The sequence below is a fragment of the Streptomyces sp. NPDC002623 genome (assembly GCF_053592635.1).
Genome location: NZ_JBSFWB010000001.1, coordinates 289,693 through 405,035 on the forward strand (window position 1 = coordinate 289,693; position 115,343 = coordinate 405,035).

The following is a 115,343-nucleotide window of genomic DNA, read 5'->3' on the forward strand; positions in this document are numbered from 1 at the left end:
GTCCTCGCCGTCCCGTCCGGACCACCTCGGCCGATGTCCTCGCCGTCCCGTCCGGACCATCTCGGCCGATGTCCTCGCCGCTCCGCCCGGGCCACTCCGGCCTTCACCTTCTGTGCGCTGTCTGGAGCACGTCGGCGTCATCTTCCGGGTGCAGTCTGGCCCGCGCCGCCCGCTGCACGGTGCGGGTTTCGTCCCCTTCGCGCCTTTCCGTCCGCTTGTCGCCCGTCTCCCGCCCCTCGCACCCCTCTCCCCGCATCCCTCCTTTCGCCCAGCCCGTATCCGCCAAATGCCCCCAATTCCGCACCCGTTCAGCCGCCCTCGCAACCCCGCTCGCTGCGCCCTCGGCCCCCGATCGACCCCATCGCTCCTGGGGCCTGTCCGGCGGATCGTGCCGGAGGCGCGGAGGCCGGCACGCCCTCCCCGGAGGGGGTGCCCCCAGCGGCGTTGCCGTCGGTTGCTGTTGTTTTCCTTCGACTCGATCCGCCGGACGGGCCGTTGCCCACGCCCCGTCCGCACCGCTGCGATCACGTCCCTTCGCAGCTCCGTCGCGCCCCCTTCGCGCCCCGTCCGGACCCCGTCCCCACCCCGTCCGCAACACGCCGCACTCGGTCCCATACGCCCCGCAACCGTCCGTTCGGCCACCCTCCGTGTCGCTGCGCAAGCGTGCGGATACTGTTCAACCTCTTGACGGGAGGCAACCCGAACAGCTCAGCTTAGAGTTCACTAGTTGGACATAGACGGGGCCTCACCGAAGCGGTCCCGCGCGCGGGAGGTCGTCGTGGAGACTCCGGGGTCGCAGTCGTCACTGCACCGAGCCAACCTGGAGCGAGTCGTACGCGCCGTGCGTCTGGCCGGGTCCCTCACGCAGGCGGAGATCGCCCGGACGACGGGGCTGTCGGCCGCGACCGTCTCCAACATCGTGCGCGAGCTGAAGGAGGGCGGCACCGTCGAGGTGACGCCCACCTCGGCCGGTGGACGAAGGGCCCGCAGCGTCAGTCTGAGCGGCGACGCCGGCATCGTCATCGGAGTCGATTTCGGCCATACGCACCTCCGTGTCGCCGTGGGCAACCTGGCCCACCAGGTCCTTGCCGAGGAGGCCGAGCCGCTCGATGTGGACGCCTCCTCGACACAGGGGTTCGACCGGGCGGAACAGCTGGTCAGCCGCCTGATCGAGGCCACGGGAGTGGACCGTGCGAAGGTCGCCGGAGTCGGTCTCGGCGTGCCCGGACCGATCGAACTGGAGTCCGGCACGCTCGGTTCCTCCGCCATCCTGCCCGGCTGGATCGGCACCAGACCCGCCGAGGAGATGAGAGGCCGGCTCGGCGTGCCCGTGCACGTGGACAACGACGCCAACCTCGGCGCCCTCGGCGAGATGGTCTGGGGCAGCGGAAAAGGCGTTCGTGATCTTGCTTACATCAAGGTCGCCAGCGGTGTCGGCGCCGGTCTGGTGATCGAGGGGAAGATCTACCGAGGGCCCGGCGGAACCGCAGGGGAAATCGGACATATTACACTCGACGAATCCGGCCCGGTCTGCCGCTGCGGAAACCGGGGCTGCCTGGAGACCTTCGCGGCCGCGCGCTACGTGCTCCCGCTCCTCCAGTCCAGTCACGGCACGGACCTGACGATGGAAGGCGTAGTGCGGCTGGCCAGGGACGGAGACCCGGGCTGTCGTCGGGTGATCGCCGACGTCGGCCGACACATCGGCAGTGGAGTCGCCAATCTCTGCAACCTGCTGAACCCGAGCCGGGTGGTGCTCGGCGGTGATCTCGCCGAGGCCGGTGAGCTGGTGCTCGGTCCGATAAGGGAGTCCGTCGGCCGCTATGCGATCCCGAGCGCGGCGCGTCAACTCTCCGTTCTCCCAGGGGCACTTGGCGGCCGTGCCGAGGTGCTCGGAGCGCTCGCTCTCGCACTCGGCGAGATGGGTGATTCGACCCTTTTGGACGGCACGCTGACCGCAGCGACACCTGCCTTCACTTAGAGAACGAATGACGCCGTTGCCATCTCGTTAAGTATTTACTTCTTGACGTCGCACGTGTGGCCGAGTTGACTTCCAGCCACCTCGGCCGCAGCGCTGCGGCCCTGTCAGGGAGGCACACCCCAAATGAACGCAACGATGCGTAGAGTCGTGATCGGCGCAACCGCCGTCTCCATGGCGCTTTCGATTGCCGCGTGCGGCAAGGCGGGCGACGACAAGGACAGCGACTCCGGCAGCAGCAGCTCGGGCGACAAGTCCATCGGCCTGCTGCTCCCCGACAGCGTCACGGCGCGGTACGAGAAGTTCGACAAGCCGTACTTCGACGCCAAGGTCAAGGCGCTGTGTGCGGACTGCAAGCTCGAGTACGCGAACGCCGCTGCCGACCCGGCCAAGCAGGCCCAGCAGGTCAGCAACATGGTCACCAAGGGCGTCAAGGTCATCGTGATCTCCGCCCAGGACTCCGCCGCGATCAAGTCCTCGATCCAGTCCGCGGTGGACAAGGGCGTCAAGGTCGTCGCGTACGACCGTCTCGCCCAGGGCCCGGTCAGCGCCTACGTCTCCTTCGACAACGAGAAGGTCGGAGAGCTCCAGGGCCAGGCCCTGCTCGACGCCCTCGGCGCCAAGGCGACCACCGCGTCGAAGGTCGTCATGATCAACGGTGACGACGCCGACCCGAACGCCGCGCAGTTCAAGGCCGGCGCGCACAAGATCCTCGACGGCAAGGTCACGATTGCCTACGAGCAGTCCGGCCTGTGGAAGGACACCGTCGCCGCCCAGAAGATGTCCGCGGCGATCACCCAGCTGGGCGCCAAGAACATCGCGGGCGTCTACGCCGCCAACGACGGCATGGCCGGTGGCATCGCCAACACCCTCAAGGGTGCGAAGATCAGCAGCATCCCGCTGACCGGTCAGGACGCCGAGCTCGCCGCCATCCAGCGGATCGTCGCCGGCACCCAGTCCGCCACGGTCTACAAGGCCTACAAGCCCGAGGCCGAGACGGCCGCCGAGCTCGCCGTCAACCTGCTGGAGGGCAAGGACATCAAGTCCCTGTCCACCACCACGCTGACCAGCGGCTCCGGCGACAAGGTGCCCTCGACGCTGCTGACCCCGGTGTCGGTCACCAAGGCCAACATCAAGGACACGGTGATCAAGGACGGCCTGTACACGGTCGCGGACATCTGCACCGCCGAGTACGCCGCCGCCTGCAAGGCCGCCGGCATCCAGTAGGCACCCGGCCCCGAGGGCCGGCCCGCTCGAGCCGAGACTCGAGCCGGCCCTCGGGTCCACCGACCGCCCCGCGGTCGCGTGAGACCTGTCCGACGCCCGCCCCACCTCACACCCCGCTGCCGGGGCGGGCGTCGGACGGAACCGCTGCCGAGCGCAGCGGATTCACACATGTTCATCCTGTAAACCTCGTGCGTCGACGTCGCGTACCCCGTGACTCGCGCACATCCCTCCGCGCCTGTCTTTGCGCGCGGCGGCATCCCCGCCGGTCAGGCGGCGAAGGAGATGGTTCACGTGTCCGCTACGCCCGTGCTGGCGTTGCGCGGAGTCTCCAAGCGATTCGGTGCGGTGCAAGCACTCACCGACGTCGAGCTGGAGGTTCACGCCGGAGAAGTGGTCGCCCTGGTGGGCGACAACGGCGCAGGAAAGTCCACTCTGGTCAAGACGATCGCCGGAGTGCACCCCATCGATGAGGGAGTCATCGAGTGGGAGGGCAAGCCGGTCAGCATCAACAGGCCCCACGACGCCCAGGGACTCGGCGTCGCGACCGTCTACCAGGACCTCGCCCTGTGCGACAACCTCGACGTCGTCGGCAACCTCTACCTCGGGCGTGAGCTGCTGCGCCGCGGCGTGATCGACGAGGTCACGATGGAGAAGAACTCCCGCGAACTGCTGTCCACGCTCTCCATCCGCATCCCGAGCGTGCGCATCCCGATCGCCAGCCTCTCCGGCGGTCAGCGGCAGGTCGTCGCCATCGCCCGTGCGCTGATCGGCGACCCGAAGGTCGTCATCCTCGACGAGCCCACGGCCGCCCTCGGCGTCGAGCAGACCGCGCAGGTCCTCGACCTGGTCGAGCGGCTGCGCGAGCGCAACCTCGGTGTCATCCTCATCAGCCACAACATGGCCGACGTCAAGGCGGTCGCGGACACCGTCGCCGTCCTGCGCCTGGGCAAGAACAACGGCTCCTTCCCCGTGAAGGACACCAGCCACGAAGAGATCATCGCCGCGATCACGGGTGCCACGGACAACGCCGTGACCCGTCGTGCGGGGCGCACCGCGGAGGCGGCAAAGTGAGCGACACGTCGAAGACCGTGAAGAGTGACTCCTCGAAGCCCGAGGGCGTCGTCGAGGGCCAGGAGACCGTCGCGCCCGCGGATGACCCCACGGGCGCTGCGGTGTCCGTCGTCGACCCGCGTCTGCTGGTCCGCGAAGAGGGCCTCAAGGGCTATGTCACCGAGTTCAAGCGCAAGGTCAAGGGCGGCGAGCTCGGCCAGATCCCGGTCGTCCTCGGCCTGATCATCATCTGGACGATCTTCCAGCTGAAGAACGACCGCTTCCTGAGCGCCGACAACCTCTCCAACATCAGCTACTTCCTCTCGGCCACCGGCATGCTCGCCATCGGCCTGGTGTTCGTGCTGCTGCTCGGCGAGATCGACCTGTCGGTCGGTTCCGTCAGCGGTCTGTCGTCCGCGCTGTTCGCCGTGTTCGTGGTGGACCACGGCGTGGGCCCATGGCTCGCGCTTCTCCTGGCGGTCGTCGTCGGCATCGGGGTCGGCGCCCTGCAAGGCTGGTTCTTCGCGAAAATCGGAGTACCGGCCTTCGTCGTGACGCTGGCCGGCTTCCTGGGCTGGAACGGTCTGATGCTCTGGCTGCTGGGCTCCAGCGGCACGATCAACCTGCCGTCGGACTCCGGCCCGATCCACCTGCTCGGCCAGAACTCCTTCTTCATGGACCAGGCGATCATCGGCGCCTACGTCCTGGCCGGTCTCGCCGTGTTGCTGTCGCTGGTCGGCAACCTCGGTGAGCAGCGCCGTCGCAAGGCCGCGGGCGTGCCGTTCCGTGCGACGGGCGAGATCCTGCTGCGCGTGGGCCTGCTCGCGGTCGCGGCGTTCGTGTCCGCCGCCGTGCTGAACAACGCCTCCGGCGTCTCCAACGCGCTGGTGATCTTCCTGGCCGCGCTGGTGGTCGTGGACTTCGTGCTGCGTCGTACGACGTACGGCCGCAAGGTGTTCGCGGTCGGCGGCGGCATCGAGGCCGCCCGCCGCGCGGGCATCAACGTGCCGATGGTCCGGATCACCGTGTTCGCCATCTCCGGCGGCTTCGCGGCGGTCGGCGGCATGTTCTTCGCGGGCCAGACCGCGGGCGCGTCGCTGAGCGCCGGTGGCGGCAACACCCTGATGCTCGCCATCGCGGCGGCCGTCATCGGTGGCACCAGCCTCTTCGGCGGTCGCGGCACCGTCTGGTCGGCCCTGCTGGGCATGCTGGTCATCCAGTCGATCCAGACCGGTCTCGACCTGCTGAACATGAACACCTCGATCCAGTACATGATCACCGGTGGTGTTCTGCTCGGCGCGGTCGTCATCGACTCCGTCTCCCGCAAGAGCCAGAAGGCCGCCGGTCGCGGCTGAGATCCCCCATGGCGTGACGGTGCCCGGCGTCTGTTCAGATGCCGGGCACAGTCATGTCATAGGAAGGCCTCATTCTGGGTACGGCCGTGCGGGTGACCTATGACGCATGGGCCGGACGCCGTCCGCCCGGGCGGAACATTAGACTCGACGAGCCCGGCAACAGCTCGATCAGCTTTTACTGCAAGGAGGCACGGGTGCCGCTGCTGACCCGCATCAGGGGACCGCGTGATCTGGACCGGCTCAGCCCGGAGGAGCTGGACCAGCTGGCGGAGGAGATCCGGACCTTCCTGGTCGAAGCCGTCTCCAAGACCGGCGGCCACCTCGGCCCCAACCTCGGCGTGGTCGAGCTCACCATCGCCCTGCACCGGGTCTTCGAGTCCCCGAAGGACAAGGTGCTGTGGGACACGGGCCACCAGTCCTACGTCCACAAGCTGCTCACGGGCCGACAGGACTTCTCCCGGCTGAAGATGAAGGGCGGCCTGTCCGGCTACCCCTCGCAAGCAGAGTCCGAGCACGACGTCATCGAGAACAGCCACGCCTCCACGGTCCTCGGCTGGGCCGACGGCCTCGCGAAGGCCAACCAGATCCTCGACCGCGACGACCATGTCGTCGCCGTCATCGGCGACGGCGCGCTCACCGGCGGCATGGCCTGGGAGGCGCTGAACAACATCGCCGACGGCGACCGCCCGCTGGTCATCGTCGTCAACGACAACGAGCGCTCCTACGCGCCGACCATCGGCGGCCTCGCCAACCACCTCGCCACCCTGCGCACCACGGACGGCTACGAGCGGTTCCTGGCCCGCGGGAAGGACATCCTGGAGCGCACGCCCGTCGTCGGCAAGCCGCTCTACGAGACCCTGCACGGCGCCAAGAAGGGCCTCAAGGACTTCATCGCCCCGCAGGGCATGTTCGAGGACCTCGGCCTGAAGTACGTCGGCCCGATCGACGGCCACGACATCGAGGCGCTGGAGTCCGCGCTGGCCCGCGCCAAGCGGTTCGGCGGCCCGGTGATCGTGCACTGCCTCACCGAGAAGGGCCGCGGCTACCAGCCCGCCCTGCAGGACGAGGCCGACCGCTTCCACGCCGTCGGCAAGATCCACCCCGACACCGGACTGCCGATCGCCACCTCCGGCGCCGACTGGACCAGCGTCTTCGGCCAGGAGATGGTCGAGCTCGGCAAGGAGCGCGAGGACATCGTCGCCATCACGGCGGCCATGCTCCAGCCGGTCGGCCTCGACAAGTTCGCCAAGGCCTTCCCGGACCGGGTCTACGACGTCGGCATCGCGGAGCAGCACGCCGCCGTCTCCGCCGCGGGCCTGGCCACGGGCGGAGTGCATCCGGTGTTCGCGGTGTACGCCACATTCCTCAATCGTGCCTTCGACCAGGTCCTGATGGACGTCGCCCTCCACAAGTGCGGTGTGACTTTCGTACTGGATCGGGCCGGGGTCACCGGCACCGACGGCGCCTCCCACAACGGCATGTGGGACATGTCGATCCTCCAGGTCGTCCCGGGCCTCAGGCTCGCCGCCCCGCGCGACGCCGACCAGGTCCGCGCCCAGCTGCGCGAGGCCGTCGAGGTCGACGACGCGCCGACCGTCGTCCGCTTCTCCAAGGGCGCCGTCGGCCCCGCCGTACCGGCCGTCGGCCGCGTCGGCGGCATGGACGTGCTGCGCGAGAGCGGCACCGACACGCCCGACGTGCTCCTGGTCTCCGTGGGCGCCCTCGCCCCCATGTGCCTGGAGATCGCGACCCTCCTCGACCGGCAGGGCATCACCACCACCGTCGTCGACCCGCGCTGGGTCAAACCCGTCGACGAGGCCATGGCCCCCCTCGCGGAGCGCCACCGCGTCGTCGTCACCGTCGAGGACAACTCCCGCGTGGGAGGCGTCGGCTCGGCGATCGCCCAGGCCCTGCGCGACGCGGGCGTCGACGTCCCGCTGCGCGACTTCGGCATCCCGCCCCGGTTCCTCGACCATGCCTCCCGCGCGGAGGTCATGGCGGAGATCGGCCTGACCGCCCCGGACATCGCCCGCCAGGTCACCGGCCTGGTCTCGAAGCTGGACGGCAAGTACGGCAGCGCGGCGGCCGAGGTCGACTCCGTGGAGCCCGCCCGCGACTGACCCCGCCCGAGGCTCGCCCTCGGCCCGTACGCGTCCCGCGCGCGGGACCGCTGCCACGGTCAACCCGACACGCCCGGATGGGCCGGTTCCACCACTGCGAAGGGTGGTGGAACCGGCCCATTCGCGTTAATCCGCCCGCGCCGGGGCATACGCAATACGCCCCCTCTCGATCATGTCGAGGACGACACAGTGTGGGAGGTACGACCGTGAGCAGCACCCTCTTCCGGACGAAGAAGGTCGAGCAGTCCATCCTCGATACCGAGGAGCCAGAGCACGCGCTCAAGAAATCCCTGTCCGCACTCGATCTGACCGTCTTCGGCGTCGGTGTCATCATCGGCACCGGCATCTTCGTGCTCACGGGCACGGTCGCCAAGAACAACGCCGGTCCCGCCGTCGCCCTGGCCTTCGTGGTGGCCGGGGTCGTCTGCGCGCTGGCCGCGCTCTGCTACGCCGAGTTCGCCTCCACCGTCCCGGTGGCGGGCTCCGCGTACACCTTCGCGTACGCCTCCCTGGGGGAACTGCCCGCCTGGATCATCGGCTGGGACCTGGTCCTGGAGTTCGCGCTCGGCACGGCGGTGGTCGCCGTCGGCTGGTCCGGGTACATCGCCTCACTGCTGGACAACGCCGGCTGGCACCTGCCGGAGGCGCTCGGCGTACGGGACGGGGCCGACGGCTTCGGCTTCGACATCCTCGCCGCCGCGCTGGTCCTGGTGCTCACCGGCATCCTGGTGCTCGGCACCAAGCTCTCCGCGCGCGTCACCTCGATCGTCGTCGCCGTCAAGGTGACGGTCGTACTGACCGTGATCATCGCGGGCGCGTTCTTCATCGAGGGCGACAACTACGACCCGTTCATCCCCGACGCGCAGACCGTGCCGGCCGGCGACAGCCTCCAGTCGCCGCTCATCCAGCTGATGTTCGGCTGGGCGCCCTCCAACTTCGGGGTGATGGGCATCTTCACCGCGGCCTCCGTCGTCTTCTTCGCCTTCATCGGCTTCGACGTCGTCGCCACGGCCGCCGAGGAGACCAAGAACCCGCAGCGCGACATGCCCCGCGGCATCATCGGCTCCCTGATCATCTGCACCACGCTCTACGTCCTGGTGTCCGTCGTGGTGACCGGCATGCAGCACTACACCGAGCTGTCCATCACCGCCCCGCTCGCCGACGCCTTCAAAGCCACCGGGCACCCCTGGTTCGCGGGCTTCATCAGCTTCGGCGCCGCGGTCGGCCTGACGACGGTCTGCATGATCCTGCTCCTCGGACAGACCCGCGTCTTCTTCGCGATGAGCCGCGACGGACTGCTGCCCCGCTTCTTCTCCCACGTCCACCCGCGGTTCAGGACCCCGCACCGGCCGACCATCCTGCTCGGCGTGATCATCTCGATCGTCGCCGGCTTCACACCGCTGAGCGAACTCGCCGAGCTGGTGAACATCGGCACGCTGTTCGCCTTCGTGGTCGTCGCGATCGGCGTGATCATCCTGCGCCGGTCCCGCCCCGACCTGCACCGGGCCTTCCGCACGCCGTGGGTGCCGTTCATCCCGATCCTGTCCGTGTGCGCCTCGCTCTGGCTGATGCTCAACCTGCCCACCGAGACCTGGCTGCGGTTCGCCGGCTGGATGATCGTCGGCTTCGTCGTGTACATGCTCTACGGCCGCTCCCACAGCCGTCTCGGACGGCAGGAGGACATCACCGCCGTCGAGCCCCTCAAGCCCGGCGACGACATCGCGTGACGGGCCCCGGCGTCGCTCGGGACAGGCCTCAGCCGCGTACCGAGCGCGGACCCGTCACGTCCGCGCCGAGTTCGGTCACCCGGCGGCGCAGCTCGCGGTCGGCCGTGACGACCAGACGGGGGCGGCCGGCGGCCCCGGCGACCAGCTCCACGATGCGGTCGTCCCCGCTGCCGGACGCCGCCTCCACCCGCACGCCGGGCACCGGCTCCACCCCGCGGGCCGCGCCCTCGACGACGAGGACGATCTCCTCGGGCCCGGAGTGCCCCGGCAGCCCGTCCGCGGCCAGCAGGTCGCGCAGTCGCTCCGCGGCCCCCCGCCGGTCCCGCCACCACCCGTCGGGCACCGATCCGACGACGTTCGCAGCATCGACGATCACGAGCAGCGCGATGTTGTCCTCCATGCGGGCCAGCGTCGCACGGACGGCCGCACGAGCGTGACCCGCGCGCGGGCCTCGCGGAGCCTGCGACATACAGTGATCGGGTGAACGGCGACTGGCTCATACGCGGCCGCGACGGGCGGCTGAGCGTCTATCTGAGGTCGGACTCGGACGACGCCGTCCTGTGCAGGGCGGAGCGCGTCCCGGGCGGGCCCTGGGAGGCCCCGCGCCGGGTCGGCGGCGACCAGAAGGTGCATCCGGACTTCGCTGTCGGCCACGGCCCCGACGGCTACGCCCACCTGGCCGCCTGGCGGCCCACCGTGAAGGGGGAGGCGGGCCTGGTGCACTCCACCCACTACCGGCCGCTGCTCGCCGCGCTGGACTGGACGCCCATCGGCCACCCCGACAAGAAGGGCGCCCGCACCGGCCCGCCCGCCGTCGCCGTGGACGCGCAGGGACGCGCGCACGTCTTCGCCCGCGGCATCGGCACGGGACTGCGCATGGTCGCCCAGAAGGAGAAGGGCGGCTGGGAACCGTGGCGCGACCTGAAGGGACAGGGCGTCGAGGGGCCGCCCGTCGCGGTGACGGGGGAGTCCGGATGCGTCGAGGCGTACGCGGCCGTCCCCGACGGGATCCTGCACTGGCGGCAGCAGACGGCGGGCGCCCAGCCGGTGCTGCAGGAGCCCCTCAAGACGCCGGTCCGCTCCGGAACGCTGAGAGCCCTGGCCACCTCCCCGGAGCACACCACCCTCTTCTACACGGACGAGTCCGGTGACGTGTGCGCCTGGCGCCCGGGCGCCGGACCGGTCCCCGTGCTCGCCGCCGCCGGACCCGGACCGGTCGCCGCGATCCGCACCGAACTCGACGGCCACGACTGCACGTTGCTCGCCCAGCGCTCCGCGAGCGGCCGGGTCGCCTTCGCCACGTATCCGACCGAAGACGAGTCGGCGGGCGCCCGCTGGGCCGAGTCCGGGCCCCCACTGCCCGCCGACGCCGTGGTGGCGCTCGCGAAGGACCACCAGGACCGGGTGGTCGCGGCGGCCCTGTCCCTCTCGACCGGCCTGCTGCAGCTCGCCCGCCGCAAGGACGAGCCGGGCCTGGCCCTGACGGCCTGGCAGACGGTCTGAGGGGGAGCGGGGAGGGCTCGGCCGGCACGGTCACGCGCAGGACGCGTAACACGGCGCGCATGACAGAGGGCCCCCGCCGAGCGGCGGAGGCCCTCTTCACGTCCCTGCCCGGCGGTTACGCCGGAACCGACGCCACGCCCGGCGCCAGGAACTTCTTGCCGTTCACCCGCTCGGAGACGCCCTCACGGTCCAGGTACGGCGTGATGCCGCCCAGGTGGAAGGGCCAGCCGGCGCCCGTGATCAGGCAGAGGTCGATGTCCTGCGCCTCGGCGACAACACCCTCGTCGAGCATGAGCCCGATCTCCTGCGCCACCGCGTCCAGGACGCGCGCCCGCACCTGCTCCTCGGTCAGGACCGAGTCGCCCTGCTCCAGCAGCGCGGAGACCTCGGGGTCGAGCTCGGGCTTCCCGCTGTCGTAGACGTAGAAGCCGCGCTTGCCCGCCTTGACGACGGCCGCGAGGTTCGGGGAGACCGTGAAACGGTCCGGGAACGCCCGGTTGAGAGTTTCCGAGACATGCAGACCGATCGCGGGGCCGACCAGCTCGAGGAGCACCAGCGGGGACATCGGCAGGCCGAGCGGTTCCACCGCCTTTTCCGCCACCTCGACCGGGGTGCCCTCGTCGATGACGTTCTGCACCTCGCCCATGAAACGCGTCAGAATACGGTTCACGACGAACGCCGGGGCGTCCTTGACCAGAACCGCGGTCTTCTTCAGCTTCTTGGCGACGGCGAAGGCCGTGGCCAGGGAGGCGTCGTCGGTCTGCTCGCCGCGCACGATCTCGAGGAGCGGCAGGATCGCGACCGGGTTGAAGAAGTGGAAGCCCACGACCCGCTCGGGGTTTTTCAGCTTCGACGCCATCTCGGAGACCGACAGCGAGGAGGTGTTCGTCGCGAGGATCGCGTGCGCCGGGGCGACCGCCTCGACCTCCGCGAACACCTGCTGCTTGACGCCGATCTCCTCGAACACGGCCTCGATGATGAAGTCCGCGTCGGCGAAGCCCTCGGCCTTGTCCAGGACACCGCTCACCAGGGCCTTGAGGCGGTTGGCCTTGTCCTGGTTGACACGGCCCTTGCCGAGCAGCTTCTCGATCTCGGCGTGCACATAGCCGACGCCCTTGTCGACGCGCTCCTGGTCGATGTCGGTCAGCACGACCGGCACCTCGAGGCGGCGCAGGAACAGCAGGGCGAGCTGCGAGGCCATCAGGCCCGCGCCCACGACGCCGACCTTGGTGACCGGACGGGCCAGGCTCTTGTCCGGGGCGCCGGCCGGGCGCTTGCCGCGCTTCTGCACCAGGTTGAACGCGTAGATGCCGGCGCGCAGTTCGCCACCCATGATCAGGTCGGCGAGCGCGACGTCCTCGGCGTCGTAGCCCTGCTGCAGATCGCCGTTCTTCGCGGCGGCGATGATGTCCAGCGCGCGGTACGCGGCCGGGGCCGCCCCGTGCACCTTGCTGTCGGCGACGAACCGGCCGCGGGCGACGGCCTGGTCCCAGGCCTCACCGCGGTCGATCACCGGACGCTCGACCGTGATCTCGCCCTTGAGGACGTTCGCGGTCCAGATCAGCGACTGCTCCAGGAAGTCCGCGCCCTCGAAGAGCGCATCGGCGATCCCGAGTTCGAAGACCTGCTGACCCTTCAGCTGCTTGTTCTGGTTCAGGCTGTTCTCGATGATCACCGAGACGGCCTTGTCGGCGCCGATCAGGTTCGGCAGGATCGTGCAGCCGCCCCAGCCGGGGACCAGACCGAGGAAGACCTCGGGGAGGGAGAACGCGGGAAGCGCCTTCGAGACGGTGCGGTACGCGCAGTGCAGACCGACCTCGACGCCGCCGCCCATCGCGGCACCGTTGTAGTACGCGAAGGTCGGGACCGCGAGGCCCGCCAGGCGCTTGAAGACTTCGTGGCCGCCCTTGCCGATGGCGAGCGCGTCCGTGTGCTCCTTGAGCAGCTCGACGCCCTTGAGGTCCGCGCCGACCGCGAAGATGAACGGCTTGCCGGTGACGCCGACACCGACGATCTCACCGGCCGCGGCCTCCTTCTCGACCTGGTCGATCGCGGCGTCGAGATGCGCGAGGGACTGCGGTCCGAAGGTGGTCGGCTTGGTGTGGTCGAAACCGTTGTCGAGCGTGATCAGGGCGAAGCGCCCCGCGCCGAACGGCAGATCCAGATGACGCACGTGCGCGTGCGTGACGACCTCGCCCGGGAACAGCTCGGCCGCGCCCTTCAGAAGCTCAGCGGTGGTGGTGCTCACTTGTCGCCTCCGTCGAAGTGCGGGTTCTCCCAGATGACCGTCGCGCCCATGCCGAAGCCGACGCACATGGTGGTCAGGCCGTAGCGGACGTGCGGCTGCTCCTCGAACTGGCGGGCCAGCTGCGTCATCAGCCGGACGCCGGAGGAGGCCAGCGGGTGACCGAAGGCGATCGCGCCGCCGTACTGGTTGACGCGCTCGTCGTCGTCCGCGATGCCGTAGTGGTCGAGGAAGGCCAGGACCTGGACGGCGAAGGCCTCGTTGATCTCGAAGAGACCGATGTCGGAGATGGACAGGCCGGCCTGGGCCAGTGCCTTCTCGGTGGCCGGGATCGGGCCGTAACCCATGACCTCCGGCTCGACGCCCGCGAACGAGTACGCGACGAGGCGCATCTTGACCGGCAGGCCGTGCTCGCGTGCGAAGTCCTCGGACGCGATGAGCGAAGCGGTCGCGCCGTCGTTCAGACCGGCCGCGTTACCGGCGGTGACCCGGCCGTGGACGCGGAACGGGGTCTTGAGACCGGAGAGGTTCTCCAGCGTTGTTCCCGGGCGCATCGGCTCGTCGGCGGTGACCAGGCCCCAGCCCGTCTCACCGGCCTCGGGGTTGGTGCGGCGGACGGAAACCGGTACCAGGTCGGCCTGGATCTTGCCGTTGGCGTACGCCTTGGCGGCCTTCTCCTGCGAGCGCACGGCGTATTCGTCGGCGCGCTGCTTGGTGATCTGCGGGTAGCGGTCGTGCAGGTTCTCGGCGGTCATGCCCATGAACAGGGCGGACTCGTCGACCAGCTTCTCGCTGACGAACCGCGGGTTCGGGTCCACGCCCTCGCCCATCGGGTGCCGTCCCATGTGCTCGACGCCGCCGGCGATGGCGATGTCGTACGCGCCGAAGGCGACGGAGCCGGCGACCGAGGTGACGGCCGTCAGGGCGCCCGCGCACATGCGGTCGATGGAGTAGCCGGGCACGGAGGTCGGCAGACCGGCCAGGATGCCGGCGGTGCGGCCGATGGTCAGGCCCTGGTCGCCGATCTGCGTGGTCGCGGCGATGGCGACCTCGTCGATCTTCTTCGGGTCGAGACCGGGGTTGCGGCGCAGCAGCTCCCGGATCGCCTTCACGACGAGGTCGTCGGCGCGGGTCTCGTGGTAGATGCCCTTCGGGCCCGCCTTGCCGAACGGGGTACGGACGCCGTCTACGAAGACGACGTCCCTGACGGTACGAGGCACGATGGCTCTCCTCCAGGGTGCGGGATGGCACTGCTGCGACACGCAAGCGCTGAGCGCGCGCTCAGGGCTCATGCTACTTGTGGGTAACGTGGCTGCACAGCCCTGCCGGGCGGAGCGGCGAACGTCACACACCCGAGCGAGTCCGGAAAGACCCCGGGGCTGCCGGTCGCGCATCTGTTTCCCCGCCCCTGCCTCCGCTTCCGGCCGCGTGCGAGCGGGGGCCACGGGCCGGGGCGGCGCCTGCCCACGGCAGGTCGCGCGGTGTCAGGCGGCCTCCGCGATATCAGCGGCGTCAGCGATATCAGGGGTGTCAGTGACATCAGAGGTGTCAGCGGTGTCAGAAGGGCATCAGGCCCGTGGTGGCGCCGTCGACCCCCTCGGCGTGAGCACCGGCGTAGGCACCGGATGCGATCCCGGACCGTCGCCCGTGATCACCCCGAACAGCGTCCGCGCCGCGTCCGCGCCGAAACCGTGTACATCGTGGCTCATCGCGGAGAGCGTCGGATGGGTGAGCCGACACAGCTGGGAGTCGTCCCAGGCGAGGAGAGAGACGTCACCCGGCACCCCGAGCCCCATCTCGGCCGCGACCGCCAGCCCGGCCACCGCCATGATGTCGTTGTCGTAAACGATTGCCGTCGGTCGGTCCGGCGGGGCGGCGGTCAGCATCGACCGGGTCGCCCGCGCCCCCGCCTCCCCCGAGTAGTCGGTGGCGACCTGCCACGCCCCGGCCAGCCCCAGACTCCGGGCCGCCGCGTCGAAGGCGGCCGTCCGCATCACCGTGTGTCCGAGCGCCGCGGCGCCGCCCACCCGCGCGATGCGCCGATGCCCGAGTGCCGCGAGATAGCGCACCGCCTCCGTCACCGCCGTCGCGTCGTCCGTCCAGACGGACGTCAGGCTGCCGGTCAGCGAGGGATGCCCGACCGCGACCACCGGCATCCCGAGCCGCTCGGCCGCCGCCACCCGGGGATCGTCGGCCCGGAAGTCGACCAGGATCGCCCCGCCGATCTGCCGGCCCCGCCACCACGACTCCTGCAGCCCGGCCTCCTCCTCGACATTGCGCACCAGGCGCAACAGCAGCGAGCAGGAGTGCTCGGTCAGCACGCTCTCCACCCCGGAGACGAACTCCATGTAGAACGGTTCCAGGCCCAGCATCCGGGCCGGCCGGCAGATCGCGAGCCCCACCACGTCCACCCGTGAGCTCGACAGCGACCGGGCCGTGAGGTTCGGCTCCCAGCCCAACTCCCGCGCCGCGGCGAAGATCCGGTCCCGGGTTGACTCCGACAGCCCCGGCTTGTGGTTGAAGGCGAGCGACACGGCCCCCTTGGACACCCCGGCGCGCGCGGCGACGTCCTTGATCGTGACGCGAGGCGACGGGGACGCTGTCATCGAGCGGGCTCCTGGCAGTACAGCGCGGCCCGGGCGGCGGCGGCATCCGGAGTCTCCCAGCCCACGACCCCGATGGTCACCCGTTCCCCGGGAAGCAGCGTCACGAGCCCCCGGTCGGCCCGGGCCCCCGGGTCCAGCCGATCGGCCTGGAGCAGCAGATCCCGGACGAGGGTGCGGGCCGTGACCGTGACCGCCCCCGGCGTCACGGTCACCTCGAACTCGGGCCGCGGATACGGGATCTCACGGTCGGGCACCGGAAAGTGCACGGCCCGCAGCCCTTCCCCGGAGTGGGGAGACCCCCCTGCGTCGGCCACCAGGAACTCCTTCGCCCCGGCCGGCTCAAGCTCCGTGGGTACCCGCACCTCGCCCACCGCCCGCGCGTCGACCGCCAGTTGCACGCTCCCGGAGCCGACCACATCCCCCGCCACGGACACCCGCCGCAGCGTCACCGTGCCCGTCCACCACTCGGCGGACTGGTTGACGGCCGCCAACACCAGCCCTCCGTCGCGCACTTGAAGCGTGAGCAACCGATCCGCATAGAGCCGCCGCAACTCGTGGTAAAGCGGTTTCTCCCGCCCGTCCCCGTCGATCGCCGACCAGGAGGTCACCGGCCAGCAGTCGTTGAGCTGCCAGACGATCGTGCCCGCGCACACCGGCCAGTGCGACCGCCAGTGCTCGATCCCGGTCGCCACCGCCCGCGCCTGGTTGACCTGCGTGAGGTAGTGCCATCGGTCGAAGTCGCCGTCCGGCACCGCGAAGTGGCGGGCGAGCCCGCGCCCGAGCTTGCCGTTGCCGTCCTCCGCCTTCTGGTGGTGCAGCATGCCCGGTGAGTCCGCCGCGAGCTCCTCGCCGGGCAGCGCCCGCCGCAGCGTCGCGTGGGCCGGCGGCGCCTGCCAGCCGAACTCGGCGACGAACCGCGGCACTTCGCCGCGGTACTCGGCGTAGTCCGCCCGGTTCCACACCTCCCACGAGTGGTGCGTGCCGTGCGCCGGGTCGTTCGGGTGGTGCTCCCACGACCCCGACCACGGACTCCCCGCCGTGTACGGCCGCGTCGGATCCAACTCGCCGACGACCCGTGGCAGCACGCCCAGGTAGTACCCCTCGCCCCAGGAGTCCCCGCCGAGCCGTTCCTCCCACCCCCAGTCCCGGAACCCCCACAGGTTCTCGTTGTTCCCGTTCCACAGCACGAGCGACGGATGCGGCATCAGCCGGACGACGTTCTCACGGGCCTCCGCCTCCACCTCGCCCCGCAGCGGCTGCTCCTCGGGGTATGCCGCGCACGCGAACGGGAAGTCCTGCCACACCAGCAGACCCAGCTCGTCACAGGCGTCGTAGAAGTCCTCGCTCTCGTAGATGCCGCCGCCCCAGACCCGGACCAGGTCGACCCCGGCGTCGGCTGCCTGTCGTAACCGCTTCCGGTAACGCTCCCGGGTCACCCGGGACGGAAACACGTCGTCCGGGATCCAGTTCACGCCCCGCGCGAACAGCCGCTCCCCGTTGACGACGAGGGTGAAACCGGTTCCATGGGCGTCCGCGGAGGTGTCCAGCTCCACCGTGCGGAAACCGATGCGCCGCCGCCACACGTCGAGCGGCGCACTCCCGTGATGCAAGGTCAACTCGACGTCGTACAAAGGCTGTTCGCCGTAACCCCGGGGCCACCAGCGCCGCGCGTCCGGCACCTCCACCCTGACGACGCCCGCTGTGCCGGTGACCTCCGCCCGGGCCCGGCGTCCCCCGACCCGGGCCTCCAGGGTGAGCCCCGCCTCCACCCTCGTTCGCTCCACGTCCACCCGCAACTCGACGACCCCGACGCCCTGTTCGACGGTCACCAGCGGGCGTACCCGGGCCAGCCGCGCCGTCGACCAGCGCTCCACCCGCACCGGCCGCCAGATCCCGGCCGTCACCAGGGTGGGCCCCCAGTCCCAGCCGAACGAGCAGGCCATCTTGCGCACGTACTGGTACGGCTCGGCGTAGGCGGACGGGCGATCGCCGACCTTCCCCCGCACGGCCTCCGCCTCGGCGTACGCGGAGACGAACCGGACGGTCAACGGCCCGTCGAGCCCCGTCACGTCGAACCGGTGCGAGCGGTGCATGTTCCGTACCCGGCCCAGGAGTTGGCCGTTCAGCATGATCTCCGCGACCGTGTCGAGGCCGTCGAACACCAGGTCGCTCTGCTCGTGCCCGGTCGTCGAGGCTCGCACATCCGTCTCGTACGTCCACTCACGCCGCCCCACCCACGCGACCTCGCTCTCGCCCTGCCCGAGGAACGGGTCCTCGATCACGCCGGCGGCGAGCAGATCGGTGTGCACACAGCCCGGCACCACGGCCGGGAGCGCCTTTCCCTCGTGCCGCAGAATCCATCCGTCGTCGAGCGGTGAGGCCTCCAGCATGCGCACTCCCTAAACCGGTCAAGCCCATAACCGAGCGCCACTTCTGCATCGTTGGCGGGAATGGGACTTTACCGGTTGAGAAAGCGCTGTCAGAGTGCCGAATCAGCCAACCCACTCGTGCACCGCGCCGGCGCACCCCGCTCGTGCACCCCGTACGCGTTCGACCGACCCGCACGTGCTCGTCCGTCCCGAGAACGGAAGTGATGCACATGAACCGCCGTACAGTCCGGCTCCTCGCCACGGTCGCGGGAGCCGCCCTGCTGCTCCCGGGCTGCACCGGCACCGGAGGCAGCGCCAAGGGCGCCGATGCCAAGGCGCCCGACGATCCGTCGCAGGTCAGCGGGACCATCACGGTCCTCACCGTGCGGACCGACCTCGTGCAGGACGGCACGATGAAAAAGTACGCAGCCGAGTTCAACAAGACCTATCCCAAGGTCGAAGTGGAGTTCCAGGCCCTCACCAACTACGAGGCCGAGATAAAGATCCGGATGAACACGGACGACTACGGCGACGTCCTGCTGATCCCCGCAGTGATCAAGAAGGACGACTACCCGAAGTTCTTCGCCTCGCTCGGCACCGCGGCCGAACGCAGCAAGAAATACCGCTTCACCGACTTCACCGCCGTCGACGGCAAGGTCTACGGCCAGAGCCCGGTCGGCGTGATGCCCGGCTTCGTCTACAACAAACGGATCTGGCAGGAGGCCGGAGTCACCCGATGGCCCGCCACCCCGGCCGAGTTCCTCACCGACCTGAAGGCGATCAAGGCGAAGACCGACGCCATCCCCTACTACACCAACTTCGCCGCCCAGTGGCCGCTGACCTCGTGGACGTACGTCAACGGCGCGGTCCACTGCGATCCGCAGGCGACCACGAAACTCGCCGACGGCGATCCCTGGGCCGAGGGCTCCGACCTGAGGGTCGGCGACACGCTGCTGCACGACATCGTCGAGCAGGGCCTCGCCGAGAAGGACCCGACGACCAGCAACTGGGAGGAGTCCAAGCCGCGCACGGCCAAGGGCGAGATCGCCACACAGTGGCTCGGCACCTGGGCGATCATCCAGTTCCAGGACGCGGCGATGAAGGCCGGCGTGAATCCTGACGACATCGGTTTCATGCCGTTTCCCGCCCAGCCGGACGGCGCGTTCTGCGCGACCGTGGGCCCCGACTACAACCAGGCCGTCAACGTCCACTCCGAGCACAAGGAGGCGGCCCGCGCCTGGATCGACTGGTTCACCGACAAGTCCGGCTACGACAAGGACAATCTCGCCATCTCCCCGCTCAAGGACGCGGCCATGCCCGAGGTGCTGAAGCCGTACGAGGAGGCGGGCGTCAAGCTCATCGAGCTGGACGACTCGGCGGGCGCCAAGGTCAAGCTGATCGACGACGAGTCCGAGGTCGGCATCTACAAGCCCGAGTACCGCCAGGACCTGGTCGACCTCGCGCGCGGCGCCAAGAAGGGCAGCCTGGACGACTTCCTCGGAGGCCTCGGCAAGAAGTGGACCGAGACGCAGGCGAACGTGAGCGACGGATGACGCACGCGGACACGCACCCTCCGGGCCGCCGCACCGAGGCGGCGGCCACCGAGGGGCCGGCCTTCGAGAAGACGGCCTTGGAGGCCGCGGCGCCGCTCTCGAAGCGCGCCGCCCGCGCACCGACCCCGCGTCGGGCGCGCACCTGGCGGCAGCTGACGCCCTGGCTGTTCCTGCTCGCCCCGCTCGCCCTGCTGATCACCTTCACCTACGCGCCGATCGCCAACATGGTCGCCTACAGCTTCACCGACTGGGACGGGGTGAGCCCCGAACTGCACTACACGGGCGTGGAGAACTACACGGAGATCTTCACCAGGGAGGACCTCTTCCAGGTGTTCTGGGTGAGCGGTTACTACCTGGCCGCCTCGGTGGTCCAGATCGTCGCCGCGCTCTACTTCGCGACGATCCTGAGTTTCACCGTCCGTTTCCGGAATTTCTTCAAGGGCGTGCTCTTCTTCCCGTCCCTGGTCAACGGCGTCGCCATCGGTTTCGTCTTCCTCTACTTCTTCCAGGACGGCGGCACGCTCGACACGGTGCTCGGATTCTTCGGCCACCACACCGACCACGCCTGGCTGGGTACCCCGACCTCGGCGAACGTCTCCCTCGCGGGCGTCTCGATCTGGCGCTACCTCGGCATGAACTTCGTCCTGTTCCTCGGGGCGATCCAGTCCGTCCCGGGCGAGCTGTACGAGGCGGCCGAACTGGACGGCGCCGGCCGATGGCACCAGTTCCGCTACATCATCCTGCCCGGCATCAAGCCGGTGCTGACCCTCACGGTGATCCTGTCCGTCTCGGGCTCCCTCTCGGCCTTCGAGATCCCGTACATCATGACCGGCGGGGCGACCGGCACCGAGACGTTCGTGATCCAGACCGTGAAGCTGGCCTTCCAGTTCAACAAGACGGGGCTCGCCTCGGCCGCGGCCGTCGTGCTGCTGCTGATCATCCTGCTGGTGACCTGGGTGCAGCGACGCCTCGTCCCCGACGACCACGTGGACCTCGTATGACACGCCGAGCCGTTGCCCGCACCCTCGTCTACCTGTCCCTGATCGCCGCGACGCTGATCGTCCTGCTCCCGCTGGGCGTCGTACTCCTGACGTCCCTGAAGACCGAGAGCGAGACGGCGAACGGCAGCGGGGCGCTCACGCTCCCGCACGACCTGCTCAACTTCCACAACTACGTGACGGCGTTCCAGGACGGCGGAATGCTCACGGCGTTCGGCAACACCGCTTTCATCCTCGTCGTCTCCGTCGGCGGCACGGTCCTCATCGGCTCGATGACCGCGTACGCGATCGACCGGTTCACCTTCCGGTTCCGGAAACTGGTGATCGCGCTGTTTCTGCTGGCCGCTCTGGTCCCGGGCGTCACCACTCAGGTGGCCACCTTCCAGATCGTGCACAGCCTCGGCATGTTCGACACCCGCTGGGCCCCGATCGCCCTCTACATGGGCACGGACATCGTCTCGATCTACATTTTCCTGCAGTTCGTGCGCTCGATCCCGATCTCCCTGGACGAGGCGGCCCGGCTCGACGGGGCGAACGCCTTCACGATCTACCGAAAGATCATCTTTCCGTTGCTGAAACCGGCGATCGCGACGGTCGTGATCGTGAAGGGGATCGCCGTCTACAACGATTTCTACATCCCGTTCCTCTACATGCCCTCTCAAGATCTTGGCGTGATCTCGACGTCGCTGTTCCGCTTCAAGGGCCCCTACGCCGCCCACTGGGAAACGATCTCGGCAGGAGCTGTCCTCGTCATCCTGCCGACACTGATCGTCTTCCTGGCCCTTCAGAAATACATCTACAACGGTTTCATGAGAGGAGCGACGAGGTAACCGCTTTCACTTCTGCTTCCGCTCCGGGGGAGACGGGGCGGCGCTAGACACCCTCGTCGGAGGACAGTGCCGCGACGAGCACGGGCGTTACCTGCTCCACCTGCCAGGGCCGAGCCCCGTTCCCCGTGAGCGCACTCGCGACGGCCGACTCGTCCAGCGGCTTCGGCGGCTCCCAGCAGACCCTGCGCACCGCGTCGGGCGCGATGAGGTTCTCCTGGGGCATGTTCAGCTCCTCGGCCAACGCCGAGACGGCCGACCTCGCCGCGCTGAGCCGCGCCGCCGCCGCCGGGTCCTTGTCGGCCCAGGCACGCGGCGGCGGCGGCCCCGCCACCGGCTGCCCCGGCTGCGGCAGCTGCGCCTCGCTCAACGCCTTCGCCCGGTCGACCGCGGCCTGCCACTGCTCCAGCTGCCGCCGTCCCATCCGATGCCCGAAGCCGTTCAGCACGGCCAGCGCGCTCACGGTCGTCGGCAGTGCGAGCGCGGCCTCCACGATGGCCGCGTCCGACAGCACCTTGCCCGGGGACACGTCCCGTCGCTGCGCGATCCGGTCGCGGGTCTGCCACAGCTCCCGCACCACGCCCAGCTGCCGCCGCCGGCGCACCTTGTGCATGCCTGACGTGCGACGCCAGGGGTCCTTGCGGGGCTCGGGCGGCGGGGCGGACGCGATCGCGTCGAACTCCTGGTGGGCCCATTCCAGCTTGCCCTGCCGGTCCAGCTCCTTCTCCAGCGCGTCGCGCAGGTCGATCAGGAGCTCGACGTCGAGGGCCGCGTACCGCAGCCACGGTTCGGGCAGCGGCCGGGTCGACCAGTCGACCGCGGAGTGGCCCTTCTCGAGGACAAAGCCCAGCACGCCCTCGACCATCGCGCCGAGGCCGACCCGCGGGAACCCGGCGAGCCGTCCGGCCAGCTCGGTGTCGAACAGCCGCGTCGGCGTCATGCCTATCTCGCGCAGACACGGCAGGTCCTGGGTGGCCGCGTGCAGCACCCACTCCACGCCGGACAGCGCCTCGCCGAGCGCGGAGAGGTCGGGACAGGCCACCGGGTCGATCAGCGCGCTGCCGGCGCCTTCGCGGCGCAGCTGCACGAGATAGGCGCGCTGTCCGTAGCGGTAGCCGGAGGCGCGCTCGGCGTCGACCGCCACCGGGCCGGAGCCCGCGGCGAACGCGGCGATGACCTCGGCGAGGGAGGCCTCGTCGGCGATCACGGGAGGAATGCCCTCGCGCGGTTCGAGGAGAGGTGTCGGCGCCCCGGAAGCAGTAGATCCGCCGTCGTCCGGAGGGGCGCCTCCGGTGGTTCGCAGTGAACTGGCTGCTGCGGTTTCTTGGGCGTCGGTCACCTGTCAAGGGTATCTGTGTATCGACGGCACCCGCCGACGGAACGTTCCGTCGACGGGCGCCAGAGGGTCGTAAACCAGTCAGGTCGGTGAACGAGGGGGAACGAGCGGGGAAGAAACCGGAAGGGGACGGGCCGGGACACGTAGGGGCAGGAGGGGGTCGGGGGCGGGCCGGGACGGGTCCTGGGAGACCCCCGGAGGGATCCCGGAGGAACGGCTCGGGGGAATCTCGGGGGAATCTCAGGAGTGGGCTGTCAGTGGATGATGCCGGTCCGCAGGGCCACCGCGACCATGCCGGCCCGGTCGCCCGTGCCGAGCTTGCGGGCGATGCGGGCGAGGTGGCTCTTGACGGTCAGCGCGGACAGACCCATCGAGACGCCGATGGCCTTGTTCGACTGTCCCTCCGCGACCAGTCGCAGCACCTCGACCTCACGGCCGGAGAGCTCGCGGTAGCCGCCCGGGTGACTCGGGGCACCCGGGGGGCGGCGGTGCATACGGGCGGCAGAGCCGATGGGGGCGGCACCGGGCCGGGTGGGGAGCCCGACGTTGGTGCGGGTGCCGGTGACGACGTAGCCCTTGACGCCGCCCGCGAGGGCGTTGCGCACGGCGCCGATGTCGTCGGCGGCGGAGAGGGCGAGCCCGTTGGGCCAGCCCGCGGCGCGGGTTTCCGACAGCAGGGTGAGGCCGGAGCCGTCGGGCAGGTGGACGTCGGCGACGCAGATGTCGCGGGGGTTGCCGATGCGGGGACGAGCCTCCGCGATGGACGAGGCCTCGATGACGTCGCGCACACCGAGCGCCCACAGGTGGCGGGTGACGGTGGAGCGGACGCGCGGGTCGGCCACGACCACCATGGCGGTGGGCTTGTTCGGGCGGTAGGCGACCAGGCTTGCGGGCTGCTCGAGGAGAACGGACACCAGGCCTCCTGGGTGGGGGACGGGAGCCGGCTCGTGGGGCTTGTGGGGAGGAAGCCGGGACGAACCGTGCTTTCAAGGTCACAGTCGTCTTCGGCAGCGAACCCGGCGTCCTTTAGAGAATGATCACGATCTAGTGAGTAACAATCCGTTCAATTCGGACACTTGATCGATCATCCGAAGATCGAGTCGGTTTAAGTGGGTGTCTTACGGGATCGAAAATGGCCGTATCGACAAAGAGATGGTCAACGTGACTGCGGTCCCCTGCGTTGCGGCAGCGTCACCACCGACGCGTCCCCCGGTCCGGCCGGCGGCAGCCCCGCCACCTGTGCCAGCAGATCGCACCAGGAGGCCAGATGCGCCCCGGTGTCCGGCACCCCGCCCAGGCCCTCGCGCGGTGTCCAGGAGGCCCGGATCTCGATCTGCGAGGCCGCCGGGCGCTCCGCGAGCCCGCCGAAGTAGTGCGAACTCGCGCGCGTGACGGTCCCGCTCGGCTCGCCGTAGGTCAGTCCGCGCGCCTGGAGCGCGCCGGTCAGCCACGACCAGCACACGTCCGGCAGCAGCGGGTCCGCGGCCATCTCGGGCTCCAGCTCGGCCCGGACCAGCGTCACCAGGCGGAACGTTCCGCGCCAGGCGTCGTGCCCGTCGGGGTCGTGCAGCAGCACCAGCCGGCCGTCGGCCAGGTCCTGGTCGCCGTCCACGACCGTCGCCTCCAGCGCGTACGCGAACGGGGCGAGCCGCTTCGGGGCCGGTGTCGGCTCCACCTCGATCTGCGGCCGCAGCCGGGCCGCCCTCAGCGCGTCGACGGCGGCCCGGAAAGGCAATGGTGCCGACGTGCTCCCATCCCGGTCCCCCTCGTTCGCGTCATCCATCCCGCCAGCGCCGTCCGACAGTCGTCCCTGAGCCGCAGCCATGCGGGGAAGATTAAGGGGAACGGGGGCTTCGCGCAGGGCAAGACACCCGCGCGGGGCCCGCGGACAGGTGCGCGCTGGGCGAACAGGCGCACGGACCGGGCCGCCCGAAAGACCACGGAAGGGCGACAGAAGGACCGCAGAAGCACGACGACGCGAGGACGGCAGGACGACGGCAGGACGACGGTGGGAACGCCGAAGACGACGGAGCGGCGGAAGAAGCGGCGGCGGCAGGGGGCGGCCTCGCGGGCTTCGGCGCCATGGGAGACTTGCCGTCGTGAGCGCGAACGAGAGCCCGGCGGGCCGGCAGCCGACAGCGACGTACGACAGTGCCTTCCTGAAGGCGTGCAGGCGTGAGCCCGTGCCGCACACGCCCGTGTGGTTCATGCGACAGGCGGGGCGCTCGCTGCCGGAGTACCGCAAGGTCCGCGAGGGCATCGCGATGCTCGACTCCTGCATGCGGCCCGAGCTGGTCACCGAGATCACCCTCCAGCCCGTGCGCCGGCACAACGTGGACGCGGCGATCTACTTCAGCGACATCGTCGTCCCGCTCAAGGCCATCGGCATCGACCTCGACATCAAGCCGGGCGTCGGCCCGGTCGTCGAGCGCCCGATCCGCACCCGCGCCGACCTCGCCCAGCTGCGCGACCTCACCCCCGAGGACGTCTCCTACGTCACCGAGGCCATCGGCCTGCTGACGGCCGAGCTCGGCGCCACCCCGCTGATCGGCTTCGCGGGCGCGCCTTTCACCCTCGCGAGCTACCTCGTCGAGGGCGGTCCGTCGCGCACGTACGAGAACGCCAAGGCGATGATGTACGGCGACCCCGAGCTCTGGGCCGACCTGCTCGACCGCCTCGCGGAGATCACGGCCGCCTTCCTGAAGGTGCAGATCGAGGCGGGCGCGAGCGCCGTCCAGCTCTTCGACTCCTGGGCCGGCGCGCTCGCCCCCGCCGACTACACCCGCTCGGTGCTGCCCGCCTCCGCGAAGGTCTTCCGCGCGGTCGAGGGCTACGGCGTCCCGCGCATCCACTTCGGCGTCGGCACCGGCGAGCTGCTGAAACTCATGGGCGACGCGGGCGCGGACGTCGTCGGCGTCGACTGGCGCGTCCCGCTCGACGAGGCCGTGCGCCGGGTCGGTCCCGGCAAGGCGCTCCAGGGCAACCTCGACCCGACCGTCCTGTTCGCCGGCACCGAGGCCGTCGAGGCCAAGACCCGCGAGGTCCTGGACGCGGCCGCCGGCCTGGAGGGTCACGTCTTCAACCTCGGCCACGGCGTCATGCCGTCCACCGACCCGGACGCGCTGACCCGGCTCGTGGACTACGTCCACACCCGGACCGCCCGCTGAGTCACCAGGTGTCCCGCTGAGTCACCAGGTGTGCCGGGGGCGCGCCCGTCTGCCGAACAGCAGACCGCGCGGCTCCGGCGGCGGGGGCGTGCCCGGCTTGAGCGGCCAGGCGAGCAGCATCCCCGCGAGGAAGCCGACGATGTGCGCCGCGTACGCCACGGTGCCCGCCCCGGAGACGCCCTCGCCCGACGAGTACACCGCCTGCAGCACGAACCAGAAACCCAGCACCATCCAGGCCGGCAGGCGCAGCGGCAGAAACACCAGGAACGGGACCAGCACCCACACCCTGGCCTTCGGATACAGCACCAGATAGGCGCCGAGCACGCCCGCGATCGCCCCCGACGCGCCGATCAGCGGGTCGGTGGAGTCGGCGTTGAGCAGTGCGAAACCGTAGGACGCCGCATAGCCGCAGACGACATAGAAGAGCGCGAAGCGGACGTGCCCCATGCGGTCCTCGATGTTGTTTCCGAAAATCAGCAGAAACAGCATGTTGCCCAGCAGATGAAGCCAGCCGCCGTGCAGGAACATCGCGGTGAGGACGCTCAGCGCCGGCGACTTGTCGTAGCCCGGCGGGCCTAGCGCACACCCCGCGCCGCTCACGTCGCCGGTGGGGACGAGCAGCGGCAGCTGATGGTGGATCAACTCGCGCGGGACGGCCGCGTAGTGCTCCAGGAAGGCGTGCAGATGGCACGTCTGGGCCAGGCTGCTGTCGCCCGCCACGGAGCCGGACAGGCCGGGCATGAACCAGAACACGAAGACGTTCGCGGCGATCAGCGCGTATGTCACCACGGGCGTACGGCGCACCGGGTTCACGTCATGGACGGGGATGACCACAAGGAAGTACTGCCCCCGATCCGTTCGACGAACCGGTGAACGCGGCTCACCACGAGTGCGTATGAACCGGCAACCGCTCGCGGCACGAGGAAGGCGGGTCGCGGGGACGACGTGAGGAACAGACGATGAACGACCGAGTTACTCCTCCCATGCACGCCACACCCGACGGCGAGGCCGAAATCTCGCTGGTGGTCCGGCTGCCCTGGGAGGACGTGGCGCGACTCGGCCAGGAGGCCGGGCGGCTCGCTGCGCAGATGCAGCGGCCCGTGACATTGGACGAGGCTGTCAGTAACCGGTTGCGGTCGCGGCCGGCGGCCGCGGCGCATGCGAAGCCGATGGAACAGCCTGCCGCTGTTTCCGCTCTGCCGAGGTTGAGCGGAACCGGTTGAGGAACGTTACCGGGGCGCGCGCCGACCGCGGCCGGCTCGCGCCCCGGACAGCTCCTCAAGCGTTCCGCACCTCGGCCGTCGCCTTCCTCGCCGCCACCAGCACCGGGTCCCACACCGGGCTGAACGGCGGGGCGTAGCCCAGATCCAGGGCCGTCATCTGCTCCACCGTCATCCCGGCCGTCAACGCCACCGCCGCGATGTCGACCCGTTTGCCCGCGCCCTCCCTCCCGACGATCTGGACGCCCAGCAGACGGCCCGTCCTGCGCTCGGCGAGCATCTTGACCGTCATGGCGGAGGCGCCGGGGTAGTAGCCCGCGCGACTGGTGGACTCGACGGTGACCGTGACGAACCGCAGGCCGACCCTGCGCGCGTCCTTCTCCCGCAGTCCGGTGCGGGCGATCTCCAGATCGCAGACCTTGCTGACGGCCGTGCCGACCACGCCGGGGAAGGTGGCGTAGCCGCCGCCGACGTTGGCGCCGATGACCTGGCCGTGCTTGTTGGCGTGGGTGCCGAGCGCGATATGACGTTCCTGGCCGGAGACCAGGTCGAGGACCTCCACACAGTCGCCGCCCGCCCAGATGTCCTCGTGGCCGCGCACCCGCATCGCCAGGTCCGTGAGCAGCCCGCCGTGCCGGCCCAGGGGCAGCCCGGCGGCCTTGGCGAGCGCGGTCTCCGGGCGGACGCCGATGCCCAGCACCACCACGTCCGCCGGGTACTCGGCGTCCTCGGTCACCACCGCCCGGACGCCGCCGTCCCCGTCGGTGCGCAGCCCGGTGACCTCGGCGTCGTTCACCATGGTGATGCCCAGGCCCTCCATGGCCGTGTGCACCAGCCGGCCCATGTCCGGGTCGAGGGTCGACATCGGCTCGCTGCCCCGGTTGACGACCGTCACCTCGTAGCCGCGGTTGATGAGCGCCTCGGCCATCTCCACGCCGATGTAGCCCGCCCCCACGACGACGGCCCGCCTCCCACGCGCGCGTGCCAGCGTGTCGAGCAGCGCCTGCCCGTCGTCCAGGGTCTGCACCCCGTGCACGCCCGCCGCGTCCCAACCCGGCAGGTCCGGCCGGATCGGGCGGGCCCCGGTCGCGATCACGAGCTTGTCGTACGACGTCCAGGACTGCGCGCCCGTGTCCACGTCACGCGCGCGTACCCGCCGCCCCGCCACGTCGATCTCCGTGACCTCCGTGCGCAGCCGCAGGTCGATCCCGCGCGCGCGGTGCTCCTCGGGCGTGCGGGCGATCAACTCGTCCCGTTCGGCGACGTCACCGCCCACCCAGTACGGGATGCCGCACGCCGAGTAGGAGGTGAAGTGGCCGCGCTCGAAGGCCACGATCTCCAGTTCCCCGGGCCCCTTCAGACGCCGGGCCTGGGACGCCGCGGACATGCCCGCGGCGTCACCGCCGATCACGACCAGTCGCTCGATGCTCATGCGAACACGCTACGGCCGACGCGCACTTCAGTCCTGCGCGGGCTCGCTCGCCGCAGGTCCCGCGCCATTCTCGCCGGCTTCCGCGCCGTCGTCGCCGGACGCCGGCGCAGCCGCCGACCGCCGCCCCGCACGTGCCAGCCGCAGCCACACCAGCACGATCAGGACGGCCGCCGCGAGGAACGGCAGCGTCGCGCCGAACGCCACGGCGATCCAGCGCAGCACCGTCACGAACGCCGCCCAGCCGCCCGCCAGCGCGTCCACGAACCCCGGGTCGTCGTCCTTCTCGGCGGCCGGGTCGACCGGCTTCTCCGAGAGGGTCACGGTGATGGTCGCCAGGCTCGTGCGGTCCTTCAGGGACGCCTGCTGGGCGAGCAGCGCCTCCAGATCGGCCTCCCGGGTGCTCAACTCGCCCTCCAGGGTGACGACGTCGCTGAGCTTCGTGGCCCGGTCCATCAGCTCGCGGACCCGGGCGACGCTGGCGCGCTGCGAGGCGATCCGGCTCTCGACGTCGACGACCTCGTCGGTGACGTCCTGGGCCTTCGCCGTGCGCTCCAGGAGCTTGCCCGCGCCCTGGAGATCGGCCATGACGTCGTCGTACTTCTCGACCGGGACCCGCAGCACGACCCGGGTCCGCTCGCCGCCGTCCTCGTCCCGGGCGGTCGTCTCGTCGCCGACGTAGCCGCCCGCGTTCTCGGTGGTCGCCCGGGCCTCGTCGAGGGCCTTCGGCACGTCCTTGACCTGCACGGTCAGGGAGGCGGTGCGGATGATGCGGTTGACGGTGAGCTGCGGCGCGGCGGTGGCCTTCGAGCCGCTCGCGCCCGCGCCCTCCTTCTCGTCCGCGGCGGCGCCCGCGTCCCCGGCGTCGAGGTCCTGGGGGGCGGCCTCTCCGACGGCGGCCTTGTCGGCCGAGCTGCTCGTGCTCGTGTCGTTCGCGCCGCTGCATCCGGTGACGGCCAGGCCTGCGGCCAGCAGGACTGCGGCCAGGGCGTGGGCAGGTCGTACCGGACGTCGCAGCGAACGTCGTACGCAAGGGCGTGTGGGCATCTTGGGTGTCCCCCGAAGGTTGCGGCAACTGACGCTCCTTCGACGCCGGGGCGGGCCGGGACGTTGGCGGTGGTCGGTTCCGAACAGGTCACGGTCGGGACGCGGGCAGGACACCGGGGCGCGGCGGGAGTGTCAGTGGGGTCTGAGAGAGTGGGCGCATGAGCGCAACGGGTACGGGCACGGGGCATCACGTCGTCGTCGGAGCCGGGATCGCCGGTCTGGCCGCCGCCCACCGGCTGCTGGGGCGCGGGGCGAGAGTGACCGTGCTGGAGGCGTCCGACCGGGTCGGCGGCAAGCTGCTGCCCGGCGAGATCGCGGGCGTGCGCGTGGACCTCGGCGCCGAGTCGATGCTGGCCCGCCGGCCCGAGGCGGTCGCCCTCGCGCGCGAGGCGGGCCTCGCCGACCGCCTGCAGCCGCCGGCCACCGCCACGGCCTCGATCTGGACCCGCGGCGCGTTGCGCCCCATGCCCAAGGGCCATGTCATGGGCGTTCCGGGCACCGCGGCCGCCCTGACCGGCCTGCTGTCCGACGAGGGCCTGGCCCGGATCGAGCGCGACGCCGACCTGCCCCGAACGGAGACCGGGGACGACGTGGCGGTCGGGGAGTACGTGGCGGCACGCCTGGGCCGCGAGGTCGTCGACCGCCTCATCGAGCCCCTGCTGGGCGGGGTCTACGCCGGTGACTCCTACCGGATCTCGATGCGCTCGGCCGTCCCGCAGCTCTTCCAGGCGGCGCAGACGCACACCTCGTTGACGGAGGCCGTCCGCGAGATCCAGGCCAAGGCGGTCGCGAGCCGGCAGACCGGGCCCGTGTTCATGGGCATCGAGGGCGGCGTGGGCTCGCTGCCGCTCGCGGTCGCCCGGTCCGTCCAGGCGCGCGGCGGCGAGATCCACACACGCGTGGCCGTGACCGGGCTGCGCCGCGAGCCGGCCGGCGGCTGGCGCGTCAGCGCGGGGGAGCGGGTGCTGCAGGCCGACGCCGTGGTCGTCGCCGTCCCCGCACCGGCCGCCGCCGCACTGCTCGCCGCCGAGTCCCCCGAGGCCGCCGCCGAGCTGCGCACGGTGGAGTACGCCTCCATGGCCCTGATCACCCTCGCCTACCGGCGCGCCGAGACCGCCCTGCCCGAGGGCAGCGGCTTCCTCGTCCCGCCCGTCGACGGACACACCGTCAAGGCCTCCACCTTCGCCTCCCAGAAGTGGGGCTGGATCGCCGACCAGGACCCGGACACGGTCGTGCTGCGCACCTCCGTGGGGCGGTACGGCGAGACGGAGGTCCTGGGCCGCGAGGACGCCGACCTCGTCGAGGTCTCCCGGCACGACCTGCGCGCGGCCACCGGCCTGGACGCCACGCCCGTCGAAACCCGCGTCACCCGGTGGACGGACGGCCTGCCCCAGTACCCCGTCGGCCACCACGCGCGCGTGGCCCGCATCCGCGAGCACGTAGCGAAGCTCCCGGGCCTCGCCGTGTGCGGCGCGCAGTACGACGGCGTGGGCATCCCGGCCTGCATCGCGAGCGCGTACGCCGCGGTGGACCAGATCGGCGGCGACCTGAGCGCCGTCCGCGAGCTCACGGCCAACCCGGTGCAGAGTCTGCACGGCGGAGCGGGAGAATGAGAACCATGAGCGACGACGCCCCCACCACCGAGGCCGGCAGGATCCCGAACAAGGGCAAGCTGGCCAAGGACCTCAACGAGGTCATCCGCTACACCCTGTGGTCCGTCTTCAAGCTGAAGGACGTGCTGCCCGAGGACCGCGCGGGTTACGCCGACGAGGTCCAGGAGCTGTTCGACCAGCTCGCCGCCAAGGACGTGACGATCCGCGGCACCTACGACGTGTCCGGTCTGCGCGCCGACGCCGACCTCATGATCTGGTGGCACGCCGAGACCGCCGACCAGCTCCAGGAGGCGTACAACCTGTTCCGCCGCACCCGGCTGGGCCGCGCCCTGGAGCCGGTCTGGTCGAACATGGCGCTGCACCGCCCCGCCGAGTTCAACCGCTCGCACATCCCGGCGTTCCTCGCCGACGAGACGCCCCGCGACTACATCAGCGTCTACCCGTTCGTGCGCTCCTACGACTGGTACCTGCTGCCCGACGAAGACCGCCGCCGCATGCTCGCCGACCACGGCAAGATGGCCCGCGGCTACCCGGACGTCCGTGCCAACACGGTCGCCTCGTTCTCGCTCGGCGACTACGAGTGGATCCTCGCGTTCGAGGCCGACGAGCTGTACCGCATCGTCGACCTCATGCGCCATCTGCGGGCCTCGGAGGCCCGGATGCACGTCCGCGAGGAGGTCCCGTTCTACACGGGCCGCCGCAAGGACGTCGCGGAGCTGGTCGCGGGTCTGGCCTGATCAGCGCTTCGGCCGCGCGGCCCGCTCCACGGAGAGGGCCGCCGGCTCGGCCTCGGCAGGCTTCCGTGCGGCCGGCTTCGGCGTGGCCGGCTTCGGCTCCGCGTGCGGTGCGCAGGCCGCGCGCCGCGTCGGGAGCCGGCCCTCCAGCAGATACGCGTCGAGGTGGCCGTTGACGCACCGGTTCGGTCCGCCCCCGATGCCGTGCGTGCCGGCGTCCCGCTCCGTCACCAGCACCGAACCCGTCAGCCGCCGGTGCATCTCCAGGGCCCCGTCGTACGGCGCGGCGGCGTCCCGCTCGGCGGCCAGGATCAGCGTCGGCGGCAGCTCGCCCGGCCCGGTCCGGACATCGAGCGGCTCCTGCCGGGGCGCCGGCCAGTACGCGCACGGCAGGTTCGCCCACACGTTGTCCCAGGTCTCGAACGGCGCGACCCGCGCGAGCCGCGTGTTGTCGCGGTCCCACACCTTCCAGTCCGTTGGCCACGGTGCGTCGTTGCACTCCACGGCCGTGTACACGGCGTTCGAGTTCTCCGCCTCCTCGGCAGCCTCCTGGACCGGCCCGGCCTGCGCGATCAGCTGCTTCGGGTCGCCCTTGAGGTACTCCGACAGCGCCTGCGCCCGAGCCGGCCAGTAGTCGTCGTAGTAACCGGCCTGCAGGAACGCGCCCTGGAGCTGGCCCGGCCCCACCTTCCCGCCGGCCGGCTCGGCGGCCAGCCGCGCCCGCGCCCGCTCATAGCTGGTCAGCACCGCCTGAGCCGTCCTGCCCAGGCCGTACACGTCGTCGTGCCGCGCGATCCACTCCCGGAAGTCCGTCCAGCGGCTCTCGAACGCCGCCGACTGGTCGAGGTTGTTGCGGTACCAGATCTGCGCCGGGTCCGGGTTCACCGCCGCGTCGAACACCATCCGCCGCACATGTGAGGGGAACAGGGTCGCGTACACCGCCCCGAAGTAGGTGCCGTACGAGGCCCCCATGAACGTCAGCCGCTCCTCGCCCAGCGCGGCGCGCAGCACATCCAGGTCACGGGCGTTGTTGAGCGAGTTGATGTGCTGCAGGGCGCCGCCCGACCGCTGCGCGCAGCCCTCGGCGTACGCCTTCGCCTGCGCGATGCGCTCCCGCTTGTACGACTCCGAGGGGTGCGTCGGAGCCGGCGAAGGGCCCTTGAAGAACCGCTTGGGGTCCTGGCAGGACACCGGTGCCGAGCGGCCGACCCCGCGCGGGTCGTAGCCGACGAGGTCGTACGCGGCCCCGATGCGCTTCCACTCCGGCAGCAGCCCGATCAGTGGGAAGTAGAGCCCGGAGCCGCCCGGGCCGCCCGGGTTGAAGACCAGCGCGCCCTGTCGGGGAACCCGGTGCTTGCTGTTGTGCGGGTCCTTGTGGGTGGCCTGCACGCGGCTGACGGTCAGGTCGATCTGCTTGCCGTTCGGCCGGGCGTAGTCGAGCGGGACGGCGACCGTGCCGCACTGCATGGCGCCGGGCAGGTCCTGCGCGTCGGAGCACTTCCCGAAGTCGACGCCCCTCGCCGCGGCCCGCGCGGCGGCGAGCGCGACACCGGGGGCGGCGGCCCGGGCGGCGGACGGACCGGGGGCCGACAGGCCGGGCGTGTTCGGGACGCCGCCCGCCGGGACGGCGGAGAGGGCGGTCAGCAGCAGGGCTCCTGCGGCCGAGTGGAGGGCGGCGGCTCTCATCGGGTGTCCCTTCGGTGCACGGCGGCGACAAAAGGGAAGTTTGGTTCGACCTTGGGGGAAGGCAAGCACCGACGGCTGGTGTCGCCGCCAATGCCCCTTGTGCGCCCCCCAGTGGTCGAGCGCGCCCCGTCGGAGGGGGCGTCCTGCCCGAGCGGTGTCCCGTCCGAGCGGTGTCCCGTCCGATGGGTGCCCCGTCCAGGGGGGCGTCCTGTTCGAGAAGCGGATTGGTCCGGCGGATCCCTGTCTCAGTCGCGCGCGTGCAGCCCGAGCAGCCCGTGGTACCCGTACTGCCCGCGGTGCGCGAAGGCAGCCCGCAGGTCCGGTTCGCCGACCGCGCGGATCCCGCGTACGGCCACGGAGGTCAGATACATGCGTTCGTCCCCCGCGCTCGCGGCGTGCCGGGCCAGCGTGCCCAGCAGCCGCTGGCCCGCCGGGGAGGCCCAGCGCGAGTACGGATGCGCCTCCACCCGCGCTATGGCCAGGCAGCTCAGGGTGAGGGCGAGGGGCAGCGCGAACCAGAGCGCGACGAGGTTGCGGGGCATCTCCGGGGCGGCGGGGAGCAGCAGTGCGGTGACGCCCAGCGCGACGACGACCACGGCGGCGGCCCGCACCTGCCGCACCCCGGTCGCGACCGTCGTACGGGCTCCGTCCGGCACCGCGAGGCCGGCGTCGACCAGCCGGTCGGCGAGGCCGCCCACCGCGTCCGCGGCCGCCGCCGCGGCCCGCACCGGGGCGATGGGCGACTGCCCCTCGGGCCCGATGGCCCCTATGACCGACCGTTCCATCTCGTCGCGCCCGCGCGGGTCGACGACGGTCGCCCAGCCGGTGTGGGCGAGCAGCAGCCGCCGCTGGCGCGCCATGGAGACCATGGTCAGGTCGGCGACCCGGCCCGGGCCGCCGGACAGGAAAGCCGCCTCGTACAGGGTCAGATCATGTCCGTGGCCCGCGTTCGCGTCGAGGCTCGCCGAACTCGCCGAGTTCGCCGCACGCGCAGCGGCCAGGCACAGCCGTGTGCACGCCGCGCCCGCGACGGCCCATGCCAGCAGCAGGAGAAGCACCCAGACCATGTCGTGTTTCTATGCCATCCGCACCGGGAAACGCCATGCCCCGTTCACGATCCGGACCGGGCGTTGTGCGTATGTGACGTTCCGCTTGCCTTCGTCCCGGGTGCCGCATGAGCTGCGTGCCTCAGGAGCCGGGTGGCGGGCTGGCCGCGGCCGGCGGGAGCGTGTAGGTGGGATACGGCGACGCCGTGAGCGGCACGACCGGCCCGGGGTCGGTCGTGGGCCCCGGCGGCCCGGGGGAGTTGGTGATCGGCGGCGGGCTGTCGGCCGCCAGGTCGCGGGCGAGGGCGTCGTAGTCGACGTACCCGGTAGCCTCGAGGATCTTGATGTGGTCCAGGACGGTGGTGTTGGCGTCGTCGGCGAGCGCGCGCACCAGCGAGTTGCGCGTACTGGCCCGGACCTGGGCGACGACGGAGAACACCCGGCCGTGCGCGAGGCGCAGGATGTTGGCGAACTTCCAGTCGTACTGCTGCCCCTGCGCCGCGTTCAGCTCCGCCAGCCAGCCTTTCTGCTGGTCGTTGGGCTCGTTCGGCAGCGCGAGGCCCAGTTGCGAGGCGACGGTGCGCACCCGCTCGTCCAGGAAGGCGTGGCCCTCGACCAGATGCCGGCCCGCCGTCCGCACGGCCTCGGTCGTGCCCTTCGTCTGCGCCTGCTGTCCGGCCGGCAGCTCCCACAGTCCGGCCAGCCGGACCTTGGTGATGAACTCCCGGTCCAGCGCGGACAGCGGCCCGTACTGCGTCGACACGCTCTGCGCGTTCAGTACGTCCACTCCCGTGCCCGAACGGTCGGAGTACGACCAGACCGGGAAGACCAGTGCCGCGAGGGTCGCCGCCAGGCATGTGATGATCAGCCCGGTACCACTGAAGATGCCTCTGCCCTTGATCGGGGGTCGCGGGCGCATGGTGCCTCCTGCTCACGGCACTGCACGCAAGTGCACATCGGTTGCGGGACTGGCATATTACTGCGCCCGGTCCGCCAACTGCCGTACAGGGTCGAACGGTTTCATCACGGGCATCTTGGATGAAACGGGAGGGCGGCAAGGGGTCCCAAAGCCGGGGAAACCGGTAGTAAACGCCTGTGGAAACGTTGTTGCCCGCGACGGACGCGGCCGGGTGTTAACCCCGGCACATTCGGGACGGTCCATCACCGTCGGATCAACGACCGTCCCATCCGACTCACCTGTTCCAGCAGGGACTTCGGCCTCGGTGCGGGTCCCGAGCGGTCCAGCCACCAGCGACGCAGTTCGCGGCGGGTCCGGCCTTCCGGCGACCGCCCGTCCAGGAGCATCTGCTCGGCGAAGTCGAGGGCGTCCTGGCGGTACCCGCCGCGCATCGGGTGCCGTCGCGCATACGCGACGAAAGCGGCCCGGTAACCGTTTCCGAGGATCTGCGGCAGCTCCGGCGCCACCTTGGCCACCACGTCGGCCCGCTTCGCCGCCAGAGCCCGTGCCTGCACGCCGAGGCGCACCCGGTCGAAGCCCTCGGGGACGGCTGTCCCCGCGACCAGTGCGGACAGCAGCGCGGCCTGGGTGAGGCCGAGGCGCTGACGGGCCGCCTCGTCGGGGGCGATGCCAGGGGCGACGCCGGGGCTGATCGGTTCCATCATCTGGGTCTGGGTCTGGGCCTGGGGCCGGGCGGGCGGGGCGGCTTCGTCGTCGACCCGTGCGCCGCGCAGTGCCGCACCGTTCTCGACGGCCTTCCGGATCGCGCCCAACTCCCGTTCCAGCTCGGTCGGTTCGGGGAAGTTCTCGTCCCGCTCCAACAGCACGCCGGGCGGCGACACCCGGGACGCGAGGTCGGTCAGGATGTCGAGGACCGGGCGGGGCACCGGGTGCGCATGACTGTCGTGCCAGACGCCGTCCCGCTCGAAGCCGCCCGCGACATGGACGTAGGCGATGGCCTCCAGGGGCAGTTCGGCCAGCGCCTCGGCGGGGTCCTCGCCGCGGTTGACGTGGTTGGTGTGCAGGTTGGCCACGTCGATCAGCAGCCGTACGCCGGTGCGGTCGGCCAGGTCGTACAGGAACTGTCCCTCCGTCATCTCCTCGTCCGGCCAGGCGACGAGCGCGGCGATGTTCTCGACGGCGAGCGGCACGGGCAGCGCGTCCTGTGCGATGCGCACGTTCTCGCACAGCACGTCGAGGGCGTCCCGGGTGCGCGGCACGGGCAGCAGATGCCCGGCCTCCAGCCGCGGGGACGCCGTCAGCGGGCCGCCCGCGCGGACGAACGCGATGTGCTCGGTGACCAGCGGCGAGCCCAGTGCCTCGGCCCGCTCGGCGAGCGCGGTCAGCCGCCCCTGGTCGGGTCGCTCCGCATCGCCGAGCCCGAGCGAGACGCCGTGCGGGATCACGGTGATCCCGCGCTCGCGCAGCCGCAGCAGGGAGTCGGGCAGATGCCCGGGACACACGTTCTCGGCGACGGCCTCGACCCAGTCGATGCCCGGCATCCGCTCCACGGCGTCCGCGATCTCCGGTCGCCAGCCGATCCCCGTCCCCAGTCGCATCATGGTCCCCGCCTCCTTCGTGCCCCCTGCGTGGTGACGGTGGTATCGCCCCGCCGCCGTCCTCCGAACCGCCCGCCGCCCTCCTTCAGAGCAACATTTGAGGTTCGGGCCGACGGGCCGACGGGCCTATGGAGTGACCGGCCTATGGGGTGACGGGTGCCGGCCGACCGGTGCCGGGCCGGCGGGCCGGTCGGCCGACGGGTCAGCGGGTCCTCAGGGCCGGATGATCGGCGACCACCGTGCAGCTGCCCGGCGCGATCTCGGTGAACCCCGCGTCCCGCACCAGCGGCAGGCCGCTCGTCGTCAGCTCACGCCACCGCTCCGGGGCCGCGGTCCGGACAGCAAGCGGGAAACCGGTTTCGCGCCAGGCCGCCCGCTCCTCGTCCGACAGGTCCCACCAGGCGAGCTGCGCGCCGTGCCCGGCCTGCGCCATCGCCTTCCCCGCCGACATCTCCACCTCCGGACTCATCCACAGCACGACGGTCCCCGGCTCGACGTCCGCGGGCGGCTCGGGATCGTCGAGATCGGTTCCGGAAACCTGAAGCTTCGCCAGTTCCTTCGGCCACCCGTCCAACGGCACGGGCGGAAACACCCGCACCTCCGCCGACTTCCCTGTGACGGTGATCCCCGGCAGCTCCCCGGCCCGCCGCCACTCGGCTCCCCGGGCCCGCCGCACCACCTTGCGAATGCGGGCGTCCTGCCAGTCCCGCATGACCTGCGCCCACTCGCCGTCCCCGACGGAGCGCTCGTCAGCGAGCAGGACGAGCACGGCACGGGCGGCCGTCTCGAGCGCGTCGGTGCGGGCGGGCGGCGCGGATTTCTCTATCCGCACGACGAGGGGCAACACGAACTGCGGAGCCTGGTCACGCGGGTTCGGCTCGGTCTGAAAGGGACTCTCACTCACAGGCGCAGGCTACTGGACCGGTGCGAGAGGATGCCCTTCATGGAACGCGATCTACGTCTGGAGAACGTGGGCCGCCGCTACGGCTTACGCGGCCCGTGGGTCCTGCGCGAGGTGAACATGGAACTGGCCCCCGCCGGCCTCACCCGGATCGAGGGCCCCAACGGATGCGGCAAGTCCACCCTCCTGCGGCTCCTCGCCCGGATCGACGCCCCCACGGAGGGCAGGGTCACCGGCCGCCCCCGCACCGCGTACGTCCCCGAACGCTTCCCCGCCGCCCTCCCGTTCACCGCCGTCGGCTACCTCACCCACCTCGGCACGGTGCACGGTCTGTCCCGTACCGCCGCCGAGCGCGCCGCGGGCGACTGGCTGGACCGCCTCGACGCCACCGCCTACGCCCACACCCCCATGACCCGCCTCTCGAAGGGCAGCAGCCAGAAGGTCGCCGTGGCACAGGCGCTCCTCGCCGAACCGGAACTGCTGATCCTGGACGAGGCATGGACCGGCCTGGACACGGACGCGCGGGCCGAACTGGAACGGGCGGTCGCCGAGCGGACGTCCGCCGGAGCGGCGGTGGTCTTCGTCGACCACGACCCCCGCCGCCTCGCCGGTGCCACGGACGCCGTGTACACGGTCCGCGACGGCACCCTGCACCGTCGTCGCAGCGACGAGGAGCCGGCCGCCGCCCCCGACGGCCCGCACATGACCATCGAGGTGCGCGGCCCAGCCGCGCCGCTTCCCCCGGAAGCGCTTCGCCTGGCCGCCTCCACCGAGGAGACGGCCGACCGCACCCACCGGCTCACCGTCCCCGTCTCCCACTCCGACGTCCTGCTCCGCGCCCTGCTGACCGCCCGCCCGCCGTGGCACGTGGTGGGCGTCCGGCCGGACGAGAGCCGCCGATGACCGCCCTCCTGCGCTACCAGAGCGCCCTGCTCCTGCGCTCGCAGCGCTGGCTGCCCCCGTTCCTCCTCTACGCCGTCTTCCTGGGGATCGGGGTCCAGGGCGGCCAGCCGCTGCTGGACTCGCTCGGCTACACCGCCGCGTTCCTGCTGCCCGTGGCCGCCTGGCTGGTGCGGATCTGCGTGACCGGCGAGCCCCCGGCCGCCCGCACCGTCGTCGCGGCGGCGGTCGGGCCCGCGCGGGCGCATCTGGCCTGTGTACTGGTCGCGCTGACCGGGGCCGCGCTGCTCGGCACGGCGGCGACAGCACTCGTCACGGTCATCAGCGACCCGGTCGGCAGCGACCACCACAAGCGGGTCCCGGTCCTCGAAGCCGCCGGCGCCGGACTGCTCGCCGTCCTGACCTGCGCCCTGCTCGGCACGGCCGTCGGCGCGCTCACCGCCTGGCCCGTGCTGCGCTCGCCCGGCCGTGCGGTGCCCGCGCTGCTGCTGGCGGCCCTGCTGGCGCTGGTGGTAACCGGTTCCCCGGCGCATGCGGCCGTCAGCGGCCTGGTGGACGGCTCCCACTCGGCGACCGTCCACGTGCCGATCCTGCCGCTGGTCGCCGCGATCCTGCTGAGCGCCGCAGCCGTCGCAGTGGCCTGCGCGCTCACGTCCCGTCGATCACCCTGACCCGGGCGAGCACGCAGAGTAACCGGTTACCCGTGTTGTCCGAGCACTCGTGTCGCCCTGGCCGCCTGAGTTCCCCGAGTTCCCCGAGTTGCCCGGGTAACCGGTTACCCCGAGCAAGCCGTCCGCTGTGCCTCCTGCCACTCGCACACCGGGCACAGAGTGATCCCCTTGTGCGACTCCGGATACTCCGTCGGCTTCCGGCACAGCACACACTCCGCATACGGCGGCCCCTCGGCCTTGGGCGGCGTGGTCGCGTCGATCAGGCAGCAGTCCCGGTCGTGCTCCTGGTCGCTGTCGTCGTCACTCATGCCTCCAGCGTACGAAAGCGTACGAAAGCGTTTCCGGCGCACGAGGTCGGCGTGGGTGAGGTGACTCACCGCCGCCCGCTCGCCGTTCCGATCAGCTCGGACACCTTCACGAACCGGTACCCCTGTCGGCGCAGTTCCGGCACGATCGTCCGCACCGCCCGCTCGGTCGTCGGGGCCGCGCTGCGGGTGCAGTGCATGACGACGACCGACCCGGGCCGCACACCCTCCAGCACCTGTCGGGCCACCGCGTCCGCGTCCGTCGCGAACGCGTCCCCGCTGACCACGTCCCACTGGACGGCGGTCACGCCGGTGCCGCTCACCGCGCGCAGCGCTCGCTTGTCGTAACAGCCGCCGGGGAAACGGAAGTAGGGCATCGCGTCGGTCACTCCGGCCTTGCGGAACGCCGTGTAGGCCCGCTCCACGTCGGCCCGCATCCGGTTCTCGGGGACGGTGGGCAGGCCGTAGCAGTCGCCGGTGAAGGCGTGGTGACTGTAGGAGTGGTTGGCGATCTCGAACCGGGGGTCGCGGTCGATGGAACGAGCCTGGTCCGGGTACTCCTCGGCCCAGCGGCCGGTCATGAACACGGTGGCCGGCACCTTCAGCGTCCGAAGGGCCGTGATCAGCCCCGGGTTGTCGAAGTGCTCGCCGGCCGCGGCCCGGGCCCCCTGGTCGGAGGTCATGTCGGCGTCGAAGGTGAGGGCGACGGTCCGGTCGGCGGTGCGGGGCGCGTTGTGGAAGACGGGAGTGAGACCGGCCGGACCGGGAGCCAGCGTCGGGGGCATCGAGGGGACGACAGAGGCGGGGGCGGAGGCGGGGGCGGAGGTGTGGGCGGGAGCGGCGGGGCGAGGGGCCTGCGGCTGCCGAGGAGCACCGCAGGCGGTGAGCGTGAGGGCGCCGAGGGCGGCACCGAGGGCGCAGAGGCCGGCGAGACGGCGCACGGGAAGGATCATCGTATGAAGTTATGGGGTGCGGCTCATTGCCTGTGTGGATATATGACCGCGTCTCTGTCGGCGTCACCCACCCGGCTCCGAACCGGTTCCGATCCGCTGTCCGGGACTAGCGTCGCCACGGCCCCGTGATCGCGAATGTCGTCCCGGGGTTGTAGCAGTTGACGTACATCGTCCTGCCGTCGGGGGAGAAGGTGACGCCGGCGAACTCGCCCCACTCGGGGGCCTCGGGTGTCCCGATGTTCTGTCGGCCGCGCGCCATCGCGTACACCTCGCCGGCCCGGGTCACGCCGAAGACGTGCTGGGCGCCGTGGCCGTCCTCGCAGACCATCAGGCCGCCGCCGGCCGCCAGACAGATGTTGTCCGGGGACTCGCCGGGGAGCTGGACGTCGGTGTCCGGGCCGAAGACGATGACGAGGCTGAGGCGACGGCGCTGCGGGTCGTAGCGCCAGACCTGGCCGAAGTGGTCGGCCGCCGAGCCGTCCGTGCCGCGCGCGAACGACGAGACGAAGTACACGGACCGCCCGCCCCAGTAACAGCCCTCCAGCTTCTGGGCGTGCGTGATGCCCTTCGGGCCGAAGTCCTGCAGACGGACCGGGGTTTCGGCGGCGAGTGGATCCGGCACGTCCACCCACTCGATGCCCTCGAAGACCGCCCCCGTGTCCTGGATGGACGACAGGTCCGGCACGCCGGGGACCCGCATCGCCTGAAGGCGGCCGCCCGCGCGCAGCGAGCCCACCCCGCCCAGCGGCTTCTCCGGCAGAAAACGATAGAAAAGGCCGAACGGCTTGAGAAACGCGTCCTCCGTTTCGTAAACGGTTCCATTGTTCGGATCGACGGCGATCGCCTCGTGCTGGAAACGTCCCATCGCGGTCAGCGGGACGGCCCCGGTGCGGCGCGGGTCGGACGGGTCGACCTCGAAGATGAAGCCGTGGTCCTTGCTGTAACCGTTTGTGCCGGCTTTGTCCTCTGTCTCCTCGCAGGTCAGCCAGGTGTGCCACGGAGTGGGCCCGCCCGCGCAGTTGACGGCCGTACCGGCGATGGCGACCCGCTCCGACAGCACCTTGTTCCGGGAGTCCAGCGTCAGGGCCGTACAACCGCCCTTGCCCGCAGGGTCGTAGGTCAGGCCCTTGATCGTGGGGACGGGGTGCGCCGCGGTGGGGCGGTTCTCGTGGTTGCGGACCAGGTGGACCCGACCGCCGGGGCCGGGGAGGGCCGTCATGCCGTCGTGGTGGGAGGGCACCGGGCCCTCGCCGGAGCGCAGCGGATCGCCCTCGCGGGAGAGGACCCGGTAGCGGAAGCCCTCGGGGAGGTCGAGCAGGCCGTCCGGGTCGGGCACGAGGGGGCCGTAGCCGTCGTGGCCGAGGTTCTGCGCGGTGGCGGTGGCGGTGGCGGTGCCGGTCGTGGTGGTGGTCGGGGTGCCGGTGAAGAGGTCGGAGAGAGCACCGCTGAACGCGATGCCCACCCCTGCTCCGACTCCCACTCCCATGACACCGGTGCCGGCGAGGATCTGACGTCGTGTCGCAGACATGGGAAAACCTTCCTGCTGGCGGACAGGAACTGTGATCCCGTCGTGTCTATCACCCGGAGCACGCCCCAGGAGCCACACATGGAGCACGTGTCACTCGTCGACGGCCTTCGGCGGAGGCGGAGGCGGAGGCGGAGGTGAAGACGGCGTTGGGGCCTGAGCAGGTGTCTGAGGAGGCGTCTGAGGCGGTGGCTGTGCAGGCGGAGGAGGTTGTGGCGCGGGCGACTGCTGCTGAGGGTGTTGTGGGAGCGGTTGCTGGGCCTTTTCCAGGAAGCGCAGCAATTCCACCGGGAACGGCAGGACGAGCGTGGAGTTCTTCTCGGCGGCCACCGCCACCACCGTCTGGAGCAACCGCAACTGGAGCGCGGCAGGCTGCTCGGACATCTCCTTCGCCGCCTCGGCGAGCTTCTTCGACGCCTGCAGCTCGGCGTCCGCGTTGATGATCCGCGCCCGGCGCTCACGGTCGGCCTCGGCCTGGCGGGCCATCGAGCGCTTCATGGTGTCCGGCAGGGACACGTCCTTGATCTCGACGCGGTCGATCTGCACGCCCCAGCCGATGGCCGGGCTGTCGATCATCAGCTCCAGGCCCTGGTTGAGCTTCTCCCGGTTCGACAGCAGGTCGTCCAGGTCGCTCTTGCCGATGATCGACCGCAGGGAGGTCTGCGCCATCTGCGAGACGGCGAAACGGTAGTCCTCGACGTTGATGATCGCGGCCGGCGCGTCCACGACCCTGAAGTACACGACCGCGTCGACCCGCACGGTCACGTTGTCGCGGGTGATGCCCTCCTGGGCCGGAATGGGCATCGTCACGATCTGCATGTTGACCTTGCGCAGCCGGTCCACGGCCGGGACGACCAGCGTGAACCCCGGCGGGCGGACGTCGCCGCGCAGCCGGCCGAGCCGGAGGACCACCCCGCGCTCGTACTGCTTGACGACCCGGGCGGCCGCCCCGAGATACACGACCCCCGCGACACCGACCGCCGCGGCCACGCCCAGCAGCTCCTGGAGCATGACGACCTCCTCGGGAAGAGGGCCGTTCCGTCTGCTCCTGCAACGATATGCCCGCCGCCGGGCCAGGGGCCACGCCCCGGACCGCCGTCCGGGCCGGGGTCGCCGTCCGGCCCGGGGCCACGCCCCGAGCCCCGGGCCGGACGACGGGCTGCGCGGCTAGCCGGTCGTCACCGGTTCCGTGACCTTCACCGGCTCCGTGCCGACCGCGCTGTGCCGTTCCGCCCAGGTCTCCAGGGCCGAGCGGCAGGCGTGGTCGAGGTGGTGCAGGCCCGAGAGGTCCAGTTCGACCGGGCGGTCCTGCGGGAGGGCCTCCAGGCTGTCGAGGATCTTCGGCAGGCGCAGGAAGGTCGCGTTGCCCGACAGATACGCCTGGACCGGCCCGGCGCCCTTGTCGACGACCTCCGTCCTGATGTGCGAGGCCTCCCAGGCCGTCTTGGCGACGGCCAGTGCCAGACCGATGAGCACGCCCTCGAACATGCTGACCGCGACGATCGACACGGCCGTGGCGACCAGGATCAGCGCCTCGCCGCGGTGCTCGCGCCAGAGCCCGACGATCGCCCGCACGGGCACGAGCTTGGCGCCCGCGTGGACGAGGATGCCGGCCAGCGCCGGGATGGGGAGGTAGGCCAGCACGTCCGGCAGCAGGGCCGCGAACAGCAGCAGCCACACGCCGTGCAGCACGCGGGACGCCTTCGTGCGCGCGCCCGCCTGCACATTGGCCGCGCTGCGCACGATCACCGCGGTCATCGGCAGCGCGCCGAGCATCCCGCAGAGCGCGTTGCCCGCGCCCTGCGCCATCAGCTCCTTGTCGTACTCGGTGCGCGGGCCGCCGTGCAGCCGGTCCACCGCCGCCGCGCTGAACAGCGACTCGGCGGACGCGATCAGGGTGAACGCGACGATCGTGCCGAGCAGGCCGACGTCCGCCAGTTCGCCGAAGGAGCCGAGCGACGGGGGCTGGACCGCGCCCAGCAGGCCCTGCACCTCGACGGTGGCCACGGGCAGGTTCAGCAGCAGGGCGGCGACCGTCGCCAGGCCCACCGCGGCGAGCGGGCCGGGCACCGTGCGGACCTGTTTCGGCAACCGCTTCCACAACACCAGCACCGCGACGGTGCCGACACCGAGCGCGAGCGAGGCCGACGCGGCGGCGCTGCCGGCCGCGTCCACGAGCGCCTCGGGCAGCCCGGCGATCTTCTCCAGACCGGCTGCCGGCGCCTTGGCGCCGACCACCGAGTACAGCTGACCGGCGATCAGCACCAGGCCGATCCCGGCCAGCATGCCCTCGACGACCGAGACCGAGATGGCCCGGAAGTAGCGGCCCAGCTTCAGGGCGCCCATGGCGAGTTGCAGGGCGCCCGTGACGAGGACGATCACTCCGAGGGCGGGCAGGCCGAACTCCTGCACCGCCTCGAAGACCAGCACGGTCAGTCCGGCCGCCGGGCCGGACACCTGCAGGCTGCTGCCCCGCATCAGCCCGGTGACGAGGCCGCCGACGATGCCGGTGACGAGCCCGAGCTCGGCCGGCACGCCGGAGGCCACGGCCACGCCCACGCACAGCGGGAGCGCGACCAGGAAGACGACGAGCGAGGCGGCGAAGTCCTGCCTGAGATGGGGGAACCCGGATATGCGCGGGGATATTCGGCGGGACGTCCGCCGGTCGGCGTTCTGGTTCATCGGGGCGCTCACAGGGCTTCGAAGCCGTCGGTGTCCACGCGGTGTTCGCGCACGGCGCCGGTGTGTACCTCGTAGTACCAGCCGCGCACCCGCAGCCGGCCTTCGGCGAGCCGCTTCTCCACGCAGGGGTAGGAGCGCAGCCGCAGCAGCTGGGCGAGCACATGGTTCTGCACCGCCCGCATGACCGTCGGGTCGTCGGGATCGGCGGTCCCCGGTTCGTCCGCGGCGTGGGCGAGCCAGTCGCGTACGGCGGGGACGCCGTCGAGGTCGTCGCCGCGCACCAGCGCGCCGACGGCGCCGCAGTGCGAGTGGCCGCAGACCACGACGTCCTGGACGCCGAGGACCTCCACGGCGTACTCGATGGTGGCCGCCTCGCCGGTGGGGAGGGCGGAGCCGTAGGGGGGAACGATGTTGCCCGCGGTGCGCAGCTCGAAGAGCTCGCCGGGGCGGGCGCCCGTGATCAGGGCGGGCACGACCCGCGAGTCGGAGCAGGTGATGAAGAGGACCTGGGGCGACTGGCCTTCGGCGAGTTTGGCGAACTCCTCAGGGCGCTGTCCGAACGTACGGGCGTTGTCGATGAGGGGCTGCATGACGTGGTGACTCCTCCTGGCGCGCAGTGGGGGCGCGTCGGATGTGCAGGACACAGGACAGATGCACAGCGCGGGCACCCGAACGGCGCGACTGCACCGGAACAGCGCGGCTGCACCGGAACAGGTGTGCGGGAACGGCTGTGCAGGACACAGGACAGGTGGGGGAACTGCTGTTCTGCTCGCTGCTCTCTCAGCAGCGGAAGACCTGAAGCGCCGCCGGAGAGTGCGTTGTCGAGGGTCTCGACCCGTGCTCGTACGGTTCGGCCGGCCGGGTCGGCTGGTGCGCCGCCGCCGGGTCCAGTGCCAGCAGCGCGCGCTCGGGCTCCTGGGGAGCGGGGGCGGTGCACAGGGCAGCGCGGCGGTGGTCGCGGGAGCGCAGCGGATCGGCGGGGCCGCCGGACCGGTCGCAGCCGCGGATCGTGACGAACTCGTCGCGTACGGGCTTGCCCGAGGGCTTGAATCCGGGCTGAGCCTTGGCCTCGACCTGACGCACGGTATGCGCGGATGCGAACGAGGAGGTGGATGCGAAGAACGGAAGGGCCAGCAGCACGGCGGCGAGCAGCGCGAAGGCGGTCTTGACCGTCCTACCTCGCAACATGCGCCCCCCTCCCGGCACTCTCTCCTCTAGTCCAGACCAACGGTTGGTCAATGACTGGTCAAGAAACACGGTAACCCTGCAAAGTTGTTTGCAGGGTTAACTGAGCGTTTCGAAAAGAAGTGCGCCTCAAAAGAGGGGGTGATCTGGCGCGAACCGACCCTTGACCCGAGCTGTGACGATCCGTCAGCGAGGCTCGACGAGCCGCTTGGCGTCGCGGGCCAGCGCGGTGAGCCGGGAGATCGCCCGGAAGTACTTCTTGCGGTACCCGCCGTTCAGCATCTCCTCGCTGAACAACTGGTCGAAGGGGAGCCCGGAGGCCAGGACCGGGACCTCGCGGTCGTAGAGCCGGTCGGCCAGGACCACCAGCCTGAGGGCCGTGGACTGGTCGGGCACCGGCGCCACGTCCGTGAGACAGACCGCCTTCAGGCCGTCCGTCAGCGCGCCGTAACGGCTCGGGTGGACCTTGGCGAGGTGCTCCAGCAGGTGCGGGAAGTCGTCGAGCGAGGCGCCCTCGGTGGCGTACGCCGCCTTCGCCACCTGTTCGTCCGAGTACGGCGCCGGCGCCTCGGGCAGGCCGCGGTGGCGGTAGTCCTCGCCGTCGATGCGCAGCGCGCGGAAGTGCGCCGACAGACCCTGGATCTCACGCAGGAAGTCGGCGGACGCGAACCGGCCCTCGCCGAGCTTGCCGGGCAGGGTGTTGGAGGTGGCGGCGAGCGCGACGCCGGCGTCGACCAGCTTGCCGAGCAGCGTCGAGACGAGAACGGTGTCGCCGGGGTCGTCCAGCTCGAACTCGTCGATGCACAGCAGACGGTGTCCGGAGAGCGTCCGCACCGTCTGCTGGAAGCCGAGGGCGCCGACCAGGTTGGTCAGCTCGACGAAGGTGCCGAACGCCTTGAGGGCGGGCTCGGCCGGGGTGGCGTGCCACAGGGACGCCAGCAGGTGGGTCTTGCCGACGCCGTAGCCGCCGTCCAGGTAGACGCCGCGCGGCCCGGCGGGCGCCTTGGGCGCCTTCGCCCTGCCGAAGCCGAGAAACCCCCGTTTGGCGGTGCCCGTGGCGTGCGCCCCGCCCAGTCCGGCCGCGAAGTCGTCCAGGACGCCCACCGCCGCGGTCTGGCTGGGCTGGTTCGGGTCCGGGAGGTAGGTGCTGAAACGGACCGAGTCGAAGCGCGGCGGCGGCACCATCTCCGCGACCAGCCGGTCCGCGGGGACGTGCGGCTGACGGGCGCAGAGGGACACGGGGGCCGCGTCGGCTATCGGGCTGAGGCCGGGGGCGGGGGAGGAGGACGACACGGTTCCCCATGCTACGGGGCGTGCCAGACTGCCTGGCATGCGACGGCTGTTCCCTGTGACCGACCAGACAGTCCAGACCGTGACGACCGACCCCGGCGGGAGGCCGCTCGGGGCCCCCGGCGAAGGGGGTGGCGAGGGAGGCGGCACGCGAGACGGCACGGCCCTCGGCCGTGAGTGGAGCCTCGACGAGCTCGCCGACGCCTACGCCTACCCGGAAGCCCCGCCCGGGGAGCCACAGCCCTGGCTGCGCGCCAACATGGTGTCCACGCTCGACGGCGCCGCCCAGCACGACGGGCGCTCGCAGCCCATCTCCACCGCTGCCGACATGCGGATCTTCGGCACGCTGCGAGGGCTCGCGGACGTGGTGGTCGTCGGCGCGGAAACGGTACGGCTGGAGGGCTACCGTCCCGCACGCGCGCGTGCGGAGTTCGCCGAGCGGCGCGCGGCGGCCGGGCAGGGGCCCGCGCCCGCCGTCGCGGTGGTCACCGCAGGCCTCGACCTGGACTTCTCGCTGCCGCTCTTCACCTCGCCCCTGGTCCCCACCCTGCTCCTCACCGGCGCCGCGGCCCCTCCCGACCGGGTCGCGGCCGCGGAGAAGGCCGGCGTGCGGGTGGTGGTCGCCGGAGACGGCACGGGCGTGGATCCGGCCCGCGCCGTCCTGGCCCTCGCCGGGCTCGGGCACACCCGGCTGCTGACCGAGGGCGGGCCACGGCTGCTGGGGCAGTTCGTCGCCGCCGGGGTACTGGACGAGCTGTGTCTGACCCTCTCCCCGATGCTCGTCGCCGGCGACGCACAGCGCATCGCGGGCGGGCCGTCGGTCGCGGTTCCGCGGCGGTTCGCACTGGCGTCCCTGCTGGAGGAGGAGGGTTTTCTGTTCGGCAGGTACCGGCGACCGTGATGCCGAAATGCGTTCGACGATGCCGAAATGGGTTTGACCGATATCACTGGTCCTGAAATCAGCGGAATCAGTGGAATCGGCGGAATCGATCGTTCCGTTTAGCTTCCGACGGGCACACTAAATCTCGCAGTCCCCGTGCGAGCACGGGGAAGGATGGTTTCCGCAGGGCCGCGGAACGGCCCACGGAGGAGAGAGGGCCACGGGGGTCCTCGAAGGAGAATGGGGCGCTGGTGTTCACAAGCGTTTTGATGATCGAGAAGGCCCTGACGTCCGCCGACGTGGAGTTCGTCAGCACCTTGCACGGGGAGGAGCCGGTCTCCTTCCACGTGCTGCTCCAGCCGCGGGGCGACCAGGCGGACCGCCTGCTGCGGGCCATCGACGACGTGGCTCTGGGCGAGCTGGACGAGGCGGCGCGCGAGCGGGAGACGCCCGAGGGGGACGAGGCCAAGGGGTTCGGCGAGCGGGCCCTGGCGGTGTCCCTCCAGGCGTTGCAGGCGGCGGGCCACGACGCGGTGGGGCGGCTCGTCGAGGACCATCCGCTGGACGCGTTGAAGTCCCTGGTGGCGGAGGTCGGGGCGGACGAGGTGATCGTGCTGACCGATCCCCACTACGTGGAGGAGTTCTTCCACCGGGACTGGGCCTCGCGGGCCCGGCACAAGGTGGGGGTGCCGGTGCTGAAGCTGTTCTCGCACAGCAAGGCCTAGCGGGCCCCGCGGTCGCGGGCGGCCGGCCGCGGCGTTCCCCACGCCCCTGGGGAGGCGCGGCGGGCCCGACCCCATAGGCTGGGGCGCGTCCACCGTCGTAGCGCACCCTGGAGACACACGCATGGCACCCGGCCTTCCTACCGCCATGGACCGACCGCACTTCATCGGCATCGGCGGGGCCGGGATGTCGGGGATCGCGAAGATTCTGGCTCAGCGCGGCGCGAAGGTGGCCGGCAGCGACGCCAAGGAGTCGGAGACCGCGGCGGCGCTGCGGGCCCTCGGCGCGACCGTGCACATCGGACACGCCGCCGAGCACCTGGCCGACGACGCGAGCTGTGTCGTCGTCTCGTCGGCGATCCGCGCGGACAACCCGGAGCTGGCCCGCGCGGCCGAGCTGGGCGTCCCCGTCGTCCACCGCTCGGACGCGCTCGCCCGGCTGATGGACGGCCTGCGTCCGATCGCCGTCGCCGGCACCCACGGCAAGACGACCACCACGTCCATGCTGGCCGTGTCGCTGTCCGAACTCGGTCTCAACCCCTCGTACGCGATCGGCGGCGACCTGGACGCGCCCGGTTCCAACGCGCTGCACGGCGAGGGCGAGATCTTCGTCGCCGAGGCGGACGAATCGGACCGCAGCTTCCACAAGTACGCCCCCGAGGTCGCCATCGTCCTCAACGTGGAGCTCGACCACCACGCGAACTACGCCTCGATGGACGAGATCTACGCATCGTTCGAGACCTTCGCCGGCAAGATCGTGCCCGGCGGCACGCTGGTGATCACCGCCGACCACGAGGGCGCGCGGGAGTTGACGCGGCGCGTCGAGGGCGTGCGGGTGGTGACGTACGGGGAGGCCGAGGACGCCCACGTGCGCGTGCTGTCCGTCGTCCCCCAGGGGCTGAAGAGCGAGGTGACCGTCCTGCTGGACGGACGCGAGCTCACCTTCACGGTCTCCGTGCCCGGCCGCCACTACGCGCACAACGCCGTCGCCGCGCTCGCGGCCGGCGTCGCCCTGGGCGTCCCGGCCGCCGAACTCGCCCCCGCCCTGGCCGCGTACACGGGCGTCAAGCGCCGGCTGCAGCTCAAGGGCGAGGAGGCGGGGGTCCAGGTCATCGACTCCTACGCCCACCACCCGACCGAGATGACGGCCGACCTGGAGGCGATGCGCGCGGCGGTCGGCGACGCCCGCATCCTCGTCGTCTTCCAGCCGCACCTGTTCTCCCGGACGCAGGAACTCGGCAAGGAGATGGGCGTGTCCCTGGCCCTGGCCGACGCCTCCGTCGTCCTCGACGTCTACCCCGCGCGCGAGGACCCGATCCCGGGCGTGACCAGCGAGCTGATCATCGCCGCGGCCCGGGCGGCGGGCGCGGACGTGACGGCCGTCCACGACAAGGACGAGGTGCCGTCCGTGATCGCGGGAATGGCGAAGGCCGGTGATCTCGTTCTCACCATGGGCGCGGGTGACGTGACGGACCTGGGCCCGCGCATTCTGGACCGTCTTTCCCAGTGAGGGGCTGAGGCTCATGCCGTACGACGTCGAAAAGCCGGACGAGAAGTGGCGGGCGGAGCTGACCCCGGCCGAGTACGCCGTCCTGCGCGGGGCCGCGACCGAGCCCGCGTTCACCGGTGAGTACACCGACACCAAGGCCGAGGGCGTCTACTCCTGCCGGGCCTGTGGCGCCGAACTGTTCACCTCCGACACCAAGTTCGACTCCCACTGCGGCTGGCCGTCGTTCTTCGACCCGAAGGACAGCGACGCCGTCGAGCTGATCGAGGACCGCACGCACGGGATGGTGCGCACCGAGGTGCGCTGCGCCCGATGCGGCTCCCACCTCGGGCATGTGTTCGCCGGTGAGGGCTACCCGACCCCGACCGACCAGCGGTACTGCATCAACAGCATCTCGCTGCGCCTGGCGGCGGACGGCGAGGGCTGAGGAAGAGGGCTGCCGGGACGGACGGGGCGGCCGGGTGTGACGGCCGGGGTGGCCGGGGCGGCCAGGGGTGACGGCCGCCGGGGCGGCCGGGGGTGAGCGCTGTCGGCGGCGGGCTACAGCTGCTTGCGCTGCACCATCGCCGACAGCACCAGCATCCCCGGCGCGAGCGGTACCCAGACCGTCAGCACCCGGTAGCCGATGACCGTGGCCGTGGCCAGGGGCAGCGGGGTGCCGTAGCCGGCCAGGGTGAGCACCAGGGCCGCGTCGACCGGGCCGATGCCGCCCGGCGCGGGCACGGCCCCGGCCGCGGTGCTCGCCGCCAGGAACGCGAAGAGCAGCTGCGCCCAGGACAGGGGCAGGCCCAGCGCCGTCCCCACGGAGGCCACCACGCTCGCCTGGATCAGCGGCGCCGCGACCGCTCCGCCCCACAGGGGGAGGAAGCGGGAAGGACGGGTGTGCAGCTGCCGGACGTCGGTGAGGGCCGTACGGACGAAGTCCAGGGCGGGGCGGCGCAGCGGCCGTGCGACGGTGAGCAGCGCCGCGAGCGCCGTGGGGGCCAGCAGCAGTCCCGCGGCGGCCAGCAACAGCGTCCGCCCCTGCGGGAGGAGCGCGGAGGGCGGTACGGCGGTGGGGGCGGCGAGCAGGAAGATCAGCACCACAGGTGTTTTCGCCACGGCCCTGACCAGGGAGTACAGGGCGATCGAGGCCGTCGCGCGGGGCAGCGGGATGCCCTGGCACTGCAGGAACCGGACGGTGACCGCGTGGGCGCCGATGCTCGCGGGCAGCACATGGTTCGCGGCGCCCGCGGCGATCTGGGAGGCCACCAGGGGGCCCGGCGGCAACCGGTCCAGGACCGCGCCCTGGCGGACACAGGCCGCGGCGACCGCGCCCAGGTAGGTGAACAGGAGGCCGACCAGCAGCCACCACGGGTCGGCGGTGGCCAGCCGGGCGACGCCGTCACGGACCGCATGCCAGTCGATGGCCGCCCACACCGCGAGCAGCAGGATCGGGAGCAGGCCGAGAGCGCGGCGGCCGGCGGAGGAGATCAGGGGGCGTCTGCGGTCGTCCGCGCGTGGGGGTGGGGGCGGGGCCGCGGGTTCGTCGAGGGGCAGCAGGGACACGGCGCACGTCGTCCTTCCGCGTCGTGACCGCGCGCGGCGGCTTGACGGATCGGGGGCGAGCTGGGGAGGGGACGGGGGAGTGGTTCCCCTCCGGTGTGACGGTGCGGTGTCCGGAAGCCGACGGAGTGCGGGCCGAAGGGCGACCGCGATGCGGTGGGGCGGGGCAGGCGCGGGGGAGGTGCGGTGGGGCTGTGGGATTTCTGCCCGTGCCCCTCGAAGTTCATCCCGGACGGCCCCCGAGGTTCACCCGGCCCGCAGTAGCGTCGGTCCTTTCGGCCAGGGCCCTTTCGGCTCGGCGCGCTGCGGCGGGTCGCCGTGGGAACGGCGGCCGGTGCGGCCGCGGCGAGCAGTGGCTGTCGCGGCGGGGGCGGACGGCGGTCGTCGGCGCGGGGCGCGGCGGTCGCCGCCGCGGGGTGCAGGGGCCGTCGTCGCCCGGCAGTGGGCTGCGGGCAGAGGGCTGCGGGCAGTGGGCCGTGCGTGGTGGGCTGCCTGCGGTGGGTTGTGGGGCGGCGCGCAGCGGGCGGCGCGCGATGTGCAGTGGGTCGCTTGGCGGTGAGGCGCGGCGTCAGGTCGTCGACGTCCGGTGAGGGTGGGCGGGCGGCCGGGGCGCGCTGCCGCCTTCAGCGCGTCGACGCCGACGCCTCGCCGGGGGCCGTCCGTGCGCCGCCTGCGTCCGTCGGCCGGCCCGCGGACGGGCCCAGCGGCAGTGTCACCGTGAAGACCGTGGCCGTTGTCGTGGCGTCCAGCTCCAGCGAGCCGCCGTGTGCCCGCACCAGGGAGCGGGCGACCGACAGGCCGAGGCCGCTGCCGCCGCGGTCGCGGCTGCGGGCCTTGTCGACGCGGTAGAAGCGGTCGAAGACCCGGTCGCGGTCCTCGGGCGGGATGCCGGGACCGCGGTCGCAGACATGCACCCGCGCCGTGCCCGACGAGACGGCGACCTCGACGCGGACCGGGGTGCCGGCCGGGGTGTGCACGGCCGCGTTGGTGAGGAGGTTGTCCAGGACCTGGCGGATGCGGTGCGGGTCCATCCGCAGGGGTACGGCGGCCGGGGCCGGGCCCGGGGACACCGTCAGCGGATGGCCGGGATGGCTCGCGCGAAACGCGTCGGCGGCCTGCTCGACCAGCTCCACCAGGTCGGCGTTCTCCATCCGCAGCGGTGTCTCCACCTCGGCCGCGTCGAGACGGGCCAGGAGCAGCAGGTCGTCGAGGAGGACGCCCATCCGCGCGGCCTCGGCGCGCAGCCGGGCCAGGTGCTTGTCCCGCTCCTCGGGCGCGTTGGCGGCCGCGTACTGGAAAAGGTCCGCGTAACCGCGTACCGACATCAGCGGCGTGCGCAGCTCGTGCGAGGCGTCGGCGACGAAACGGCGCAGACGCTGCTCGGCCTGGGCGCGCACGGCGAGGGAATCGTCGATGTGCTCCAGCATCGTGTTGAAGGCCGTGCGCAGCTCCTCCACCTCGGGGCCGCCGCCGGGGGCGTCCGCGCGCAGGTGCAGCCGGGACGCCGACTCGGTCAGGTCGTGCGAGGCGATGCCGTGCGCGGTGTGCGCCATGTCGCTGAGCGGTTTCAGACCACGTTTCAGCATCCGTCGGCCGAACACCACGAGTGCCAGCAGGGCGAGGCCGAAGGCCACCACCTGCGTAGTGATCAGCCGGCGCACGGTGCCCTCGATGTTCCCCGTCGGCGCGGCGCTGACCAGCACCACACCGGGCGAGACCTCGCAGGCGCGCAGCAGGTAGTCGCCCTCGCCGTCGATCCGGACGGTCCGGGTGACCTCGCTGGTGGAGTTCTCCATGTGCTTGGCGAGGGCGGTCAGCGCCGTGGTGTCCGCGGGCACGTCGGCCGGCTTGCGCAGCACGGCAGAGCCCGCGGAGACGTCGTACACGGCCGTGTACCAGCCGTAGTACGGCTTGCGCTCCACGACGCCGTGCGCCTTGGCGTCCTTGGACTGCACGACCTGCACCAGCTTGATCTGGTCACGCAGCTGATGGTCCAGATAGTCACGCATGTACATGGTCAGTGTGGCGCCGACCACGGCGAACACGACCAGCGACAGCGCGCCCAGACCGAGGGCGAGCCGCGTGCCGAGCCGCAGTCTGCGGTACGCCTGCCAGAAACGGCGGATCACTCGGCCGCCTGCCGGAGGACGTATCCGAAACCGCGTACGGTCTGGATCAGCGGGTCGTCGCCCGTCGCGTCGAGCTTGCGCCGCAACCGGCTGACGACCAGCTCGACGACGTTGGAACGACCGCCGAAACCGTATTCCCACACGTGATCGAGGATCTGCGCCTTGGTCAGCACGGTCGGGGACTTGCGCATCAGATAGCGCAGCACCTCGTACTCGGTGGGCGTGAGCGTGAGGAGTTTTCCGTCGCGCCGGACCTCCCGGGTGTCCTCGTCCATGGTCAGATCCGCCACCCGCAGCACGGAACGCTGGAAACCGGGTCCTGAGCTGCGTCGCAGCACGGTCCGCAGCCGGGCCATCAGCTCCTCCACCGCAAACGGTTTCACCAGATAGTCGTCCCCGCCGCGGGTCAGCCCCGCCACACGGTCGGCGACCCCGTCGCGCGCGGTGAGGAACACCACGGGCACCATCGTCCCGGTGTGCCGCAGCCGGTCGAGCACGCCGAAGCCGTCGATGTCGGGCAGCATCAGGTCGAGCACCACGATGTCAGGATGGAAGTCGGCGGCGCGGCGCAGCGCCTCCTCACCCGAGTTCGCGGTGACCGCGTTCCAGCCCTCGTAGCGGGCGACCGTCGCCACGAGATCGGCGATCGGCGGGTCGTCGTCCACGACGAGGAGTCGTACTTTTTCCACCCGCCCATAGTGCGCCACCCACCCCGAAGCGCCAGACCCGCGTCTCGCGTGCGCGCGGATCGATAAGATCTTGAAAGTTGTACGACAGGAAAACGACAGCAAAGCACGGACAAGCTACGTGTTCTGAGGACCCGATCTAGGAGTTTCCGTCCGTGACGACCGTCCAATCGCCTCCCGTCCCCCCCACGGCGATACGTCCCAAAGTAGTGGCCCGCACGGGCCTGTACGCCGTGCTGGCCGCGAACGCGGCCGTCGTGACCCTCTTCGCAGTCCAGGCGGGCTTCGCTTCCAACACGCTCGTCGTGATCGGCCGGTTCGCCGGCCTGTACGCCGCCCTGCTGATGGCGTTCCAGCTGCTGCTGGTGGCCCGGCTGCCCTGGCTGGACCGCCGCATCGGCATGGACCGGCTGACCAACTGGCACCGCTGGACCGGCTTCGGTCTGCTGTGGACGCTGGTCGGCCATGTGGTGTTCATCACCTTCGGTTACGCCGAGTCCTCGTCGATGAATCCGGTGAGCCAGCTCGTCGACCTCGCCGAGACCGTCGAGGGCGTGCTGCGCGCCGCCGTCGCGATGGTGCTGATCCTGGTCATCGGCGGCGTCTCCGCTCGCTGGGCCCGCCGTCGCCTCGCCTATGAGACCTGGCACTTCATCCACCTGTACACGTACGTCGCGGTGGTGCTGGCCTTCACCCACCAGGTCGCGGTCGGCACGACCTTCACCGCTTCCTCTGCCGCAACCGCTTACTGGTACGGGGTGTGGGGCGTCGCCCTCGGCTCGGTGCTCCTGGGCCGGTTCGTCCTGCCGCTCTGGCGGAACTGGCGCCATCAGCTGCGCGTCGAGGCGGTCGTGCCCGAGGCGGACAACGTCGTATCCGTTTACATCACCGGTCGTGACCTGGACCGGCTGCCCGCCCGGGCCGGCCAGTTCTTCCTGTGGCGGTTCCTGACCAAGGACCGCTGGTGGCAGGCGAACCCCTTCTCCCTGTCGGCCGCGCCCGACGGCACCCGGCTGCGGCTGACCGCGAAGGCGGCCGGCGACGGCTCCGCGGGCCTGCGCCACATCAAGCCCGGCACCCGCGTCTTCGCCGAGGGCCCCTACGGCGCCTTCACCGCGATGCACCGCACCCGCCCGGAGGCCCTGCTCATCGCCGGCGGCGTCGGCGTCACCCCGATCCGGGCGCTCCTGGAGGAGATCCACGGGCACGCGATCGTCATCTACCGGGTGGCGGGCGAGCGGGACGCCGTCCTCTACGACGAGCTGCGCGACCTCGCGCTCGCCAAGGGCGCCGAACTGCACCTGGTCACCGGGCCGCCGGTGCCCGACCGGCTGGCGCCGCGCGAACTCGTCGCGCTCGTGCCGGACATCGCGGAGCGGGACGTCTTCCTGTGCGGTCCGCCGCCGATGATGAACGCGGTCCTGGGCACCCTGCGCGAGCTCGACGTGCCCAAGCCGCAGATCCACTTCGAACGCTTCAGCCTGGCGGGATGAGAGAGACGACGTGAAGCGAGCAATACCTGTCCTGGTCCTCTCCGTGGCGGGCCTGATCCCGATCTGGCGCTACGAGCCGTCGACCGGGACGACGTCCAGCAGCGAGGCCGCCTCGACGCCCTCCGTGTCCTCCTCCACCTCGTCCTCGGGATCGACCACCTTCAGCGGTACGACCGTGACCACGGAGAAGGGCGACGTCCAGGTCCAGGTGACCTACGACGGCGACAAGATCACGGCTGTGAAGATGCTGAAGCAGCCGAATCACCCGCAGACGACGGCCGCCGTGCCGAAGCTCATTGCGGAAACGCTTACGGCGCAGAGCGCGGACATCGACACCGTTTCCGGCGCGACGCTGACCAGCGACGGATACAAGGAGTCCCTCCAGGCCGCCATCGACGCACAGGCGGCAGCCGCCTCGGCGTCTCCTTCGGCTTCTGCTTCGGGCTCGGCCTCCGCGTCCGCCGCGGCCTCGCAGACCGTGGCGGGCTCGACCGTGAACACCGAGAAGGGCGACGTCCAGGTCCAGGTCACCTTCGAGGGCGACAAGATCACGGCTGTGGAAATGCTGAAGCAGCCGAACCACCCGCAGACGACGGCCGCTGTGCCGAAGCTCATTGCGGAAACGCTTACGGCGCAGAGTGCGGACATCGACACCGTTTCCGGCGCGACCATCACGAGCGACGGCTACAAGGAGTCCCTCCAGGCCGCCATCGACGCGAACGGCGCCTGACGTGCACCGCGTCGAACACGTCATGGGGTTCCCGGTCTCGCTGCGGGTCGACGACACCGTCGTCCGCGACGAGACCGGGGACGCCGTGTTCGCCTGGCTGCGCGAGGTCGACGCACGGTTCAGCCCGTTCAAGGCCGACAGCGAGGTGTCCCGGTACGGCCGGGGCGAGCTGTCGGCCGACGAGCTGAGCGCCGACCTCGTGGAGGTCCTCGACATCTGCGAGCGCTACCGGGCGGCCACCGGCGGCGCCTTCGACGTCCGGCTGCCCGGACGCGGCCTCGACCCCTGCGCGGTGGTCAAGGGCTGGTCCGTGCAGCGGGCGGCGGAGCTGCTGACCGGGGCCGGGATCGGCCGGTTCTGCCTCAACGCCGGCGGCGACGTGGTCGTCTCCGGCGGCCCCTGGCGGGTCGGCGTACGGCACCCCGAGATCGCCGACAAGCTGTGCACCGTCCTCGATCTCACCGACGCGGCGGTCGCGACCTCCGCGCGTTACGAGCGCGGCGACCACATCCTCGACGGCCGCACCGGCCGTCCGGCCACCGGCCTCGACAGCCTCACCGTCGTGGCCCCGACCCTGACCGAGGCCGACACCGTCGCCACGGCCGCCTTCGCCATGGGCGCGGAGGGCGTCGAGTGGGCGGCGGCGCAGAACGGCTGCGAGGTGTACGCCGTACTGCCCGGCGGGCGCGTGCTGCGCACCGGGGGTTTCCCGACGGCGGCGGCAGCGGCCGCATGAGCGTCGAGGCGGGTGTCCTGGGAGCGGCCCTCTGGCTTCTCGGCTGGGGCGCGACGCTCGTCGCCTGGACATCGGGACGAGGACACCGACCGTCCGCCCGCCGCCGACGGTGCGGCTGAACGGCTTGGGGTTTCCTGCCTGTTTCCGCGCTGGTCGGACTTCTCGCGGACGTGGAAAACGCATCGAGGGCGGGCCGCCGGCTTCACCGGCGGCCCGCCCTTCGCGTGTGTACGGACTGTCCCGTACGAGGTTTCTCAGCTGACGTCGGACGCGTCCAGGCGGTAGAGACCGCTGTAGTCGGACACGGCCGTGCCGTTCGCCTTGACCCAGGTCGAGATCTCGGAGTTCGAGGAGCCCTGGCCGCTGTCGCTGACGACGATGTAGTGCAGCTTGCCCGCCTTCACGAGGCTCTTGAGCTTGGCGAGCGTCATCGCGTTGTCGCTGCCGGACCAGCCGCCCATCGAGATGACCGGCTCACCGGACTCCAGGATGATCGAGGAGGCCGTCTGGTCGGTGGCCACCGCCACCAGCCAGGTGGCGCCGTCCTGGTTCTTCTCCAGGTACGTGATCATCGCCGACGACACCTGGGTTCCGCCGCCCATGCCGCCGCCGGTGCGGCTGTCGGTCGCACCGGACTCGGTCGAACCCGACTCCGCGGTACCGGACTCGGTCGTGCCCGACTCCGTCGCACCGGACTCCGCCGAGCTGCCGCCGGTCGTCGAGCTGTCACCGCTCGTCGAGTCGCCGCTGTTCGACGGCGGCTGGCCCGTCTCCTGGCCGTCGCCCGAACCGCTCTGCGCCGCACCGGAGTTGGTGCCCGGCCCGCCGGTCGTGCTGCTGGGTCGCTGACCACCGCCACCGCCCATGCCGCCCCCGCCCATACCGCCGCCGGTGCTCGGGCCGGCCGTCGGGTTGGTGCCGTTGGTGCTGGAGCCGGCCGCCGAGGCCGAGTAGGCGGCCGGACCGGCGAGCAGCGCCACGACCGCCGCCAGCGCCGCGACGCCCATCAGCCGCTGCCGCTTCGTGAACCGGCCGACCAGCAGCCCGATCACCGAGGCGGCTCCCGCCACACCGGTCACGACCTCGGCGACCGTGTACAGCGTCCCGGAGCCGGAGACCCGCTGGAGCAGGACGACCGCCCAGACCGAGCTCGCCGCGATCGCGGCCGGCAGCACCCAGCCCCACTTGGCCGCGGAACCGTCGCGGAAAGCGTTGTAGAGCATCACGCCGCCCGCGCCGGCCAGCGCCGCGATGCCGGGAGCCATGGCGGTGACGTAGTACGGGTGGAAGGTGCCCTCGGCGAGCGCGAAGGTCAGATAGTGGAGGACGAACCAGCCGCCCCACAGCAGCAGCGCGGCGCGCCGGGCGTCCGTACGGGGCGCCCGGCCGCGCAGGACGAGCCCGACCACGAGCGCGATCGCCGCGAAGGGGATCAGCCAGGAGATCTGGCCGCCCATGATCTCGTTGAACATCCGGTACAGGCCCGCGTCGCCGCCGAAGCTCGCGCCGTTGCCCTGCGAGCCCACCGACGAACTCGCCCCGAAGATACGGCCGAAACCGTTGTAGCCGATGACCAGGTCCCAGACCGTGTTGTCGGTCGAGCCGCCGATGTATGGCCGGGACGAGGCCGGGATCAGGTCGACGACCACCATCCACCAGGCGCTGGAGACGACCAGCGCGACCGTGCCGACCGCCAGATTGCGGATGCGCCTGCCCAGCGAGCCGTGCGCGGCCCACAGATACACCAGGAAGAAGACAGGCAGCACCACGTACGCCTGCATCATCTTCGTGTTGAACGCGAAACCGATGGCGACGCCCGACCACACCAGCGGCATCAGCCGGCCGGTGCGCACGGCTTTCAGCAGTGCGGCCGCGCCCAGCAGCATCAGGAAGACGAGGATCGGGTCCGGGTTGGTGTCCCGGGTGATGGCGACCGTGATGGGGGTGAGCGTCAACGCCAGCGCGGAGATCGTCCCCGCCACGGCGCCGAAGTCCCGCTTGACCAGCCGGTAGAGAAGCGCGACGGAACCGGTTCCCACGGCGACCATCGGCAGCATCAACTGCCAGGTGCCGTATCCGAAGACGCGGGCGGACAGGCCCATCACCCACAGGGCGAACGGCGGTTTGTCGACCGTGATGAAGCTGCCGGCGTCCAGGGCGCCGAAGAAGAACGCCTTCCAGCTCTTGGTGCCGCTGTAGACGGCAGCGTCGTAGAAAGTGTTACCGGTGATCGAGGAGAGGTTCCAGGCGTAGAGGGCCGTGGCCAGGACGAGGATCGCCCAGAGCGCCGGGCGGGCCCAGCGGGGGTCGTCGGGGGCTCCGGTGAACAGACGCTTGGCGCGGGAGGCGGGTCCGCCGTCGGCAGGCGGCGCCGCCCGGTGGCGGGGGCCGTCCTCCTGGACGGGGACGGGCGGCGGGGCGAGGGTCGTCATGACGCGTACTCCAGGTGGGTGGTCGCCCCGGTGGACAGGACGGCGGAGGAGGCGGTGCGTGCGGCCGGCACCTGGGGGGTGCGGACGCGGCGGGGCACGGCGGGAATCCGGGTGCGGCCGGTGAGGGTGGAGCGGAGCATCCGGCCCATGCCCTTGAGGTCGTCCACGGCCGTGCGGACGATGTCGACCCGGCTGTCGGGGTCGTCGGTCCAGTCGACCGGCACCTCGTGGACACGGAGTCCGTTGCGCTGGGCCAGGACCAGCAGTTCGGTGTCGAAGAACCAGGCGGTGTCCTCGATGTGCGGGGCGAGCGCGCGGAAGACGTCGGCGCGGACGGCCTTGAAGCCGCACTGCGCGTCGGAGAAGCCGGCGCCGAGGCCGGCCTTCAGCAGCAGGTTGTAGGAGCGGGACACGAACTCCCGCTTGGTGCCCCGGACCACGGCCGCCTGGCGGTGCAGCCGACTGCCGATGGCGAGGTCGCTGTGGCCGGAGAGCAGCGGAGCGACCAGGGGGAGGAAGGCCTCCAGGCCCGTCGACAGGTCCACGTCCATGTACGCGACGACGTCGGCGGTCGACCGGTTCCACACGTGTTTCAGGGCGCGGCCCCGGCCCTTCTGCTCCAGCCGCATGGCGTGCACGTGCGGGAGACGGAGGGTCAGGTCGGTCGCCACGTACCAGGTGCGGTCGGTGCTGGCGTTGTCCGCGATCGTGATGCGGAACGGGAACGGGAAGGACTCTTCGAGGTATGCGTGGAGACGGCCGATGCTGTCGGCGAGGACGTGTGCCTCGTTGTACACCGGCACCACGATCTCGACCGACCGCTGCCGGACGCCTCCCGCGTTCGTTTCGTTCATGGCCATGACGATCGGGGCCGTGTCTGGGGGATCCCTGAGCCGGTCCTGAGGGAAGAGTGAGAATCAGCGGACTCACAGGTTGCGCACAGAACGGATCGCGGGGACGGGAGGGGCCGAGAGGGAGGGGCTGAGGGAGGGGCTGAGAGGAAACAGAAGGAAACCGCTTCGCCCGGGGGACGGGGCCCGTGGTCAACTGCGGGCATGAGTCTGACGAGCGAGGTCTTCCTGGTGCGGGAGGACGGCGACCTCGACATCCTGACCGGGGAGCGGGACGACCGTCCCGACGGCATGGACCTGGCCGGGCCGGAGTCATGGCGCACCACGGTCTGGGGATCACCGGCCGTGCAGCGGATCGGCGCACGGTTCCTGCCGGCCCTGGTGAGCGTGCACAACAGCGATGTCGTCGGCCCGGCGGAGATCCCCGCCTTCCTCGCCGAACTCGCCCTGGTATGCACCCATATGGAGCGGTTGGCCGCGGACACCTGCCCGCCCGACCGGACGGCCGAGCAACACGCCCTGCACCTCACCGGCCGGCTGAACGGCATCGAGGCGAGCGCCCGGTACGCCCAACGGGTCGGCGGCGGACTGTTGATCTGGTAACCGGTTTAGACTCTCCCCGCAACGGCCCGAACTCGCGTGGTCGAGCGTGGGCAGAACTTGCCAGACCCGAAGGGTATTCGGCGTTTTGATACGGATAGATTCAGTCACCAAGCGATACCCGGACGGCACGGTGGCGGTCGACCGGCTCTCTCTCGACATTCCGGACCGTGCGATCACTGTCCTCGTCGGCCCCTCGGGCTGCGGCAAGACGACCACCCTGCGGATGATCAACCGGATGGTGGAGCCCAGCGAAGGCTCGATCCTCATCGACGGCGTCGACAGCCGTCAGCAACCGGTGAACACTCTGCGCCGGTCCATGGGTTACGTCATCCAGAACGCCGGACTCTTCCAGCACCGCACGATCGTCGACAACATCGCCACCGTGCCCCGGCTGCTGGGCTGGAGCAAGGACAAGGCCCGCGCGCGGGCCCGGGAGCTGATGGAACGCGTCGGGCTCGACGCGTCGTTCGCCAAGCGTTACCCCTATCAGCTCTCCGGCGGTCAGCAGCAGCGCGTCGGCGTGGCCCGGGCGCTCGCCGCCGATCCGCCGGTGCTGCTGATGGACGAGCCGTTCTCCGCCGTCGACCCCGTCGTCCGCAAGGGCCTGCAGGAGGAACTCCTGCGCATCCAGTCGGAGTTGGGCAAGACGATCGTCTTCGTCACGCACGACATCGACGAGGCCGTCAAGATCGGCACGATGGTCGCCGTGCTGCGCACCGGCGGCCGGCTCGCGCAGTTCGCGCCGCCCGCCGAGCTGCTGTCCGACCCCGCCGACGCGTTCGTCGAGGACTTCCTCGGCGCCGACCGGGGCATCCGACGCCTGTCGTTCTTCTCCTCGGCCGGCCTGGATCTGCTCACCGCTCCGATCGTCGCGGTCGACGCCACCGCCGAGCAGATCGCCGCTCGCGCTGCGGCAGAAACCCCTTACCTCCTCGTTACCGGCCTGGACGGCCGTCCGCTCGGCTGGAGCGAACCCGGTGAGCTGACGGCCGGACGGGTCGACGCCGACCGACTGCTGCCGTACGGGCGGCCGTTCGTCGCCGGGCAGGACTCGCTGCGGGCCGCGCTCGACTGCGCCGTTCTGTCGCCCACCGGCTGGGCGGTGGCCGTGGACGCCGAGGGACGGGCCGCCGGAGTCGTCTCGCAGGCGGCCATCGGCGAGGCCATCCGGGGCGCTCACGCGGCAGGCCGCGAGGAACAGCAGGACAGCGGGAAGTCCGCCCAGAAGGTCGCCCGGTGAACCGCTTCTTCGACATCCCCAGCGACCTCCAGCACGACTGGTTCGGTCTCATCGGGCTGCATCTGCGCGAGGCCCTGCTGCCGGTGCTGGGCGGGCTGCTGCTCGCGCTCCCGCTGGCCCAGCTGTGCGTGCGGCTGCGCTGGCTGTACCCGCCCGTGCTGTGGGTGACGACCGTGCTCTACGCCATCCCGTCCCTGGCCTTCTTCGTCGTCCTCATCGACTACACGGGGCAGACCGAACTGACGGTGATGATCCCGCTCACGATCTACACCCTGGTCGTGCTGGTCCCGGCGATCGTCGACGGCGTCCGCTCGGTGCCGCAGGAGACCCTGGCCGCCGCGACCGCCATGGGCTTCGGCCCCGTACGCCGTTACCTGCAGGTCCAGTTGCCGATCGCGGTGCCCGCCATCATCGCCGGTCTACGGGTGGCCACCGTGTCCAGCATCAGCCTGGTCAGCGTCGGCATGCTGATCGGCAACCAGGGCGCGCTCGGCAACCTGCTGCACGACGCGCAGATCTACAACCGGCCGGAACTCGCCTGGAACTCCGTGATCACCAGCGCGGCTCTGGCGGTCCTGGCGGACGCCGCGCTGGTCGGCCTCCGCATCCTGCTCACCCCCTGGATGCCGAGCGGCACGGGCGGCACGGGCGGAAAGGGCGGAGCGGGCGGCGGAAAGTCCAAGCCCGCCGAGGGCCGACGGCCCGATCCGGCCGTGCCCGCCCTGGAGGACGCAGCCCGGTGAACGTACTCAATTTCGTAAACGCTTTCTTCAACGACAGCGCGCACTGGCAGGGCTATGACGGAATCCCCACCCGCCTGTGGGAACACGTCCAGTACTCCCTGGAAGCGCTCGCCCTCGCGGCGGTGATCGGGCTGCCGATCGGTCTGGTGACCGGTCACTACGGGCGTGGCGGAAACGTCCTCTCGCTGGTCGCCACCGCCGGCCGGGCACTGCCCACCTTCGGTCTGCTCGTCGTGACGACCATCGTGCTCGGGTTCGGCATGCTGCCCGTGATGATCCCGCTGGTCGTCCTCGCCGTCCCGCCGATCCTGGTCACCACCTACGAGGCGATGCGCTCCGTCGATCCCTCCCCGGTCGACGCCGCTCGGGGCATGGGCATGCGCGAGTCCGACATCCTGCTGCGGGTCGAACTGCCCGTCGCGCTCCCGATCATCCTCGGCGGTCTGCGCTCGGCGGCCATCCAGATCGTCTCCACAGCCACGATCGCCGCGTACGTCAGTCTCGGCGGCCTCGGTCGCTACATCGTCGACGGCCTCTACCAGCACGACTACGAGAAGGTCGTGGGCGGCGCCACCCTGGTCGCCGGCCTGGCCCTCGCCACGCTCGCGCTGTTCTGGGGGGCGACGAAGCTGACGGTGTCGCCGGGAGTGCGGAGGAGCAACTAAGGGCCGTCCAGGCTGCATTCGTACTGCTGTCGGCTACTCTGCCCACGTGGCCGATGAGGAAGTGGACAGTGGGGCCGGCCCGGTCCGGCCGCGTCCGTGGGACCTGGCGGTGTCCACCGTCCTGATGGAACTCGTCGGCCTCGCCTTCGCCGGGATCGTCACCCTGGTGACATGGCCGTTCGGGTGGTTGCCCGACCCCGGTCTCCTCCTCTTCACCACCGGCATGTTCGCCGTCTGGCCTGCGGCGGAGTCGTACCGCGCGGGGCCGCCGCGCCGGCGTGCGATCGGTATCGCCCTTCTGACGCTGGTCACGGCGACCCTGCTCGGGGCAGCGGCGGTGAACTGGGCCTTTCCGGCGCTGGACGACGCCGACATCGGCATCCTCGTCGGCAGTCTGCTCGCGGCACCCGTCGGCGCGGCCGTGCTGGCCCGGTCGCTCAACGGGGCGACGGTGACAGGGCCCGGATCCGAGGAGTAGGCCGGACGGCGATCGCGTCGACCTCGAAGAGCATGCCGGGCAGGGCCAGCGCGGCGACTCCGCTCAGGGTCCGAGCGGGCAACCGGTTACCGAAACGGGAATGCAGGGCCTTGCCGAGCGTCTCGAGCTTGCCGGGGTCGTGGTCGACGATGAACGTGCCCAGCCGCACGACGTGCTGGAGTCGTAGACCGACGCCGGCCGGCGCCGACTCCAGCCGGTCGAATGCCGGTTCCACCTGGGCGGCGAAGTCGCCGGGAACAGGGGGCGCCGGATGCGTCCGAGGCGTACTGCCCGGCGAGGAAGACGAGTTCACCCGGGGCCGACACGGCATGGCTGTAGCCGAAGGACGTGGGGTTGTGCAGGGCGGGCGGGTCGGTGATCGTACGGCCGTCGTCGCCGTCGTCGTCGCCGTCCTGAATGTCGTCGTAACCGCTTTCGTCGTGGCTCATGACGGGGACAACCCGGGTGCGAGGAACGCCATTCGCCCCCCGGCACCCGAGTCCTGTTCTCCTCAGCCTTCCGAGCGTGCCAGTGCCTGTTCCAGCACGACGAGCAGAGCGTCCCGTACCGAGCCGCGCTCGCGGGCGTCGAAGACCAGGAGCGGGACGCCGTCCGACACGTCGAGGGCCCAGCGGACCTCGTCCAGCGTGTGCGCGACATGACCGTCGAAAGCGTTTACGGCAACGGCGAACGGGATCTGCTTGTGCTCGAAGTAGTCGACGGCGGCGTAGCAGTCGTCGAGACGGCGGGTGTCGACGATGACGAGTCCGCCGATCGCGCCCTCCACGATGTCGTCCCACATGAAACCGAACCGCTCCTGTCCGGGGGTGCCGAACAGATACAGCTTCAGGGTGGGGTCGATGGTGATGCAGCCGAAGTCCATCGCGACCGTGGTGGTGGTCTTGCGCGGGGTGTGGCTGAGGTCGTCCACCCCGGCCGCGACCTCGGTGATGGCCGCTTCGGTGGTCAGCGGCTCGATCTCGGAGATCGAGCCGACGGCGGTGGTCTTGCCCACGCCGAAGCCGCCCGCGATCACCAGTTTCACCGGCAGCGGCGGCCGTACGGCGGCCTGCCCGGCCGAGGTGCGGACCAGCGGTTCAGTCGGTGTCACGGAGTACCCCCCGGGAGTCGGGGATGGCCCGCAGGCCATCGATAACCCTGCGCAGAACGGATGCGTCGTGGGTGACGCCGGAGTCGGGCACGTGCACCGAGAGCTGCCCCGCCGCCCGCAGGTCCTCGGCGAGAACCCGCACCACGTTCAGGTGCAGCCGCAGCCTGGCCGCGATCTCCGCGATCGACTGCGGCACACGGCAGGCGGCGACGATGTCGTGCTGTTCGAAGGAGAGCCGGCCGAGCGCGGCGAGCCCGTCGGCGGTGGCCACCAACTGGGTCTCCACCGGCATCGTCCGGCCGGACGCCGCCTCGCCGGCGCCGCCCGCCACCCGGCCGGCGGTGACCAGGAACGGCCGGACCGCGGGCGCGGGGCCGACGGGGGCGACGCCGTCCTCGCCTGCCCCGCGCGGGGTACGGCCGTCCGCCATCGGAAATCGCTTTCTCTACGGTTGCACGCGTCAACGCGTACGCGTGGCGCCGACGCTGTTCTTGAGTTCCAGGACGAGCTGCGGGCTGAGCGCGCTGCCGGCGCGGTTGGCGAACACCGTCATCTCGTAGGCGATGTTGCCCAGCTTCGCCTCCTTGTCGGTGACCACGCCGAGCACGGCGCCGCTGCCGATCGCGGAGACCAGGACGTGACCGCCCTCCAGGTCGATGATGACCTTGTTCAGTCCGCCCAGGCCGTAGTTGCCGGAGGCGCCGGCGGCCAGGCTGGTGATGCCGGAGACGATCGCGGCCAGCCGCTCGGAGTCGGCGTGCTCGCGTAGCTCCGACACGGCGATCAGCAGCCCGTCGGAGGACACCGCGATGGCGTCCACGACGCCTGCGGTCTCGATCGCGAAACGGTTGAGCAGCCAGGAAAAGTCCGCTGCGGCGGCCCGCAGATCGGTCGGCTTGGCGTCTCCGGCGGGAGTCTCACCTGTCGACGTGCTCACTGCTCGGCTCCTTCCGGAAGGTGGTTCTGGTGGTGCGTGGTGTCCCGGACGGTGATCGGATCGGTGATCAGGTCGGTCCGGTCGGACGACGAGTCGGACGGCTGCGTCCGCTCGGTCCGGTCGGCCCGGTCGGGGTGCTCGTCGGGACGGTGGTCGCGCCGGCGGTCGTTCCGGCGAGCGATGGGGCCTTCGGAGAGGCCGTCGGTGGGGCCGTCGGTGGGGCCGTCGGCGAGGCGCGGGTGCTCACCCGTGTCCCCACCGGTGTCACGGTGCGCACGGGCCACGGCCGCCTCGAACTCGTCCAGCGCACTGCGGACGGCGTCCGCGTCGGCGGGGCGGGGGGCCTGCCGTGCCGCCTGCTGGGCGGCGGCGTCGACGGTCGTCCGCAGCGTGGCCCCGCGGACGCGGCGGCGGAGGGGACGGGTGCCGTCGCCGCCGAGCGGTGCCGGTTCGGCGGAGCGGTCGGCGCCGTCTGCCGCGCGCGGTTCCGACCCACGGGTGGGGAGCCCGGGGCGGCCTGCGGAGCCGCCGTCGTGGCCCGCCGTCGTGGGGGCGTGGGGCTCGGGCGTACGGGCGTTCGCCTCGGGTCCGTCCTCCGCGCGGGCGTGGAGCGTCGGCTCGGCCGTGCGGGGTGCCGGGATGCCCGGTCCGGCCGGATGCGTGCGGGCCGCGGGGCTCGCAGCGTCATCGGCCGGGGCCGAGGCCGAGGCAGGGACGGGGCTGTCCGGCTCGGCCGCGGCGGTCGGTGCTTCGGGCCGGCCCGGGGCGGCGAGGGCCTCGGACTTCGCCGTACGGGTCGAAGCACCGGCCGCGGCCGTGGCGGAGTCCGTCGTAGCCGAACGGGCCGTAGCAGAGTGGGCCGTGGCCGAGTCGGTCGTCGGGTTGTCGTCGGTGGTGGCCGCCGGGGTGAGAGGGGCCTCCGTGTCCCGGTCGGCGGGGGACGGGTCGCGGCGGGGCACCCTGCGGGGGAGCGAGTTCGGGTCGTCCTCGCTCGTGGCCCAGGACGGGACCGAGGAGGACGGGGAGGGGCCGGCCGCGGGAGCCGACGGGGCGGCGAGTGCGGCGGAGGCGAGGGAGGACGGCGGGGCGAGAGGCGCGGGCTTGCCCGCCGGGCCGACCTCGCTCATCGTCAGGAGCAGGGTCGAGGGGATCAGCACCTCGGCCGTCACACCGCCGCCCGGGGTGCGGGACAGGGTGACGTCGACGTCCCAGCGGCGGGCGAGCGCGCCGACCACGAACAGACCGAGCACCTTCGTCGGGACGAGGTCGAGGCGTTCGCGGCGCACCAGACGGGCGTTCTCCTCGGCGAGGCGCTCGACGCTCATGCCCAGGCCGTGGTCGGCGACGGTGATCGACGCGCCGTCGGCGTCGGTGCCGACGACCACCTCGACCGGGCTGCCCTCGGGCGAGAACGACACGGCGTTCTCGAGGAGTTCGGCGATCATCAGCGTCAGGTCGCCGATGATGTCGGGCTCGACCATGGTCTCGGTCGCGGCCCGCAGCTGTACCCGCTGGAAGCCTTCGATCTGGCCCAGCGCGGCGCGTACGACGTTGGTGAGGGCGGTCGGGCCGCCGTCCAGGACGGTCTCGCGGATGCCGGCCAGCAGCATCAGGCTGTCGGCGTTGCGGCGCAGACGGACCGCGATGTGGTCGATGGAGTAGAGACGCTCCAGCAGCGCCGGGTCGGTCTCGCCGCGCTCCACCGCGTCGATCAGCGCAAGCTGGCGGGTCGTCAGGTTGCTGACGCGGCGGCCGACGTTGCCGAACATCTCGGCGACGTTGCGCCGGCTGAGCACCTGGCGCTCCAGCAGCGCGGCCGCGGTGGTCTGCACGTTGTTGAAGGCCTCGGCGAGTTCACCGATCTCGTCGTCCGCGGTGACCGGGAGTTCACGCAGCCGCGGGGGGCCGGACTCCTCGGCGTCGTCGTCGGCGACCCGGGCGAGCTCGCGACCGGCGACGTCCGCGACCTCCTGGGCGGCGCCGGTCAGCGCCAGCACCGGGCGGACCACGGAGCGGCGGACCAGGATGGAGAAGGCGATCCAGAGCGCGAAGCCGATCAGGGCCAGGTTCAGCAGCAGGCCGACGCGCCACTGGGCGCTGACCGAGGCGTCGTCGGCGCGGTCGGCGATCTGGTCGATGAGCGAGGTGGTGATCTGCAGCCGGGTGCCGGCCTGCGCGCTGTAGTCGGGGTAGGAGGCGATGGCCGTCCGGAACGCCCTGCGGATGTCGGCCGTCGACTCGGCCTGCAGGGCGCTGGGATCGACGGCCAGTTCGGCGAAGTGCCGGCCGATGGAGGCCTGCGCGGCGTTGTGCTCGATGTCGCCGAGCTTGTCGGACTGCGCGTCCGTGGCGAACCGGTCGAACCGCTGGGCCTGGTAGGTGTACAGCTCGTACGAGCCGACCGCGCCGGTGAACTCGATGAGCGCGTTGCTGTCGCCGGTGCGGGCGGAGAACACGCCGGTCTCGTAGGCGCCGTGGGCGGCGTCGGCGCGCAGCAGCGAGTCGAGCAGGTTGCCGGTGAAGGTGGTGGCCAGCGCGGAGTTGCGGTCCAGGCCCAGGCCGTCGATGAGGCCGTTGGCGGCGCCGGAGTACGCGGGGTCGATGTTGTCGGCGGGTAGATAGCCCTGCTCGATCGTGGAGCGCAGTCCGCTCAGGCCCTCGATTTCCCGCAGGGCCTGCGCCTCGGTGTCCGGCAGTCGGTCGCCGAAGGTGCGGACCACCTTCTTGACCTGGGCGTCCACGGCGAGTTGCGCCTGCCGGTACCCGTCGGTCGAGGGGGTGCCGCCGTCCAGGGACGCCTCGTGCCGCACGGAGAGCAGGATGGCCTGCTGGTGTTCGTTCTGCAGTTCGGAGACGAGCTGGGCCACCTGGGCACTGTCACGCACCAGTTGCGCGGAGTCCTCCGCGCGGTTGGACTCCTGCACCAGGTCGACGATGAGATACGTCAGCAGCAGGGCGATCACCGCGAGCGGGATACCGACGAGTACGTTCAGCTTGCGCTGGAAGGGCCATCGGTCCGCGAAACCTCGCAGACTCCGACGCACGGACGACGGCGCCGAGGGTGCCGACCGGGCGGGCGCGTCCACCTCTTTCGTGGACACCGGGCCTCCTTCAAAAGGGCGTTGCAGGCGTGCAGGGGGTGCTGCATGCGTGCCGTTTTCCTGCTGTTTCCTGCACGCAAGTGTCCGAAAATCAATGACACCGGAGTGGCCCCCGTACACCGCTGTGGCCGACGCCGACTGCTGTGGCGGACGCCAACTCCGGCGACACTATCGCCTATTCGAACGGTCGAGCGCGTCGCCCTACGTCAAGAATCGATTACGAAGCGGCATACGAGGGCCTGCTGGGGGCCTCCGGAGGAGTACACAGGTGATCTCCCGATCCGCACGCAAGTGATCACGGATCGAAGCCAATCGGTAATCCTGCCGACCTTGACTGACCGAGAAGCGGCTGGATTGGATCAGGCCACAGTGTTTGAGTTTTCATCGACCCCCCAGCTCGGAACGGGAACCGTGACTTCCAACGCCCACAGCAGCAGGTCCCTCAGGAACCACCCCGGTGCAGCGGCCGTCGCCCTCGCCGCGATGACGGCCCTGCTGGCGGGATGCTCCTCCTCGTCCGACGACACCTCCGACCCGCTGGCCGGCGACAAGGCGGCCGGCGACACCGTGGTCGTCGGCTCCAACAACTTCGCCGAGAGCATCCTGATCGCCGACATCTACGGCGAGGCTCTGAAGGCCAAGGGCATCAAGGTGTCCTACAAGCCCAACATCGGCAGCCGTGAGACCACGTACGGCTTGCTCAAGAACGGTTCCATCACTGTTCTCCCGGAGTACAACGGCTCGTTGCTGGCCTACCTCGACGCGAAGGCCGAGCAGAAGTCGCTCGAGACCGTGAACGCCGCGGCGAAGGCCAAGCTCGACTCCAAGCTGACGCTGCTGGAGTCGTCGCCCGCCGAGGACAAGGACTCCGTCACGCTCAACGCGGAGACCGCGAAGAAGTACAACCTCACCGCGACGTCCACGCTCGCCGACCTCAAGGACATCGCGCCGGACCTGGTGCTGGGCGGTTCGCCCGAGTTCCAGACCCGCCAGCAGGGCATGGTCGGCCTGGAGGCGGTGTACGGGCTGAAGTTCAAGTCCTTCAAGGCGCTCGACGCGGGCGGCCCGCTGACCCAGGCGGCACTGAAGCAGAACACCGTGCAGGCCGCGGACATCTTCACCACGGACCCGACCATCACCAAGGAGAAGTTCGTCGTCCTCCAGGACCCGGAGAACCTGTTCGGATTCGCGAACGTGACTCCGCTGGTCTACAAGAGCGGGCTCTCCCAGGAGGGCATCGACGCGCTCAACGCCGTCTCCGCCAAGCTCGACACGAAGACCCTGCTCGACCTGGACTCCCAGGTGCAGTTGGAGAGCAAGGACCCGCTGGACGTCGCCAAGGCCTGGCTGAAGTCGGCCGGCCTGGGCTGAGCCTGCCCCGCATCCTTCGACACTGCCGGACCACTGGACCGTTGGACACAACAGCAAACGGACCGGCCCGGGTCGCCCCGCACCGCGTGGGCGCCCGGGTCGTCCTGAACGGAACCACCCTCACCGTCGGCGAGCTGATCGCGCTCGCCGACGGTGCGGCCGTGCCCACGGTGGACCCCGAGGCCCGCGAACGGGCCGTCCGCTCCCGGCGGACCGCCGAGCGGCTCGCCGCCACCGGACGGCTCTACGGCCGTGGCACCGGCGTCGGCGCACAGCGCTCGGTGCCGGTCGAGGAGGCCGACGAGGCCGCGCACAGCCTGCGTGTGCTGCGCAGCCATGCGGGCGGAGCGGGCGCCCTGCTCCCCGCCCGGCAGGTCCGGGCGATGCTCGCGGTCCGCGCCAACCAGCTCCTCGCCGGGGGCTCAGGCATCCAGCCCGCCTTCATCGACGCCCTCGCCGATGCCCTGCGTCTCGGCGTCCACCCGGCCGTCAACGAGTACGGAGCCATCGGCACCGGCGACCTGACGGCCCTGGCCCAGACGGGCCTGACGCTCATCGGCGAACGGGCCTGGATCGGCGGCGAACGGCCGTGGAACGGCGGCGAACGGGCCCGGATCGGTGGCCAACGGGACGGGAACGGCGGTGAGTCGGAGGGCTCGACGGGTTCGGCGGAGCGGCCTTCGCCGCAGGATCGTGCGGGTGCGGGTGCGGGTGCGGGTGCGGGTGCGGGTGCGGGTGCGGGTGCGGGTGCCGGAGCCGGAGCCGGAGCCGGAGCCGGTGCGTGGGCGGACGGTCGTTCGGGGGCCTCGGCCGACCGGGTGCTCGCCGGCGTACCTGCAGACGCACCGGCTGACGCGACTGCTGACCCACCTGCTGACCCACCTGCTGTTGCTCACCGTGCTCAGCCGGTTTCGCCCGCACTGCTCACGGTGGTTCCCGTCGCTCAGCCTGCGGCCGTGCCCGCCGGCTCGCCGCCCGGACCCGGTCCTCACACCGCCCCCGCGTTCGCCCCCGCACTTGCTCCCGCCCCCACCGGCTTCCCTGCGCCCGTCACGCTCCAGCCCGGGGACGCCCTCGCGCTGCTCAGCAGCAACGCCCTGACGCTCGGGCAAGCCGCGTTGGCCCAGCGGGAGTTGGACGTGTTGCTGCGGGCCACGCACGTCGTCGCCGCGCTGTCCCTCGCCGCGGTGTCCGGCTCGCCGGAGGCGTACGCAGCTCCCGTGCACGCCCTGCGGCCCTATCCCGGCGCGGCCCGCGCGGCCGCTGAGGTGCGGCGGCTGCTCGGGCTGCCCGACCGGCCGCCGCAACGTCAAGGCAGGCGTATCCAGGACCCGTTCGGCTTCCGCGCCTTTCCCCAGGCGCACGGCTGCGCCCTGGACGCCTCCGAGCGGCTGCGCGAGATCATCGAGGTGGAGGTCAACTGCCCCTCGGAGAACCCCCTCATGGACGGCGACGGAACCGCCGCCTACCACCACGGCGGATTCTTCGCCGCACCCCTGGGCCTCGCCCTGGACGCCGCCGATCTCGCCCTGCTGCAGACCGCACAGCTCTCCGCCGCCCGTCTGGCCGCGCTCGGCGACCCCGGGCTCACCGGTCTGTCCGCGTTCCTCGGGGCCGGGCCCGCGAGCAGCTCGGGCACGATGATCCTGGAGTACACGGCCAACTCGGCGCTGGCGGAGCTGCGTTCCTGCACGGCACCCGCCTCGGCCGGTCACGCCGTCCTCGCGCGGGGCCTGGAGGAGGCCGCCAGCTTCGCCGGACAGGCCGCCCGCCAGGCCCTTCGCGCGACGGACGCCTACGCCACCGTCCTGGCCTGCGAACTGGTCGGCTCAGTAAGGGCGTTGAGGATGCATCCGACGCCGCCGCCTATAGCCGCCTTCGCCGTGGCGGCGGCCGCCCTGCCCGCGGACACGGACGACCGCCCCCTCACCGGCGACGTGACAGCGGCGACCGAACTACTTCCGGTGCTCGCCGAGTTGTGAGCCGACCCCCCTGAGCGGCTCCGCTCAGTAGCCCACGTAGAACGTCGCGTCCTGCTGCTCCGTGGTAGTCGAGATCGGGTCGATGCGCAGCACGTAGTTCGAGTGCCGGATGTAGCGGGTCGGGTTGTTGTACGAGCGGAACGACGACCAGCCGGCGTCCGCCAGGCCCGCCGTGCGGTAAAAGGTTGCGTCCCCGGCGAACGTCGACGTGCCGTCGTTGACGTCGAGTTGGAGCTGATAGTTGTAGTGCCGCAGGTAGCGCGTCGGGTAGTTCACCGACTGGAAGGAGACCCCCGAGCTGTCGGCCAGGCCGGGCACGAGCTTCCACTCCGAGTCCGTGTACAGGTCGAAGGGGTACGTGTCGATGCGGCCGATGTAGTTGGAGTGGCGGACGTAACGGTCCGGGTAGTTGTACGACTTGAGCCGGTTCCAGGCCGGAGCGCCCCAGTGGGCCACGAGGTTGCTGTACTGGGTGCTGGTGATCGTCGTGATGCCGCAGTGCTTGGAGTTGACCGGCTGGGTGTAGGTCTTCTGGTCGAGAGCCGTCCAGGTGCCCGCCGACAGGTCCGTGGACTGCCAGGCGTAGAACACGCCGTTGGGGGTGTACGTGTCTCCCCAGAGCCACCAGGTGCTGGAGGTGAGGGACTTGACCAGGGTCGGAGCCTCGGTGCCCCCGTGCGCGACACCCGTGTTGAAGACCGTGAAGCTGCCCGGGTCGAGGGAGGTGGACCGCGCGCCCACCAGCGTCTGGTCCTTCTTGAAGTAGAGGTAGTTCACGCCGTTCACGCCCACGGCCATGTCACCGTCGATCACGTCGTAGCCGGGGTCGAAGAAGACCTGGGGCGCCGACGCCGTGACGAAGTCGGTCGTGTAGTTGACCATGAGCACGTTGTGGCCGCTGCCGTTGACGGCGGAGTAGATGAGCGCGTACTGCCCGCGTCCCGCGTCCCAGAACGCCTCCGGCGCCCAGCTGTGGGTGTTCAGGTCGTGCAGCTTCAGCCGGTGGTACCCGGTGAAGGTGCGCAGGTCGGTCGAGTTCCACACATGGACGTACTGGCTGACGTAACTCCAGTCGGTGCCCTTGAGGTCGGTGGCGAGCACGACGAAGGTGCCGTCCTGCTTGCGCAGGATGAACGGGTCGCGCAGGCCCAGCGCGCCCTCGGTCGGCGTGACGACCGGGTTGTTCTGGTTCAGCGGCATCCAGCGCAACCCGTCCGTGCTGACGGCGAGGTGGAGGCCGTAGTCGGTGCCGAGGCCGAGGCTGGTCGACTCGGTGAAGTAGCCCATCACGTACGCCGAGTCGGCCGCGTGGGCGGCCGGGACGCCGAGAGTGAGAGCCATGGGGACGGAAGCGGCCGCTCCGAGGAAGAGACGGCGGGACGGGTTGGGGGTCATATGCGCTCCAGGGGGTGCGGGGGCCCGTTGACGCCGACCGAAAGTTCGAAATATCGAACTAGGTTCGGCGAGTCGGTCAGAAGGTAGGGGCGGGAGGGGAACAGGTCAATCACTGCGACACGCTTGGCGGTTTCCCGCCTTGGGCCTGTGCGTCGCCGATGGAAAATCGACGCCTTCGTCGCTCACCAGGGCATAGTCTCGGCGTCCGTGAACAGGAGACGGCAGAAGAAACTGACGAAGCGTCTGATGGCGGCGGCCATGTTCGAGGAAGTCGCAGAGGTCGAGTCGTTGCTCCGTGCCGGCGCCGACCCGGCCGCAGCCGATGCCGACGGCACGACTCCGCTGTACGCGGCCAGCGTTCACGGCGCCGCCGACACCGTACGCATACTGCTCGCGGCCGGTGCGCCGCCCGACGCCGAGAGCGCAGGCCTCGGCGCCGAGGGAACTCCCCTGTGTGCGGCGGCCTGTTGGGGCCACACCGAGACGGTCCGCACTCTTCTCGCCCACGGTGCCGACCCCGCCCTCCGCGAGGACCACGGCACCGGGCTGACTCCCCTCGAATGGGCGGCCGCGGGACCCCACCCGGAAACGGTTTCCGTCCTGCGTGCCGCAGGGGCCCGCTGACGGATCTCCGGTTTCTGACGAGGACGCCGAGGACCAGCACACCGAGGTCGAGGACGCCGAGGTCGAGGGCTGACGCGCATCTGCTCCCGAAACCGTTCGTTGGACACGGAAACACCCGCGCACGACGCGGGGAGACGGCTCGCCCAGGCCCATCCACGAAGCCCGGAAAAAATAATCGGACGACGATGTCGAGAACCGGTGACCGGCTCCGTCCCCGCAATGAACGCGACCACCAGGGGTCGCACCACCGAGGAGAGACACGATGGCCAAGTACTTGCTGCTCAAGCACTACCGCGGCGCCCCGGCTGCGGTCAACGACGTGCCGATGGAGAAGTGGACGCCGGAGGAGATCTCGGCCCACGTGCAGTACATGACCGACTTCGCCGCCCGGCTCGAAGGGACCGGCGAGTTCGTCGACGGCCAGGCGCTCGCCCCCAGCGGCACGTTCGTCCGGTACGACGGCGAGGGCCGCCCACCGGTCACCGACGGCCCGTTCGCCGAGACCAAGGACCTCATCGCCGGGTGGATGGTGATCGACGTCGACAGTTACGAGCGCGCCCTCGAACTGGCCGGAGAGCTGTCGGCCGCCCCCGGGGCAGGCGGGGAACCGATCCACGAGTGGCTGGAGCTGCGCCCGTTCCTGACCGAGCCGCCCACCGTCACGGAGTGACCCTGCCCATGGACGAGGCACTGCTGCGCAGCCTCACCCCCGGTGTGCTCGCGATCCTCGTCCGCCGCGGAGCCGACTTCGCGGCGGCCGAGGACGCCGTGCAGGACGCCCTGCTCCAGGCGGTCCGCGTCTGGCCGGCCGACCCTCCGCGGGATGCGAAGGGCTGGCTGGTCACCGTGGCCTGGCACAAGTTCCTCGACGTGACCAGGGCGGACGCCGCCCGCCGCCGCCGTGAGGACCTCGTCGACGAGGAACCGCCGCCCGGGACCGCGCCCGCGGTGGACGACACGCTCCAGCTCTACTTCCTGTGCGCGCATCCGTCACTGACCCCGGCGTCCGCGGTCGCGCTCACCCTGCGGGCCGTCGGCGGTCTCACCACTCGCCAGATCGCCCAGGCCTATCTGGTGCCCGAGGCGACCATGGCGCAACGCATCAGCCGGGCCAAGCGCACCGTCTCCGACGTGCGATTGGACCAGCCCGGCGATGTCGCCACCGTGCTGCGCGTCCTCTACCTGGTCTTCAACGAGGGCTACTCCGGCGACGTCGACCTCGCCGCCGAGGCCATCCGGCTCACCCGGCAGCTCGCGGCCGCGATCGACCACCCCGAGGTGGCCGGGCTGCTCGCTCTGATGCTGCTCCACCACGCCCGGCGCGCCGCCCGGACCGCGCCGGACGGCAGCCTGGTGCCGCTCGCCGAGCAGGACCGCGGCCGCTGGGACACCGCGTCGATCGCCGAGGGCGTCGGGATCCTCCAGGCGGCCCTCGCCCGCGACCGGCTGGGCGAGTTCCAGGCCCAGGCCGCCATCGCGGCCCTCCATGCCGACGCGCCCACCGCCGAGGAGACCGACTGGGTGCAGATCGTCGAGTGGTACGACGAGCTCGCGCGCCTGACCGACAGCCCGGTCGTCCGGCTCAACCGCGCGGTCGCCGTCGGGGAGGCCGACGGACCGCGTGCCGGCCTGGCGGCGCTCGCCGCGCTGGACGCCTCGCTGCCCCGCTATGCCGCGGTGGCGGCGTACCTCCACGAGCGCGACGGCGACCTGGCGACGGCGGCACGGCTGTACGCCGAGGCGGCCCACAAGGCGCTCAACCTCGCCGAGCGAGACCACCTGACGCGCCAGGCCGCCCGGCTCAACGCCCGCGGGAGTCGCTGACGGGGCACGCTCGGGTCCTCCGGCGGCACCGGGCGCGCCCCCGTGGCCGGCGCGGTCGCCTCGCAGTGAGCAGGCCGGACGAGATCAGCTGCACGACGCGTCGCCGACGGGGAAACTCCACGGCGATGCCGTCACGCGGCGCGGTATCAGTGTGTCGGGCTCGGTGGAGACGTGACGTCGTCGATCAACCGGTCGATCAGGGCGATCAGCACGTCCCGGCACGACTTCCGCTCCCGCGCGTCGCACAGCAGCACCGGAACGTGCTCCGGCAGTGCCAGCGACTCCCTGATCTCCTCCGTGGGATAGGGATGCAGTCCGTGGAAACCGTTTACGGCCATGACGAAGGGGATGCCCCGGCGTTCGAAGAAGTCGATGGCGGCGAAGCTGGACTCCGGCCTGCGCACGTCGATGAGGACCACTGCCCCGAGGGCACCGATCGCCAGGTCGTTCCACATGAACCAGAACCGCTGCTGGCCGGGGGTGCCGAAGAGATACAGCACCAGGTCGGCGGCGATGGTGATCCGCCCGAAGTCGAGGGCCACGGTGGTGGACCGTTTCTCCTCGATGCCCTTCAGGTCGTCGACGTCCAGCCCGGCGACGGTCAGCGGCTCCTCCGTGCGCAACGGCGCTATCTCGCTGACCGCGCCGACCATGGTGGTCTTGCCGACGCCGAAACCGCCGGCGATGAGGATCTTCACCGCGTCGGGCGCCGCTGCCGGGTCGGCGGCGGAAGCGGCGTCGGAAGCGGTTCCGGAAACGGTGTGGGAACTGGTGTCGGAAACGGTGTGGGAAGTGGCGTCGGAAGCGGTTTCGGAAACGGTGTCGGAAGTGGCGTCGGAAGCGGCGGGATCAGATCCGGCCAAGGCCTTCCCTCACTTTCTGCAGCAGGTCCAGGTCCGGGGTACCGGTGACGGGACGCGGCGGCCGGGCCGTGATCAGGCCGGCCTCCAGCAGATCGCAGAGCATGATGACGACCACGCTGACCGGCAGGTCGAGGTGGGCCGCGAGTTCCGCCACCGCGAGCGGCCGGGCGCACAGCCGCAGGATCCGGGTGTGTTCCGGCTGCGGCCGGGCGGCCCGCTCGGGCGGCGGGTCCACCGCGGTGACCGTCGTGATGAGCGTGAAGTCGGCGCGGCTGGGCCGGGTCCGCCCACCGGTGAGGGTGAACGGCCGGACGAGCCGGCCCGCTTCGTCGCCTCCGCTCACCTCACCCGCCGTTGGTGCGCACGGCGGGACCGACATGGGCCCGCGGCGCCGCACTGAGGTGCTCGCCGATCTTCTTCACCAACATGTTCATCTGGTACGCCACCACGCCGACGTCCGCGTTCTTACCGGCCAGCACGACGAGATGGGCCCCCGGGCCGGCCGACGTGAGGATCAGATAGCTGTTGGCCATCTCGATGAGCGCCTGGCGCACCGGGCCGCCGCGGAAATCCATGCTGACGCCCTTGCTGAGACTCATCAGGCCGGACGCCGTCGCCGCCAGCCGCTCCGCGTCCTCACGCAGGAAACCGGTGGACTTGCTGACCACCAACCCGTCCTCGGAGAGCACGACGGCCTGGTTCACATCGGCGACCCGGTCCACGAGACCGGTGAGCAGCTGGTCGAGCTGGGTGTTCGTGCCAGGGATGGAGTGTGTCATCGCGGTGTCCTTCATGAGCGGTCGGCGGGCGGTGTCGGGGTCTGGGGGATGCCTGCGGCAGCGACCGGCGGGCCGGGGACGTCGTCCTCGGCGGCCGCGTCCTGTGGGCAGGGCACCGGCTCGTCGGCGTCGGCGTGTGCCCGCAGCGTGCCCCGCTGGAAACCGGCGAGGGAAGAGGCAGCGCGCTCCGCGGTGAAGTCGTCCGGGTAACCGTCTTCCTCGACGGACGCAGCGGACGCGGCAGAAGCGGAGTCCTCGCGCAACTCGGTGGCGAGGCTGGTCTGCGGAATCCGGCGCGGGAGCGGGACGAGGCCGTCGCGGCGGGCGGCCGGTGCTCCGGTGACCCGGGGCGACGCCGCCCCGCGTGCGGCGGCGGCCGACGAGGCGGGTGCGGTGTCGGATGCCCGCTCGCGGTCTGCGGGCGAGTCGGGATCCGGGGCGGCGGCGGCATTCCGCGCCGGGAGGGAAGACGGTTCCTGCTCGGGTCCGGAGCCGCCGGGCTCCCGCACCGCGCTGGATATGTCCTCCGCCTCGCGGGAGCCCGAGGCCTCCCGCACCGCGTCCGACGGGTCCCGTCCCGGCGACGGGAGGTCCGTCTCCGGTGCGCGAGGGCCGACGGTTCTCGGTTCGCGGGAGAGCTCGGCTTCAGGGGTTTCGGAGGTGGGCGCCTCGCGGACCACGATGTCGTCCGGGACCAGCACGATCGCCGTGGTCCCGCCGTACGGCGAGGAGCGCAGGGTCACGGCGATGCCGTGCCGGGTCGCGAGCCGGGCGATCACGAACATGCCCAGCCGCAGGTCGTCGGCGAGCGCGACCACGTCGAACTGGGGCGGGACCGCCAACTGGGCGTTGAACGAGACGTAGTCCTCCTCGGACATCCCGAGGCCGCGGTCCTCGACCTCGATCGCCAGTCCCCTCGCCACCAGCGCGGCCCGTACCCCGACCGGACCGGGCGCCGGCGAGTAGGAGGTCGCGTTGTCGATGAGCTCGGCGAGCAGATGGATGACGTCCGCCACGGCGGGCGGCGCGATGTACACCTCCTCCTCGGTGTGCACCTCCACCCGCCGGTACTCGGCGACCTCCCCGACGGCACTGCGCAGGATGTCGATCAGCGCCACCGGCTCCGCCCAGCTGCGGCCCGGCCGGCCGCCGCTGATGATGACGAGGTTCTCCTCGTAGCGACGCAACTGGCTGGCCGTGGAGTCCAGTTCGTACAGACCGTTGAGCACCTCCGGGTCCTGGTGCCGGCGCTCCAGCGCGTCGAGCTTGCTGAGCTGGAGGTTGACCAGGTTCTGGCTCTGCCGGGCGATGCCCAGGATGACCTTCTGGAAACCGCGCCGGGTGTCGGCGAGTTCGACCGCGGTGAGGACGGCGGTGCGCTGCGCGGTGTTGAACGCCTTGGCCACCTGGCCGAGTTCGTCGCTGCCGTAGTCCAACGGCGGGGTCTCCGCGTCCACGTCGACGGTCTCGCCCCGGTCCAGCCGGGCCACCACGTCCGGGAGCCGTTCGTGCGCCAGACTCAGCGTCGCCATCCGCAGCCCGCGCAGCCGCCGCGACAGCGAGCGGGTGATCCGCCAGGACATGCCGACGCACACCAGCAGGGCGACGAGACCGCCGGCGCTGAGCGAGGCGGCCGTGATCAGCAGCCCGCGCGCGTCGTCCGCGCTGCGCTGCAGCAGCTCCGTGGTCTGCTGCCGGATCAGCGCCGAGTACTGGTCGGAGACGTCGATGAGTGCGGCACGCCATTGCTTCTGCACGTCCGGCAACACGATGTCACCGTTTTCGCTCGGTTTCGCCCGGGCCGCGAGCACCTTGTTCTCGATGGACTCCAGGATCTGCCACTGGTAGCTCGTCAGGATCTTCTCGGTCTGCGTCTTGGCGGCGCCGGTGAGCGAGGGCACGATCTGGTCCTGCACGAGCCAGCGGCGTGAGTGCACCAGCTGCGCGAACTCGGACCACGCCTTCTCGTCCATCCGCCGCTCGGGCCCGGCCAGGGTGAGGGTGAGGTCCTCCTCGGAGACCAGTTCGGCGGCGTGCTCCAGGGCGACGAGCGGGCCGGCCTGCGAGGTGAGGTCGCCGTCGTCGACCTGGGACAGTTCCTGGAAGGCGTGGATCTGGTCGTCGATGATCGAGGTGTACTGGTCCAGCGCCTGAGCGGCGGTGATGTCGGTGGGGTCGTCCACCTGTCCCCGGTAGTACTCCAGGCTGCCCGCGGAGGCGACGACCGAGTAGAGCCGGTCCCGGACACGGGCGGGTGCCCGCTGGATGTCGTCCGCCCGGCTGACCAGCTTGGCGACCGCCGCGTCCGTCTTCGTGCGTTGCGTCTCCAGCGCGGCCCGGGAGCCGGCGGGCGAGGTCAGCCATACGGCCGACAGGCTGCGTTCCTGCTGCAGCGCGAGCGTCGCCTCGGTGCCCATCGCGCCGGTCGACCGGCTCAGTTCGGTCTGATCGCGCAGCCGAAGCCCCTCCGTGAACATCTGGGTCGTCGTCACACCCCACATGGCGGTGAGCGTGACGCTGGGCACCAGTGCCAGGAGGATCAGGGAGAGACGTATGGAGCCGAGACGGCGGCGCCGGGCGCCTGTCCGTGGAGACATAGTCGTCCTAGGGCGATCTGCGAGGGAGGGGAGCGGGGAAAAGCCTGGTCAACGGGTTCCGGCGGCGGCGAAGCGGGCGACTTCGGCGACGTTGGTCCTCGTGACGAAGGCCGGGCCGGTCAGCACGGGGGCCACACCGCCGCCGCTGAGGTTGCCGTTGGTCTTGTAGAGCCAGAGCGCGTCCACGGCCAGGTAGCCCTGGAGATACGGCTGTTGGTCCACCGCGAACTGCACGCTGCCGTCGCGGACGGCCGCGACCAGGTCCTTGTTCAGGTCGAAGGTGGCGACCTTGGCCTTGCTGCCCGCCTGCCCCACCGCCTTCACCGCGGCGAGCGCGAACTGTGCTCCGTTGGCGATGACTTCGTCGATGTCCGGGTCCTGCTGGAGGCGTTCCTGCACGGCGGTGGTCATCGCGTCCATGTCCGTTCCGTCGACGTAGAGCATCTGTGTCTCGCCGGTGAACGTCTTCTTGACGCCCGCGCAGCGCGCTTCCAGGGCGATGTTGCCCTGCTCGTGGATGACGCACAGGGCGTGCTTCGCGCCGAGGCCGTCGAGTTTGTTCCCGACCGCGCGGCCCGCGACGCTCTCGTCCTGGCCGAAGAACTCCAGGAGCCCCGCGGTCTGCCAGGCGTCGATACCGGAGTTGAGGCCGACCACGGGTATGTCGGCCGCCTTGGCCGCGCTCACCGGAGCCTTCATGACCTGCGGCTTGGCCAGCGTCACCGCGATGCCGTCGACCCGTTCACGGATCGCGTCCCGCACCAGCTCGGCCTGTCCGCCGCCGTCGGAGTCGCTGGCGTAGGTCAGATCGACGCCGTCCTTGGCGGCCGCCGCCTCGGCGCCCTTGCGCACCAGCTCCCAGAACGCGTCGCCCTCGGCCCCATGGGTGACCAGGGCGATCTTGATCCGGTCGCCCGACCGGCCCGCCCCGTCCGCGTCCGAGCCGGACGACGTGGTGCCGGAGCAGCCGGCGAGGAGCAGACAGCAGGCCGCGGCCAGGGCCGCGAGGCGCACGGCCCCAAGGGATCCGGCTGACCCAAGGGAGCTGAGGGAGCCGAGGGATCCGACAGAGCCGACTGTTCCGACCGGTCCGAGAGAGCCGAGAGAAGCGCGAGAACCGGGGGATCTGGGAGAAGCAGGAGCGGGGAGGGGAGTGTTCATGGGGGGCTGCACCTCGCTGTGCGGCAGAGCAGGAGGACGGGGCGAGCGCCGCCGGAACGAGGGGTGCGCACCGGCGAGAGACATTCGTTGGCTCGGAGCCAACCCTGTGTGACCGCTGGTAGTCAAGTGAGCAACCACCCGGCGTGAGGCGCTGCTCCCGCATTGTGATCCGGAGCGGGCCGGCGGGGACGGAGCGGAACATGTCCGCAGGTGAGTTGACTGATTGTCAATCTCCACGGGTTGCTGCGGTTCGCGCGCGCCGAGTGCGTCAAGAGCGGCGCGATCGGGGCTTGCGAGCAAGGCTTGCGGTCAGGACTTGTGGGCAAGGCTTGCGGTCAGGGCTTGCGGGCCACCGCCCCGTACATGGCGATGTCCTCGTCGCGGAGCGCCTCCGTGCCGGTGCCGTCGGGGCGCCAGTGGTGGACCTGGACGATGCCGGGGTCGACGAGGTCGAGTCCCGTGAAGAACTCCGCCGCCTGCGCGTGCGTGCGCAGCCGCATCGGCAGGCCGCGGGCCGCGTACTCACGGGCGACCCGACCGACCTCCTCGGGTGCGAAGTCCGCGGTGCCGATGGACATGGCGAGATGGCTGCCCGACGGCAGCGGATCGAGAAGGCGGCGGACGATGCCGACGGCGTCGTGCTCGTCGAGCAGGAAGTGGACGATCGCGATGACGGTGAGGGCGACGGGCCGGTCCAGATCCAACGTGTCGCGGAACTCGGGCGCGGCCAGGATGCCCGCCGGGTCGCGCTGTCGGCCTCCAGATACGCCGTGCGGCCCTCGGGCGTGCTGCGCACCAGGTCCCGGGACAGGGCGAGCACGAGCGGGTCGTTGTCGACGTACACCACCCTGGCGTCGGGGGCTGCGTCCTGGACGATCTCGTGGATGTTGGGGGAGGTGGGAATGCCGCTGCCGATGTCGAGGAACTGACGTATCCCCGCCTCCCGGGCGAGGTGGCGCACCGCGCGGTTCATGAAGTCGCGGTTGGCGCGCATATGGACGGGGAGCGCGGGCCACTCCCGCACCATCGAGTCCCCCGCCTCCCGGTCCGCGGGGAAGTGGTCCTTGCCGCCGATGATGTAGTCGTAGATCCGCGCGGAGTGCGCCGTCCCGGTGTCGATGGCGTCGGCACCGTCGATTTCCGTCTCATCGCTGCTCATGTGTCTCAACCTCCCACCGTCGGAGGGCGGTTGAACCGAGAAGTGGGATTTCTTCGCCGCAGGGGCTTTCGACGGAGGTAAACGCCGTTCCCGGGAGCCTTCCGCGACCGCGCGCCGAAGGCCCGGGACGCCGGCAGGCCCGTCTCAGTCCTCGCCCCCGGTCCTCACCCCTCTTCCTCTTCTTCCTCCTCTTCCCCTTCCTCTTCCTCTCCTTCGAGGAAGTCACCGATCTCGTCGACCACTTCGGCCGCGACCATGCCGCCGACGACCCCCACGGCCAGCCCCGCCGCGCCCGCGGCGACGGCTGTGCCCAGGCCGGATCCGCCGTCGTCCGACCTGTGGTCCGAGCCGCCGTCGGTGTGTGGCGCGGAGTGGACGTACGCCTGAGCGCCGTAGGCCTCGCGATGCTCGGTCAGCCGGCGTATCCAGCCGTCGACCTCGCTGTTCCAGTCGAGGACGGCGACGTCCTCATGGCGCACGGTGAAGCGGGTCAGTGCGTCGTGCCCGGGGGTGAGCGGGCCGCTGCGCTTGTCGGCCTCCAGCACGACCTCCAGGCCGGACGGTGTGGCGAGGAACGACAGCTCGATCTCGGTCACCGCGTGCGCGTACCGCGGGGGAGGCGTGAGCTCGATCTCCTGGTAGAAGGGGAGCCGTTGCCCGGTGCCGCCGATGCGACCGTGCTCCAGGTCGGCGGAGCGGAAGCCGAACTCCAGCTGCCCGAGCGCTTCGAGGACCGCCTCCTGCACGGGCAGCGGACGGACCGTCAGCGCGTCGAGATCGCCCTGGTCGCGGCCGTCGGCCACCACGAGCTCGGTGCGCACGCCGAGGACGACGCCCAGCGGCTGACCGTACAGCTCGGTGACCGGTGTCTCCCACGGCACCGTGACCGTGAACGGCACGCTGCGCTCTTCGTCCTCACCCAGCCGGAAGCCGCCGCCCACGACGTACCGTTCGAACGCGACGGCGCCTTCGGTCTCGCCCTCCTCGTACTCGGCCTCGACGCGCGCGACCAGCTCCAGGCCGATCTCCTCGATCTCCACGGCCGCACCGCCGCCCCGGAGGCGGACCTGACCCGACAGCGCTCCGCCGGGCAGCACCGCCCCGCCGTCGAGCACCGTGTCCACCGAGGGGCCGCCTATGCCGATCGCCCCGAGCAGCCGTTTGAACACCATGCCGGTGTCGCTCCTTCACGTCGAACCCATTGCAGTGATCTTTCGCAGAACTCCTCGCGGCGGCAAAGAAGTTCCCAAGTCACCTGTTCGAGTGAGGTGGACCGAGACGGGCGGAACCGAGACCGGCGGGGCCGGGAGCGGCCCGCTGTGTGTGCAGGTCGTCCCGGCCCCGCCGGTGCAATCACGTACATCTTTACTGGGCGCGGCCCAGGCTCCGTGTCGTCAGGCGGGTTCCCCCGCCTCGGGCAGGGAGCCGCCCTGCAGAACCGCGTCAGCCTTCCGCTCCGTCGCCTGCGCTTCCTTGCGCCGCTTGCGACGGCTCTTGCGCGGCTCCTGGTCGGGCAGCCACCCGAAGGCGATGGAACTGCCCACGACGCCCATCGTGAGGCCGATGACGAAGCCGCCGATGTTCGAGGTGAGCCAGGTGCCCAGGGAGAGCAGGATGGCGATGATCGAGTAGAACAGCCGTTGGGCCGGGTTGAAGATGATCAGCAGACCGCAGAGCATCATCATGGTGGGCAGAAGGTAGCCCGCCAGGCCCTGCATGCCGACGTGCAGGATGACCGGAAGCGGTGCCTTCATGGTCACCAGGATCTCGCCGCCGCCCAGGACGAGCAGCAGGCCGCCCGCGAAGGGCCGTTGACCCCTCCACTTCCGGAAGCCGTCCCGCCACTGGGTGAAAGTCACTGCGGACAGCCCTCGCTCTTGAAGCTCATGTGCAGACCGGGAAGCTTGAAGACGGCGGCGGTGGCCGCGTAGTTGTGCTGGTACAGGTTCTTGATGACGACCGTGTCGGCCTGCTGACCGTAGACGCCCGGCGAGCCCTGGATCGGGACCTTGTCGAAGGTGCTGGAGTCCCGGCCGATCTCGATGTTGTTGAACTCGGCGTCGCCCGAGATCTCGTCGGAGTCGATGGCCAGGTTCTTCACGCTCACCGGGGTGGACCCGCCGCCGGCGGTGAGGACGAGCTGGATGCCGCCGAGGTCGACGCTCTGGCACATGTTGGTGATCTTGCCGTTCTTCACGACCGAGGTGACGACCAGGACCTGGCCGCCGGTGTCACCCTCGTTGGGGCTGTTCTCGATCATGTGGTCCAGCGTGCCGAACTGCGCGAAACCCTCTCCGTCGAGTCGGTCGGCGGTGACCACGAACGGCATCCCGGAGATCGCGAACTGCACCCCCAGGGCACCCTGCGCGGTGAGGACCGCGAGCGTCGCGGCGACGAAGGTGGCGGGCACCGCCATCACGGCGGCCCGGCGCAGCCGGACCTGGCCGCGTCTCTCTGCGGAACCGGTTTCAGGGTTCTCGGGGGTGTTGTCGGCGGACGACGTGACGTCCGAGGACGAGGCCATGTCTGCTCCCATGCGCTAAGTGATGCGGGTTGGGCTTCAGCGGCACGTTGTCCTGGCGCGGACAGCGGCTGCTGCGCACGCCTCCTCACAACTCCCGGAAGCCGTAAGGGCTTTCTGGTTACGCAGCAGTAGCCGCCGAGGAAGTTACCGATGGTTACATCGACGGGTCAAGGGAGATGTGGAAAAAGAGTGTTCATTATGTGCCGCCTGTGGGCTGCATGTTCCGCCGGCCTCGCGCCCGGCCCCCGTCCCCGGGTCTCGCATATATCTGCTGGATCATCAACTTCCTTTCCAGGCCTTGACGTTGACTGTCGCGCAGGTCTACAACTCTCCTGGCTCAGCCCGGATCCGTGGCGCCGGATCCGCAGCGCGGCTGCACTGTCCGCGCTCCCGGACCCTTTTCAGCCAGTACGGGCCCCTCGGTCCCGAGTTCGATCCCTCCATGGCACCGGCACGGCCGCTTCCCCCCGCGGGCCACGACCGGTCGCCCCTTCCGCCCGGCCCGGCCGGAGTCACTCACCAGTGCCTTCGGTCGGTCACCGGCCGGCTGCCGTTGCCGGTCCGTCACGTACGGAGAAGGCGTCACGGGCCGGCAGCGGCGGACGCCGATCCGCGTCCCCTCAGGTCGCGACAAGCGACACGCTGGTTCATCTCGTACCGAGCAACCCCCGAGGAGTCACGCACTCGAGATCCCTCGAGGCTCCTCGGGGCTCGGGGCCCCTGGATGCCCCTGTATCCCCTGAGATCTCAACTCCCCCTCAGCAAGACCCACTTGAGAAAGAGGCACCACATGCGCACCCGCCCCCGCACCCTCCTCGCCCTCGCGGGCACCGTCGCCGCCCTCTCCCTCACGGCTGTCAGCCCGGCCTCCGCGGCCGGCGCGGTGCTGACGACCGCCAGCGGCGACGTCGCCGTCGGTGACGTCCTCAACGCGTCCCTGGCCAGCGGTACCACCGCGACGCTGTACAACAGCGCGACCGGCACCAGCGGCATCTCCTGTGCCACGTCCGGGTTCACCGCCACGGTCACCGACAACCCCACCGCGCCCGGCACCGCCACCGAGTCGCTCACCGCGCAGACCTTCAGCAACTGCACCTCGAACGTCCTCGGCGTCACCGGTGTCACCAGCATCACCGTCAACAACCTGCCGTGGGCCACCACCGTGGCCTCGGACGGCACGGTCACCGTCACCGCGCCGAGTGGTACCGCCGTCCAGACCACGGTCGTGCTGCGCACCCTGCTGGGCAGCGTCACCTGCGTCTACCAGGCGCCCAGCGGCCTGGTCGGCACGGCGAGCAACACCGACAACAGCATCGCCTTCGCCAACCAGGCGTTCACCAGGTCGTCCGGTTCGACCCTCTGCCCCGCGGCCGGCTACTTCACCGCCAAGTACGCCCCGGTGACCAACGCCGCCGGCGAGGTCGTCACCGTCAACTGATCACCGTCCGCGCGGCCGATCCGCGTACGGATGGCCGAGTGCCGGACGGTCGGAAGAGTGCCGGACGGTCGGATGAGTGCCGGACGGTCGGCTGAGCCATAGAAGCGGCTGAGCCGTGCGAACAGCTAAGTGCCCTACGGATCCCCGAGTGCCCCTGTGGGCAACCGGGCTCCGTAGGGCCGGAGTTCAACGCCGACAGCTCAACGCCGACAGCTCAACGCCGACAGTTCAGTGCCGACGCAGGCGCACGACCAGGGCGGCGCCGCCGGTGAGCACCAACACCGCTGCGGCGCCGCCCGCCAGCATGGGCGCGGACGGCCCTGAGCCCTCCCCGGTGGCGGACGCCACCGGGGTGCTCTCGGGTGTGGCCGCGGCAGCCTGCGCGGGTGTGTCGCCCGAGGCCGCCGAAGCCGACGCGCCGCCGGACGCCGATGCCGAGGTCGGCGTCGGGCTCGTGGAGGCCTTGGCCGTGGCCGAAACAGGTGCCTTCGTCGTCGGCGTGCTCTCCGCCTCGCCTCCCGGCTCGTTTTCCGAAACCGCTTTCGGGAACACCACGTCCGAGCACGAGTAGTACGTGTCGGACGTGCTGCTGTTCTGCCAGATCGTGTACAGCAGCTGACGTCCCGTCCGGTCGGCGGGGAGTTTCGCCGTGAGGTGGTAGGCGCCGTCGGTCAGCGCCGGGTCCTTGACCTGGGCGAACGGACGTTCCGGCAGATCAGCCCAGGTAAGCGGTTCCGACGGGTCGTATCCCGGTTTGGTCAGATACAGCTTGAACGTGCCGGTGTGCGGGATCGTCGACGCGTACGTCATCTTCAGGGTCCCGCCCGGGGAGAGCCGGGTCGACGGCCAGTCGGCGCGGGCGAGGTCGAGTCCCTTGTAGGCGGCCAGACCGCCGCTGCACAACTGCCCGTCGGGGATGGTCTGCCGATCGCGGCCGTTCACGTTCGCCACCCGCAGGTTGTCCCAGGCGGCGAAGGACGTGCCGTTCACGTCGACGGCCGCCCGGCAGGCGGCGGACGAGGCGGCGGCGCCGCCCTCGGGGGAGCAGGCGTACACGCGGCTGGTCGGATTCGTCGGGGCGCCGTGCGCCTGGGCCGGTCCGGCGGCCCACAGGGCCAGCAGGAGCGGGCTCACGGCGGCGGCCGCCAGGGCTGCGGTGCGTTGTGCGGTCGTGCGGGGCATCGGGGACGTCTCCTCGGCCGGCGCGGGAACGGTCTGTCGTCAGTACGGGAACCCGGCCCGGCGCGTTCAGTGCGCCTCCGTACGCCTTTCCTGGCGCACGCCACCGGTCAAAATCGGGCGATCGCTGACCGATCGTGCTCGTCGAGGGTGGGTTTCCGGCCGGATCGAGGGTTTCCCCTGTATCCGTATGACTGATCCTTTGCCTATCGTTCCAGCACAGCCGACCCACAGGTAACCCCGACGGGGTCGGCGCCCGCGCCTGGCCGGCCTTCAGCGCTGCTCTTCGATTCACCCCCCGCCGCTTCGATGCCGAAGCGAATCGACCGCCGCTCCGCTCTGTCCGGAGCCGGCCACGAAAGGCACGCCCTTGCGCACCTCACCCGCCCTGAGACGGAAGCTGATATCCGCCGCCGCGGTCTCCGCCGCCCTGCTCACCGCCGCGTCGACCGCCTCCGTCGCCGCCGCCCAGGAAACCGTTTCCCAGGGTTCCGCCGTCCCCACCGCTCAGACCGAGGCCGCGCCCGGCACCCCGGCCGAGCGCCTCATCGTCGGCTACAAGTCCGGTGCCGCCGAGGCCAGTTCCAACCCGGCCGCCGAGGCCGACGCCGCCGCCAAGGGCAAGGAGGCCGGCGAGGACGTCGACTTCCAGCGCCGTCTCGGCACCGGCGCCGCCCTGGTCGACCTGGGAGAGGACCTGACCAAGGCGGACGTCGCCGACGTCGTCGCCCGGTACCAGGCCGACCCGCAGGTCGCCTACGTGGTCCCGGACCGGCTGAACAAGCCGAAGGCCGACCCGAACGACACCGAGTACGCCAAGCAGTGGGACCTCTTCGAGTCCACCGCCGGCATGAACGTGCCCGGAGCCTGGACCACTTCGACCGGCACCGGCGTCACCGTCGCGGTCATCGACACCGGTTACGTCGCGCACACCGACCTCGCCGCGAACATCGTGAGCGGTTACGACTTCATCGGCGACACCGCGGTCTCCGTCGACGGCGACGGCCGCGACAGCAACCCGGCCGACCCGGGCGACTGGTACAACGCCAACGAGTGCGGCTCCGGCATTCCGGCCAGCAACTCCTCCTGGCACGGCACCCACGTGGCCGGCACCATCGCCGCGGTCACGAACAACGGCAAGGGCGTCGCGGGCATCGCCTACGGGGCGAAGATCTCCCCGGTCCGGGTGCTCGGCAAGTGCGGCGGTTACGACTCCGACATCATCGACGCCATCACCTGGGCGTCCGGCGGCACCGTCTCCGGTGTTCCCGCCAACTCCAACGTCGCCAAGGTCATCAACATGAGCCTGGGCGGCGACGGGGCGTGCACCTCGGCGACGCAGAGCGCGATCACCGCCGCCGTGAACCGCGGTACGACCGTCGTCGTGGCCGCCGGCAACGAGAGCGACAACGTCGCGAACCACTCGCCGGGCAACTGCAACAACGTGATCTCGGTGGCGGCGACCAACCGCACCGGCGCGAAGGCGTCCTACTCCAACTACGGCTCCCTCGTGGACATCTCGGCACCCGGCGGCCAGACCAGCACCGGCACCGCGAACGGCATCCTGTCCACGCTCAACTCCGGCGCCAAGACGGCGTCGAGCGAGTCGTACGCCTACTACCAGGGCACCAGCATGGCCACCCCGCACATAGCGGGCCTGGTCGCGCTGCTGAAGTCGGCGAACTCCACGCTGACCCCGGCGCAGATCGAGACGGCCATCAAGAACAACGCCCGTGCCCTGCCCGGCGCCTGCTCCGGCGGCTGCGGCGCGGGTCTGGCGGACGCGGCCAAGACGGTGCAGGCGGTGAGCGGCGGCTCCACGGGGGGCACCACCTACACCAACACGACCGTGGTCTCGATCCCGGACAACGGTTCCGCGATCGAGTCCTCGATCGCCGTCAGCGGCCGCACGGGCAACGCCCCGTCCACCCTTCAGGTCGGCGTCGACATCACCCACACCTACCGCGGTGACCTGGTGATCGACCTCGTCGCGCCCGACGGAACCGTTTACCCGCTGAAGGCGGCCAGCTCCTCGGACTCCGCGGACAACGTCAGCACCACCTACTCGGTGAACGCCTCCAGCGAGACGGCCAACGGCACCTGGAAGCTGCGCGTCCAGGACACCGCCGCGCAGGACACGGGCAAGCTCAACAGCTGGAAGCTGACCTTCTGAGCGGACTCCCTTCTCGGTCGCCGCGTGCGACGAACGGGCGGGCCGGTCGGTGTGCATCCACACCGACCGGCCCGCCCTACGTCTGTTTCCGATGAGCAAGTGCCCTTTGGCGAGGGCGAGTTGACCGATGGAGCGTCGACGGACGGCCGTCTTCTGGTTCCATGGAAAGCCAACCGGTCGCCCCGTGTTCCGCCCCGGCCGGAAACAGACGGCTCTTCGTTCGCCGAGGGGATCCGAAGCGCACCGTTACACGTGTCGCCCGACCGCTCCAGCGCCTCACTCTCCGGAAACCGCCTCAGAAACCGCGCACCCCGTCTCTTTTGATCGTCTCCGCGACCGTGCCCCGGGTGCCGGTCCTGTGGGAGGCTGGGTCCCGGCGGGCCCGTCGTCGGCAGGCAAGTCGGGGGAGTGCAGGGGGAGTCGGCGATGTCCGGCGGTATTCACGTACCTGGCCGGTACCGCCGTACGGTGAGCTATTGTGTACGCGGGGTAAGAAAAAACGGCATGACCCGTTCTTTACCGGCCCGGGAGAGTATCAGTCGATGGCGAGGCAGTTACGCGCCGAACAGACCCGCACGACGATCATCACGGCCGCTGCCGACTTGTTCGATCGGCATGGCTATGAGTCGACAAGCCTCAGTGACATCGTCGCGCACGCCCATGTCACCAAGGGCGCGCTCTATTTCCACTTCGCGGCGAAGGAGGATCTGGCGCACGCCATCATGGAGTTGCAGTCCCAGGCCGCCCGCCGGGTCGCCGGTGAGATCGACGACCGTGGCTACGCGTCCCTCGAAGCCCTGATTCGCCTGACGTTCGGTCTGGCGCGACTGTCGGTCGAGGGCCCGATCGCCCGGGCCGGCCTACGACTCGCCACCGGGGGAGTGGCCGTCCGGCCGCCCCTGCCGCATCCCTTCGTGGAGTTGCTGGACCTGATCTCCCGGCGGCTGGGCGGCGCGGTCAAGGAGTCCGACATCCACTCGGACGTCGACGTCGACGCCGTGGCCCACTCCCTGGTCTGCTTCGTCGTCGGCACCCGCGTCGTCGGGCGCACCCGCGAACCCGCCGGCCGGCTGCCCCGCCGGACGGCCGAGATGTGGCAGGTCCTCATCCGCGGCCTCGTACCGGTACCGCGCCGACCGCGCTTCATGAGCCTCGCCGCGCGGCTGGAGCGGGAGATCATGGTCATGGCGTGAGGGCCGACCGCGCACCGAGGGAGGTGCGCGCGGCCTGCGTGACCCGCCCGATGCATGAGCGACGTTCGTCGTACGCCCCCGCGATACGGTGAGCCGCATGCACCGTGCCCCCGCCCTGCCCGTGATCCTCGGCAACGAGCCCGGCTCGTTCCCCCACAGCGTCCTGGCCGAACGGCATCCGGCGATCATCCGGCAGGTGCGGGACGCCTTCCCCTACGGTCCCGACATCCATGAGCGCCTGGACGCGCTGTCGGCCGGCTGCGTCAAGGGTGCGATCGAGCCGCTTCCCGCCGACGCGCACGACCGGGATCGGTGGCGGGCCTGGGGTCTCGACGCGTACGCCGGCCGTTCCTGGTTCGATGTGCCCTGGCTGTGGTCGGAGAGCTACTTCTACCGCCAACTCCTCGAAGCGGTCGGCTACTTCGGGCCCGGCCCGTGGCAGGGCATCGACCCGTTCCGCCCTTTCAAGCTCGCCGAGCTCGACGCACCCGAGACCGACGAGGAACTGGCCGTACTCGACACCCTGGAGAACCGCCCGGTCGAGGAGCAGGACCGCGCTCTTCTGCACGGCTCGCTCTGGGGCAACCGTGCCGACCTCGGCTTCCGGCTGTCCGACGCCGAGGCCGAGGAGCGTGCCGCGGTACCGGGGCTGGTCGCCGACGACAGCGAGACGTTGTGGGCGCTGCTGTCGGACAGGGATGCGGCCCTCTGCCTCGTCGCCGACAATGCGGGCCGTGAGCTGATCCCCGACCTCCTGCTGGCCGCCCACCTCCTGGCCCATGGGCGATGCCGCCGGGTCGTCCTGCACGTCAAGCCGTATCCGTACTACGTCTCCGACGCCACGACGGCCGATGTCGTCGACGCGCTCCGGAAACTCACGAGCGCGCGAGGAGCAGCCGCGGACCACGGCCGTCGTCTCTGGGCCGCGATGGCCGACGGCACCCTCACGGTGCGCGCCCACCCGTTCTCCGCCTCCCCACTGCCGTACGCGGAGATGCCGGACGACCTTCGGGCCGAGTTCGCGGCCGCCGCCCTGACGATCGTGAAGGGCGACCTCAACTACCGTCGCCTGGTCGGCGACAGCCGCTGGGCCCCGACGACCCCCTTCGCGGACGTCACCGCCTACTTCCCCGGTCCGGTCGCGGCGCTCCGCACGCTGAAGTCCGACGTGATCACCGGCCTGGACGCCGACACGGAGGCCGCCCTGGTCGCGGCCGAGGGGCAGCGCTGGCGCACCGGCGGAACGCACGCGCTGATCCAGGTGCGGGAGTGAGGCACCGGGCGTCGTCGGCGACCGCGTCGTCGTCCTGTCCCCGGGGCCCGGCTCCCGCGTCGTCCCCGACCCGCCGGTCGAGCTCCCGGTCGAACTCCCTGACGAACGCGACCGGATCACCACCCGGGGCCTGCCCGAGTTCACGGCACTGCGCACGAAGATCGGGCAGGTGATCCGGGGGGCACGCTGACGGACAGGGCAACTCCCGTACGGTTCACCGATTTCCGCCGATTCACGCGATGGTGTGATCATGTGCCGCCCCGCGGATGGCGGTCGGCGCCCCCGGGTAGGGCCCGGCCATGACTCAACCGTTCGAACTCCCGCACTTCTACATGCCGCATCCGGCGCGGCTGAACCCGCATGTCGATCAGGCGCGGCTCCACTCGACGCAGTGGGCGCGCGACATGGGCATGCTGGAGGGGTCCGGGATCTGGGAGCAGGCCGACCTGGAGGCGCACGACTACGGCCTGCTCTGCGCCTACACCCACCCCGACTGCGACGGCCGCGCGCTGTCGCTGATCACCGACTGGTACGTGTGGGTGTTCTTCTTCGACGACCACTTCCTCGACATGTTCAAACGCACCCCGGACCGCGCCGCGGGCAAGGCCCACCTGGACCGGCTCCCGCTGTTCATGCCTCCGGACCTGTCGACCCCCGTGCCCGAGCCGCAGAACCCGGTCGAGGCGGGCCTGCGGGATCTGTGGGCGCGCACCGTGCCGGACATGTCGCAGGAGTGGCGGCGCCGGTTCGCCGTCGCGACGGAACATCTGCTCAACGAGTCGATGTGGGAGCTGTCCAACATCCACGAGGGGCGGATCGCCAACCCCGTCGAGTACATCGAGATGCGCCGCAAGGTGGGCGGTGCGCCCTGGTCGGCGGGGCTCGTGGAGTACGCCACCGCCGAGGTGCCGGCCGCCGTCGCCGGGTCGAGGCCGCTCAGGGTGCTGATGGAGACCTTCTCCGACGCCGTGCACCTGCGCAACGACCTGTTCTCCTACCAGCGCGAGGTCGAGGACGAGGGGGAGAACAGCAACGGCGTGCTCGTCCTGGAGACGTTCTTCGGCTGCACCACCCAGGAGGCCGCCGACACCGTCAACGACATCCTCACCTCCCGCCTCCACCAGTTCGAGCACACCGCCTTCACCGAAGTGCCCGCGCTCGCCCTGGAGAAGGGCCTGCGGCCCGACGAGGTCCTCGCGGTCGCCGCCTACACCAAGGGTCTGCAGGACTGGCAGTCCGGCGGCCACGAATGGCACATGCGCTCCAGCCGCTACATGAACAAGGGCGTCGTCCTCGACGCGCCCTGGCAGAAGCTGACCGGTCCCGGCACCTCCGCCGCCGACGTCGGCGCGCTGCTCGCCTCGGCCGCCGCCGAACGCCTGCGTGCGTACGCGCACGTGCCCTTCCAGAAGGTCGGGCCGTCCCTGTTGCCCGACTTCCACATGCCGTACCAGGTCACGCTCTGCCCGCACCTGGAGGCGTCCCGCCCGCGCCTGACCACCTGGGCGCACCGGATGGGCATCCTGGAGGAAGGCGTCTGGGACGAGGACAAACTCGCCGCCTACGACCTCCCCCTGTGCTCGGCCGGCCTCGACCCGGACGCCACCCCGGAGGCCCTCGACCTCAGCGCCCAGTGGCTCGCCTGGGGCACCTACGGCGACGACTACTACCCGCTGGTCTTCGGTGGGCGGCGGGACCTCGCGGCGGCCCGGCTCACCACGGCCCGGCTCTCGGCCTGTATGCCCCTCGACGGCGAGGCGGCGCCCGTCGTCCCCGTCAACGCCATGGAACGCGGCCTGCTGGACCTGTGGACGCGCACCACCGCGGACATGACCCCCGACCAGCGGCGCACCCTGCGCGACTCGGTGGACGTTATGACCGAGAGCTGGGTGTGGGAGCTGTCCAACCAGCTCCAGAACCGCGTCCCCGACCCGATCGACTACCTGGAGATGCGCCGCGCGACCTTCGGCTCCGACCTCACCCTGAGCATGTGCCGGATGGGTCAGGGGCCCGCGATCCCGCCCGAGGTGTACCGCGCCGGACCCGTCCAGGCGCTGGAGAACGCCGCCATCGACTACGCGTGCCTCACCAACGACGTCTTCTCGTACCAGAAGGAGATCGAGTACGAGGGAGAGCTGCACAACGCGATCCTCGTCGTGCAGAACTTCTTCGGTTGCGACTACCCGACCGCGCTCGGCATCGTGCACGACCTGATGACCCAGCGCATGCAGCAGTTCGAGCATGTCATCGCGCACGAACTGCCGGTCGTCTACGACGACTTCGACCTCTCGCCCGAGGCGCGCGAGGCGATGGGGCACTACGTCGTCGACCTGCAGAACTGGCTGGCGGGCATCCTGCACTGGCATCGCGAGGTCGACCGTTACAAGTCCGGTTACCTGGCCCGCCGCACCCACGGCTTCCTGCCGGACCTCGCGCCGGCCGCACCCGCCCCGTACCTGTCGACGCTGTCGCCGTCCGGACCCTCATACACGGGATAGACCCCCCGGAGCGCTGCGGCGGGTGGCGTGTTCGACGGCGGCTCGCGCCAGCGCCCGGACGACGGAGTGAGGGCGAGCGTCGTCGTCGGACAGCTCCGGCTGGAAGAGGGAGGCCAGGAAGAAGGGATGGCCCGGGAGCTCGGCGATCCGGACATGGCCGTCCTCGTCTTGGCCGCTGAAACGCAGCCCGTGGGCGCGCAGCGTGTCCAGGTGCCGGGAGGGGCCGTACGCGCAGAAGTAGCGCTCGACCGTGCGCTCCGAGCCGATCACGGACCGGGCGAGCGAGCCCGGCTCGAGCGTCACCTCGCCCTCGTGGCCCACGAGCGAACAGGCCAGCGGCTCGATGAGCAGGTCGTCCGCGTCGGGATCGGTCTCGGCGTGCGCCGCCCGCGACAGCCCGCAGACATTGCGGGCGTACTCCAGCAGCGCGTGCTGGAAGCCGGCGCAGGTGCCGAGGAACGGGATGCCCTCCTCGCGCGCCGTACGGATCGCGGACAGCACGCCCGCCTCGCTCCGGTAGGGGCTGCCCGGCACCACCCACACCGCGTCGAAGCCGCGCACCGCGCCCTCGGCCCCCGCTGCCTCGGAGGGGATCCAGTAGGCGTCCAGGACCAGCCGGTCCCGGGCGGCGAGGGCGTCCAGCAGAAGCGGGATCCGGGTGTGCGAGACGACGTTCGGGGAGCGGTCGCCGACCAGGGCGACCCGCGCGATCCGCGCTGTGGAATCGGTCATGACCCTCATCCTGGGAGCACCGTCGCTTCACGTCCAACGATGATTCCTGCACTCTCCATAAGCAGAGCTGATGCAGAGCTGATGCGGAGCGCATGCAGAGCCGATGCAGGACGGACGCAGGCCGTTGCGTCCCTGCGTCCCTGCGTCCCTGCGTCCGTGCCCTCGTGCCCTCGTGCCCCCGTGCGTCCGTGCCCCCGTGCGTCCGTGCCCCCGTGCGTCCCTGCGACCCTGGACGCATGGATCCGCACCTCCTGCGCACCTACGTCACCGTCGCCCGCCTCGCCTCCTTCTCCGAGGCCGCCCGGGAACTCGGCTACACCCAGTCCGCCGTCTCCCAGCACATCGCGAGCCTCGAACAGGACCTCGGCGCAGCCCTGCTCACCCGCCGCCCCGTCACCCCCACCACGGCCGGCGAGCGGCTCCTCGAACACGCGGGACCGCTGCTGCTGCGCCTGGACGCGGCCCGCGCGGACGTCGTCCGGATCGCCTCGGCGCCCCCGCACGGGCTGACGCTGGCCGCCACGCCGACCGCCCTCGGCCCCGCCGCCCTTGCCGCGCTGCCGCCGGCCGGCGTGACACTGCGCGTCCTCGGCCGCGACGACGTACCCGCCGCCGTCGCCGAGGGCGCGGCCGATCTGGGCCTCGTCGACGGCCTGGCCGCGCCCAGCGACCCCCTGCGCCTGCCCGACGTGGCGCCGCTGACCACGAGCGGCGTCGGCGAGGAGCCGGTCGCCGTCCTGCTGCCCGCGAGCCACCCCCTGGCCCGGCGCGGCGGCCTGCGCCTCGGCGACCTCGCCGACGCACGCTGGCTGGACGCCCCCGACGCCGGGCTGCCGCTGGCCCAGCTGCGGGCGGCGGGCGGCGGCCACGGCTTCCGCCCCGCCCTGCGCTACGACGGCGCCGACGTCCGCGTCCTGACCGCCCTGGCCGCCGCCGGCCACGGTCTGACCCTGCTGCCCCGCTCGGCGGCCACAGGCGTCCCGGGAACGGTCGCCGTCCCGCTCGTCGAGCCGCGGGTCGTGCAGCGGGTCGAACTCGTGTACGCCGGTGTGCCGTCGGGCGCCGCGCGGACGTTCGTGGAGGCGCTGTCCACGCGCGCGTGAGACGCGGTACGGGTCGGCCGTACCGCTCCTGACCCTGGGTCAGTCTCACTCGTTCGTGGCTAGTGGTGCGCCGGAGCGCCGGGTAGAGCACCAGCCGGAGGCGATCCATGGAACAGACAGCGTTGCGTCCCAAGCCCATGCCGGGTCAGGAGCCCGGCGGCGGCGCCAGACCGGGCGGCCAGGGCCGGCGTCCGCACGCCGCGCGCCGCCGCGGCCGACGGCTGACGACCCTGCTGCTCGGCCTGTTCGCCGGCACCGTCCTGGTCCTGTCCGGCGTCGGGCTCGGCACCCTGGGGGCGACCGTGATCGGCATGAGCAGGCTGGCCGAGCTGCAGCGACAGGCGGCGGCGCAGGGCGCACCGGGCACACCGGGTTCAGCAGGCGCGCAGGGCTCCCAGAGCTCCCAGGGCGCGCTGGGCGCCGCGTCCGCCCCGGGCCCGTCGAGTCCGTCCGGGCCGCGGAAGTCGTCCGGCTCCCCGGGGCTGTCCGAAGCGGCCCCCGCGTCCCCGCGCCCCGCCGAGGCCACCCTCGGTCTGGAGGCCGTGGACGCGGAGAAGGCGGGCGCCGAGATCGTCGCCGTCCATGTGCCCGGCCCCGGCTACGCGGCGGGCCTGGTCCGCGGCGACGTCCTGCTGGCGTTCGGCAGCACCAGGATCGACTCGGCGACGGACCTCGCGCGAGCGGTCGACGAGGCGCAACCCGGCAAGGCGATCGAGCTGACGCTGCGTCACCGAGGCGGTGGATACCAGCAGTTGACGGTGACCCCGGGCGTCATCACCTGAGAGTGGTCCGAGGCCGGCCCGAGGCCTCCCCGCGGTCGGCCCGCGGTCGGCCCTGGGACGGGCGGGCGGCGCACGGAGCGGCCGGGCCGCCTGTCGGGGCGGGCCGCCGCCGCGGCGCGCCGACCCGAGGACCGCCGTCCTCGCCCGCACTCCCCGGCACGGTCCGCGCCGAAGGACGGCCCACCCGGCCGGGAAACGTGCCGAAACCCTTGTCGACCGGCTCGCGCGACCCCCGTCGGACGGGCAGGATGCTGCCCGTGGTCGTCACGTCAGTGCGACCACGTCCGTCCCACCCCAGTCGCCACGTCCTTCCCGGGAGGCCCGGATGACCGGCACCGCCGCCGCGCCGTTCACCGCCGACGACTACCGGGCCCGCATGGAGCGGGCCGCGCGCGAGGCCGCCGACGCCGGACTCGCCGGACTTCTCGTGGCGCCCGGACCCGACCTCGTATGGCTCACCGGCTACGCGCCCCCCGCCGCCACCGAACGGCTCACCCTGCTCGTCCTCGCACCCGGCCGGGACGCCGTCCTCGTCGTGCCCACGCTGGAGGCCCCCGACGCCGCGAAGGCGGTCGGCGCCCCGGCGCTCACCCTGCGGGACTGGACCGACGGCAAGGACCCCTACGCGGCCACCGCCGACCTCCTCGGGACGGGCGGCCGGTTCGGGATCAGCGACAACGCCTGGGCGCTGCATCTGCTGGGCCTGCAGAAGGCCCTGCCCGCCACCTCCTACGCCTCCCTCACCGAGGCCCTGCCGATGCTGCGGGCGGTCAAGGACGCGGCGGAACTGGAGCTCATGGCGGCCGCGGGAGCGGCCGCTGACGCAACGTTCGAGGAGATCCGGAAGGTTCCCTTCGCCGGGCGCCGCGAGACGGAGGTCGGCGCCGACCTCGCCCGGCTGCTGCGCCGCTTCGGGCACTCCCAGGTCGACTTCACCATCGTCGCCTCCGGGCCGAACGGCGCCAACCCGCACCACGAGGTCGGCGACCGTGTCATCGAACGCGGCGACATGGTCGTCCTCGACTTCGGCGGCCTCAAGGACGGCTACGGCTCCGACACCTCCCGCACCGTCCACGTCGGCGAGCCCACCGACGAGGAGCGCCGCGTCCACGACCTGGTGCGCGAGGCCCAGGAGGCCGGCTTCCGGGCGGTGCGGCCCGGCGTCGCCTGCCAGGAGGTCGACCGGGCCGCCCGCGCGGTCATCGCCGACGCCGGCTACGGCGACCGCTTCATCCACCGCACCGGCCACGGCATCGGCGTCACCACCCATGAGCCGCCGTACATGATCGAGGGCGAGGAGCGGCCCATGGTGCCCGGCATGTGCTTCTCCGTCGAGCCGGGCGTGTACCTGCCCGGCCGGTTCGGGGTGCGCATCGAGGACATCGTCACCGTCACCGAGGACGGCGGCCGCCGTCTCAACGACACCACCCGCGAACTGGTCATAGTGGACTGACCTGGACCGCCCCACCCCCACCAGGAGTTCCCGGCACCCACCCGAACGGCAGCGGCGCGACCATGACCCAGGCACCGACACCCACCCCGGACACCGTCCGCCGACTGGTCCGTGCGCTCCTGGAAGGGGGCGGCGCGAGCGGCTCCGGACCGGAGGTGCGGCCCGTCGCCGAGGACGGCTCCCCGTTCACCTGGTGGGTCGGCGCCCGCCATGTGCTGCGCCTGGCCCCCGACGCCGAGGCGACCCTGCGCCGCCGCCGCGAACTGCGGCTGCGCGACCTCGTCCGCCCGCATGTCCCGGTCGCCGTGCCGACCAGCGTCGCGCACGGCGAGTGGTCCCCCGGGCTGGCCTACACCCTCGACGCCAAGCTGCCCGGCGACACGGCCGAGGAGCACGACGTGTCGGCCGTCGGCGAGGCCGATCTCGCCGGACTGCTCCGCGGGCTGCGCGAGGTGCCGCCCCGGCAGGCCGAGGCGCTCGGTGTGCCGCGCGCCGCCCCGCGCTCCCTGGAGGCGCTGCGCCGGATGGCCGTGGCCGCCGCCGAACGCCTCGCCCGCGCCGACGAGTTCGACCCCGCCCGTCTGCACCAGCTCACCCCGCTCGGCGCCGCGCAGCTCGCCGCCCAGCCCGCCACCGCGGTCCTCGTCCATCACGCGCTGTCCGGCGAACACCTCCTGGTGAGCGCCGACGGCCGGGTGCGCGGCGTCCTCGACTGGACCGCCACGGTCCTCGGCGACCCCGCCGAGGACATCGCCGGGCTCGCCCTCGCGGTCGGCTCCGGCGCCGCCGTCCGCGCCGCCACCCTCGCCGGCTACGGCGTCCGCCCCTGTCTGCGCGGGCTGTGGCTGGCCCGCTGCGACACCGTCGTCCGCCTCGCGGAACACCTCAAACGCCCCGCTCCGGGCCGACCGGACCCCGAAGCCCTCTCCCTGCCGCGCACCCGGCTGCGACGGGCCTGGGAGGCGATCCTGCTGGAACGGGTGACGGAGCTGCGCGAGGACGGCGAGAGCGGGGCGGACGGGCCGGACGAGGAGGGTTAGCCAGGTCTCACTCCTGCTCCAGCACCACGCACGCCTCCCCGGGCAGCTGCAGCAGTCCGTCCGGGCCCGGTACGGCCACCGGCTCCCAGGCGGCCAGCACGCGGGCCGGGCGCGGGCCCAGCGGGATCGCGGCCGGCTCCTTGCCGAGGTTGACGGCCACCCGGACGTCGCCCCGCCGGAACGCCAGCCAGCGGGCCTGCGCGTCATGGGCGACCTTGATGTCGGCCAGGTCGGGATCGGTGAGGTCCGCCGTCGTGTGCCGCAGCGCGATCAGCTCGCGGTACCAGGCCAGCACGCGCGCGTGCGGCTCGCGCCGCGGCTCGGACCAGTCCAGGCAGGAGCGCTCGCGCGTCGCCGGGTCCTGCGGGTCGGGGACGTCCTCCTCGGCCCAGCCGTGCGCCGTGAACTCCCGCCGTCTGCCCCGCCGCACGGCCTCGGCGAGCTCCGGGTCGGTGTGGTCGGTGAAGTACTGCCAGGGCGTGCCCGCCGCCCACTCCTCGCCCATGAACAGCATCGGCGTGAACGGGGCGGTCAGCGTCAGCGCGGCCGCGCACGCGAGCAGACCGGGGGAGAGGGACGCCGAGAGGCGGTCGCCCCGCGCGCGGTTGCCGATCTGGTCGTGGGTCTGGCCGTAGCCGAGGAGACGGTATGCGGGGACGCGGGCGCGGTCCAGCGGGCGGCCGTGGCGCCGGCCGCGGAACCCGGAGTACGTGCCGTCGTGGAAGAAGCCGCCGGTCAGGGTCTTGGCGAGGGCGGCGAACGGGTCGCGCGCGAAGTCCGCATAGTAGCCCTGGGACTCGCCGGTGAGCGCGGTGTGCAGGGCGTGGTGGAAGTCGTCGTTCCACTGCGCGTGCAGGCCCAGGCCGCCCTCCCGGCGGGGCGTGATCAGCCGTGGGTCGTTCAGGTCGGACTCCGCGATCAGGAACAGCCGCCGGCCCGTCTCCGCGGCGAGGGCGTCCACGGCCGTCGACAGCTCCTCCAGGAAGTGGCACGCGCGCGTGTCCGCCAGCGCGTGCACCGCGTCCAGCCGCAGCCCGTCGAACCGGTAGTCGCGCAGCCAGGCCAGCGCGCTGCCCACCAGGTACGCGCGCACCTCGTCCGAGCCGGGCGCGTCCAGGTTGACGGCCGCCCCCCAGGGCGTGTGGTGCGTCTCGGTGAAGTACGGGCCGAACGCGGGCAGATGGTTGCCGGACGGGCCCAGATGGTTGTGCACCACGTCCAGGACGACGCCCAGGCCGAGTTCATGGGCCCGGTCGACGAACCGCTTCAGCGCCTCGGGACCGCCGTACGGTTCGTGCACCGCCCACGGCGACACCCCGTCGTACCCCCAGCCGTGCCGGCCGGGGAACGCGCACAGCGGCATCAACTCCACATGCGTCACGCCCAGTTCGGCGAGGTGCCCGAGCCGCTCGGCGGCCGCGTCCAGCGTGCCCTCGGGGGTGTACGTGCCCACGTGCAGCTCGTACAGGACGGCGCCCTGCAGCGGGCGCCCGGACCACTGCGTGCGCCAGACGTAGCGGTTGTGGTCGACGACCGCGCTCGGCCCGTCGGGGCCGTCCGGCTGGCGGCGCGAGCGGGGATCGGGCCGGACGGGGCCGTCGTCCACCGCGAAGCCGTACCGGGTGCCGTCCGCGGCCTCCGCCTCACCGGTCCACCACCCCGCCCGCTCCGGATCGCGTTCCATCGCGCGCGGGGCGTCTCCGCACCGGAGCGTCACACGTTCGGCCTGCGGTGCCCACACCTCGAACTGCACGGACGGTTCCCCTTCGTCTGTTCACCGTGATGTAGCCCGTCCCGTCCATCGTGCTCCACACGAGATCAATCCGTGTTCGGAACACTCCCATTGGCGCACGCGCGCGTGGGGTGGGCGTTTTCCCGTCTTCTGGACACCCGGGGTCCACTGACCGACAATCACGAGCGTGACGTCGTCTTTCGAGTTCAACACGTATCCCGCGCGGTTGTCGGACGCGGAGCGCGACCACGCGCTGAAGGTGTTGCGCAACGGCGTCGCCGTGGGGCGCCTGTCGCACGACACGTTCATCCGGCGCATGGAGCTCGCGCTCGCCGCCCGCCGCTCCGACGAGCTCGCCGTCCTCACCGCCGACCTGCCCGAGGAGAACCGCTTCTCGCGGGTCGTCCTCGGCGCCGTCGAGGCGGTCTCCGGCTTCACCGTCCGGCTGCGCCGGGCCTGGCAGGCGGAGCGGCTGCCCAAGCTGCTGCTGCCGCACCCGGGCACCGAGCGCGCGCTGCGCATCGGCCGCGACCCCGCGAGCGGCCTGCGGCTGACCCACGAGAGCGTCTCGCGGGTGCACGCCGAACTCAGCCGCCAGGGCGGCGTGTGGGTGCTGCGCGATCTCGGCTCCACCAACGGGACGACCGTCAACGGACGGCGGGTCATCGGCGCTGCCGTGGTCCGTGAGGGCGACCAGGTCGCCTTCGGCCGGATGGGGTTCCGCCTCTCGGCGGACTGACCCCGGACCCGGACCCCGGACCCGGACCCCGGACCCGGACCCCGGACCCGGACCCCGGACCCCGGACCGATGGCCCTGGACTCCGGACCGGTCCCTTGGCGAACGGGCTGTCCGGCCAAGTCCCCCGCGCGTACGGCGGTGTTGACGTACCCCCGACCCATGACTCACTGTGCGTACACCAGATACGCCAGGTGAACCGACGGCGCCGCCTTGTGGAGGTGTGCCCTGCCGCCACTTCTCCGCTACCCGACCGTGGACGAACTCGCGGCCCGCGCGGCCGCGCTCGCGGTCCGCAGCTCCGGGGACGTCCGGTTGCGCCGCGTCGGGGTCTCCCGCGCGGGCACGCCCCTGTGGCTGCTCTCCATCGGCCGGGGCGCCCGCCAGGCCCTCGTCGTCGCCGGACCGCACGCCAACGAGCCCGTCGGCGGCGCCACCGTCCTGCGGCTGGCCGAACGCGTCCTGGCCGACCCGCGGCTCACCGTCGGCGCCGACGCCACCTGGAACCTGCTGCTCTGCCTGGACCCCGACGGTCTGCGCCGCAACGAGGGCTGGCTGTCCGGCCCCTACAGCCTCGGCCGCTACTTCCGGAACTTCTTCCGGCCCGGCTTCCTGGAACAGCCCGAATGGCTGCCCGACGGCGCGGCCGCCGCCGCGCTGCCGGAGACCCGTGCGCTGCTCCGCCTCCAGGACGAACTGAAACCTTTCTTCCAGTGCTCGCTGCACGGCGTCGACGTCGGCGGCGCCTTCGTGGAACTCACCCGTGACCTGCCCGGACTCTCCCGGCGTGTGGCCCACGCCGCCGCCCGCCTCGGCATCCCCCGCGAACTCGGGCCCTACGACGCCCTGTACTGGCCGCGCCTGGCGCCCGCCGTCTACCGGATCCCGCCCCCGCGCGCGGGCGATCGGGCCGCCGCCATCACCGAGGCCGCCGTCGAGTCGACCTGGTACCACCCGCACCGGCACGGCACGGTCACCGCGGTCGTCGAGGCGCCCATGTGGGGCGTAGCGGCCGTCGAGGACGGCTCCCCGCCCGCCGACCGGGACGCCGTGCTGCGCGCCGTGAGCCAGGCCCTGCGCCATGACACAGAGCTGCTGGAACGTATCCTCACGCGGGTGCGGCCCCGCCTCGCCGATCTCCCCGACGCGGACCGCCTGCTCGCCCCGGTCGACGACTATTTACTGGTCTGCCCCGGCCTCGCGGACGCCTGGGACCCCGACACCGCCGACCCGGTCCGCCCGCTCCCGCCGCTCAGCACTGCCCATCTGACCGCCCTGCGCATCGCCGGCCGCCGGATCGCCGTCCGGACGGCGGGCCTGCTGCACCAGCTCGTCACCGGCGCCGGAGCCGACCCCTGCGGCGCGCTGCCCGAGCTGGACGGGCTGATCGACGCGTGGTGCGCCGGCTACCGGGACGACTGCGGAGCGCGCTGGATCCCCGTCGCACGCCAGGCGGAGTACCAGGCGCGGGTCGTGCTCGCCGCGTTCGAGCTGGCCGGACGGCCGCCCGCAGCACCCGCCCGTGCCCGTTCGGGTGAGTCGGACTGGGGTACCCAGCCCGCCGTGCCGATGCACCGGGAATGACGCACTTCCGCAACCCTCTCCGCACGGCGAAAGCCGTCCGGCGCACCCTGTCGGCCGCGGCCGCCCTCCTCCTCGCCACCGGCGCCGCCCCGGCCCTGGCGGCGTCCCACGACGCCCTCCCCGGCAACTGGCTCCAGCTCACCGTCGTCCGCGGCGACGCCCGCTCCAGCGACAGCCGCGGCACCCTCCTGATGTGCGACCCGCCCCAGGGCCACTCCCGCGCCGCCGAGGCCTGCGACGTCCTGGCGAGGGCCGACGGCGACGTCGGCGCCCTCACCGGGGACGGCAGCCGCATCTGCCCGCTCCTGTACGCCCCGGTGACCGTCAAGGCGCAGGGGCAGTGGAACGGACGTCCCGTCGACTACCAGCGCACCTTCGGCAACGACTGCGAGCGGGAGGCGCTGACGGGGGCCGTGTTCGCCCTGGACGACGACGAGCAGGCGCCCGAGGCCTGAGCAGGACAGGCGGCCACGGCGGCCGCGGGCACGCGCGGGTGCCCGCGGCCGCCGTCCGGGTGGCCGCCGTCCGGCTCTACGCCGCCCGTTCGCGCGCGTGCAGGGCCGCCGCCACGACCGTGCGGGACTGATGCTCGACCTGGTGCTCCAAGGGCACCCAACGGGCCCGGAAACGGTCCGCGAAGGCGTCGCTCCAGGTCTCGACGAGCTGCTCCAAGCGCGGGGCCGCGTGGTCGTCGCTCTCCTGCAGGACCCGCCACAGCATCGCGGCCGCCCGCAGCGGCAGCCGGCGCGCGAAGGCGTCCACACTGCCGACGTACGCCATCGTCGTGCCGGCCGGCGGAGTGTGGGTCCAGTCCGCCGCCAGGCCCGGCACCAGCTCCAGCGCCCATCTGGCCGCCCGCAGCAGGGGACCGTCGACGCCCTCCAGCCGCGGCAGCGCCTCGACGAGCACCCGCTCCACCTCCGTGGTGTCCCGCAGCAGCCGTCGCGCCAGCCGCTGGATCGCCGCGGCCGGCGCGGGATGCGGGGCGGGGTCGTCCACCATGTCGCTCGCCCACATCGGCACCTCCACCACCGCGGTCAGACCGCCGTAGCGATGGGCGTGGTACCAGGTGCTGTGCCGTGCGTCGTCCGGCATGCTCGGGTAGGCCGCGTCCGCCCCCGCGGCCGGCATCACGTGCACGCCGGGCCCGGAGGCCGGCCAGCCCGCCGCGTCGGAGGCGCCCGTCTCCACCGGGATGTGCAACTGGGCCGCGGACTTCGCGAACGGCTCGGCGAGGCCCGGGATGTCCTTCGTCAGCTGCACCCAGCTGCCGCCCAGGTCGGTGCCGTGCAGGGTCACCTGGAGGTAGGGCCGCAGCTCGTCGATGACCCGGGTCAGCGCGCGCGTCTCGGGCGGCAGCCGGTCCGGCGGCAGCACGGCGGGGGACCACTCGGGCTGCTCCGGACCGGCCGGCCGGAAGAAGCCGAGGTGGTACTCCAGCAGGCTGCGCGGCGCCGGGGTCACATGCAGACTCGCCCCGTCGGGGTCCGCGCACAACAGGAAGTGCCAGGACGTGCCGTCGCGCAACTCCCGCTCGTACAGCACCCGTTCGGCGAGCGCCAGCAGGGTGGAACCCCCGGTCGGCTCGTTGGCGTGGGCGCCCGCGACGACGAGCACGGCCCGCGGGGCGTGCCCCACGGACAGCAGATGCAGCGGCCGGCCCGCACGGGAGACCCCCACCTGCCGCAGCGCGCACACGCCGGGTTGATGCGTGGCCAACGCCCGGGCAAAGGAGGTCAATTCGATCACCGTGGGGTAGCGCAGCTCCGGCAGGAGACTCACCCCCGTATTGGTCCGCCCGGCCTTCGCATCCGCAGTACCCCACGGTCTCTGTGAACTGTCAAGGAGGCCTCGGGGGAGGCTCCAGGGGGCGCTCGGATGCGCGCGCCGGCGGTAGGGTACGGCCGTTCACCCCTCGGTTCTCCAAGTCCTTTGGACAGCAACGGAGTTCAGTCCTCGGTGCCCGCCGCCCGCTCCAGCAGCGCCACCGGCAGCGCCTCGAAGAGTTCCGCCACGCGCGCGTGCCCCGTGAACTCCCGGGCCGGAGTCAGCACGTCGATCCACCGCCCCGGCGGCAGCGCCAGCCGCGTCTCGCGCCAGCCGCCCGCCTGCGCCAGCCGCAGCGACAGCCGCGTCACGGCCGTCACGACCCGGCCCGAGCGGGCGAACGCCAGACAGTGCGCCGCGGCCGCCCCCTCGGCGGCCAGCGGCTCGTACGTCGCCGGGACCCCGAACACCTCCGGCCGCCGCCGGCGCAGTCGCAGCGCGGCCGCGGTCACCGCGTCCTTGGCGCCGGGACGCTCCGGCGGGAACCGCACCGGCCGCCGGTTGTCCGGGTCCACCAGCGCCCGGTACTCGCTCTCGGTGCCCTGGTAGAGGTCCGGCACCCCCGGCATCGTCAGCTGCACCAGCGCCGTGCCCAGCACGTTCGCCCGGATGTACGGCTCCAGCTCGCCGCGCAGCGCGGCGATCCGCTCGCCCGGCGGCCCGCACGGCCCGGCCGCCACGAACGCGGCCACCGCCTCCTCGTAGGGCGGCTCCTGCTCCGTCCAGCTCGTGTACAGGCCCGCCTCGCGCGCGTGCTTGAGCAACGCCTCCTGCACGCGCTCCGGGGCCGCCGGACCGAGTCCGAAGACCGTCTGCCAGGCCGCCCACGCCAGCTGCCCGTCCGGCACCTCCGGTTCGTCCGGCTCGCCCTCCTTCGCGCGCGTGACCTCCTCCAGGACGTCCGCCCAGCGCTGCGGGCACTCGGTGAGCACGGCGAGCGCCGCGCGCACATCGGCGCTGCGCTTGGTGTCGTGCGTCGACACGACCGTCCCGCCGGTCGGCCAGTCGCGCTGCACGCGCGCGCAGTACGCGTGGAAGTCGGCCGGGGACCCGCCCGGGGCGCCCGGGTCGCCGCCCACCTCGTTCGCCGCCAGCAGCGGCACGTACCGGTAGAACGCCGTGTCCTCCACCGACTTGGCCCGCAGCGCGGACGCCGTCTGCGCGAACCGCGCGCGGAACTCCGCCCCCGCCGCACCCTCCCCGCCGAGCACCAGGCCCCGCACCACGTCGACCGCGCCCGCCTCCTCGGGCACGACGAACGCCTGACGCGCCGCGCGGGCCGCCGCCTCGGTGACGACGGCCGCCGGGTCGCCCGAGGCGTACGGCCGGTAGACCTCCAGCCGGACGAGCAGCTCCTCCAGCGCCGTGCGCAGCGCCCAGGGCGCCCGGTCGCGCAGCGCCGGATCGGCCGACGCGGCGCACACCCGGGACGCGACCCGGGTCAGCCGGTCCGTCTCGGCCGCCAGCTCATGGCCGAGCACCCCGTACGCCGCTCGCCGCACCGTCGCCGCCCAGTCGCCGCCCCGGTCCGTCTGCGGGGCCGCGAAGCGCCGGTAGCGGGCCTGGAGCTCCCCGGCCCCCGCGGGGTCCGTGAAGAGGCCGTCGACGCGGCGCAGGGCGTCGTAGCCGGTGGTGCCGGCGACCGGCCAGGAGTCCGGCAGCCGCTCCCGGTCCGCCAGGATCTTCTCGACGACCGTCCAGCGGCCGCCGCTCGCCTCGTGCAGCCGCTCCAGGTAGCCGTCGGGGTCGGCGAGGCCGTCGGGGTGGTCGACGCGCAGCCCGTCGACCACGCCCTCGTGCAGCAGCCGCAGGATCGTGCCGTGCGTGGCCTCGAACACCTCCGGGTCCTCCACCCGCACCCCGATGAGCTCCGAGATGCTGAAGAAGCGCCGGTAGTTCAGCTCGGTGCGGGCCAGCCGCCACCACACCGGCCGGTACCACTGGGCGTCCAGCAGCCGCGGCAGCGGCAGCCCCTCGGTGCCTTCGCGCAGCGGGAAGGCGTGGTCGTGGTAGCGCAGGACGTCGCCGTCCACCCGCAGCTGCGCCAGCTCCGAGCCGACGGGACCGCCGAGCACCGGGAGCAGGACCTGTCCGCCCTGCGCCGCCCAGTCGATGTCGAACCAGCGCGCGTACGGCGACTCGGGTCCCTCTCGCAGCACCTCCCACAGGGCGCGGTTGTGGCGCGGGACCATCGCCATGTGGTTGGGCACGATGTCGACGACCAGCCCGAGCCCGTGCTCCCGCGCGGTGCGCGCCAGCGCCCGCAGCCCCTCCTCCCCGCCCAGCTCCGCGCGTACGCGCGTGGGGTCCACGACGTCATACCCGTGCGGGGAGCCGGGGACGGCCTCCAGGACCGGGGACAGATGCAGATGCGATACGCCGAGCGAGTCCAGGTACGGCACGGCCGCCGCCGCGGCCCGGAACCCGAACCCGGGCTGCAGCTGCAGCCGGTAGGTCGCCGTCGGCGTCACGGGAACAGGGGCGTCACGTCGCTCAGAGGTCATGACCACCTACGTACCCGCCCGGCCGCGTTTCGTGTCAAACCTGCCCGCGCCCGCTCCGGCCGCCCCCGGCCGGGACGGGCCCTAGGTCGGCCGTTGCAGCACGGTCATGCTCCGGTCCACCAGCGTCAGCCGCGCCCCGGCCTGCACCTTCGTGCCCGGGCCCGGCGCCACCGCCGCCGGGTTCGCCGTGTCCACGACCACCTGCCACTGCCGCCCGTGGTCGACCGGGACCACGAACTCCAGGGTCTTGGCCGAGGCGTTGAACATCAGCAGGAAGGAGTCGTCGGTGATCCGCTCGCCGCGCGAGCCCGGCTCGGAGATCGCGTTGCCGTTGAGGAACACGGACAGCGCGGACGCCTGGGCCCGGTCCCAGTCCCGCTGGGCCATCTCCGTCCCCTCGGGCGTGAACCAGGCGATGTCCGACAGCTCGTCGTGGGTGCCCTCCACCGGCCGGCCGTGGAAGAAGCGGCGCCGCCGGAAGACGGGGTGCTCCTTGCGCAGCCACACCAACGCGCGCGTGAACTCCAGCAGCTCGTTGCCGTCCTCGGGCGGCCACTGGACCCAGGCCAGCTCGCTGTCCTGGCAGTACGCGTTGTTGTTGCCCTTCTGGGTGCGACCGAACTCATCCCCATGGCTGATCATGGGCACGCCCTGGGACAGCATCAGCGTGGCGACGAAGTTCCGCATCTGGCGGGCGCGCAGCGCCAGCACCTCGGGGTCGTCGCTCGCGCCCTCCACACCGCAGTTCCAGGACCGGTTGTGGCTCTCGCCGTCCCGGTTGTCCTCCCCGTTGGCCTGGTTGTGCTTCTGGTCGTAGGACACCAGATCGTGCAGGGTGAAGCCGTCGTGGCAGGTCACGAAGTTGATGGAGGCCAGCGGCCGGCGCCCGTCGTCCTGGTAGAGGTCCGAGGAGCCGGTCAGCCGGGAGGCGAACTCGCCGACCGCGCGCGGCTCGCCCCGCCACACGTCCCGCACGGTGTCGCGGTACTTGCCGTTCCACTCGGTCCACAGCGGGGGGAAGTTCCCCACCTGGTAGCCGCCCTCGCCCACGTCCCACGGCTCCGCGATCAGCTTCACCTGGGACACCACCGGATCCTGCTGCACCAGGTCGAAGAACGACGACAGCCGGTCCACCTCGTGGAACTGGCGGGCCAGGGTCGCCGCGAGATCGAAGCGGAACCCGTCGACATGCATCTCCAGGACCCAGTACCGCAACGAGTCCATGATCATCTGCAGCACGTGCGGGGACCGCATGAGCAGCGAGTTCCCGGTCCCCGTGGTGTCCATGTAGTAGCGGCGGTCGTTCGACAGCCGGTAGTACGACCGGTTGTCGATGCCCCGGAAGGACAGCGTCGGCCCCAGGTGGTTGCCCTCGGCGGTGTGGTTGTAGACCACGTCGAGGATGACCTCGATCCCCGCCTCGTGCAGCGCCCGCACCGCTGACTTGAACTCCAGCACCTGCTGGCCGCGGTCGCCCCAGGAGGCGTAGGCGTTGTGCGGGGCGAAGAACCCGATCGTGTTGTAGCCCCAGTAGTTGCTCAGGCCCATGTCGACCAGCCGGTGGTCGTTGACGAACTGGTGCACCGGCATCAGCTCCAGGGCCGTCACCCCGAGCTCCGTCAGATGCTCGATGACCGCCGGGTGCGCCAGGGCCGCGTACGTCCCGCGCAGCTCCTCCGGCAGCCCCGGGTGGCGCATCGTCAGGCCCTTCACATGGGCCTCGTAGATCACCGTGTGGTGGTACTCGGTGCGCGGCCTGCGGTCGTCGCCCCAGTCGAAGTAGGGGTTCACCACGACCGACGTCATCGTGTGCGGCGCCGAGTCCAGGTCGTTGCGCCGCTCGGGGGCGTCGAAGTGGTAGCCGTACACCTCCTCGCCCCACCCGATCGAACCGCTGATCGCCTTCGCGTACGGGTCGAGCAGCAGCTTCGCCGAGTTGCAGCGCAGCCCGCGCGCGGGGTCGTACGGGCCGTGCATCCGGAAGCCGTAGCGCTGCCCCGGCATGATGCCCGGCACGTACGCGTGCCGGACGAACGCGTCGCTCTCGCGCAGTTCCACCGCCGTCTCCGAGCCGTCGTCGTGCAGCAGACACAGCTCTACTCGGTCCGCGGCCTCCGTGAAGACCGCGAAGTTCGTGCCGGCGCCGTCGTACGTGGCACCGAGGGGATACGCCTCTCCAGGCCAGACCTGCATGGACACGACTCTTTCAGGTGTGTCGCCCCGCCGGGGGCGCCTTGGCTTCGAGTCTCCCGGAAAGTGAGGGAACCACCTGTGACTTACGCCCCTCTTACCCGACGACCAGTGCAGACGACGTCATGCGCGATGCGCCGTGAGCCATGAGCCAGGCGTCGTGTGCCGAATCCGTGGGGCAGACACGTACTCCCGGGCAACAGGGGGAGTAGGGGGAAGATGTGCGCACGACAGTGCGTCGCCACCTGGGCAAGGTGGTGGCGGGTACGGCCATCGCGGTGGCCGCGACGGCCATGATGGTCGGGATCACCCTGCCGGGCACGGCGGGGGCGGACGACACCGGCGGCGGCAAGGCCGGGCAGAGCGCCCGGCAGGCCGCCGGACAGCAGCAGGGGGACACCGCGGCGGTGCAGCCCGGTGTCGTCGAGGAGGCGCCCGCCGAGGGCGAGAAGGGCGTGGGCCGCGATCCCCTGACCGACGACGAGATCGCGCGCGTCGAGAAGATCGCGCTCAGCCGGCAGCAGTTCAACGCGAGCGAGAACGTGGACGGCGACCGCGGTCCGCAGAGTCTCGGCGTCGACCTCGCCGAGCCCGAGGCCGACGAGGTGGACGACGCCCGGGCGCCCCGGCGCGCGGAGGTGTCGTTCTACGACTACAAGACCGACACGCTGCTCACCAGGACCGTCAACCTCGACACCGGCAAGGTCGAGGGCACCGATGCCCAGCAGGGCGTCCAGCCGCCGCTCAGCTCCGCCGAGCAGAACGAGGCCGCGAGCCTGCTGATCGCCGACCCGCTCGGCGCGGACCTGAAGGCCGACTTCAAGGACGCCACCGGCAAGGCGCTCACCTCCCCGGACCAGCTGCAGCTCGCCAGCATGGTGTACCGGGCGGCGGCGCCGGGCGCCCAGAGCGCCGCCCTCGACAAGTGCGGGGAGCACCGCTGTGTCCGGCTGCTGACGAAGGTCAGGAACGGCCCCTGGATCGACACCCGGTCCCTGGTCGTCGACCTCAGCACCCGCAAGGTCGCCCGGCTCGCCGGCTGAACCGTCCGCAGGCTCGTCCCCCACGTCCGTTCTTCGAACTTGCCTCCTGTAGAGGGATGCAAAGGGAGTCATGTCGTCATGCGCGTTCCGAATCTGATCAGCGGCCGCCGTGCCCGTACGGGGGCGCTCGTCGGCCTCTCCGTGGCAGCGCTGGCCACCGGCGCGGCCGCCGGAGCCGGCCCGGCCGCCGCCCAGCCCAAGGCGGCCCCCGCGGCGGCGGCCGCCGACTGCAGCGCCGCCTATCGCATCGAACAGAAGCTCTCCACCGGCACGACCTGGCGCATGTGCTGGCGCTTCGAGTCCAAGTCGGGCCTGATCCTGGAGAAGATCTCCTACCAGCCCCCCGGCGAGACCAAGCCGATCCGCGTCCTCAACAGCGCCAAGATCGCCCAGATCCATGTGCCGTACGACGACGGCACGAACGAGTACAACGACATCACCGACTACAACTTCGGCTCGGGTCTGGTGAACATGGCCCCCGCCGAGTGCCCCGGCGGCACCATCAGGACCGTGAAGGTCCCCGACCCGTTCGACGGCGCGAACGCGAACGTCAAGGGCCTGTGCACCACGACCCGTTCGCGCGGCCACGCCTACCGCATGCAGGCCGACGCGAACAAGGTCTTCCAGGCCCAGGGCAAGGACCTGCTGATCTACACCGTCAACAAGGTCGGCTGGTACGAGTACATCACCGAGTGGCGTTTCTCCGACGACGGCGCGATCAACATGAACGTCGGCGCCACCGGCAGCCTCTCGCCCTTCGACTACGACGCCGGAGACGGCCGCGGCTGGCCCATCGGCAAGGGCGCCAAGTCCTACGCCACCAGCCACAGCCACAACGTGTTCTGGCGGCTCGACTTCGGCCTCGACGGCTCGTCCAACACCAAGGTCGAGCAGTACGACTCGGTGGTCAGCCCGCCCGCCGGCGCAGAGCAGGGCCCGACCAACAAGACCACCCGCACCGCCGTCACCAAGGAACTCGCGGGCGACGCCGCGAACATGCGCTGGTGGCGCGTGGTCAGCGCGACCGGCAAGAACAAGGACGGCCACGCGCGCTCCTACGAGCTCGTCCCCGGCGCGACCACCAAGTACTCCGGGCGCGCCTTCACCCAGCACGACGTCTACTTCACGCAGTACAACAACTGCGAGCAGTACGCCAGCAACAACGTCCGCAGCTGCGGCGGTCCGCTGCACGGCTACTCGGTCGACAAGTGGGTGAACGGAGAGACCCTCACCCACCCCGTGGCCTGGGTGAACGTGGGCTTCCACCACATCGCCCGGGACGAGGACCAGGAGCCCATGCCGGTCCACTGGCAGGGCTTCTCCCTGGCCCCCAGGGACGTCACCGCTATGAATCCGCTCACGCCGCCCGCCCTGGCCGGACAGAACGGACAGTCGAACGGCGGTAGTTGAGAAACGACCTGTCCATCCGGCTGCACCGCCCACCGCTCCCGGAGTACCCTTCCTTGATCGTTGGGACGGGGAGTGCTCGGGGGAGCGGAAGGCGGTGCGCGGGTGGGCTCGGGAGGGCTGGAGCTGCCCCCTGGTGACGAGGGTCACGAGGGAGGCTCCACAGACGTCCCGCCCGGCACGGTGTCCCTGGCCCGGCCGATGGAGACGAACGCCATCGGACCGGAGCTGGACTGGGACGCCGACGCCTGGCGCGAGGTACGGACCCGCGCGCAGCGGGCCGGCCGGGCCTACATCTGGCTGAACCTCGTCGAACAGCGGCTGCGGGCCGTGGTGGCCGCCGTGCTGCGGCCCATCTACGAACCCGTCCACGGCGACGAGTGGGTGGTCGCCGCGGCCGGGCCCGCCGGCCAGGAATGGGTGCAGCGCGCCGTCGCCGTCCGCGAAGTCAGCCGCCGCAAGGGCTACTTGCTCGACCCGGCCGACGACAACGTGATCTCCTTCCTTACGCTGCCGCAGCTGCGCGAGCTGATGGTGCAGCACTGGCCGTGCTTCGAGCCCTACTTCGACGACCGCCGGGACGTCGAACTCGCCCTGGACGAGCTGGAGGTGACCCGCAACGTCGTCTCCCGCAACCGGGCCCTGTCCGAGGCCGTCCTGAACCAGGCCGAACGGGCCTCCGCGCGGCTGCTGGAGATGCTGGGCACCAGCGGCGACGTGCCCTCGGCCCGCCGGCTGCCCGTCGACGCGGTCGAGGACCTCGTCGGCGACCGGTACGCGGACGTGGTCGCCGTCCACACCGACCGGGTGCGGCTGCTGCGCCAGT

Annotated in this window: 96 protein-coding genes and 2 pseudogenes (1 of these 98 running past the window's edge); 48 read left to right on the forward strand and 50 right to left on the reverse strand. The window is 71.5% G+C overall.

The genetic code is table 11. The annotated features are described in order from the left end of the window. The first annotated feature begins 778 nt into the window (after positions 1-778). The 6 genes from ACWD4O_RS01110 (at position 779) to ACWD4O_RS01135 (ending at position 9,454) form a co-directional block, all read left to right on the forward strand. The gene (locus ACWD4O_RS01110) at positions 779-1,978 is read left to right on the forward strand and encodes an ROK family transcriptional regulator (RefSeq protein ID WP_451276159.1); all 1,200 of its coding nucleotides are present in this window, start codon (positions 779-781) and stop codon (positions 1,976-1,978) included. Positions 1,979-2,101: 123 nt separating this feature from the next. Then, entirely contained in the window at positions 2,102-3,202 is a 1,101-nt protein-coding gene (locus ACWD4O_RS01115; protein ID WP_398423052.1) for a sugar ABC transporter substrate-binding protein, read from the forward strand. Between the two features lie 282 nt (positions 3,203-3,484). Beyond that, the gene (locus ACWD4O_RS01120; protein WP_358804340.1) at positions 3,485-4,273 is read left to right on the forward strand and encodes an ATP-binding cassette domain-containing protein; all 789 of its coding nucleotides are present in this window, start codon (positions 3,485-3,487) and stop codon (positions 4,271-4,273) included. Next, the gene (locus tag ACWD4O_RS01125; protein WP_451276162.1) at positions 4,270-5,607 is read left to right on the forward strand and encodes a sugar ABC transporter permease; all 1,338 of its coding nucleotides are present in this window, start codon (positions 4,270-4,272) and stop codon (positions 5,605-5,607) included. The genes ACWD4O_RS01120 and ACWD4O_RS01125 overlap by 4 nt, the downstream gene beginning before the upstream one ends. 194 nt (positions 5,608-5,801) lie before the next feature. Next, entirely contained in the window at positions 5,802-7,727 is a 1,926-nt protein-coding gene (gene dxs / locus ACWD4O_RS01130) for a 1-deoxy-D-xylulose-5-phosphate synthase (protein WP_451276717.1), read from the forward strand. Between the two features lie 206 nt (positions 7,728-7,933). Continuing rightward, on the forward strand, positions 7,934-9,454 hold the full coding sequence (locus ACWD4O_RS01135; RefSeq protein WP_451276164.1) for an amino acid permease: 1,521 nt from the start codon (positions 7,934-7,936) through the stop codon (positions 9,452-9,454). A gap of 28 nt (positions 9,455-9,482) precedes the next feature. On the opposite strand, the gene ACWD4O_RS01140 is transcribed toward ACWD4O_RS01135, so the two are convergent. Next, entirely contained in the window at positions 9,483-9,854 is a 372-nt protein-coding gene (locus tag ACWD4O_RS01140; RefSeq protein ID WP_451276166.1) for an NTP pyrophosphohydrolase, read from the reverse strand. A gap of 80 nt (positions 9,855-9,934) precedes the next feature. On the opposite strand from ACWD4O_RS01140, the gene ACWD4O_RS01145 reads away from it, so the two are divergent. After that, positions 9,935-10,957 (forward strand): hypothetical protein, encoded by a 1,023-nt coding sequence (locus tag ACWD4O_RS01145; RefSeq protein ID WP_451276168.1) that lies wholly within the window; start codon positions 9,935-9,937, stop codon positions 10,955-10,957. A 115-nt stretch (positions 10,958-11,072) separates the two neighbouring features. Here ACWD4O_RS01145 and ACWD4O_RS01150 read toward each other — a convergent pair whose 3' ends face one another. The 4 genes from ACWD4O_RS01150 to ACWD4O_RS01165 form a co-directional block, all read right to left on the reverse strand. Beyond that, positions 11,073-13,205, reverse strand: coding sequence for a 3-hydroxyacyl-CoA dehydrogenase NAD-binding domain-containing protein (locus ACWD4O_RS01150; protein WP_451276169.1), 2,133 nt, complete (start codon positions 13,203-13,205; stop codon positions 11,073-11,075). Further along, a complete protein-coding gene (locus ACWD4O_RS01155) occupies positions 13,202-14,422 on the reverse strand; it encodes a thiolase family protein (protein WP_451276171.1) in 1,221 nt (406 codons plus the stop codon). Before ACWD4O_RS01155 ends, ACWD4O_RS01150 begins: the two co-directional genes overlap by 4 nt. A gap of 348 nt (positions 14,423-14,770) precedes the next feature. Continuing rightward, positions 14,771-15,808 (reverse strand): LacI family DNA-binding transcriptional regulator, encoded by a 1,038-nt coding sequence (locus tag ACWD4O_RS01160; RefSeq protein WP_451276173.1) that lies wholly within the window; start codon positions 15,806-15,808, stop codon positions 14,771-14,773. Then, positions 15,805-18,198, reverse strand: coding sequence for a glycoside hydrolase family 2 protein (locus tag ACWD4O_RS01165; protein WP_451276175.1), 2,394 nt, complete (start codon positions 18,196-18,198; stop codon positions 15,805-15,807). Before ACWD4O_RS01165 ends, ACWD4O_RS01160 begins: the two co-directional genes overlap by 4 nt. A gap of 209 nt (positions 18,199-18,407) precedes the next feature. Between ACWD4O_RS01165 and ACWD4O_RS01170 the strand changes: the two genes are divergently transcribed. The 3 genes from ACWD4O_RS01170 to ACWD4O_RS01180 are packed head-to-tail and all read left to right on the forward strand — an operon-like array spanning position 18,408 to position 21,558. After that, on the forward strand, positions 18,408-19,730 hold the full coding sequence (locus ACWD4O_RS01170) for an extracellular solute-binding protein (protein ID WP_451276177.1): 1,323 nt from the start codon (positions 18,408-18,410) through the stop codon (positions 19,728-19,730). Then, positions 19,727-20,731 (forward strand): carbohydrate ABC transporter permease, encoded by a 1,005-nt coding sequence (locus ACWD4O_RS01175; protein WP_451276179.1) that lies wholly within the window; start codon positions 19,727-19,729, stop codon positions 20,729-20,731. The genes ACWD4O_RS01170 and ACWD4O_RS01175 overlap by 4 nt, the downstream gene beginning before the upstream one ends. After that, positions 20,728-21,558 carry a carbohydrate ABC transporter permease gene (locus ACWD4O_RS01180; protein WP_451276181.1) on the forward strand — a complete coding sequence of 277 codons (831 nt, stop codon included), beginning with the start codon at positions 20,728-20,730 and terminating at the stop codon, positions 21,556-21,558. Before ACWD4O_RS01175 ends, ACWD4O_RS01180 begins: the two co-directional genes overlap by 4 nt. Positions 21,559-21,601: 43 nt before the next feature. On the opposite strand, the gene ACWD4O_RS01185 is transcribed toward ACWD4O_RS01180, so the two are convergent. From ACWD4O_RS01185 to ACWD4O_RS01195, 3 genes are all read right to left on the reverse strand, one after another. After that, on the reverse strand, positions 21,602-22,894 hold the full coding sequence (locus ACWD4O_RS01185; RefSeq protein ID WP_451276183.1) for a ribonuclease D: 1,293 nt from the start codon (positions 22,892-22,894) through the stop codon (positions 21,602-21,604). Between the two features lie 251 nt (positions 22,895-23,145). Next, positions 23,146-23,805 carry a helix-turn-helix transcriptional regulator gene (locus ACWD4O_RS01190; RefSeq protein WP_351907096.1) on the reverse strand — a complete coding sequence of 220 codons (660 nt, stop codon included), beginning with the start codon at positions 23,803-23,805 and terminating at the stop codon, positions 23,146-23,148. 242 nt (positions 23,806-24,047) lie between these two features. After that, entirely contained in the window at positions 24,048-24,674 is a 627-nt protein-coding gene (locus ACWD4O_RS01195; RefSeq protein WP_451276186.1) for a DUF3000 domain-containing protein, read from the reverse strand. A gap of 316 nt (positions 24,675-24,990) precedes the next feature. On the opposite strand from ACWD4O_RS01195, the gene hemE reads away from it, so the two are divergent. Beyond that, a complete protein-coding gene (gene hemE / locus ACWD4O_RS01200; RefSeq protein ID WP_351907100.1) occupies positions 24,991-26,058 on the forward strand; it encodes a uroporphyrinogen decarboxylase in 1,068 nt (355 codons plus the stop codon). 21 nt (positions 26,059-26,079) lie between these two features. On the opposite strand, the gene ACWD4O_RS01205 is transcribed toward hemE, so the two are convergent. Continuing rightward, positions 26,080-26,892, reverse strand: a complete 813-nt coding sequence (locus ACWD4O_RS01205) for a rhomboid family intramembrane serine protease (protein ID WP_451276188.1) — start codon at positions 26,890-26,892, stop codon at positions 26,080-26,082. 125 nt (positions 26,893-27,017) lie between these two features. Here ACWD4O_RS01205 and ACWD4O_RS01210 point away from each other — a divergent pair, with 125 nt between their 5' ends. Next, positions 27,018-27,281, forward strand: coding sequence for a hypothetical protein (locus ACWD4O_RS01210; RefSeq protein WP_451276190.1), 264 nt, complete (start codon positions 27,018-27,020; stop codon positions 27,279-27,281). 55 nt (positions 27,282-27,336) lie between these two features. Here ACWD4O_RS01210 and ACWD4O_RS01215 read toward each other — a convergent pair whose 3' ends face one another. Both ACWD4O_RS01215 and ACWD4O_RS01220 read right to left on the reverse strand, forming a co-directional pair. Further along, positions 27,337-28,710: an FAD-dependent oxidoreductase gene (locus ACWD4O_RS01215; protein ID WP_451276192.1), complete on the reverse strand. Its 1,374-nt coding sequence runs from the start codon at positions 28,708-28,710 to the stop codon at positions 27,337-27,339. Positions 28,711-28,737: 27 nt separating this feature from the next. Beyond that, entirely contained in the window at positions 28,738-29,754 is a 1,017-nt protein-coding gene (locus ACWD4O_RS01220) for a DUF4349 domain-containing protein (protein WP_451276194.1), read from the reverse strand. A gap of 158 nt (positions 29,755-29,912) precedes the next feature. Here ACWD4O_RS01220 and hemG point away from each other — a divergent pair, with 158 nt between their 5' ends. Together hemG and hemQ are read left to right on the forward strand one after the other, a co-directional pair. Then, positions 29,913-31,367 (forward strand): protoporphyrinogen oxidase, encoded by a 1,455-nt coding sequence (hemG, locus tag ACWD4O_RS01225; RefSeq protein ID WP_451276196.1) that lies wholly within the window; start codon positions 29,913-29,915, stop codon positions 31,365-31,367. Between the two features lie 5 nt (positions 31,368-31,372). After that, positions 31,373-32,104 carry a hydrogen peroxide-dependent heme synthase gene (gene hemQ / locus ACWD4O_RS01230; RefSeq protein WP_450945328.1) on the forward strand — a complete coding sequence of 244 codons (732 nt, stop codon included), beginning with the start codon at positions 31,373-31,375 and terminating at the stop codon, positions 32,102-32,104. Here the strand turns inward: hemQ and ACWD4O_RS01235 are convergent, their stop codons facing one another. The 5 genes from ACWD4O_RS01235 to ACWD4O_RS01255 form a co-directional block, all read right to left on the reverse strand. Next, complete coding sequence (locus tag ACWD4O_RS01235) at positions 32,105-33,787, reverse strand: alpha/beta hydrolase (protein WP_451276199.1); 1,683 nt, start codon at positions 33,785-33,787, stop codon at positions 32,105-32,107. Between the two features lie 245 nt (positions 33,788-34,032). Next, positions 34,033-34,854: a TIGR04222 domain-containing membrane protein gene (locus ACWD4O_RS01240; protein WP_451276201.1), complete on the reverse strand. Its 822-nt coding sequence runs from the start codon at positions 34,852-34,854 to the stop codon at positions 34,033-34,035. A gap of 121 nt (positions 34,855-34,975) precedes the next feature. Beyond that, positions 34,976-35,752, reverse strand: coding sequence for a DUF4142 domain-containing protein (locus ACWD4O_RS01245; RefSeq protein ID WP_451276203.1), 777 nt, complete (start codon positions 35,750-35,752; stop codon positions 34,976-34,978). Positions 35,753-35,994: 242 nt separating this feature from the next. Beyond that, positions 35,995-37,353 (reverse strand): multinuclear nonheme iron-dependent oxidase, encoded by a 1,359-nt coding sequence (locus ACWD4O_RS01250; protein ID WP_451276205.1) that lies wholly within the window; start codon positions 37,351-37,353, stop codon positions 35,995-35,997. Between the two features lie 199 nt (positions 37,354-37,552). Next, complete coding sequence (locus tag ACWD4O_RS01255) at positions 37,553-38,254, reverse strand: peptidyl-tRNA hydrolase (RefSeq protein WP_451276207.1); 702 nt, start codon at positions 38,252-38,254, stop codon at positions 37,553-37,555. 39 nt (positions 38,255-38,293) lie between these two features. Between ACWD4O_RS01255 and ACWD4O_RS01260 the strand changes: the two genes are divergently transcribed. Both ACWD4O_RS01260 and ACWD4O_RS01265 read left to right on the forward strand, forming a co-directional pair. Further along, positions 38,294-39,154 carry an ABC transporter ATP-binding protein gene (locus tag ACWD4O_RS01260; protein WP_451276209.1) on the forward strand — a complete coding sequence of 287 codons (861 nt, stop codon included), beginning with the start codon at positions 38,294-38,296 and terminating at the stop codon, positions 39,152-39,154. Next, positions 39,151-39,822 (forward strand): ABC transporter, encoded by a 672-nt coding sequence (locus tag ACWD4O_RS01265; RefSeq protein WP_451276211.1) that lies wholly within the window; start codon positions 39,151-39,153, stop codon positions 39,820-39,822. The genes ACWD4O_RS01260 and ACWD4O_RS01265 overlap by 4 nt, the downstream gene beginning before the upstream one ends. A 104-nt stretch (positions 39,823-39,926) precedes the next feature. Here ACWD4O_RS01265 and ACWD4O_RS01270 read toward each other — a convergent pair whose 3' ends face one another. The 8 genes from ACWD4O_RS01270 to zapE all read right to left on the reverse strand — a co-directional run bounded on the left by ACWD4O_RS01270 (position 39,927) and on the right by zapE (position 47,804). Next, positions 39,927-40,130, reverse strand: coding sequence for a hypothetical protein (locus ACWD4O_RS01270; protein ID WP_451276213.1), 204 nt, complete (start codon positions 40,128-40,130; stop codon positions 39,927-39,929). 65 nt (positions 40,131-40,195) lie between these two features. Beyond that, entirely contained in the window at positions 40,196-41,080 is an 885-nt protein-coding gene (locus ACWD4O_RS01275) for a polysaccharide deacetylase family protein (protein WP_451276215.1), read from the reverse strand. A gap of 106 nt (positions 41,081-41,186) precedes the next feature. Next, a complete protein-coding gene (locus ACWD4O_RS01280; RefSeq protein ID WP_451276217.1) occupies positions 41,187-42,608 on the reverse strand; it encodes a PhoX family protein in 1,422 nt (473 codons plus the stop codon). A gap of 90 nt (positions 42,609-42,698) precedes the next feature. Further along, positions 42,699-43,616 (reverse strand): slipin family protein, encoded by a 918-nt coding sequence (locus tag ACWD4O_RS01285; RefSeq protein WP_451276219.1) that lies wholly within the window; start codon positions 43,614-43,616, stop codon positions 42,699-42,701. Between the two features lie 156 nt (positions 43,617-43,772). Next, positions 43,773-45,287: a SulP family inorganic anion transporter gene (locus ACWD4O_RS01290; protein ID WP_451276221.1), complete on the reverse strand. Its 1,515-nt coding sequence runs from the start codon at positions 45,285-45,287 to the stop codon at positions 43,773-43,775. A gap of 8 nt (positions 45,288-45,295) precedes the next feature. Further along, positions 45,296-45,877, reverse strand: a complete 582-nt coding sequence (locus tag ACWD4O_RS01295; protein WP_450945315.1) for a carbonic anhydrase — start codon at positions 45,875-45,877, stop codon at positions 45,296-45,298. Positions 45,878-46,067: 190 nt separating this feature from the next. Continuing rightward, positions 46,068-46,475: a hypothetical protein gene (locus ACWD4O_RS01300; protein WP_451276224.1), complete on the reverse strand. Its 408-nt coding sequence runs from the start codon at positions 46,473-46,475 to the stop codon at positions 46,068-46,070. A gap of 183 nt (positions 46,476-46,658) precedes the next feature. Then, positions 46,659-47,804: a cell division protein ZapE gene (gene zapE, locus ACWD4O_RS01305; protein WP_451276226.1), complete on the reverse strand. Its 1,146-nt coding sequence runs from the start codon at positions 47,802-47,804 to the stop codon at positions 46,659-46,661. On the opposite strand from zapE, the gene ACWD4O_RS01310 reads away from it, so the two are divergent. From ACWD4O_RS01310 to msrB, 4 genes are all read left to right on the forward strand, one after another. Continuing rightward, a complete protein-coding gene (locus ACWD4O_RS01310; RefSeq protein ID WP_451276228.1) occupies positions 47,803-48,663 on the forward strand; it encodes a pyrimidine reductase family protein in 861 nt (286 codons plus the stop codon). The genes zapE and ACWD4O_RS01310 overlap by 2 nt on opposite strands. Before the next feature lie 230 nt (positions 48,664-48,893). Next, positions 48,894-49,367, forward strand: a complete 474-nt coding sequence (locus ACWD4O_RS01315) for an indole-3-glycerol phosphate synthase (RefSeq protein WP_351907145.1) — start codon at positions 48,894-48,896, stop codon at positions 49,365-49,367. A 121-nt stretch (positions 49,368-49,488) separates the two neighbouring features. Continuing rightward, positions 49,489-50,874, forward strand: coding sequence for a UDP-N-acetylmuramate--L-alanine ligase (gene murC / locus ACWD4O_RS01320; RefSeq protein ID WP_451276230.1), 1,386 nt, complete (start codon positions 49,489-49,491; stop codon positions 50,872-50,874). 13 nt (positions 50,875-50,887) lie between these two features. Beyond that, positions 50,888-51,298 carry a peptide-methionine (R)-S-oxide reductase MsrB gene (gene msrB / locus ACWD4O_RS01325; protein ID WP_451276232.1) on the forward strand — a complete coding sequence of 137 codons (411 nt, stop codon included), beginning with the start codon at positions 50,888-50,890 and terminating at the stop codon, positions 51,296-51,298. A 113-nt stretch (positions 51,299-51,411) separates the two neighbouring features. On the opposite strand, the gene ACWD4O_RS01330 is transcribed toward msrB, so the two are convergent. The 3 genes from ACWD4O_RS01330 to ACWD4O_RS01340 form a co-directional block, all read right to left on the reverse strand. Further along, complete coding sequence (locus ACWD4O_RS01330) at positions 51,412-52,419, reverse strand: lysylphosphatidylglycerol synthase transmembrane domain-containing protein (RefSeq protein ID WP_450945309.1); 1,008 nt, start codon at positions 52,417-52,419, stop codon at positions 51,412-51,414. A gap of 620 nt (positions 52,420-53,039) precedes the next feature. Next, positions 53,040-54,545, reverse strand: a complete 1,506-nt coding sequence (locus tag ACWD4O_RS01335; RefSeq protein ID WP_451276235.1) for a sensor histidine kinase — start codon at positions 54,543-54,545, stop codon at positions 53,040-53,042. Next, a complete protein-coding gene (locus ACWD4O_RS01340; protein WP_451276237.1) occupies positions 54,542-55,234 on the reverse strand; it encodes a response regulator transcription factor in 693 nt (230 codons plus the stop codon). The genes ACWD4O_RS01335 and ACWD4O_RS01340 overlap by 4 nt, the downstream gene beginning before the upstream one ends. A 152-nt stretch (positions 55,235-55,386) precedes the next feature. Between ACWD4O_RS01340 and ACWD4O_RS01345 the strand changes: the two genes are divergently transcribed. The 3 genes from ACWD4O_RS01345 to ACWD4O_RS01355 are packed head-to-tail and all read left to right on the forward strand — an operon-like array spanning position 55,387 to position 58,190. Then, positions 55,387-56,724: a ferredoxin reductase family protein gene (locus ACWD4O_RS01345; protein WP_451276239.1), complete on the forward strand. Its 1,338-nt coding sequence runs from the start codon at positions 55,387-55,389 to the stop codon at positions 56,722-56,724. A 10-nt stretch (positions 56,725-56,734) separates the two neighbouring features. Beyond that, positions 56,735-57,454, forward strand: coding sequence for an FMN-binding protein (locus ACWD4O_RS01350; RefSeq protein ID WP_451276241.1), 720 nt, complete (start codon positions 56,735-56,737; stop codon positions 57,452-57,454). Between the two features lie 22 nt (positions 57,455-57,476). Beyond that, a complete protein-coding gene (locus ACWD4O_RS01355) occupies positions 57,477-58,190 on the forward strand; it encodes an FAD:protein FMN transferase (RefSeq protein ID WP_451276719.1) in 714 nt (237 codons plus the stop codon). 254 nt (positions 58,191-58,444) lie between these two features. On the opposite strand, the gene ACWD4O_RS01360 is transcribed toward ACWD4O_RS01355, so the two are convergent. Both ACWD4O_RS01360 and ACWD4O_RS01365 read right to left on the reverse strand, forming a co-directional pair. Then, positions 58,445-60,622, reverse strand: coding sequence for an ArnT family glycosyltransferase (locus ACWD4O_RS01360; protein WP_451276243.1), 2,178 nt, complete (start codon positions 60,620-60,622; stop codon positions 58,445-58,447). After that, positions 60,619-61,476, reverse strand: a complete 858-nt coding sequence (locus ACWD4O_RS01365) for a dolichyl-phosphate beta-glucosyltransferase (RefSeq protein ID WP_451276245.1) — start codon at positions 61,474-61,476, stop codon at positions 60,619-60,621. The genes ACWD4O_RS01360 and ACWD4O_RS01365 overlap by 4 nt, the downstream gene beginning before the upstream one ends. A 201-nt stretch (positions 61,477-61,677) precedes the next feature. Between ACWD4O_RS01365 and ACWD4O_RS01370 the strand changes: the two genes are divergently transcribed. From ACWD4O_RS01370 to ACWD4O_RS01390, 5 genes are all read left to right on the forward strand, one after another. Continuing rightward, entirely contained in the window at positions 61,678-62,076 is a 399-nt protein-coding gene (locus ACWD4O_RS01370) for a hypothetical protein (RefSeq protein WP_451276247.1), read from the forward strand. 85 nt (positions 62,077-62,161) lie between these two features. Continuing rightward, entirely contained in the window at positions 62,162-63,316 is a 1,155-nt protein-coding gene (locus ACWD4O_RS01375) for an ABC transporter ATP-binding protein (RefSeq protein WP_451276249.1), read from the forward strand. Next, entirely contained in the window at positions 63,313-64,059 is a 747-nt protein-coding gene (locus ACWD4O_RS01380) for an ABC transporter permease (RefSeq protein WP_451276251.1), read from the forward strand. Before ACWD4O_RS01375 ends, ACWD4O_RS01380 begins: the two co-directional genes overlap by 4 nt. Next, a complete protein-coding gene (locus ACWD4O_RS01385) occupies positions 64,056-64,724 on the forward strand; it encodes an ABC transporter permease (RefSeq protein ID WP_358804293.1) in 669 nt (222 codons plus the stop codon). The genes ACWD4O_RS01380 and ACWD4O_RS01385 overlap by 4 nt, the downstream gene beginning before the upstream one ends. Positions 64,725-64,770: 46 nt before the next feature. After that, the gene (locus tag ACWD4O_RS01390; protein ID WP_451276254.1) at positions 64,771-65,202 is read left to right on the forward strand and encodes a hypothetical protein; all 432 of its coding nucleotides are present in this window, start codon (positions 64,771-64,773) and stop codon (positions 65,200-65,202) included. On the opposite strand, the pseudogene ACWD4O_RS01395 reads toward ACWD4O_RS01390, so the two are convergent. The 5 genes and pseudogenes from ACWD4O_RS01395 to ACWD4O_RS01415 form a co-directional block, all read right to left on the reverse strand. After that, a pseudogene (locus tag ACWD4O_RS01395) lies at positions 65,162-65,651 on the reverse strand (RidA family protein). The gene ACWD4O_RS01390 and the pseudogene ACWD4O_RS01395 overlap by 41 nt on opposite strands. A gap of 62 nt (positions 65,652-65,713) precedes the next feature. Next, positions 65,714-66,313 carry a GTP-binding protein gene (locus ACWD4O_RS01400; protein ID WP_351909395.1) on the reverse strand — a complete coding sequence of 200 codons (600 nt, stop codon included), beginning with the start codon at positions 66,311-66,313 and terminating at the stop codon, positions 65,714-65,716. After that, positions 66,300-66,743 (reverse strand): DUF742 domain-containing protein, encoded by a 444-nt coding sequence (locus ACWD4O_RS01405; RefSeq protein WP_451276256.1) that lies wholly within the window; start codon positions 66,741-66,743, stop codon positions 66,300-66,302. The genes ACWD4O_RS01400 and ACWD4O_RS01405 overlap by 14 nt, the downstream gene beginning before the upstream one ends. 30 nt (positions 66,744-66,773) lie before the next feature. Next, the gene (locus ACWD4O_RS01410; RefSeq protein ID WP_351909391.1) at positions 66,774-67,250 is read right to left on the reverse strand and encodes a roadblock/LC7 domain-containing protein; all 477 of its coding nucleotides are present in this window, start codon (positions 67,248-67,250) and stop codon (positions 66,774-66,776) included. Next, positions 67,247-70,351, reverse strand: coding sequence for an ATP-binding protein (locus ACWD4O_RS01415; protein WP_451276259.1), 3,105 nt, complete (start codon positions 70,349-70,351; stop codon positions 67,247-67,249). The genes ACWD4O_RS01410 and ACWD4O_RS01415 overlap by 4 nt, the downstream gene beginning before the upstream one ends. Positions 70,352-70,762: 411 nt before the next feature. On the opposite strand from ACWD4O_RS01415, the gene ACWD4O_RS01420 reads away from it, so the two are divergent. Next, complete coding sequence (locus tag ACWD4O_RS01420; RefSeq protein ID WP_451276261.1) at positions 70,763-71,722, forward strand: ABC transporter substrate-binding protein; 960 nt, start codon at positions 70,763-70,765, stop codon at positions 71,720-71,722. Positions 71,723-71,763: 41 nt separating this feature from the next. Next, complete coding sequence (locus ACWD4O_RS01425; protein WP_451276263.1) at positions 71,764-73,704, forward strand: aromatic amino acid lyase; 1,941 nt, start codon at positions 71,764-71,766, stop codon at positions 73,702-73,704. A gap of 24 nt (positions 73,705-73,728) precedes the next feature. Here ACWD4O_RS01425 and ACWD4O_RS01430 read toward each other — a convergent pair whose 3' ends face one another. Then, the gene (locus ACWD4O_RS01430) at positions 73,729-75,099 is read right to left on the reverse strand and encodes a glycoside hydrolase family 43 protein (protein WP_451276265.1); all 1,371 of its coding nucleotides are present in this window, start codon (positions 75,097-75,099) and stop codon (positions 73,729-73,731) included. 207 nt (positions 75,100-75,306) lie between these two features. Here ACWD4O_RS01430 and ACWD4O_RS01435 point away from each other — a divergent pair, with 207 nt between their 5' ends. The 3 genes from ACWD4O_RS01435 to ACWD4O_RS01445 all read left to right on the forward strand — a co-directional run bounded on the left by ACWD4O_RS01435 (position 75,307) and on the right by ACWD4O_RS01445 (position 77,547). Beyond that, entirely contained in the window at positions 75,307-75,723 is a 417-nt protein-coding gene (locus ACWD4O_RS01435; protein ID WP_451276267.1) for an ankyrin repeat domain-containing protein, read from the forward strand. A 262-nt stretch (positions 75,724-75,985) separates the two neighbouring features. After that, positions 75,986-76,393, forward strand: coding sequence for a YciI family protein (locus tag ACWD4O_RS01440; RefSeq protein WP_451276269.1), 408 nt, complete (start codon positions 75,986-75,988; stop codon positions 76,391-76,393). Between the two features lie 8 nt (positions 76,394-76,401). Continuing rightward, positions 76,402-77,547: an RNA polymerase sigma factor gene (locus ACWD4O_RS01445; protein WP_451276721.1), complete on the forward strand. Its 1,146-nt coding sequence runs from the start codon at positions 76,402-76,404 to the stop codon at positions 77,545-77,547. A 146-nt stretch (positions 77,548-77,693) separates the two neighbouring features. Here ACWD4O_RS01445 and ACWD4O_RS01450 read toward each other — a convergent pair whose 3' ends face one another. The 9 genes and pseudogenes from ACWD4O_RS01450 to ACWD4O_RS01490 all read right to left on the reverse strand — a co-directional run bounded on the left by ACWD4O_RS01450 (position 77,694) and on the right by ACWD4O_RS01490 (position 86,630). Continuing rightward, complete coding sequence (locus ACWD4O_RS01450) at positions 77,694-78,245, reverse strand: GTP-binding protein (RefSeq protein WP_451276723.1); 552 nt, start codon at positions 78,243-78,245, stop codon at positions 77,694-77,696. A gap of 151 nt (positions 78,246-78,396) precedes the next feature. Further along, positions 78,397-78,753: a DUF742 domain-containing protein gene (locus tag ACWD4O_RS01455; protein ID WP_451276271.1), complete on the reverse strand. Its 357-nt coding sequence runs from the start codon at positions 78,751-78,753 to the stop codon at positions 78,397-78,399. A gap of 1 nt (position 78,754) precedes the next feature. Beyond that, positions 78,755-79,189, reverse strand: a complete 435-nt coding sequence (locus ACWD4O_RS01460) for a roadblock/LC7 domain-containing protein (protein ID WP_351909374.1) — start codon at positions 79,187-79,189, stop codon at positions 78,755-78,757. 11 nt (positions 79,190-79,200) lie between these two features. Then, positions 79,201-81,786: a nitrate- and nitrite sensing domain-containing protein gene (locus ACWD4O_RS01465; RefSeq protein ID WP_451276273.1), complete on the reverse strand. Its 2,586-nt coding sequence runs from the start codon at positions 81,784-81,786 to the stop codon at positions 79,201-79,203. Positions 81,787-81,834: 48 nt separating this feature from the next. After that, positions 81,835-82,800, reverse strand: a complete 966-nt coding sequence (locus ACWD4O_RS01470) for a substrate-binding domain-containing protein (protein ID WP_451276275.1) — start codon at positions 82,798-82,800, stop codon at positions 81,835-81,837. Between the two features lie 482 nt (positions 82,801-83,282). Further along, positions 83,283-84,106, reverse strand: a pseudogene (locus tag ACWD4O_RS01475) (SAM-dependent methyltransferase). 164 nt (positions 84,107-84,270) lie between these two features. Then, a complete protein-coding gene (locus tag ACWD4O_RS01480) occupies positions 84,271-85,278 on the reverse strand; it encodes a sporulation protein (protein ID WP_451276277.1) in 1,008 nt (335 codons plus the stop codon). 222 nt (positions 85,279-85,500) lie between these two features. Continuing rightward, positions 85,501-85,965 carry a DUF6114 domain-containing protein gene (locus tag ACWD4O_RS01485; RefSeq protein WP_451276279.1) on the reverse strand — a complete coding sequence of 155 codons (465 nt, stop codon included), beginning with the start codon at positions 85,963-85,965 and terminating at the stop codon, positions 85,501-85,503. After that, entirely contained in the window at positions 85,962-86,630 is a 669-nt protein-coding gene (locus ACWD4O_RS01490; RefSeq protein WP_358804278.1) for a DUF6230 family protein, read from the reverse strand. Before ACWD4O_RS01490 ends, ACWD4O_RS01485 begins: the two co-directional genes overlap by 4 nt. 790 nt (positions 86,631-87,420) lie before the next feature. Between ACWD4O_RS01490 and ACWD4O_RS01495 the strand changes: the two genes are divergently transcribed. Continuing rightward, a complete protein-coding gene (locus ACWD4O_RS01495; RefSeq protein ID WP_451276282.1) occupies positions 87,421-88,068 on the forward strand; it encodes a Tat pathway signal sequence domain protein in 648 nt (215 codons plus the stop codon). A gap of 228 nt (positions 88,069-88,296) precedes the next feature. Here the strand turns inward: ACWD4O_RS01495 and ACWD4O_RS01500 are convergent, their stop codons facing one another. Further along, entirely contained in the window at positions 88,297-89,250 is a 954-nt protein-coding gene (locus tag ACWD4O_RS01500) for a lytic polysaccharide monooxygenase (protein WP_451276284.1), read from the reverse strand. Between the two features lie 367 nt (positions 89,251-89,617). Here ACWD4O_RS01500 and ACWD4O_RS01505 point away from each other — a divergent pair, with 367 nt between their 5' ends. From ACWD4O_RS01505 to cyc2, 4 genes are all read left to right on the forward strand, one after another. Beyond that, entirely contained in the window at positions 89,618-91,420 is a 1,803-nt protein-coding gene (locus tag ACWD4O_RS01505; RefSeq protein WP_451276286.1) for a S8 family peptidase, read from the forward strand. 542 nt (positions 91,421-91,962) lie between these two features. Further along, positions 91,963-92,613, forward strand: coding sequence for a ScbR family autoregulator-binding transcription factor (locus ACWD4O_RS01510; RefSeq protein ID WP_450945283.1), 651 nt, complete (start codon positions 91,963-91,965; stop codon positions 92,611-92,613). Positions 92,614-92,710: 97 nt separating this feature from the next. After that, positions 92,711-93,886 carry a damage-control phosphatase ARMT1 family protein gene (locus ACWD4O_RS01515; RefSeq protein WP_451276288.1) on the forward strand — a complete coding sequence of 392 codons (1,176 nt, stop codon included), beginning with the start codon at positions 92,711-92,713 and terminating at the stop codon, positions 93,884-93,886. A gap of 299 nt (positions 93,887-94,185) precedes the next feature. After that, positions 94,186-96,384: a germacradienol/geosmin synthase Cyc2 gene (gene cyc2, locus ACWD4O_RS01520; protein ID WP_451276290.1), complete on the forward strand. Its 2,199-nt coding sequence runs from the start codon at positions 94,186-94,188 to the stop codon at positions 96,382-96,384. Here the strand turns inward: cyc2 and ACWD4O_RS01525 are convergent. Continuing rightward, positions 96,370-97,116: a CTP synthase C-terminal region-related (seleno)protein gene (locus ACWD4O_RS01525; RefSeq protein WP_451276292.1), complete on the reverse strand. Its 747-nt coding sequence runs from the start codon at positions 97,114-97,116 to the stop codon at positions 96,370-96,372. The genes cyc2 and ACWD4O_RS01525 overlap by 15 nt on opposite strands. Before the next feature lie 236 nt (positions 97,117-97,352). On the opposite strand from ACWD4O_RS01525, the gene ACWD4O_RS01530 reads away from it, so the two are divergent. The 4 genes from ACWD4O_RS01530 to ACWD4O_RS01545 all read left to right on the forward strand — a co-directional run bounded on the left by ACWD4O_RS01530 (position 97,353) and on the right by ACWD4O_RS01545 (position 101,494). After that, on the forward strand, positions 97,353-98,219 hold the full coding sequence (locus ACWD4O_RS01530) for a LysR family transcriptional regulator (RefSeq protein WP_451276294.1): 867 nt from the start codon (positions 97,353-97,355) through the stop codon (positions 98,217-98,219). A gap of 107 nt (positions 98,220-98,326) precedes the next feature. Next, positions 98,327-99,001, forward strand: a complete 675-nt coding sequence (locus tag ACWD4O_RS01535) for a PDZ domain-containing protein (RefSeq protein ID WP_451276296.1) — start codon at positions 98,327-98,329, stop codon at positions 98,999-99,001. 325 nt (positions 99,002-99,326) lie between these two features. Further along, entirely contained in the window at positions 99,327-100,454 is a 1,128-nt protein-coding gene (locus ACWD4O_RS01540) for an aminopeptidase P family protein (RefSeq protein WP_451276298.1), read from the forward strand. A 62-nt stretch (positions 100,455-100,516) separates the two neighbouring features. Continuing rightward, a complete protein-coding gene (locus ACWD4O_RS01545) occupies positions 100,517-101,494 on the forward strand; it encodes a phosphotransferase family protein (RefSeq protein ID WP_451276300.1) in 978 nt (325 codons plus the stop codon). A gap of 7 nt (positions 101,495-101,501) precedes the next feature. Here ACWD4O_RS01545 and treZ read toward each other — a convergent pair whose 3' ends face one another. Continuing rightward, the gene (gene treZ / locus ACWD4O_RS01550; protein ID WP_451276302.1) at positions 101,502-103,247 is read right to left on the reverse strand and encodes a malto-oligosyltrehalose trehalohydrolase; all 1,746 of its coding nucleotides are present in this window, start codon (positions 103,245-103,247) and stop codon (positions 101,502-101,504) included. Between the two features lie 166 nt (positions 103,248-103,413). On the opposite strand from treZ, the gene ACWD4O_RS01555 reads away from it, so the two are divergent. The 3 genes from ACWD4O_RS01555 to ACWD4O_RS01565 all read left to right on the forward strand — a co-directional run bounded on the left by ACWD4O_RS01555 (position 103,414) and on the right by ACWD4O_RS01565 (position 106,001). Further along, positions 103,414-103,965, forward strand: coding sequence for an FHA domain-containing protein (locus ACWD4O_RS01555; RefSeq protein ID WP_451276304.1), 552 nt, complete (start codon positions 103,414-103,416; stop codon positions 103,963-103,965). A 252-nt stretch (positions 103,966-104,217) separates the two neighbouring features. Next, the gene (locus ACWD4O_RS01560; protein WP_451276306.1) at positions 104,218-105,546 is read left to right on the forward strand and encodes a M14 family zinc carboxypeptidase; all 1,329 of its coding nucleotides are present in this window, start codon (positions 104,218-104,220) and stop codon (positions 105,544-105,546) included. Further along, positions 105,543-106,001 carry an SSI family serine proteinase inhibitor gene (locus tag ACWD4O_RS01565; RefSeq protein WP_451276308.1) on the forward strand — a complete coding sequence of 153 codons (459 nt, stop codon included), beginning with the start codon at positions 105,543-105,545 and terminating at the stop codon, positions 105,999-106,001. Before ACWD4O_RS01560 ends, ACWD4O_RS01565 begins: the two co-directional genes overlap by 4 nt. A gap of 76 nt (positions 106,002-106,077) precedes the next feature. Here ACWD4O_RS01565 and ACWD4O_RS01570 read toward each other — a convergent pair whose 3' ends face one another. From ACWD4O_RS01570 to glgX, 3 genes are all read right to left on the reverse strand, one after another. Next, positions 106,078-107,328, reverse strand: coding sequence for a M14 family zinc carboxypeptidase (locus ACWD4O_RS01570; RefSeq protein ID WP_451276310.1), 1,251 nt, complete (start codon positions 107,326-107,328; stop codon positions 106,078-106,080). 167 nt (positions 107,329-107,495) lie between these two features. Continuing rightward, complete coding sequence (gene treY / locus ACWD4O_RS01575) at positions 107,496-109,877, reverse strand: malto-oligosyltrehalose synthase (protein WP_451276312.1); 2,382 nt, start codon at positions 109,875-109,877, stop codon at positions 107,496-107,498. 81 nt (positions 109,878-109,958) lie between these two features. Then, on the reverse strand, positions 109,959-112,070 hold the full coding sequence (gene glgX, locus ACWD4O_RS01580) for a glycogen debranching protein GlgX (protein ID WP_451276314.1): 2,112 nt from the start codon (positions 112,068-112,070) through the stop codon (positions 109,959-109,961). Positions 112,071-112,288: 218 nt separating this feature from the next. Here glgX and ACWD4O_RS01585 point away from each other — a divergent pair, with 218 nt between their 5' ends. From ACWD4O_RS01585 to ACWD4O_RS01595, 3 genes are all read left to right on the forward strand, one after another. After that, positions 112,289-113,110 (forward strand): Tat pathway signal sequence domain protein, encoded by an 822-nt coding sequence (locus ACWD4O_RS01585; protein ID WP_451276316.1) that lies wholly within the window; start codon positions 112,289-112,291, stop codon positions 113,108-113,110. Between the two features lie 78 nt (positions 113,111-113,188). Further along, positions 113,189-114,520, forward strand: coding sequence for a copper amine oxidase (locus ACWD4O_RS01590; RefSeq protein WP_451276318.1), 1,332 nt, complete (start codon positions 113,189-113,191; stop codon positions 114,518-114,520). Between the two features lie 102 nt (positions 114,521-114,622). Beyond that, positions 114,623-115,343 carry the 5' portion of an SAV2148 family HEPN domain-containing protein gene (locus ACWD4O_RS01595; protein WP_363169480.1) on the forward strand. It continues 518 nt past the right edge of the window, so 721 of the gene's 1,239 nt are visible here — the first part of the coding sequence; its start codon is at positions 114,623-114,625; the stop codon falls past the right edge of the window.

What these genes read in the sequence shown, in the direction of transcription:
- ACWD4O_RS01115 (WP_398423052.1), top strand. Translation starts at nt 2,102, where the DNA reads ATGAACGCAACGATGCGTAGAGTCGTGATCGGCGCAACCGCCGTCTCC.
- ACWD4O_RS01120 (WP_358804340.1), top strand. Translation starts at nt 3,485, where the DNA reads ATGGTTCACGTGTCCGCTACGCCCGTGCTGGCGTTGCGCGGAGTCTCC.
- ACWD4O_RS01140 (WP_451276166.1), bottom strand. Translation starts at nt 9,854, where the DNA reads ATGGAGGACAACATCGCGCTGCTCGTGATCGTCGATGCTGCGAACGTC.
- ACWD4O_RS01160 (WP_451276173.1), bottom strand. Translation starts at nt 15,808, where the DNA reads ATGACAGCGTCCCCGTCGCCTCGCGTCACGATCAAGGACGTCGCCGCG.
- ACWD4O_RS01165 (WP_451276175.1), bottom strand. Translation starts at nt 18,198, where the DNA reads ATGCTGGAGGCCTCACCGCTCGACGACGGATGGATTCTGCGGCACGAG.
- ACWD4O_RS01170 (WP_451276177.1), top strand. Translation starts at nt 18,408, where the DNA reads ATGAACCGCCGTACAGTCCGGCTCCTCGCCACGGTCGCGGGAGCCGCC.
- ACWD4O_RS01175 (WP_451276179.1), top strand. Translation starts at nt 19,727, where the DNA reads ATGACGCACGCGGACACGCACCCTCCGGGCCGCCGCACCGAGGCGGCG.
- ACWD4O_RS01180 (WP_451276181.1), top strand. Translation starts at nt 20,728, where the DNA reads ATGACACGCCGAGCCGTTGCCCGCACCCTCGTCTACCTGTCCCTGATC.
- ACWD4O_RS01195 (WP_451276186.1), bottom strand. Translation starts at nt 24,674, where the DNA reads ATGGATGACGCGAACGAGGGGGACCGGGATGGGAGCACGTCGGCACCA.
- ACWD4O_RS01210 (WP_451276190.1), top strand. Translation starts at nt 27,018, where the DNA reads ATGAACGACCGAGTTACTCCTCCCATGCACGCCACACCCGACGGCGAG.
- ACWD4O_RS01215 (WP_451276192.1), bottom strand. Translation starts at nt 28,710, where the DNA reads ATGAGCATCGAGCGACTGGTCGTGATCGGCGGTGACGCCGCGGGCATG.
- ACWD4O_RS01220 (WP_451276194.1), bottom strand. Translation starts at nt 29,754, where the DNA reads ATGCCCACACGCCCTTGCGTACGACGTTCGCTGCGACGTCCGGTACGA.
- hemG (WP_451276196.1), top strand. Translation starts at nt 29,913, where the DNA reads ATGAGCGCAACGGGTACGGGCACGGGGCATCACGTCGTCGTCGGAGCC.
- hemQ (WP_450945328.1), top strand. Translation starts at nt 31,373, where the DNA reads ATGAGCGACGACGCCCCCACCACCGAGGCCGGCAGGATCCCGAACAAG.
- ACWD4O_RS01235 (WP_451276199.1), bottom strand. Translation starts at nt 33,787, where the DNA reads ATGAGAGCCGCCGCCCTCCACTCGGCCGCAGGAGCCCTGCTGCTGACC.
- ACWD4O_RS01240 (WP_451276201.1), bottom strand. Translation starts at nt 34,854, where the DNA reads ATGGTCTGGGTGCTTCTCCTGCTGCTGGCATGGGCCGTCGCGGGCGCG.
- ACWD4O_RS01245 (WP_451276203.1), bottom strand. Translation starts at nt 35,752, where the DNA reads ATGCGCCCGCGACCCCCGATCAAGGGCAGAGGCATCTTCAGTGGTACC.
- ACWD4O_RS01250 (WP_451276205.1), bottom strand. Translation starts at nt 37,353, where the DNA reads ATGATGCGACTGGGGACGGGGATCGGCTGGCGACCGGAGATCGCGGAC.
- ACWD4O_RS01260 (WP_451276209.1), top strand. Translation starts at nt 38,294, where the DNA reads ATGGAACGCGATCTACGTCTGGAGAACGTGGGCCGCCGCTACGGCTTA.
- ACWD4O_RS01265 (WP_451276211.1), top strand. Translation starts at nt 39,151, where the DNA reads ATGACCGCCCTCCTGCGCTACCAGAGCGCCCTGCTCCTGCGCTCGCAG.
- ACWD4O_RS01270 (WP_451276213.1), bottom strand. Translation starts at nt 40,130, where the DNA reads ATGAGTGACGACGACAGCGACCAGGAGCACGACCGGGACTGCTGCCTG.
- ACWD4O_RS01275 (WP_451276215.1), bottom strand. Translation starts at nt 41,080, where the DNA reads ATGATCCTTCCCGTGCGCCGTCTCGCCGGCCTCTGCGCCCTCGGTGCC.
- ACWD4O_RS01280 (WP_451276217.1), bottom strand. Translation starts at nt 42,608, where the DNA reads ATGTCTGCGACACGACGTCAGATCCTCGCCGGCACCGGTGTCATGGGA.
- ACWD4O_RS01285 (WP_451276219.1), bottom strand. Translation starts at nt 43,616, where the DNA reads ATGCTCCAGGAGCTGCTGGGCGTGGCCGCGGCGGTCGGTGTCGCGGGG.
- ACWD4O_RS01290 (WP_451276221.1), bottom strand. Translation starts at nt 45,287, where the DNA reads ATGAACCAGAACGCCGACCGGCGGACGTCCCGCCGAATATCCCCGCGC.
- ACWD4O_RS01295 (WP_450945315.1), bottom strand. Translation starts at nt 45,877, where the DNA reads ATGCAGCCCCTCATCGACAACGCCCGTACGTTCGGACAGCGCCCTGAG.
- ACWD4O_RS01300 (WP_451276224.1), bottom strand. Translation starts at nt 46,475, where the DNA reads ATGTTGCGAGGTAGGACGGTCAAGACCGCCTTCGCGCTGCTCGCCGCC.
- ACWD4O_RS01310 (WP_451276228.1), top strand. Translation starts at nt 47,803, where the DNA reads ATGCGACGGCTGTTCCCTGTGACCGACCAGACAGTCCAGACCGTGACG.
- zapE (WP_451276226.1), bottom strand. Translation starts at nt 47,804, where the DNA reads ATGCCAGGCAGTCTGGCACGCCCCGTAGCATGGGGAACCGTGTCGTCC.
- murC (WP_451276230.1), top strand. Translation starts at nt 49,489, where the DNA reads ATGGCACCCGGCCTTCCTACCGCCATGGACCGACCGCACTTCATCGGC.
- msrB (WP_451276232.1), top strand. Translation starts at nt 50,888, where the DNA reads ATGCCGTACGACGTCGAAAAGCCGGACGAGAAGTGGCGGGCGGAGCTG.
- ACWD4O_RS01355 (WP_451276719.1), top strand. Translation starts at nt 57,477, where the DNA reads ATGGGGTTCCCGGTCTCGCTGCGGGTCGACGACACCGTCGTCCGCGAC.
- ACWD4O_RS01360 (WP_451276243.1), bottom strand. Translation starts at nt 60,622, where the DNA reads ATGACGACCCTCGCCCCGCCGCCCGTCCCCGTCCAGGAGGACGGCCCC.
- ACWD4O_RS01365 (WP_451276245.1), bottom strand. Translation starts at nt 61,476, where the DNA reads ATGAACGAAACGAACGCGGGAGGCGTCCGGCAGCGGTCGGTCGAGATC.
- ACWD4O_RS01370 (WP_451276247.1), top strand. Translation starts at nt 61,678, where the DNA reads ATGAGTCTGACGAGCGAGGTCTTCCTGGTGCGGGAGGACGGCGACCTC.
- ACWD4O_RS01405 (WP_451276256.1), bottom strand. Translation starts at nt 66,743, where the DNA reads ATGGCGGACGGCCGTACCCCGCGCGGGGCAGGCGAGGACGGCGTCGCC.
- ACWD4O_RS01430 (WP_451276265.1), bottom strand. Translation starts at nt 75,099, where the DNA reads ATGACCCCCAACCCGTCCCGCCGTCTCTTCCTCGGAGCGGCCGCTTCC.
- ACWD4O_RS01440 (WP_451276269.1), top strand. Translation starts at nt 75,986, where the DNA reads ATGGCCAAGTACTTGCTGCTCAAGCACTACCGCGGCGCCCCGGCTGCG.
- ACWD4O_RS01445 (WP_451276721.1), top strand. Translation starts at nt 76,402, where the DNA reads ATGGACGAGGCACTGCTGCGCAGCCTCACCCCCGGTGTGCTCGCGATC.
- ACWD4O_RS01460 (WP_351909374.1), bottom strand. Translation starts at nt 79,189, where the DNA reads ATGACACACTCCATCCCTGGCACGAACACCCAGCTCGACCAGCTGCTC.
- ACWD4O_RS01465 (WP_451276273.1), bottom strand. Translation starts at nt 81,786, where the DNA reads ATGTCTCCACGGACAGGCGCCCGGCGCCGCCGTCTCGGCTCCATACGT.
- ACWD4O_RS01480 (WP_451276277.1), bottom strand. Translation starts at nt 85,278, where the DNA reads ATGGTGTTCAAACGGCTGCTCGGGGCGATCGGCATAGGCGGCCCCTCG.
- ACWD4O_RS01490 (WP_358804278.1), bottom strand. Translation starts at nt 86,630, where the DNA reads ATGGCCTCGTCCTCGGACGTCACGTCGTCCGCCGACAACACCCCCGAG.
- ACWD4O_RS01495 (WP_451276282.1), top strand. Translation starts at nt 87,421, where the DNA reads ATGCGCACCCGCCCCCGCACCCTCCTCGCCCTCGCGGGCACCGTCGCC.
- ACWD4O_RS01500 (WP_451276284.1), bottom strand. Translation starts at nt 89,250, where the DNA reads ATGCCCCGCACGACCGCACAACGCACCGCAGCCCTGGCGGCCGCCGCC.
- ACWD4O_RS01510 (WP_450945283.1), top strand. Translation starts at nt 91,963, where the DNA reads ATGGCGAGGCAGTTACGCGCCGAACAGACCCGCACGACGATCATCACG.
- ACWD4O_RS01515 (WP_451276288.1), top strand. Translation starts at nt 92,711, where the DNA reads ATGCACCGTGCCCCCGCCCTGCCCGTGATCCTCGGCAACGAGCCCGGC.
- cyc2 (WP_451276290.1), top strand. Translation starts at nt 94,186, where the DNA reads ATGACTCAACCGTTCGAACTCCCGCACTTCTACATGCCGCATCCGGCG.
- ACWD4O_RS01525 (WP_451276292.1), bottom strand. Translation starts at nt 97,116, where the DNA reads ATGACCGATTCCACAGCGCGGATCGCGCGGGTCGCCCTGGTCGGCGAC.
- ACWD4O_RS01530 (WP_451276294.1), top strand. Translation starts at nt 97,353, where the DNA reads ATGGATCCGCACCTCCTGCGCACCTACGTCACCGTCGCCCGCCTCGCC.
- ACWD4O_RS01535 (WP_451276296.1), top strand. Translation starts at nt 98,327, where the DNA reads ATGGAACAGACAGCGTTGCGTCCCAAGCCCATGCCGGGTCAGGAGCCC.
- ACWD4O_RS01540 (WP_451276298.1), top strand. Translation starts at nt 99,327, where the DNA reads ATGACCGGCACCGCCGCCGCGCCGTTCACCGCCGACGACTACCGGGCC.
- ACWD4O_RS01545 (WP_451276300.1), top strand. Translation starts at nt 100,517, where the DNA reads ATGACCCAGGCACCGACACCCACCCCGGACACCGTCCGCCGACTGGTC.
- ACWD4O_RS01565 (WP_451276308.1), top strand. Translation starts at nt 105,543, where the DNA reads ATGACGCACTTCCGCAACCCTCTCCGCACGGCGAAAGCCGTCCGGCGC.
- treY (WP_451276312.1), bottom strand. Translation starts at nt 109,877, where the DNA reads ATGACCTCTGAGCGACGTGACGCCCCTGTTCCCGTGACGCCGACGGCG.
- glgX (WP_451276314.1), bottom strand. Translation starts at nt 112,070, where the DNA reads ATGCAGGTCTGGCCTGGAGAGGCGTATCCCCTCGGTGCCACGTACGAC.
- ACWD4O_RS01590 (WP_451276318.1), top strand. Translation starts at nt 113,189, where the DNA reads ATGCGCGTTCCGAATCTGATCAGCGGCCGCCGTGCCCGTACGGGGGCG.